This is a genomic window from Cohnella sp., from assembly GCF_041640265.1.
Classification (GTDB): domain Bacteria; phylum Bacillota; class Bacilli; order Paenibacillales; family Paenibacillaceae; genus Cohnella.
Genome location: NZ_JBEQAP010000022.1, coordinates 1 through 84,709, shown reverse-complemented (window position 1 = coordinate 84,709; position 84,709 = coordinate 1). Strand labels below are relative to the sequence as shown.

The following is an 84,709-nucleotide window of genomic DNA, read 5'->3' as shown; positions in this document are numbered from 1 at the left end:
TCAAAATGCTGACGATGATCTCCCATGACACACCTCGACCTTTTTAGTTATTTTATTGTATCAGGTCGCTGTTACAACGTGTCTACTTTTTAGATTAACTCCATTTGGGGTGCTGTAGTTCGCATTATGCTAACTGCACGGCAGGGTGCAAGGGTTTGGGGTGCTGTAGTTCGCATTATGCTAACTGCACGGCAGGTTGCAAGGGTTTGGGGTACTGTAGTTCGCATTATGCTAACTGCACGGCAGGGTGCAAGGGTTTAGGGTGCTGTAGTTCGCATTATGCTAACTGCACGGCAGGTTGCAAGGGTTTGGAGTGCTGTAGTTCGTATTATGCTAACTGTACAGGAGCCATCTTTTAACAGCTTAATCTAGTGTCTTTCTCTCAAGCGGGGACGGTCCCTTTATTTTCATCCTTGATTTATTTTTTCCGCACCATCGCCTGAGGAAAATCGGACATTTCATTCACGGAAACAACCTCGTCTGTCTTTTTCCTAGGCTTCTCCCAATACTTATCGCTGCCGGGCAGATCGTCGAACCAAGCTGCTTCTTCAGGGCAATCCAAAATCATAAATTGCCCATAATGACCTTCTCTTGATTGGTGGTATTTCAAGTATGCTTTCCCATTCTCGATAGCCAGGATTTCGATTTTACCAGAGGTATGGCTCATGGACAATCGCACGCGTTTGCCAAGTCCAGATGTTCGGGCTTTAGCTTTTTCCACAATGTCGTAAACTTCTGCCAAGGGTAATACGAACTCTCCATTACCGGCTACCGGCCGGTTGACGAAAAAGTAATAGGGAGTAACACCTGCCCATGACAATTTATCTAGAAGCTCGCTGAGAATAAAGGAATCATCGTTAATCCCTCTCAGAACGGGAGTCTGATTCACAATTATAGCTCCAGCATTATGAAGGGCTTGAAAGCCGCGAACAGCCTCGGCTGTTATTTCTCTAGGATGGTTAATATGAGCCATTACATATATTCTTTTCTGTGCGCTTGAGAACATCCGAATCGATTCTAGAAGCTCTTCATCTTCGTATATTCGCATCGGATTAAATACAGGAATCTTAGAGCCCAGACGGATAATCTGAACGTGCGGGATCTCGCGTAATCTTTGAAATATCGCACGTAGCTTTCCAGTGGCGAGAATAAGGCTGTCGCCACCGGTTAGCAGCACATTATTAATCTCAGGATGCGAAGCTATATAATTTAAGCCGGGCTCAATATCTGAGGTTGCTTCTTTGACATCATTCCGAAACAAACGCTTTCGGAAGCAATAACGGCAGTAAGCCCCGCAAACCTCAGATACGATCAGCAACGCAGTCGAATGATATTTGTGCTGACATCCCGAAACGACATAGTTAGTGTCTTCATCTGAAGCATCCCACCTGCCGTATTCCATCAGTTCACCTTCATTAGGGATAACTAATTTGCGAATGGGATCGTTCGGATCACTCCAGTCTATTAGGCTTAAGTAATATTCATTGACCCGGAATACGAATTTTTCTGTAATTTGCTTCAGCTTTTCTCGCTCTCTCTCGGGTATGCTGGTGATCTTTCCGATATCGGTAATATACTTTGGCTGTGACATTCGTCTTCCTCCTCAAGGTATATTGCTGCGAATTTCGAATAAATCTATTCCCTTCTCCCGTACTCCTCCCTTCTTCAAAAAATGAACAAAAGACCCATGCACAGAAGACCATCTCTTCTGATTACAGGGCCTTTAAAGAACGCAAAAGACCCGTAAACGGGTCATAGAATGAGCAGTTTAACCTGCAAAATAGCAATCCGACCCATCCAAAGCTGACGAGGTTAGCTGACGGACTCGGGATAGATGGTCCCCTACATTCAATCAAGAATGATTCGCCCCAGAAAATTTGGTTCCCCCGCTTTCCGGACATTGCCGGAAACTAAGCATTAAACCAACTATATTTTAAGATTTAGATAAAGTCAATTACTGGAAAGAAGGTACATTCAAACGATCTTTTTGCATGAAGATCAGCCTTGCGGGGAATATTGGAAAGGTCATAAGCCATCTGCATAGGGGGATTAAAATAAACATGGACTCAGAAAACATGCAAGGGAACGACTCGGTTCACGAGGGAAAAGACGTATATGATATGGATATTGATCGTATGATCAACGAGGGCCTTGGCGGAGGTCAGGTTACTGTGAACAATGGATTAATCGCGGAGACAACGACAGATACAATGGAGGCGGACAATCCATGAAAGCGGAAAGAGCGCTGGAAATTTACAATTCATCCGACAATTTTGAGGTTCATCTGGATGAGGATGGGGATTCGGTTTGGATCGAAAATGTTGATGTGGCTAATGGTGTAGCTACTGTTCAGGTCGGTCCAAAACCAGTCCAAACAATGACGGTTGGGGTAGATCGATTGAAGGAGAAACAGACAAATAGTTAATTGGATAGCTATAAATAAAAATAAAGGCTTTGCGAACCGCTTATAAAAGCGCGCTTCGCAAAGCCTTTTTCATTTTTTATTATGCAATAAATTCCTGTACCCATACACCGTTATAGTAAGCAACACCAATGGTCGTGAAGTTGGCACTAAGAATATTAGCGCGGTGACCGGGGCTGTTCATCCAAGCCGTCATTACTTCTTGCGGAGTGCGCTGTCCTTTGGCAATGTTCTCGCCTGCATAGCGGAAGCTTATTCCGTATTGCTTCATCATGTCGAAGGGGGAGCCGTAAGTTGGAGAGTTATGGGCGAAATAACCTTTGTGGTAAATGTCTTTCGCTTTATCAAGCGCCATCTTCTTTAACGTAGCATTCGTCGTCTTAAGTGCACTCAGGCCGGCTTTCGCACGTTCCTGATTTACAAGCGTTACGACTTGTGTTGCGAAGGTTGAAGCCGCAGTGTCTGTACCTGTGTTGTTGCCCTGAGTCTGTTGTGCAGGCACGGAAGGTTGTGTGACAGGTTTGGTTGGCTGTTGGATCGCTGGTTTGCTTGGCTGTTGGATCACTGGTTTGGTTGGCTGTGTAACTTGCCCAGCATCATTGTTGCCAGTTCCAGTTGCCGGTTTGGATACGATTGGATAATTGCCTCGCAAATATTGTTGAAGCAGTGCATTCAGATCGATGCCAAGACGAGCAGAAAGCTGTGTTATCGTCATATTGCCACTTATAGTCGGAGTCGTACTTGCCGCCGATGCTGCGCCTGTACCAACTGGAATGGAAAGCGCTAATGCCAGCGTACCTAATATAAGTGTCTTCTTCAGACCTTTGATCTGTTGCTTATTCATGAATCATTATCCTCCCTTTGTTAGCCGGAATAACTCGAAGTCTATCAGCTATTCTAGAAGAATACATTTCATAAAATTTAACAATCGATAGGGCGGATGCTCTTTTTCTCAGGCGTACCAGTCGATTCGAAGACAAGATTAAATATTTCTTAGACGAGTTTTTCTTTTCGTTATAAGAAGGATTTTCCAACAAAAAGGCGAATACATATTCGCATATCGTAATTAATTTCCAAAAATTTACGGAGACTACGCCAATGGATACTTCTTTCTCTCAACGTTCCCGTCAGCAAGAAATATTGGTTTGGTTCGCTGAACTGCGACCGGATTTGCTTCGCTATTGCCGTTCTATGTGCGGGAATAGCTGGGATACCGAAGATATCGTTCAGGAAACTTTTATTAAAGTGATGAATCGTTTTACAGTTCAGCCCGACCAGGTTATTAATAAAACCTATTTATTCCGCACGGCCAAAAACATTTGGATTGATATTTGCCGCGGTAAACAGCGCTATGCTCAAGTACCCTTCGAAGAAATTCATCAAGAAGCCCCCTCTTACGATGACCCCCTATACTCGACGCAGGAATTGCTTGAAGCGCTTTTTGACCGTCTATTGCCCAAACCCTTTGTTATTTTGCTGCTATGCGACGTATTCGGCTTTACGGCCAAAGAAACAGCCAACCACATTGGCGCGACGGAAGGCTCCGTTCAGGTTGCTCTATCCCGCTCGCGCAGCCGGTTGCATCAGTTGGCAAGCCGAGGCGACGCGGTTTCTCCCGTTGTCGGAAAACGCTCGAATTCAATAGAGAGTATCCATTTGCTGGAGGCCGTAATCGATGCTTTTCGTCGTCACAATCCACATCAGATTTATAAAGCCTACTCGCGTTTGTTTGTTAGCGGCGCAAGGATTAATGCCATTAAGGCGGTGGCCGGCCGCTTATATTTCATCTTTCAGGATCCCGACGGAAATGTACTGATGGTGAGCAGCTAAATTTTTTTGTAAAAGGATGTATGGTTTTAAACAAATTCAACGTTTAACAAGGGTAGATACATAAGAAGGAGGAGAGATATTGTCCAATCAGGTGGAATTGATCTCATTACAGGAGAAGAGATTCGTGGGTATTCCGGTAACATCGCCATTTCAAGATCATCAACCGGAAAGAATCGATGAAACAAGGCAGATTTTCTTGGGGAGAAGACATGAGATCAAAGCCATTGTAAATCCGCAAGAATACGTTTGTCCCCATTTCACATCCGAAGTGCTGTTCACTTATTTTTTCTGCATGGAAGTAAGTGAGATTTCGGATGTCCCTTCAGGTATGATCGGGTTCACCCTTCCCGCACATTTGTATGCCCAAACCCGATCGGATCTAGATCCTTATGAAGTCATTCATTCTTTTTTGAGAGATATCAGCATGGAAAGCAATTCACGTGCACTGGCTTTCGAAGTCTATGGTTTCGACAATCCGCAATGGCCGAGTCAAGTCGATGTTTATGTGCCGGTCAAAGAGTAGGGGGAGCATGTATGTTCAACAGGATCGATCGGGTTATGGTTCCCGTACCAAATGCTGAGCGCGCGGCGGAATGGTACCGAAGAGAGCTAGAATTTGAAGTGTTGCATAAGCGCGATCGGGAAATTGACCTCAGGGTGCATCAAGGAGAGGCGCTGCTGACCCTTGTGGAGGTAGATTGCTTCGAACCGAAGCCTCATTTGCATGCCGAAGGTCATGTTCCCTGCTTCAATTTTTATACCCATTGGGAGGATCTTCATCTGGAATGGCTTCAATCCCGGGGAATCGAAACAACGGAAATCATGAACGTTCCTTATATGAACGTCTGCGAGATGAAGGATGGGGACGGCAATGTCATTGGCATCTGTCATGAGAAGGAATCTTCCCTCTACCACACTCCTCATGAAGGCGCGTTACCTCCGATGTTCCATCGGGTTTTGGCGGTGTTTTTGCCGGTTATAGATTTGGAGGCCTCCATTCGGTGGTATACGGATAAACTCGGACTTCAGTTGTACAATCACTGGGGTCAGGGTGCCGATTTGAAGGTTGGGGAAGGCGAGACGATCGTGACGATGATCGTGATGGATGAACCGGTACATCAAGAGGCGCTAAGAGCTGTGGAAGGATACCCCTATTACTCTCTTCAGACAGACAATATTCACGAGGTCTACAAGCAATTACAGGATAAAGGCATCACCTCGGAAACGGGCTTGGAACAGGACGGGTTTTGCCGTTTTCACATCAGATCTCCGGAAGGGCTGACCATTCGAATTTCGGATAGGGAGCCGATTTATGTACGCTGATATTTACAACCGCAAAGAATAGGAAGGGAGCACCAACCAATGAGCTTTAAGACAAGAATCGTCTGGAAAGAGCCGTTCAAGGTCGTAGGACAAAAAATCCGTTTTACCCCATCTCAGCTTAGTCCGCCGTCGGAAAATGAAATTTCCCTTCTATGGCAGCGATTTAATCCGCGGGGGAGCGAAATTCGCCACTATATTGGCGGAAGTTACGGGTTGTGCGTATTTGGGCCGGATATGGAGCCTGGTAAGCCATTTGATTACATCGCTGCAGCGGGCGTGTCCGCATTCGAGGATATTCCGGGCGGCATGACGGCCGAGTCGTTTCCCGGCGGTCTCTACTGCGTTGTTCAGCGGCGCGGACCCATCGATGAAATCGGCAAAGCATTCGGTTATTATCGTGAAGATTGGCTTCCAAATTCTCCCGAATATGAATGTGGTCACGGTGTGGAGTTTGAATACTATGATGAGCGGTACAAGGGCAATGATAACCCCGATTCTGTGATGGAGCTTTGGTTTCCGATCCGCAGGAAGAAACAGCTTCCGATCGAGAACCGGGTAGCTAGCTTGTTCGTCCATGTGACCGATTTGCGCCGGGCAGCAGAATGGTATAACCGATTGCTGGGCTTGCCCCTGAGAGAGGAACGGCTGAATGGCGGCCCCGTCTATTGGTATGATTTTCCGGGGACGGGTTTGATTCTTGATTCCGATATCTTCAATCGGGCAAATCCCGAATGGTCGGAGAAGAACAGCCCGCGTATTATGTTCGCGGCTTCCGGTATCGATGAGGCATATAGCTATCTAAAGGAAAAAGCTAACGTATTGTTCGAGCCTGAACGCCACGGGAGCATGGCCTATTTCAATTTCAGCGATCCGGAAGGGAACGTTCAGATGGCTTGCTGGGCTGAGGATAGCGGGGAGAATCATGAGTTGCCAATTACGGAGAGCCCGGTGCAGGCTCGGATTAGCGGAGCGTTCATCGATGTTATGGATATGAAGAGCACGGCTGCTTGGTATACGGATCTCTTAGGTTTGCCTTTGGATGAGCGGATTGCTGAACAAACGGTTTACACGGTGCCGGTCACAAAGGGAGCTTCCCTTCTTCTGGATCAGAATCGATACCTCAAACAAGAGCCATTTTCTGTCTTGTTTATGTTCAATACGGATAATATTCAGGCTTCATACGACTATGCCGCCACCTGCGGAATGGAATTTCACTGTGAAATAGAACGGCACGGGGAAGTATCGTTCTTCATTCTGAAAGATCCGGACGAGAATTTAATTATGGTTTGTCAGATGCAGGGCTCAGCCCAATAAATGGAGGGAATAGATAATGGCAAAGCAAATCGGCAGTTCTTTAACGGTATTCATGGTTACGGATTCGGAGCGCTCCAAGCAATTTTATCGCGAGGTGCTAGGGTTTGACGTTACGGACTGGTGGGCTCAGAGGGATGGCCTTCAAGGGATCGCGCTGAAGCTGCTTCAATCGCCAGCAGGTAGGGGGGCTACTCCTAATCTTCCTGAACAGGGTTCAGATACGGGAGTGGATGTTTACGCCTATGTGGAAGATTGGACAGCACTCGATCAACTGTATGCGGAGTTTACATCCAAAGGCGCGAAGATTGCCCGTGAGCCGGTCGTCTATGCGGACGGCGGTCCGTGGAAGGAATTTATAGTGGAAGATCCAGACGGTTATCATTTGGCTTTCGGCGGTATCGATGGGGGACGCGCCCATTGCAGCATTGATCCACACATCAATTCGGTGTTTCTATGGGTGAGAAACCTGGACAAGGCCGTAGATCGATACAGCAAGCTCATGGGGCTCGATGTCCGGGAGCAAGACCGTTACGGTCACCTTCATCTATTCCATCTGGATAACAACACTCATTTAATGCTTGATTCCCATGGGATGGACAACGTTCCGGTGATTGAGAAGGGTTCTGTCTTAATAAAGCTCAACACCAAAGACATCGCTAAAGCTCATCAGCATGCGATTGAGCTTGGTTTTGAAGTCGTACACGGAATTGAGCGTCTGGCTCAGGTGTCCTACTTCAATATTCGGGATGAGGACGGGAATATCTTGATGGTGAGCCAGGACCATTAGGGATGATAATGAGCTCATGATTTGTCATTTTCCTTAGGAGATTCCGCATGGGTAAGAGTTTTGTTATGGTGGTTTTTCATCCTATAGTTGGAGGGATTTCAATGGAGCCATTAATTATTAATCTAGATGCCTTTAATGTTGTTGGGGTATCTTTTATTGCGAATTTACAGGAAATCGAGGAAGGTAAACTGGGGAAGAAAGCTTTTGAGAGTATGAAGGAGCGGGTCGATGAAGTGGTTGGCCGGAGCTCGGATTCAATTTATTTGATCCAAATTTATCCGATGAAACCAAACTTTAACCCTCATGTAGACCGCTTCACGCAAATTATCGGTTATGCCGTTTCAGCTTCCGTTGTATCTGAGGCTCCACTAGATATGATTCGTCATACAGTACCCGCGAACCGATATGTGAGAAGCACGCACATAGGATTGGAAAGCGAGCTGGGTCGCACTTACGAATTCCTTTATGGGAAATATATCGGGCAGTTGGGGACTCATCCGATAGGTTACGATTTCGAGCTTTGGGATTCCCGGTATAAACCTGAAAGCTCCGATAATGAAATTGACGTACATATTGCCATCGCTTAGTGAAGGAGGGGATCAGAGTGCAGGTATCCATTGTTGAGAAGAAGCAGCTAAAGGCAGTTGTCATTAGAACGATTCGTAACGGAAGTGAAGTAAGGAACGCTTGGCAAAGGGTTCAGGAATTGATGAAGTACCATCCTTCCGTATGTAACGATGAGTACGGCCTAGTACTGATCCCCGAATGGCAGTGGCCAACTGAGGTAACGACTTTGTGGACAGGGATTGAGGTTAGCGACTTCGACCGGATTCCAGAAGAGTTAGAGAAGATTACGATTCCTGCAAGGCGGTTTGCCCGTATTACGGTAAAGGGCGATCGTGCGCATTTGGAGGAAACTTATGCTTATTTATGGGAGTGGTTTAAATCTGAGGGATATGAAAGAGATTTGAACGAGGGTTCCTATGGATATGAAGCCAACCGTTTGAAACCAGTGAATCCTTTCCTCGTCCCTGCGGATGAGATAGATTGGTTCGACTTCGATATCTATGCTCCGATCAAGGAAAACGAAAAAGTGCAATCCGACCGATACCCATTAATTGTAAAGGTTGAGGTTCAAGCTGAGAAGGCTCGGACAATTGCCGGGATGGAATTGTTCGTGAAGCAGTCCGAAACCCCGCCACCTCCTGTGATCGGGCAGTTATGGCATCGTTTTATGCAAAGGATAGAGGAAATTCAAGACCGCAGCGATAATCCGCGCAGTTACGGGTTATTAAGCTATAAGCCTCCTTTCGGTCCAGGGCAGGATTTTACGTATTTGGCAGGAGTTGAAGTCGAAGGAAATGCTCCCTTGCCGGATGGCCTTGTATCGAGAACGATACCGGAACACCTGGCGGCTATCGTAACTTTTAAAGGGTTGGTTAAGGATATTACGCAAGCCTGGGAATATTTCCATGGTGGATGGCTTAGTCAGTCGGGATATGAAGCAATAGACGATTATGACTATGAGGTATACGATCATCGCTTTTTCGGAACTGACAATGAGGAATCGACGTTGGAGGTTCGTTTTCCAATTAGGCTAAAGAGCGCTCCCTCTACCTTAACGGACAAAAAGATGTACGACGCAAAAGGTGGTTTCGAGCTCCAGGACATGCGAGACGCGAAAGTGCATATGGCTTGTTGCAAAGGAGCAGAATTTCACGGAGTCGACATGAGAAACGCTTCACTTGAACACGTTAATTTCGTCGATTCCAAATGGGAGCATATCTTTTTCTCGAATGTACATGTGAATATGGCGCAGCTCGGCGGTACAATATTCGAGAACATCAAACGCCCGGATTCCACAGAGAGTCGATTTGCCGAAGAAGCGGGAACGGACGGGTGGGTTAATGTAGAGCCGGTTACTTTCCGGAATAGCGACTTAAGTACAGCGATTTTTGAAAATTGCGATTTGGTCGACGTAGATATCCGGAATTGTCGGACGGATGGGATGCGTATCAATGGAATTCTTGTTCAAGATTTACTAGGTCAGTACAAAAGCGGGGTAAACGATCAATGACCATGTTAGACGAGAACCAATATGAGAAAGCCCGTCAATTCCTATTGAAGCGCGGGCGGAAGTTGGAAGCGGCGTTGTTCGCCTACGAATTCGAACAAGGTGATCCCTCAGAGGTGTATCGTCAATTGGCGGCATTTCAAAATGCCGATGGCGGTTTCGGACATGGATTAGAGCCGGACCTCCGGTGCGAGGATTCGTCCGCCTTGGCGACAACGACGGCTATGCAAATTCTGACCGGAATGAATGAGCGGAATACGGAAATGATTGAACGCGCGATGCAATATTTCGCGAGTAGTTACATGGAAAGCCGCAAAGGCTGGGACATCATCCCGAAGTCGGCAGAGGAATCTCCAAGAGCATTCTGGTGGGAATATGGCGCATTCGAGAATAACTGGGGCAATCCGAGTGCCGAAATCGTCGGATATCTGAACCAGTTTCCATCGTCACAATCCCCTGAGTTTACTTACCAATTAAATACTTATGCCGTTAATTACTTGAATGAAAGCTGCGACTTAAAAGAAATGCATGAAATGCAATGTTACCTGCGTTGGGCGGATACCCTCTCGGAGGACGCGTTTAACCAAGTAAGCGGTAAGCTGGATGAATTTGTCGACAATTGTATTATTAGGAATGCGGAGGAACGCCAAGGTTACAGCGGTTATCCTCTAATGGTTGTCAAATCCCCGCAATCTCGTTATTACGCTAAATATGCGGATGTGATTCCGGGTGACCTAGACCGGATGATCGAAGCCCAAGAGGAAGACGGTTCATGGGCTCCCAATTGGGCTTGGGGCAGGTTTGACGACATATGGGAAATGAACGCTAAGGTTGAATGGCAGGGAGTCCTAACGTTGAATGCACTGCGGACGTTTAGAAATTTCGGTCGGTTAGGAGAAAAGGTAAGAATAAAAGAGATGTAAATCAGCCATCTTAGTGAGCGGTACTTAAATTTGCGTCACTAAGGAGATTAACTCATGTATCAACAAAATCAACAAAATGTATCAAACCTGGCTCAGCAATGTGGACAACTCGTGCAGCAACTCATCAATCAAACCAATCAATCCAATCAGATGTATCAACAAATGCTGCAGAAGGAACAGCAAAATATTACACAGCTCGAGCAAATCGTTCAGAAGGAGCGCCAAACCGTTCAATCGATCCAGAACGCTTTGCACGGACATCAAGTTGCTATGCAAGATATGTCACATATTCAGAACCTTATCAGACAACTGGAGCAATCGGGTTTGGCCAACCAGTCCTTCTCCAATCAACAACCTTACTCCAATCAACAACCTTACTCCAATCCACAATCTTTTAATCAGCAGGGTGGTCAGACTGGGAATTTGAATCAATTCAACCCCTCTGCCTCATCATTTACGCAACCCGCTTCCCGTTCGTTTCAATAAGTATCGCTTTTCGTACCCGTGAGTCTACCGCCCGTTCGGCATAAAGCCGAACGGGTCTTTGCATGTTCAAGCGCACCCCGATATAATTAGGACAAAATGACGTAAACGAAAAGGGGATAAGCCGTGCCGCCACTGGACGAATTCGGACTTATTCGCGTCTGGACGGAAGGGCGTCAGTCCAAAGAGAAGCTGGCAATTGCTGGCGTTACTCTTGGCATCGGAGATGATACAGCGATTGCAGGAGGAACGCCGGGTCAGGAATGGCTGCTCACCATGGATACAATGGTGGAGGAGATTCATTTCCGTAACGATACGATGAGCGAGTATGACGTTGGCTTCAAGGCAATAGCCGCTAACATCAGTGATATCGCTGCGATGGGTGGATTGCCGAAGCTTGCATTGGTATCCGTGAGCGTGCCGTTTCAGTGGGATGAACAGCGTATGAAGCTATTATTCGATGGACTGTATGCCTGTGCAGAGCAATATGGCGTGGTGATCGTTGGCGGAGATACCACCTCTGCCCCGCAGCATCTCGTTGTTTCGGTAACCCTAATTGGAAGCGTGGAGACTGGAAAGGCCATTCGGCGCAGTGGAGCAAGACCCGGGCAGTTTATATTTCTAACCGGCCCGACAGGATTGTCTGCAGGCGGACTCCATTATTTACTCGCCAGAGGGGCAGTAGAACTTAGTTCTCCACAATCCGTAAACCATGCACCAATCCACTTGATTCATGCACATCAACGTCCAACTCCTTCCGTGAATGCAGGTCGAATCCTTCTCGAGAAGGGTTGGGGAACATCTCTTAACGATGTAAGTGATGGGGTGGCCAGCGAAGCTTGGGAAATCGCCGAAGCTTCAGAAGTTAAGCTTATTCTTAATGAATCACAGCTTCCGATCTCGGGAGAGCTGGCAAAGTATGCTCACGATAACGACATCAATCCGCTCGATTGGGTGCTTTATGGCGGGGAAGACTATGTTCTTCTAGGTACGGCGGACAAGGAGCATGAGCAAGGCATGAAGGAACATTTCCGGGCGGAAGGAATCCCGTTATTTATCATTGGAGAAGTAGAAGCAGGTAAGCCGGACGTCGTCATGGAGACAGCTGCCGGAGCGACCAAACCGATAGCTAAACAAGGCTACAATCATTTTTCGAAGGGATAACGACACGTATGGAACCGAATCAAGCAGCACCGCGATTAGAATTCACTATGCAAGCAGCGACAGAGAAGGATACCGTTGCTTTCGCTGAAGCTTTAGCTCAGCTCGCAGGACCTGGAACCGTGCTGGCATTAGACGGTGACTTAGGTGCGGGCAAAACACGTTTCGCCCAGGCGTTCGCACATGCGATCGGTGTGACGGGTATTGTGAGCAGTCCAACGTACACACTAATTAAGGAATATAAGGGTACAACGTTCCCCTTTTATCATATGGATGTCTATCGATTGTCACTTGCTGAAGCCGACGAGCTCGGCTTGGACGAATATTTTCACGGGGAAGGCGTAACCTTGGTCGAGTGGGCGTCTATTATTGAATCTATATTACCCAAGGAGAGGCTGCATATCCGACTTGAGACGACGGGACCTGTTTCAAGGAAAATCATATGCCATCCCATAGGACATAGCTATGAAGCATGGTGTCGTCAGTTGGAGCATCTTACATTAGAAGAGGAGGAACCGACAGCATGAAACCGGATGTGAAACAAAGCGGTGATTCCTCTGTAACGTTGCTTTCCTTCGATACCTCAACGGCTACACTAGCAGTCGCGATTGTTAGAAACGGAGTGGTTATGGACTCCGCTGTAACCTTAACCGAACGAAATCATTCCGTAAGAATCATAAGTGAAATTAAAAATCTTCTTATTCGTAATGGCTTACAAGCAAGCGATTTGGATGCGATCTCAGTAGGTCAAGGCCCTGGCTCCTACACAGGGGTCCGAATTGCCGTAACTGTCGCCAAGACATTAGCCTGGACTTGGAATAAACCTTTAATCGGCGTATCAAGTCTGGAGGCTTTAGCATTCGGAGCATGGAAAGCTCTTAAACAGAATGACGAAGATATGGCAATTGATCGGGACACATGGATTATTCCTCTCATGGACGCAAGGAGAGGACAGGTCTATACATCTCGTTATGCGGCCGGCTACCCAGATAAATGGGATACGATCGACCAAGACGGAATTAGGCTCATCGCGGATTGGTCGTTGCGTATGGAGGAAAAAGCAACTTTGGAAAATCAGGTAGCCGCGATCTGGTTTGTCGGAGAGATTGCTCCGCACAAGGCAACGATTGAGCAGGCAGAGCAGTCGGGGGCAAGACTTCGCACTTATGCTTACGAAATGGATGCGGGTGCAGTGGGATTACTTGCGGAGCTGAAATATCGGCAAGGACAGCAGAATGATGTCCACTCATTCGTACCCAATTATACGCAGCTGGCGGAAGCGGAAGCCAAGCTGCTTGCAGCGTCTCGGGGAGAGTGAAATGATGATTTACCGATTAATGAATCTGGATGATATCTCTACGATCGTGGAAATCGAGCGCGAATCGTTCTCTTCCCCGTGGTCCGAGGAAGCTTTCCGTTCGGAGCTAACACAGAATCTTTTTGCCAAGTATATGATTATGGAGCTTGAAGGTGTCATCATAGGCTACGGCGGAATGTGGCTGATTATTGATGAAGCACATATCACGAACATTGCGATTAGGGAAAAATATCGAGGGATGGGATACGGGAAACAGCTGCTGCAGGAACTTATGAAGACGGCCCATTGGCTTGGAGCGAGGCGTATGACCTTAGAAGTAAGGGTCTCGAACGATACTGCGCAGTCCTTGTACCGCAAAATGGGATTCTACCCTTCGGGTATCCGCCCAGCTTATTATTCCGACAATCTAGAGGATGCGCTGATCATGTGGGTGGAGCTGGTTGCAGAGGATTTGGGCGATTCAGAAACTGCAGGCGCAGCGGAGGGAGAAGAGGCATGAGTATATCTAATCCACAGCCAGAGATTATACCTTCTAGCTCGGATCCATATTTGATATTGGCTATTGAGACAAGCTGTGATGAAACCTCGGTTGCGATTGTCCGCAATGGCCGAGAAATTCTCTCCAATGTAATATCCAGCCAGATTGAAACCCATAAGCAATTCGGGGGCGTCGTTCCGGAGATCGCATCGCGTAAACATGTCGAGAGCATCACGCTTATTCTCGAGGAGGCTATACGCGAAGCGGGTGTGAGCTTAGAGGAAATCGATGCGATTGCTGTGACGGAAGGTCCTGGCTTGATCGGGGCTTTGCTTGTCGGTGTTGTTGCAGCTAAGAGTCTGGCGTTGGCACTTGATATTCCATTAATCGGAACTCATCATATCGCAGGGCATATATATGCCAATCATTTAATCGGTGATATCGATTATCCGGCGCTGGCTCTCGTTGTGTCCGGTGGGCATACCGAGCTTGTATTGCTGGAGAGCGAAGGGAAGTTCCGCATTATTGGACGAACGCGCGACGATGCTGTAGGTGAAGCTTATGACAAGGTGGCTCGGGCACTTCAATTTCCATACCCCGGAGGACCTTACGTGGATCGGCTGGCACAGGAAGCGACCGAGGAGGTTGTCCTTCCGCGCTCCTGGTTGGAGCCGGGTTCATATGACTTCAGCTTTAGCGGACTGAAGTCGGCTGTTCTAGCGGAAATCAACCGTTCTCGGATGAAGGGGGAGACCCCCGATTTCTCCGCTCTGGCTAGGGGATTTCAGCAATCTGTCATCGACGTGGTGACAGGAAAGGCGTTGAAGGCAGCTGCTGAATTCGGTATTCGCCAGATGCTGTTGTGTGGAGGAGTTGCAGCTAACCGGGGGTTAAGGGATAAGCTGGAAGCCTTATGCCAAGAAGCAGGATTACCTCTCCTGATTCCGCCGAATAAGCTCTGTACCGACAATGCAGCCATGATCGCAGCAGCCGCGGATTTGAAATGGCGGAGAGGTGAGTTTTCCTCGCTTGACATGAGGGGAGAGCCTGTCATGTCTCTTGAGGAATGGTCGGTTAAGAGCTAAGAAATTGATTCTAATCTGAAAATGAATCCGAAAATGAATTGACAGATTATTTTAAGGTGAATATAATAAGTACCAATCCCTTAGGGAACATACTTAGACAAACGCTATGATCAGGATCAGTAAGGAATACCCGGAATTCAGAGAGCTGCGGGACGGTGCAACGCAGTAGATGGGAGCCTGAAGCTCGCCTGGGAGCGGATCGGTGGAACATTCGGAGGAATTCGGGTGCGTACACCTATACGGTTAACCCCCGTGACAGGGTGCGGGAAGTATCCTCGAGCAGTTCACGGATGCTTTCAGCACTAAGCGGATATTTCCTAGCCTGAGCAATAGTGGGATAAGGAAGTATCAAGAAGAGTGGTACCGCGGAAAGCCAAACAGGCCCTCCGTCTCTTATATAAGAGATGGCGGGCTTTTTATATTTGTATAACGCAATGAACGGGAGCATTAGGATTTTCCTCGGGTACAGAGAGCTGCGGGCTGGTGCGACGCAGTCGAAGAGGAGTCTGAACTCGCCCGGGAGCGGAGCGGTGGAGTCGAATTCGCGTAAGCAATGCTGAATTCAGGTACACCGATACGGCTGGCCCCCGCTATAGGGCGCTCGCAGATTCCAATCGACCGAACGGTTGGAATCGGCGCACAAGTGGGAGAACCCGTTCGTCTGTCGGAAGACGAACCCCTCCAAGCAGAGTGGTACCGCGGCGGCCTAATAAGCCCGTCGTCTCTAGCCTTAAGAGACGACGGGCTTTTTGTCGTTCTCTTAGATTCATTGCCCATCCCGGAGCGGGATGCAAATCTGAGGAGGTTAATGACTATGACAACGGTATCAACTTCAACAACAGCCACAGCAGCGAAAAGACGGATCCAAATTTTCGATACGACACTGAGAGATGGGGAACAAGCGCCAGGAGCTTCCATGAAACCGGAGCAGAAAATTATTATAGCCCGCCAGTTGGCCCGCCTTGGAGTCGATGTCATTGAGCCTGGCTTCCCGATCTCCAGCCCAGGGGAGTTTCAGGCTATACAGCAGATCTCCCGCGAGCTGCAGAATGTGGAAATATGCGGCTTCGCCCGCTGTGTCAAGGCGGACATCGACTCTGCCATAGCGGCCACGCAGGATGCTGCCCGCCGACGTCTGCATTTGTTCATCTCCTCCTCGCAAATTCATTTGGATTTTCAACTGCGCAAAACGCAGGACGAAGTCATTGAGATGCTTCGCGGTATGGTTGCTTACGGCAAGCAGTTCGCCGATCAAATCGAATTTTCCCCGATGGATGCATCACGCTCCAGCGAAGAGTTCCTGCTGCGTGTAGTTGAAGCCGCAATCGAAGAAGGGGCTACGATCATCAACATTCCAGATACGATGGGTTACGCTTTGCCTGAGGAGTTCGGTCCCTTGTTCACCCGTGTGCGCCAAGGAGTGAGGGGAGGAGATAAGGTCAGATACAGCACCCATTGCCATAATGATTTGGGATTGGCGGTAGCGAACAGCCTGGCAGCGATTCGCCATGGCGTGACTCAGGTAGAGGTAAGCGTGAATGGTGTGGGAGAGCGTGCGGGTAACTGCTCCTTGGAGGAGCTGGTCATGGCCATCGAGACGAGAGGGGACTCCATGGGAGTCGAGACTGGAATCTCTACCGAGCATATCTTTGAAACCTCTCGTTTGGTGAGTCGCACAATGCATTTTCCGATTGCTTATAACAAGCCGATTGTCGGCCGTAATGCCTTCCAGCACGAATCGGGCATTCATCAGGACGGTTTGCTCAAAAACCGGAACACATACGAGATCATGGATCCCGAAGCTATGGGTATTCCACGCAGCATGATCATTCTGGGTAAGCATTCCGGGCGTCATGCCATCAAGCATCGGGTAGCGGAATATGGCGTTAAGCTTGGGGATTCCGAGATGGAGGAGCTGTATAACAGATTCAAGGCGAGGGCAGATGAGCAGAAAATAATTACAGATGATATGCTGTTGGAGCTTGTGGGACAATCGACGGATACGATCGTTCAACCTTACAGCTTGGTTGATCTGCAGGTACTGGCCGGCTCCAATCGGTCCCGTATCGCTTCAGTAACGATTCATCGCTCTGAGGACGGACTAGAACAAACTTATACGGGGTCGGGCGAGGGACCTCTTGAGGCTGTTATCCACTGTATTCGGGAAGCGATGCCGGTTGATGCGGTGTTCGAGGACCTGGAGCTGCATTCATTGTCTACAGGTGAGGATGCATTCGGCGAAGCGGTTGTGACTGTTGTGAGCAATGGGCAGCGGAATATAGGGACTGCGATTCATCGGGACATTATCCTTGCTGCAGCACGCGCCTATGTGTCAGCGGTTAATGGCGTCATATTGGCTAGAAGGGTAAGGGAAGCACCTAAAGAAGCATCAGGTGAGTGAGCGAAAAAAAGGAGGGGATCGACATGGAGAAGCTCATAAACTATTATCAATCGTTTGATGAGTGGGGACGACTTGATCGCGAGCCCGTCGAATTCATGGTGAATTACCGCCATATCCTCTCCAATCTTCCCGCTGAAGGCCATATTTTAGATATTGGAGCGGGTCCCGGGAAGTATTCGATCGCATTGGCTAAGTCGGGGTATCAGGTTACATTAGCTGATCTGACTCCCCGACAAGTCGAGATCGCGAAGCACAAAGCAAAGGAAGCAGGAATGGAAAAACAGTTTATGGGGTTTCACGTTGCAGACGCAAGGGAGCTAAGTCGGTATGCGGACGAACAGTTCGATGCTTCCTTAATGCTAGGGCCGTTATATCACCTTCAGACGGAAGAGGACCGGATGAAGGCTGTTAACGAAATATGGCGTGTGACTAAACGGGGCGGCCTCGTCTTTGTTGCTTTTATGTCACGACTACGGCATCTTACAACCTCTTTGTTGTTTCCTGAAGCTTGGAAGCCCAATCATACGGTTAATGGGATTGAGGAGTTTTTGGAGTCGGGCGTCTATAACCATACGGATGAGGGAAGGTTCACAGGAGCGTATTTCTTCAATATTGAAGAAATCAAACCATTTATGGAGTCTCAAGGCTTCGAGAGTGTAAATCTGATTAGCTCGGGAAGTATTGCTGGCGCGATGAGAGAGGAGCAATGGGACTATTGGCGGCAAAGAGGAGAAATGGAATACAACAAAGTGATGGAAATCGTAATGCAAGCTTCGGAAAGTCCTTATATTCAGGGTTTGTCATCACATCTGCTGTATATCGGCAGGAGAGTATGAGGACTGCTTACCAGTAAGCGTGAAAAGTAAAGCTGCCGCACCAGTCTTAGCTACTGCAGGATCAGAAAGTTTACCTAGTGTAAACACATCAAGTCACAGTCAAGTGAGTTTGTTAGCGCCACGTAAATTACCAGCACAGGTGATGTGGACAAAGTTATCCACACCCCCTGTGCGTAATGTGGATAAACTCCAAAAAGTATTGATATCGCAGGATATTTGGTTTGTTGAAAACGGGATGAGTTTTTCACAGGATTTGTGTGTAAACTGTGGATAATGTGGATAAGTAAGTGGAAAACGATATTTAACAACATAAATCGACATAAAAAAAGCCTGTATATCAAGAGTTGAGAGGGATTCTTGGTCAATCCCTGCTCACTCTTTTTATACTCAGGCTGTGCATAAGACTGTGAATAAGTTTTTACCAGTAATCTAAGTTAATCTTGCATTGAGGCTTCCCAAGTTTGATAAGCTTCATCCAGAGCCAATCTGGTTTTTTCAGCCTCTTCTTGTTTTTCCCTTAGTTTCATGTAGTCAGTAGCCATTTCCGGTGTGGCCATCTGAAGCTCAAGCTCAGCAAGCTCCTTCTCTAGTCTGGCAACTTCCGCTTCGGCTTGCTCTTGTTTGCGCTGGCGCGCCCTTTCATCGCGCTTGGCTTGCTTATCCGCTTCGTAGTCGCTGACAACGGCTTGCGTAGTTTGGGAGGATAAGACTTTAGACGCGGTTTCCCATTCTATCATTTCCTGCTTTTTATTTATCATTTCATCATAATTTCCTAGGAAATGTACTGTTCCATCCGAATGTAGCTCCACAATTCGATCCGCAATTCGATTCAGAAAGTAACGGTCATGTGAGACGAACAGCAACGTTCCATCATATTCATCTAATGCAGCCTCTAATACTTCACGGCTCATTAGGTCAAGATGGTTCGTAGGCTCATCTAACAATAAGACATTAGCCTTACGAAGCATAAGCTTCGATAGCGCTACTCTCGCTTTTTCACCGCCGCTAAGAGCGCTAACCTTCTTACGGACATCATCTCCGCTGAATAAGAAATTGCCAAGAACGGTGCGAATTTCAGCTTCAGGAAGGTGAGCGAAAGCACTCCATACTTCTTCAAGAACTGAATTCGCGGGATTGAGCTCGCGTTGCTCTTGATCATAGTAACCAAGCGAAACGCCTGCGCCCCACTCGATCGCACCTGTACGCAGCGGAAGCTTCTCCATTAAGGCTCGGAGCAAGGTTGTTTTACCTACTCCATTAGGACCCAATAATGCGAGTCTTTCTCCTCTTTTTACCTCGAATGATACATTTCGGAACAGAGGTGCCATTTCTTCCTTTGGAGCAGCGGAACAATTAATGGCCCTAAGTACCTCTTTGCCGCTTCTTCGCTCCGTAGAGAAGGAGAAGCTCGCTTGCCTCAGGCTGCCCGGTTTCTCCAACCGTTCTATTCTCTCGAGTGCATTACGTCTGCTTTGGGCACGTCTGGTCGTAGAGGCACGGACAATATTTCTCTGCACGAAGTCCTCCATTCGCGATATATCCTTGCGTTGCTGCTCATAAAGCTTAAGTTGCTGAGCGAACGCGGCGGCTTTCAGATCCATGAAACGACTGTAGTTGCCGGTATATCTCGTTGCTGCATGCCGCTCGATCTCGACTACTGCAGTTACGGTAGCATCGAGGAAGTAACGGTCATGAGAGACGATGACCATGGCTCCGGCATAGGAACGCAGATATTGCTCTAACCAAGTGAGTGTATCGATGTCCAAGTGGTTGGTCGGCTCATCAAGCAGAAGAAGCTCGGGCTGAACAAGTAGAAGCCTTGCCAACGCAAGCCGGGTCCTCTGTCCTCCGCTTAACGAAGAAACCTCCGTGTCAGGGGAGAAGCTGCCGAAACCCATTCCGTGAAGAATACTGCGGATACGGTTTTTCATTTCATAGCCGCCGTTTTCCCGGAACTTGTCACTGACATCCGCATACTGTGCGAGTAATGCTTCATATCGCTCAGCATTGGCAAGCTCGTCAGGATCGGCAATACGCTCTTCTAGTTTTTGCAAGGCTTTCTCTTGGTCCAGCAGAGGACCGAACGCCGAATTCATTTCTTCTATTAATGTACGGTGGCCTTGAAGACCGCCATTCTGGGCCAAGTAACCGACTTTGAGCTCGCGAGGCTTAGATACTGAGCCGGTGTCCGCTGTTAGCTCACCTGCGAGTATACGCAGGAATGTTGATTTGCCAGCTCCGTTGACGCCGACAAGACCGATGCGGTCACGCTCGTTAATCTGTAGAGTAATGCCTTCGAGAACGGGGGTGACACCATAATGTTTAGTAACGCTGGATGCTTGTAAAAGCAAGAGGAATCCCTCCGAAAAGTTCGTTATTAATTCTACTCTCCAAGTGTACCGTAAATCGTCAGGCACGTCCAAGCGGCAATGCTTTGGCGAATTTAGGAGAATAATGCTAAAATGAAAGTAAATTTTTCATAGACTGCTAAAGGTGGGCTTGCCGCTCATGGACAATGGACAGATGAAGTCCGACAAGAAGGAATGGCGGCGTAGACTCACAGCCGTGAGAGACGCTTTATCCCTTGAGGAGAGGGAGCAACGCTCTGAAAGCTTGTGCGGATTAGTGGAGCTTCATGTGCTTTATCCTCTCCGTTCTAAGCTCGGCCGTCCGTTGAACATATGTGTTTATGCGCCTTTTCGCTCGGAAGCGTCCCCGTTGACTCTCCTTCAACAATGCTGGGACAGGGGAGATTTGACGGCAGCCCCACGAATTATACCCGGTAGAGAAGGAATAGAGATAAGGAAGGTCGAAGCATTGTCTAACTGGATTCCCGGAAAGTGGGGTGTTCCGGAACCGGATCCGCTTCAAACATGTTTAATAGATAGAACGAAGTCATTAGATGTCGTGCTCGTTCCAGGAATTGTGTTTAACGAAGCTGGTGGAAGATTGGGGTATGGCGGCGGTTACTATGATCGGCTATATGCACAAGAGTTGAGTAAGGGCGGAGCGGAAACGCTATGGATCGGATTTGCCTTTTCCAATCAAGTCGTAACCGATATAATCCCGATGGAACCGCATGACCTGAAGCTTAATGGATTGGCAACGGATGAGAAATTCATATGGTATTAAGAAGGGGGAACATAATGGATAACACGGAGGACAGGTTAACACATTTCAATAATCAAGGCCGCGCTAAGATGGTGGATGTGTCGGACAAGCCTGTTACAGCAAGAGTCGCGGTTGCCGAGGGACAAGTGACGATGGCGCCTGAGACGCTGAGACGCATTCAAGAGCGGAGCGTTGCTAAGGGAGATGTGCTCGCCGTCGCCCAGATTGCGGGAATACAAGCGGCCAAAAAAACCTCGGATTGGATTCCGATGTGTCACCCGTTGCCCTTGACGGGAGTTAATATTCATTTCGAGGATAATGGAATAGATATATTGACGATTACGGCAGAGGTGAAGACAAGTGGGAAAACAGGCGTGGAGATGGAAGCGCTGACCGCTGTCTCAGCGGCTGCATTGACGATCTATGATATGTGCAAAGCGCTGCAGAAGGACATGGTCATCGGTCCCGTGAAGCTGCTCATTAAGACAGGCGGCAAAAGCGGGGATTACGCAAGAGCTGCCGATAAGCAATAGTAGACGATCACATAATAGGTTTGTAACAAATGGGAGCGGGGGGATGGAGATGCGTTGGAAAGTCGCTCTATTGACAGCAAGCGATAAAGGATCACGCGGGGAACGCGAGGATACAAGCGCCCAGGTTATACGTGAATTGGTTGAGGAAGAGCTTCATGGAGACATCGTAGACTATCGCATCGTCCCAGACGATCAAGACGAGATTCGGGCCGCTCTTATTGAAATGGCCGATTACTTCCAAGCTGATCTTGTATTGACGACAGGCGGGACTGAACTCGCCATTAGAGACGTTACCCCGGAAGCCACCTTAATGATAGCGGAACGTATCGTTCCGGGTATCCCTGAGGCGATGAGGGCGCAAGTGATGGCGCGCTCGCGCAAAGGAATGCTTTTTCGCGGGATATGCGCGATACGCGGCCGTACCTTGATTCTGAACTTACCAGGGGATCCTAAGGGAGTCCATGAGCATTTAATGGCGGTTATGGATATGCTGCCGGAAGCGCTTGATCAAGTAAAGGGCTTACGCAAGGAGAATGAAATATGACCGGATCCAGCTTTCCCTTGAAAGATGAACCGACGATCATTAGTTCCTCAATTCTAAGGGAAGTAAAGGTAGAGGATGCTGTCGGTATGGTTTTGGCGCATGATCTCACACAGATCCTTCCCGGACAATTCAAGGGAAGGTTATTCCGCAAAGGACATGTCGTGGTCAGTGAAGACATCCCTAAGCTGAAGGATATCGGGAAAGAGAATCTATATGTGATCGAGCTGGCCGAAGACGATCTTCACGAGGACGATGCGGCTGGGCGGATGGCAGTAGCCTTAAGTGGAGAGAACACCGTTTATGGGGAGCCGCATGAGGGCAAGGTATCCGTTAAATCCGAGATTACCGGGCTGGCTTGCATCAACCGCGAAGTGGTGGATGAGATTAACCGGCTAGGTGAGATCGCCTTGGCTACCGTCATGAATGATAGCGTTGTCTATGCAGGAGAAGGCTTAGCTGCAACTCGGGCAATACCGCTCATTGTACCGGAGGTTAAAGTTAAAGCAGTCGAACGAATTGCGGATGATTACCGAAAGCGTTATGGCAGAGCGCCTGTAAGCGTTCGTCCCTTGCAATCAATGAAGGCTGGACTCCTAACGACGGGAAGCGAAGTGTTTACCGGCCGCATTGTTGATAAGTTCGGACCGGCAGTTAGAGCCAAGCTTGAAGCACTCGGCTCAGAGGTTGCGGAGCAACGGTTCGTACCTGACGATAGACAAACAATTGTCAAGGAAATTAACTATTTCCTGCAACAAGGGTATGATATGATACTTGTAACAGGCGGTATGTCAGTTGATCCGGATGATCGTACTCCCGGAGCGATTACCGCAGCGGGAACAGACATCGTCAGCTACGGAACGCCGATGCTGCCAGGCTCTATGCTTATGTTTGGTTACCTGCAAGGGATACCGATATTCGGTTTGCCCGGCTGTGTCATGCATGATCCTTATACCTCTTTTGATGTGATATTGCCGCGAGTATTGGCTGGAGATACCATTGTGAAAGAAGATATAGTCGGAATGGGCTACGGTGGATTGCACCGTTGCTAAGCATCTGAACCGATTGTCAGATTGAGATTCAGCAAGGAACGGAGGTTAGAACCATGTCTGGTATTGGCGCATCGGGGATTATTCTGTTAGTCCTTATCGCATTGCTTCTATTCGGACCGAACAAGCTGCCTGAATTGGGCAGAGCATTCGGCCGTACACTTCGCGAATTTAAGAAAGGCGCGAACGATCTCATGGATGATTCCAAGGATAAAGATCGTACTGCCGCTCGCGTAGATGTCTCACCCGAAGAGAGCGAGCTCCCGAAGACGGAACGTCGTCTCCCAGAGTAAATTATAATGAATACAAGCAGGGGCTGTCCCTCGGCGCAGATGAATTATTTGCGAAGGGGACAGCCCCGTTGTTGCATGGAGGCGATTGTCATGAAGGATAGTCTCAACGCTGGGCAGGATGAAGATTGGATGCCGATACTCGACCATTTTGGAGAGCTGCGCAAACGGATTATTTATTGTTTGATTGTTTTTATACTAGGCTTAGCGGGCGGCTTATTCGGCGCGCAACCTGTATTCGATTACTTGGTTGCCGCTGCTCCGGTGGACAATCTTGAGCTCAATGTGTTCTCGCCGTGGGATGCCGTAGGCTTATATATGAAGTTTGCTATACTCATCTCTCTGATAGCCTCGATTCCGTTTACTTTGTTTCAATTATGGTCGTTCGTGAAGCCGGCGCTTGGCAAGAAAGAACAGAAAGCGACTCTCCGGTATGTGCCTGGCGCTCTAATGATGTTCTTGATCGGACTAGCATTCGCTTATTATGTCGTTTTTCCAATGGCATTTATGTTTACCGAGACAGTGACCCTAAGCATGGGCTTGGAGCAAACCTATGGGGTGGCGAATTATTTTGCATTTTTGTTTAACATTTTGTTGCCCGTTTCCTTACTGTTCGAGCTCCCGCTAATGATTCTTTTCCTAACTCGAATCGGAATCCTGAACCCGCGAATGCTTCAGAAAATGCGCAGATTAGCATGGTTTATCTTAATAGCCATTGGAACAATGATAACTCCGCCTGACTTCATCTCGGATATATTGGTTTCGGTTCCTTTGGTTTTGTTATATGAAATAAGTGTTTTACTGTCCCGGATTGCATATCGTAAACGAATTAAAGCCCGAGAAAGCAGAACGGCTGAGTTGGCGAGCGAAGATATCGATTAATTCGTCCCAAGATAGTAATAATCGATACTCAGTCCTTACAAAAAGAAGCAAATTGTGGCATAATTCGATATTCCAAAAGTCGAAGTTATGATACAATATTTGCTAGAAAGGGCTTACATCGGCTGTTGAATCCAGGAGGGGCTAATGAAATGCGTGAATTGACATTGGGTCGGAAGATTGCAATCGGTTATGCGGGAATGGTTGCCTTATTGGTTATCGCTTTTATACTTATGGTTACGGGAATGGATTTAGCTGATCAGAGGTCGTTGTTCGTCCAGCTTATTATTATCTTCGTAATAATAGCGGTTGCAGGAGGCTTTGGTCTCATGCGGTTAACTCGGGGCCTGACCGAAGCAATCGGTGGAGTGACTTCAACGCTTCGTAACATCGCTTCTTCCGGGGGCGATCTAACAAGACGGATTCAAGTTCGTTCTTCCGATGAAATGGGAGACCTAGCTGGAGCAGCCAACCAAATGCTCGACGGCTTGCAGAAGATGATGAAGGAGCTGCGCGACAGTACGGCTGAGCTTGCGGCTTCTGCGATACTGCTCAAGCAAGGAGCAGACGAGAACGCGCGGGTGAGCAGTGAAGTGTCTAAAGCTGTGGAGAAGGTAGCTTCTGGTTCGGAGACGCAAGTCGCCCAGTCACAAGAAATATCCGCTACCATGCAGGAGACGCTAGACGGACTCAATCAAGTCGCTGCTACGACAACAGGAGTGTCCGATGCGGCTCAATCAACGGTTAGCCGAGCAGAGGAAGGTTCTGAATTACTTCGCTCTACATCCGGGGAGATCGCTCTAGTAGATACGGCATTCCGATCCTTGCAGGAAGTCGTCAGAGGGCTAAATCATAAGTCAGAAGAAGTTCGTGAGGTTATTGGATACATATCTGAGGTTGCCAATCAGACGAATCTCCTTGCATTGAATGCTGCAATCGAGGCGGCTCGTGCAGGTGAGCACGGTCGCGGATTTGCAGTTGTCGCGGGCGAAATTCGTAAACTGGCTGATCAGACTCAGCAATCCGCCGTTCAAATCGGCGATACCATTGGGACGATGTCTAGCGATATCGCTCAAGTAGCAACGATGTTCGAGCAAAGTGCGGGTCAAGTTTTCTCGGCAGTTTCTGGAATGCAGAACGCGGAAGAAACATTCCGTGATATCGTCGGCAAGGTCGGTCAGCTAAGTGCCGACATCGTTGATGTCGCTGCATCTGTTGAGCAGATGTCCGCCGGAAGCACCTCCGTTGTACAATCGATTCAAGATATCTCTCGCATAACGGAAGAGACGGCTTCATTCACGGAGCAGGTTTCGGCTATGACGGAGGAACAACTGTCCTCCACAGAAGAAATGGCTCGTACGGCGGAGAACCTGAGTTCCATGGCAACGCGCTTGAAAGGTTTGGTCGGTAATTTCAAAACGTGAATGAGCATTAGGCAAAAGGGAAACAATGGAAAACGTGCCAGCTCGGTGCGGATCCGCAGCAGATGCGGATTCGCATTTTTTTTATGGATAAATTAACATAAAAGGACTTGAAAATGATCCGCAAAAACCGTATCATAGAAAATGGCTGTTAGCACTTGACGCAATCGAGTGCTAACGAATAAGCAACACAAATAAATTGCACCTATCTAAGAAGGAGGCTATTTTCATGATTAAACCTTTGGGTGACCGCGTGCTTGTTGAAGCAAACGCGAAAGAAGAGAAAACGCTTAGCGGTATCGTATTACCGGATAACGCAAAAGAAAAACCGCAAGAGGGTACAATTATTGCGGTGGGCAGTGGAGCTTTGACAAAAGACGGTGAGCGGATCGCATTAGAAGTAAAAGAAGGCGACCGTGTATTGTTCTCTAAATATGCGGGTACTGAAATCAAATACGAAGGCAAAGAGTATTTGATTATGAAGGAAAGCGACATCCACGCGATCGTTGGCTAATAAGCCAAACTCTTGTTGTACTTACTGACATTACAAAGCAGCCGGGAAGGCAGCTATACTTACAAATCTTAAGGAGGTTATTTAACGATGGCTAAGGAAATTAAATTCAGCGAAGACGCGCGCCGCGCAATGCTTCGTGGTGTAGATGCTTTGGCGAATGTAGTAAAAGTAACACTCGGACCGAAAGGCCGTAACGTTGTTCTAGAGAAAAAATTCGGCTCCCCGCTGATCACTAATGATGGTGTTACCATTGCTAAAGAAATCGAGCTAGAGGACGCATTCGAGAACATGGGTGCTCAGCTTGTTAAAGAAGTAGCAACCAAAACCAACGATATCGCAGGTGACGGTACGACTACTGCAACGGTTCTTGCGCAAGCGATGATTCGCGAAGGCTTGAAAAACGTTACAGCAGGCGCTAACCCTATGGTTATCCGCAAAGGAATTGACAAAGCGGTTAGAGCGGCTGTCGAAGAATTGCAGAAGATTTCCAAGCAAGTTGAAGGCCGTAACGATATCGCTCAAGTTGCTGCGATCTCTGCTGCTGACGATGAAGTCGGTCAATTGATTGCTGACGCAATGGAAAAAGTTGGTAAAGACGGCGTTATTACGGTTGAAGAGTCCAAAGGTTTCCAAACGGAGCTTGAAGTGGTTGAAGGTATGCAATTCGACCGCGGTTACGTTTCCCCTTACATGATCACGGATACGGACAAAATGATCGCTGTGCTTGAGAATCCTTACATCCTTATCACAGATAAGAAAGTATCCAATATCCAAGAGATCCTTCCCGTATTGGAGAAAGTCGTTCAATCCGGTAAGCAGCTGCTGATTATCGCAGAAGACGTAGAAGGCGAAGCACAAGCTACGCTTATCGTTAACCGTCTGCGCGGCACATTCACGTGTGTTGCAGTTAAAGCTCCTGGCTTCGGCGATCGCCGCAAAGCAATGCTTCAAGACATTGCCGCTCTGACCGGCGGTCAAGTAATCACTGAAGAGCTGGGTCTGGAATTGAAATCGACCACGGTTCAACAATTGGGTACTGCGCGCCAAGTTCGCGTAAGCAAAGAAAACACCATTATTGTTGACGGTGCGGGAGACACGAATGATATTGCAGCTCGCGTTAACCAAATCAAAGCTCAAATCGAAGATACAACTTCCGATTTCGATCGTGAGAAATTGCAAGAGCGTCTGGCTAAGTTGGCTGGCGGCGTTGCAGTTATCAAGGTTGGAGCAGCTACTGAAACCGAACTGAAAGAGCGTAAGCTTCGCATCGAAGATGCTTTGAACGCGACTCGTGCAGCGGTTGAAGAAGGTATCGTATCCGGTGGCGGTACTGCACTGGTTAACGTATACAACGCAGTATCAGCAGTTAAGGCTGACGGCGACGAGAAGACAGGCGTTAATATCATTCTTCGCGCATTGGAAGAACCAATCCGCACAATCGCAGCTAACGCAGGCCAAGAAGGCTCCGTTATCGTTGAGCGTTTGAAGAAAGAAAAAGTTGGAACTGGCTACAATGCCGCGACCGGCGAATGGGTTAACATGTTCGAAGCTGGCATCATCGATCCAGTGAAGGTAACGCGTTCGGCTCTGCAGAATGCAGCTTCCGTGGCAGCAATCTTCCTGACGACAGAAGCGGTTATCGCTGACAAGCCTGAGAAGAACGCAGGCGGCGGCGGTGGTATGCCAGGCGGTATGGACGGAATGGGTGGTATGGGCGGCATGATGTAACAATCAAGCCAAAACCCTATAATAGCAATGAAAACGGGACCTTCTACGGGTCCCGTTTTGCATTAAAGTCACGTAAAAGTTACATTCCTTACAAGGTGGCTTTGGAAAGTATGTCTGAAAAGTTATTACGGACTTTCTCAGAAGAACCCACGAATCGACCATCCCAAGCAGCTGTAGGTACAGAAGGTGGTTTAAGCGATAGAGTAGTCTATTTCAATCAATCATCAGAATTTCTCGAATCTCTTGTTCAGTCAGGCTGGACAGTGCCTCCTGGCCGGGCTGGATAACTTCCTCGATGAGATTCTTCTTTCTCTGCTGAAGCTCGTACATCTTCTCTTCCACGGTTCCTTGAGTGACGAGGCGAATGACTTGGACGACGTTCTTCTGCCCGAAGCGATGAGCGCGATCGGCTGCCTGCTGCTCCACGGCTGGGTTCCACCAGAGGTCGTAGAGGATAACCGTATCCGCTCCGGTTAGGTTGAGCCCCGTTCCCCCAGCCTTCAATGAAATAAGGAACAGGTCTCTTTCGCCATCGTTAAATCTGTTGCAAAGCTCGACGCGCTCATAAGCGGGCGTCTTCCCGTCAAGGTAGAAATAAGGCACTCCCTGATAACCCAGCTCGCGTCCGATTAAATCCAGCATTTGAGTGAATTGAGAGAACACAAGCAAACGCTTGCCCGCGCTTCGACATTCCTCGATAATCTCCATCAGCTGCTCGAATTTGGCTGAGCTTCCGGCATAACCCTCGACGAATAAAGCGGGATGACAGCATATTTGACGAAGACGGGTTAAACCTGACAGGATTCTGATCCGGTTTTTCTGGAAGGTTTCTTCGTTTAGATGCTTCACGGTTTCGTGACGAAGCTTAGCTAAGTAGGCCACATACAGCTTCTTCTGCTCCGGCAGCAGCTCGGATGCTTGCAACGACTCAATTTTGTCCGGGAGCTCCTTCAATACATCAGTCTTCAACCGACGAAGGAGAAAGGGACGAATTCGCTTGGAAATGGCTTCCCGAGTTAAGTCATTAAAAGCTTTCCTGCCCGTAAACAGCTCAGGGAAGACAGCATCGTAGATAGACCAAAGCTCCTCCAGGGTATTTTCCACTGGCGTTCCGGTCAAGGCAAAACGATACCTCGCTTGAATTCCCTTCACCGCATGAGCTGTCTGCGTGGCGTGATTCTTAAACATCTGCGCCTCGTCCAAGATGAGGGTATGGAACGATTGCTGAGCATACTCTTCAATATCCCTGCGCAGAAGGGGGTAGGAGGTAATCACAACATCCACTTGAGAAGCACCTCGAAGAGCAATGCTTCGTTCTGCTTTACTCCCATCCGCAATAACCGCTCGGATATCAGGGGCGAATTTCCTTAGCTCATTGTGCCAGTTGTATACGAGAGAAGCGGGTGAAACGATGAGAACGGGAAGCTCCTGATCTCTGATCTCTTGTAATACAGAGACGATAAAGGCAATGCTCTGCAGCGTCTTGCCAAGCCCCATATCGTCTGCTAGGATCCCTCCGAAGCGGTAATGGGCAAGAGTCTTAAGCCACTGAAAGCCATATTTCTGGTAATCCCGAAGAACAGGAGCAAGGCTAGCCGGTACCAGAAAGTCTAGATTGTCTGGGTTACGCATGTTTTCTAGCATCTGCCGGACTGACTTGCTTAGCTTGATCGTATTCCCTTGCAGCTCAGAATCCATTAAATGGATTCCGCGAACAATGGGGAGCAAAATCTCCGAGCCTCTTAGATCCGCCAGGCGAATGCCCATTGTAGTCATTAACCGAGCGATTTCTTGGAGCTCGGAGCTCTCTAAAGGAACAAAAGCTCCGCTAGCTAATTTATAATACTTGCGTTTCTCCTCGAGTGATTTCAGTACATGACGAATTTCGGCATCCGGAATCCCATCCATGTGGAACTTGAATTCCATCCATTCCGTACGTTCACCGATGTTCACCGTCACCATTGGCGGGGTATGAGCGCTATGAAGCCTGATCTTAACCGCGGAGGTAGCGAATACATCTGCCAGCTTCTCCAGCTCAGGGAGGATGTGATAGAGGAAGTTGTATTCAGCTTCCTCATCGTTCATGAAGTAGCCGCCCTCTGTCTTAGCGAAGGAGCCCTGCTCCATAAGCTCCAATATTTGCCCTTCCTGATCCCCGTCGCGCATGAGGATGCGGCCCTCGCCGCGCTTCTGGTCCGTCCCTTCTAACGGATTGATGATAATGTCTCCATATTGAAACTCTAGACCGGCAAGCAGGCGATCCTTCACGCGGTCCAAATAGAGCTTGGCCTTGAGAGGCGTTTGCACAATACGTTCCGAGACAGCTTTAGCGATACGGACGCTGCCTAGCTTCATAAGACCCGGAATGACCTTCTCCATGAAGGGCTCCATTTGCTCTTGCTTAATTTGAACTTGGTGCTTATAGGATGTATCCAGCATTTGCTTAAGCTCCGCGAGCCGTTTACACTGATCGACCTGCAGCTTAATAAGCTTTCCATTGGCGAGAACGATCCCATAAGACTCCATAACGGTAATATTATCCAGACCTTGCACGTCCAATTGATAGCCTTCGGATTGTGCTTGATCGAACTCGAAGTGAAGAGGAATCGGATCACTAGATACATGGATTTCTGTGAAGGTTTGGCTTCCCTGCTCGAGCTGTACGGATACATCTCCCGTAATTAAAGGAAGAAGAGTATCCCATGAGGAAGGCGGAATTAGAAGCACTCTATCGCCGCTTATACTATTAGAATTCAAAGAGAATGTGCTCGAGGTTTCTCGGAACAGCTTCTCGTTCTGATGAATTTGGATGAGCAGCTTGAGTACCGCATCATTATTGACTTGAAAGCTGTGAAGCTTTGGATCATAGGTAAAATGTTTGGAGAACACATAAGTTTCTCTTCGATCCACTCGTTCGAGGAATTCTCTTATTTTCTGTACGATATAGAGACGCTTTAGTCCGACCTTGAGCTCTACGCCGAACAAGTACTTCTGATAACCATAAGGAAAGGGCTTGATGATGAACTGTAAATCAAGGCTTGTTCGAGTATCGAACAGAGGTCTAATACGGCTTGGGCGTTGCGGATTGTCGGTAAACAGACCTAACATGCCGTTTATCAACCTAACCTCTTCAGAACTTCTATTTCCTCTAGCTGCAGAAATCCCAAACCGCCCACCGTTATATCTGGACCTTGCCGTATCCGTATTTTTTGCGTGCAGTAAGGATGGGTAAGAACGAGTTGGCGATCTGCCTTCATGCTGAAGATCATGTATATTCAGTAATACCGCAGCAATATGCTTACAATAGTTGTCGTAAGTAAGAAAAGCGGGACAGGTGCATCCCGCGTCGATATCCCCATTCAAATCGATCTCTACCGAAACCTGATAGCTGCTCGTGCCTTCGACTGTGGCTTCGTAGAACGAGGCTTCGGGGTCGTAATGGGTAAAGGTTACTCTTTTGTCGCGATAATAGTCGTCTCCTATTTCATAGGAGACGTGACCGCATAGCAACTTGATAACTCGCTGGGTCAATTGAAAGCTTTGCATATAATGCGGATTCCTCCTAAAGCTGAAAACCTAAAGCTTAAAGAAACGGACCGACTCATTCAGTTTACTTACGATATCTTTCAGTTGGTCTGCGGAATTGGAGATGCTCTCTACGAGAGCAAGCTGCTCCTCTGTGGCTGCGGCTACGCTCTGTGCTTTGCCGGAGATATCCCTTGCCGAGGAAGAGGATTGCTCCATTCCAGCAGAAACCTCCTCCGAGCTAGCGGACATCTGCTCTGTTACAGCGGAGGTATCGTGTATCTGCTCGGAAACCTGCTTAATGGAGTCTGCGATCGATTGGAAGCCATTTGCTACATCATCCATAATAGACGTTCCGCGTTCCGATTGCACGACTGTTGTTCTCATAAAGGCCGTGGCTTGATCGATTTCACTCTGGGTATCTGCGATTAGCTCGTTAATGACCTGAGCGGATTCAAGTGAACTCGTCGCTAATTTTCGAATTTCAGCTGCGACTACGGCGAAGCCTCTGCCGTGCTCGCCGGCTCGAGCTGCTTCAATAGATGCGTTTAGCGAAAGAATCCCGGTCTGATTAGCGAAGCTGGTAATATTTTCGGTAATGGCACCGATTTTAGCGGATTTCTCATTTAACAGGTTAACGCTTAGGTTCGTCTTTAATAGGGTACCCATCATCTGGTCCAATTGCTCTCTTAGCTTCAGAAGAAGATCGGCGCCATGATCCGCTTGTTCATTTGTTTGCTGGGAGTGCTCGGCAATACGATTCGTGCTCTCCGCGATTTTCTGGACGCCGACGGCCATTTCTTCCATCGCTGTGCTGGCTTCCCCCGTGATCGTGGCCTGTACATCTACTAAAGAGGTCACTTCTTGAATATTCTCAGCTACGTGACTGGCGGCCGAAGTCGACTCTTGAGCGCTTATGGATAAATCGTGCGAAGCGTTCGCCACAAGCTGCGTGCTGTTGGCAATGCCGCCGATGAGCTCTCTCATCTTGCCGATCATGTTATCGACGGACAAGAGAATCTGTCCCAGCTCGTCCTTATCATACTTCTTCTGCGGATTGTATTTCAGAATTCCGTCGGATACTTGCTTGGTTTTAAGTTGTACTAGGGCTACGGTACTTGTGATTTTGCGAATAAGTATAAATCCGAATAAACTCAACAATAGCCACTTGAGAATCAATAAACTATAAGTCGTTGTGTTCGTCGTTTTTTTCTCTTTGTTGATTTCACTGACATTAGCTAGGGCATAGACTTCAAGGATTTCGCCGAATTGATTTATATTTTCGCGTGCTTCTTCAAACTGAGTATGTAGCTTGGCTTCGGTTTCCGCAGAAGAGGTTGTTTCTTGCATATTCTTGTCTGCCTGTTCAACCCATTGCTTAAATAAAACGGTTACATCTTGGATGATAGAGTCGATGGATTTGCCGCTTTCAGCATGAGTAAGCTGGATTAATTGCTGCTCCTTCAGGATGCTCAGTGCTTGGTTAATTCGATCATTGGCCTGTGTTACATTCTCATTGAAATCCTTGTAGGCCTGCTCTTTGTCGGATGGAGTAATATAGCTGGACTGAGTTCTCAGATAGCCGCTATAAGCTTGATACATATCTCGATCTGCATTAAGAACCAGGGAAGTTGCCCGGTTAGTCGTATCATAAAGCACAGTGGTAAGCTTGTTGATGTTGGAGGAATTCATTTGCAAGAGGTAAATGGCAGTCAATGCGAATAGCAGCAGTGGGACAAAAAGTAAAATGAGCAGCTTTGTTTTGATGGCAACGTTGTTAATCATGGCTGTTTTGCTCCCTTTTAGGTCATCTAGTTACATTTTATTATCGGTCAAGGGAAACAAAAATGTAGTACCCTAAGTCAGTTTTTTGAGTTATTAAAGAATACTTGAGTTATAAACCCCAGCAATGGGAAGTAATGGTTTAATAGAACGATCAGCAGGCGGAACAAATCAGGCAATGGGTCTCCCGAGGGAAGACGAGCTATAGAGCTAAGTCCATTTGGCCGCCCATAGCTTCATTTCCTTAACGATTTGATGCAGATCCTCGCCCTTGGGCGTTAAGGTATATTCAACCGTCACGGGAACGGTAGGGTATACCGTACGAGTTAACGCGCCCTTCTCTTCCATGTGCCGAAGCGTGCTTGTCAATGCTCTTGGACTTACTGAGGTAATACTTCGCTGAAGCTCACCAAAACGGCGCGTACCGCAAAATAATTCACGCAGAACGAGAAAAGCCCATTTTCCCCCGATAACGTCTAATGTTTTCTCGATGGAACATTCGATAACGACGGGTTGCTTAGGTTCGGTCGTGGATGGTGCGGTTGAAGATGGCATGTAAAGTTGCCTCCTATACGGAAAATATTATGAAGCTTATTGATATACAAAGTATAGCTAATAGCATTACTGCTTATTAAGAGCCTAAAGACTCATTTATTCAATTATGGATGTTTTAAGTGTTATCGTCCATTCAGCCCAAACATAGGCTAATCCATTTATTAACAGTATTTTGTGCAGGTGATTATCCATTATATTTGCAAACTAGTTGAACAACTGTATTTACTACAGGTATTTTGAGCATTAAGCAATGATATGAGTGGAAACGAAAATATTGCCTGCAGTAAATGCAGGTCAAAGGAGCGAAATCATCAAATACAGTAGAAAGACATGTACAAAATACAGGTCACGTTATGGAAACGATATTCTGTATTTCGATCAGCGCTAAATTACATAAACACAATAAGGCTCCGTTCAGTAGGAAATTAATGAATAGAGGCTGTACCTGGGGAGAATTGGTTTCCTCCACTGGTATAGCTTCTTCTCCTCGACAATACTTCTTCTTAAGCCTTCCGATGGAAATCTTTTTTAATTCGAAGCAGCAGCTCTTCATCCGTTAGAACATCACAAGCGGTTTGCGCAAGCATCGTTGCGCCGAATACCATGGCATCGTAGGCGGTATCCGTTTGCGCGGCATCCCGGAATTCGAGAGTATGAAGCTGATAAGGCTCGTTTACGACCTTAATATAGGGATGTATGACCGGACAGCGCAAGGAGACGTTACCTAAATCTAACGATCCGTTGTCGTGTCCTTTCCGAATGTCCTCCACGGGGATTCCGGCGGAGATCAGATTAGCGGTGAAGGCCTCGGACAAGGGCTCATTCGTACGCAATTCATCATAAGAATACTCATAGTTGCTGACAGTCAGCTTACAGCCTGTGGCGATAGCGGCTGCCTTCGCGCAGGCCGTAACTTTGCGTGCCAATTCATCGGTGTACGCACGTGTCGCTGATCGTACATAGAACTGGGCGGCGGCATACTCAGGAATAATGTTAGGCGCCTGTCCGCCATGGGATACAATTCCATGAATCCGAGCGTCAGTCTGCGTCTGCTGCCGAAGTGCATTCACCGAGTTAAACAGCGATATAACCGCATCAAGAGCATTAATGCCCTTATCCGGATTGGCTGCGGCATGGGCAGCTTTGCCATGGAATTCGAATTGCAGGGCGTCCATTGCCATTGATGAGCCTGACCGTTCGTAGCAATGATAAGGATGCGCCATAATCGCGATGTCGCAATCGTCGAATAAGCCAGCGGCAGTCATATCAATCTTAGCGCCCTTCGTTTCCTCGGCAGGCGTTCCGTACACGCGTATCGTTCCGCCGGTAGAGTCGACAATAGAGCGTAAGCCTGCGGCAGCACCGAGCGCCATCGTACATATCAGATGATGCCCGCAGGCGTGGCCAAGCTCCGGAAGAGCATCATATTCGGCCAGCAGTCCGATAAGCGGACCGGGCTTCGCAGAACGATATTCGGCAATAAAGGCCGTTTCTAAACCTAACGTTCCTCTAGCCGCTTGATAACCGAGTGTTTCGAGTTCGGAAGCGAGCAGAGCGGATGCTTGTTTTTCCTCGTGCCCGAGCTCCGGATGAGCTCCGATGAATACTGCTATTTCTTTCAAACGCGGCGAGAAAGAGGTTATTGTATTCCGAATGGTGTTTTTCAGGTCGGCCATGGGGAGAACTCCTTAGGTTAGGGATTGTTTCCATCGTAGCCTTTTTACGGGGGGTTAATCAAGCGGGTATTCTCATGTCGTAAATTTGTAGTTTTTATGGCACGAAAACTCATTATCAACTATTATATAGTTGTGTAATCTGTATGTATTGTCGTGTATTTTGAGTGAAAGAGCCAAGGAGGCGCACATATGATTCGGATAGGCAAAATTAGCTATTGGCACGTGCATGCAGAAGATTATACCCGTCAGGCGATTGCGAATCCCCATACGGAAATAGTCGCGATATGGGATGAATTGTCTGAGCGAGGGACGGAGAAAGCGGCGAAATACGATGTGCCTTATTATGCTGCACTTGATGAAATGTTAGCTAGAGATGATATCGATGCTGTCATCGTGGATGCTCCGACGAATATTCATCATGAGGTCATGATGAAGGCGGCTCGTGCAGGCAAGCATATTTTCACGGAAAAAGTAATTGCACCGACAAATAGAGAGGTCCAAGAGATCCTATCCGCAATTCAAGAAGCGGGCGTGAAGTTCGGGGTTTCGCTGCCGCGTCTCTATCACGGAACGACACGTGTCGTAGAGAGGGTTATCAAAGAAGGTGATCTTGGTAAGCTGACGATGGCACGAGTCCGATTGTCCCATAACGGGGCAGTAAAGGACTGGCTTCCTTCTCATTTCTATTCCAAAGAACAGTGCGGCGGCGGCGCATTAATTGACTTGGGGTGTCACCCGATGTACTTGGTCCGGTTGTTTCTCGGCATGCCGGAGAGCGTCAACGCCAATTTCGGTTATGTGACCGGAAAAGAAGTAGAAGATAATGCAGTTGCGGTTCTTCGTTATCCGGAGGGGGCTTTGGGCATTGTTGAAGCGGGTTTCGTCAACAGCCACTCGCCTTTCTCCATTGAGCTGCATGGCACGGAAGGTACATTGTTATGCGGATTTCCAGATGAGAAAAAGCCGGTAATACGGAGCAACAGCCGGGGTCAGGAATGGGAAGTACTCGAGGTAGAAGAGGATCTCCCATCGGCGTTTGACCAGTGGGTGGAGCATATTATTAACGGAACGGAAGCTGCTGACAATGTCGCTATGGCGGTTGATTTAACCAAGCTCATGGAAGCGTCCAGCCTTTCGGCAGCGGAAGGGCGCCCAGTACGTATCGACGAGCTTGCCTGATGAGCAAACGACTCGATCGTAAGCCGTCCGGAAGTCCCTCTCCTTTTCCCTATGCGCGGATGGCGAACAAATGGGACACGCTGGACCGATTGGATTTGCAGTTCCGGTGGGGGGCATTCGGAATTCGGGTGCTTCGTTGCCATCTGACCTTATTTCAGCCTGGTGAAATCGTTAATTTTCATAAGCATTCGGAGTTTGAGTTTCATTTTATCCCGAAGGGTAAAGGGAAGGTTATTCTCGTCGATCAGATGTTTGATCTTCACGAAGGTTTATTCTACGTAACAGGACCCGACGTCGTCCATTATCAAGAGTCGGATCAAAATGATCCGATGTATGAGCTATGCCTGCACTGCGATATTATCCCTCTGGATGACGTCAAAGCCCCTCATGAAAAACGAGAGGTTAGCAATGGCTATGGGGACGAGCTGGAGGCAGAAGATGCGCGGGCATGCATGGCTATTTTAGGCCGATTGCCTGCCGTGCCTGTCGTGGATCGGTATCATGCGATGAATTGTTTCCTGGAAGCCTACAGGACTTGGGAAGAACAGCCGATCGGGGTTTACACTTTGATGAAACAGGCCATTATTCAGATCTTACAGCGGACCGCACGAGTATTCGACGATCTGGGCGGCAAAGCGGGTATCCCGGTAAGAGATATGAATTATCATCGCTATCAGATGGCCGCGAAATATGTGCAAGATAATGAAGGATTGCCGATCAGCTTAGAGCAAGTGGCGCAAACCATCAACGTTAGTCCCAGGCAGCTGCAACGAATATTCCGCAGTGAGGGCCAGACCACATTCCGCGACTATTTGGAGCATGTTCGCCTCACTTGCATTTGTTCGGAGCTGCTCCATACCGATCGGCCGATTGAAGAGATTGCACTTGATCACGGGTATGCGAACCCGAACTATTTATATCCCGTATTCAAGCACAAATACGAAGTGACGCCCTCCGTTTACCGGCGGATGAATAAGGGCGAAGCAGGGGCCAGATTAAAACCCAATTAGAGAGGAATCTATCAACTATGAGCAAAAGTTTACGAATTGGAATTATCGGCAGCGGCGGAATTGCGAGAGCCCACGTATCGGCATATCAGAAGCTTCCTTTTGTAGAGATCGTAGCCGTGGCGGATGTTATTCCCGGCAAAGCCAGTCAGTTTGTTGAAGCGGAACAGCTTGTTGGAGCAGCAGCTTATGACGGACATCAAAAACTTCTCGAGCAAGAGCTCGACGGGGTAAGCATTTGTACCCCGAACGTCTCCCACCATATCACAACCGTCGATGCTTTGCGTGCGGGCAAGCAGGTTCTTCTGGAAAAGCCGATGTCGGTAACCTTCGGGGAAGCGCTTGAGATGACGCAAGTCGCGCGGGAGACGGGGAATATGCTAACGCTTGGTTTCCAGCCCCGCTATGATCCGAATATGAAGCTTCTTCAGGAGATCGTCCAATCTGGGCGGTTAGGCAAAGTTTATTATGCAGAAACAGGCGGCGGAAGGCGCCGGGGCATGCCCGGGGGGACATTCATTAGTAAAAAACTAGCGGGTGCCGGGGCAATGGCGGACATCGGCTGTTACTCCCTAGATATGGCGCTTAATGCGATGGGTTATCCAAGACCGCTTACGGTTTCGGCTTTTACTTCGAGCCATTTCGGAAGAAATTCTCTTTATCACCCTGAAGCAAGCAAGTTTGAGGTTGAAGATTTCGGTGTCGCGATGGTGCGTTTCGAGAATGATCTCGTCCTTCAGTTCAAGATTTCTTGGGCGATGCATATGGATACATTGGGGGCGACTATGTTCCTAGGTACAGATGCCGGGCTAAAGGTAACTCCTGCGGGAACCGGACCTTGGTCAGGGGTTTGGGATGGAGCGGTTGGATCGATAACGCTGTTTCATGATGAGTACGGCGGTCATACGCAGACTCCGATTCCGCTTGTCGAGCATAAGCTGAACCTATTTCACGAGAAGGTAAGAGACTTTGCCGAAGCCGTGCGGGATGGAAAACCGGCTCCGATTCCGGGAGAACAAATCCTGATTCAGCAAGCGATTATCGACGGAGTGCTGCGCTCGGCTGAATCGCGCCGGGAAGTGTCAATTGAACTTCCAAGGTAATGTAGGATTTCGGAATAAATGAAAGAACAGTTGTGAAAGCAAAGTGCATTTCGCGGGAATTGAATTAAGCGCTTAATCTGATATATTTTATATTAGATTAAGCCTTTTTTTAATATTGGGCCGCTGACGGGAAGGATGAAACACTATGGGACTTATATTTAATCCGGACGTCTGGCAAATTAGTTTAATGGAGCTGACGCTAAGGCTGTTGTTGGCTTTAGCGCTGGGTGGTTTGATCGGGCTCGAACGGGAACTTGGCGGGCATTCCGCAGGATTTCGGACCCATATTCTCGTTTGCCTGGGCTCAGCGGTCATTATCCTGTTATCGATGTATGGGTTTTCCGATTTCGCTGCGGAACCGAATGTCCGCCTAGACCCGGCACGATTGGCTGCACAAGTGATCAGCGGTGTCGGGTTCCTTGGTGCAGGCACTATCATGCGAACGGGATTTGGCGTATCCGGGTTGACGACGGCTGCCTCATTATGGGTATCTGCGGCAATTGGGCTCGCAGCAGGAGCAGGATTTTACTACGGTGCACTTATAGCGACTTTCCTGGTGGTGATGAGTTTGTTTGTGCTTAACAAATTCGAGAAGCTGTTTTCCAGAACGAAAAAAGTTCGCGAGCTCCTGCTAAAAATGGAAAAGAGCTCATCAGGCCTCAACTATGTATTGGCACACCTATCCGAAAGCGGCCTGCAAATTAACAAGCTTGTGGTTGAAAATAATGGAGCAGATGATATCCAAAGCGACCGATTAATGGTTATTCGAATGCACGTGAAAATAAAGAAATCGCAGCGGTATGAGGAAACGATTGCTGCTCTAGCCTTTATTGAAGGTGTCAGGGGAGTAGAAACTATCGGAGAGGTGCTGTGAATATACGGATATGATAATCGATTTACCGAGTTTCGCGCTTATTACGAAAAACATATGACTTGGGGGGCGTTCACTCTTGAATATTACGATGGTCGCGGCCCATACAGGCTGCGGTATATACCCAGACAATACGATGGCATCATTCCAAGAAGGCATTAAATTCGGCTCAGATATCGTTGAAGTCGATGTGCGAGTAACCCAAGAGGGCACGGCCATTCTGCTGCATGACGATTCACCTTATCTTCTTACACACACTTATGAACAGTTGAATAATCCGGACGTCCGGCCGCTGCTCGATCCAGCCTACAAAGAACATGAAATAGCGACATTGGCACAAGTTCTGCGGGTATCGGATCCGATCGGTATGAAATTGAATTTGGATTTGAAAACGGCAGATGCCATTGATCCGACAGTTAAACTTATCCGTCAATACGAAGCACTGAAACGGGTTTTCATAACAGGGTGTTCTGAAGGGATGACCGAGAGGTTTCCTGATGTTCAGGTAATGCTGAATACTCCGGTTGAGTTGTCGTCGCGCCACTCAGAGAGATACGACGAATTTGCGGAGTCTATTTGCCAGGAAGCGCGGCGAGGCGGTTATGTCGGGCTTAATATGAATGCATTAACTTGCCGTCAAGAAGTAGTCGATAGGGCACATGATTCCGGTTTGTTGGTTTGGGTCTATACCGTTAACGATCGGCCGACTATGGAAAGGTTTCTCGGGATGCGTATAGATGCCATTACAACGCGAGCGCCGAAAATTCTTATGGAACTTATAAGTGCATCAAAGCAACTATAGCAATCAGACGCAAATTTTACAGAAAATTTACTCAATTCAAACAATTCATGTCTTGTAGGATTAATTATTAAGTAATATAATCAATTCAAGATAATCGTTCACTATTCCGTAAAGAGGGTGATTTGCTAGAAATTTACGAGGTGTTTTGTCAATATGGTATCGATACCATATTGAAAGGCACCACACTTCCTTGCTGTCGCCGTCAGTAATCAGATCTTAACTGGAAAGAGGGTGATTTCCGACTTATGAAGCAATCAACTTTACCCCAGAAGATGAACGAGCCTCAAAGCACCTTATGGAAGAGCGTTTTACGGCACCGTTATTTGTACTTCATGTTATTGCCTTGTATTTTGTTCTTTATCATTTTTGCTTACATTCCAATGGGCGGTTTGTTGTTGGCCTTTAAGGAATACAAGTTCAACAAAGGCATAATGGGAAGTCCCTGGGTCGGGCTCGAATACTTCAAAACCTTTTTTAATTCGTATCAAAGCAGGGATTTGATTAAAAACACGCTCATCATTAGCGGGATGAAATTGTTCTTATACTTGCCGTTTCCGATTATTCTGGCGCTGATGTTTAACGAAGTGCGCTCCAAATGGTTCAAGAATGTTTCGCAAAGCGTGCTGTACTTGCCGCATTTCATATCTTGGGTTGTCGTTGTCGGATTGCTCCAAAGGATTCTCGCGCCGGACACCGGCTTGATGAATCAGGTTATTTCCAATATGGGCGGAGATGGCAGCACTTTCTTTATGATGGAACCTGGATACTTTTACCAGATCATGTTCGGAAGCCATCTGTGGAAGTCCATCGGCTGGGATTCGATCATTTATATGGCAGCGATTTCGGGAGTTAACCCTGACATGTACGAAGCGGCGAAAATCGATGGAGCCAACAAGTTCCGGGAAGTCTGGAACATTACGCTGCCGTCCATCACCCCGACTATCGTAATCCTCTTCATTTTATCGCTGGGCAGCATATTGTCTGCCGGTTTCGACCAGCTTTACTTGCTTCGAACGCCGGGCAACATGCAACTTTCCGATATATTGGACACCTATATTATCCGCGTTGGCTTGCAAGGCGGTCAGTATGGATACGCGACTGCCGTGGGCATGCTCCAAGGATTAATTGGATTGATCCTGGTCGTTCTCGCGAATCGGATCTCACGTAAAGTTTCTGACACTTCTTTATGGTAACGTTTCCATGATATCGATACCATAACCGTATGATCGATCATCCATCTGTTGGGAGACGCCTCCATGGCGTATTTCATAAAAACCATTGATGAAAAGGGGAAAACGCATGAACAAGAAATGGGCAAAGTATTTTACGATTCCTTTGATGGCGACTCTGCTGATTGCGGGTTGCTCCAACGGAAACAATGCCAACAACACAGAACCGGCCGCAAGCGGCGCGGCTTCGGTTGCGCCAGAAGGAAAACCGGCTACTTGGATTGCGGACCGTAAGATCAAAGGACTTGTATTTATGGGTACGGACGACTACACGGAAGATATGAATGCGGAAATCAAAGCGAAAATCAAAGAGCAGACGGGGATTGATTTCGAAATTGAAATCATGAAAGCCGAACATTCCATCGATGGTCTAATTGCAGGCATTGCGGCGAATGACTTGCCGGATTTCGTTGCTTTCTACCTCAATAACAGCGGCAGGCCGGAAATGCCGGTTGTGCTGAAGGCGGCACGCGAAGGCATGTTCACGGACCTCACGCCGCTTCTGAAAGACACGAAAGAGTACAGTAAATACTTGCAAGACGACTTCTTGCCGCTGGATACGAAGTTCGGCGTTATGTTCCGTCCGGAATTTAACGGCTCCTCTTACTTCGTCCACATGAATGTCAATCGTCAAGGCGGTTATCAAACCCGCAAATACGTAGGCGGTCCATACATCCGTAAAGACATCGCAGATTCGCTCGGAGTAGATCCGCGCACGATCACATCGACTGCACAGCTGTATGATTTAGCTAAAAAGATCAAAGAAGGCAATTTCAAAGACAACAACGGGAATCCGGTTACCCCGATTGGTCCTGCTTATTGGGGCGGTAAAGAAGTCGGAGCTTTGTTTAACGATCTGGAGTGGGGCGCCGACGATCAGCGTATCAAACAATCCAAGGACGGAAAAATCCTGCACGAAGCGGAAACGGAATTTGCCCTGAAAAAAGTGGAATATATTCAAAAGCTGATTAATGAAAAGCTTATTCATCCGGAGTTCTTCACAATTGATGAAAGCCGCGCTACAGAGGGAGCTTTGAACGGCTCGTGGGCAATTATCGCGGATACGCACAACTATCAAGAATACAATCAAGACATGCACTACATCCCGGTAGGACCGATCGACGCGGTTGACGGCCCGTACCAAATGGAAGTCAACTTTAAATCCGGTTACTCCGCATGGGCCATTCCGGCCACAACGGAAAAACCGGAAGAGATTGTTAAATTCGCCGACTTTCTCGCTAGCAAAGAAGGCAAGCTTCTATGGAAATACGGTTTGGAAGGGCGCGATTATACGCTCGGCGCAGACGGCTTCCCGCTAGTGAAACAAGAAGTGCTCGACCTGAAAACGAAAGACCCGAACGAAGCGAAAAAGCTCGGATTTGCCGGCGTGGGCAATTACTGGGGCGAATTGCTCGGCAGCACAGACATCGACTTTATGGCTGATTTCGGCGAAATGGAGTACGGCGACAAATTGAAAAAAGCCGAAAACCAAGGCTTTCAAAAGATTATCGAATACTGGAACTATGACGAGAAGCGCAAAAACGCTAAAGTCATCGACGCTTACACGCCGACCTCTTTCCTCGGGGAGTTCGATAGGAGTACGGAACTTAAAGCAGCGCTCGACAACTACAACGACAGCCTGATCCGCGCTTACTACAGCAAGAGCAAGGATGAAGCGAAGAAAATTTTGGATAGTGCTTTGAAACAACTGAAGTCAGCCGGATTGGACGATTATTTGAAGCTCGTTGCGGATAAAAACGCCGATCCAAAAACGCAAGTAAAACTATAAGAGAACGAATGAGCAATAGTAAAAAAGAATGATTGACGGTTGGGCGGTTTTATCTGTGTTGGGATAAACCGCCCTACCATCATGAAGGAGGAGGAAGCTAGTGGGGAACGAATTTTATAAGCTTAGCGTTGGCGAGAAAGTGTTCAAGATCGTCAATTATTTGCTTATTATTGCGCTATGTTTGTCGATCATCCTTCCTTTTCTGAACATTCTTGCTTTGGCCTTCAATCCCGGCAAAGACGCGGAAAGAGGCGGTATTTTCTTTTGGCCGAGAATTTGGTCTTTGGAAAACTTCAATAAAGTTTTCGAAGCGTCTAACATCGCAAGTGCATTCGGGATTTCTGTCTTCCGTACGGTTGTAGGCACGATCGCAAGCGTTTTTCTGACAGCGATGGCAGCCTACGCTTTAAAGAGCAAGACGCTCCCCGGTGGCAAGTTTTTTATGATGTTCATTTTTTTCACTATGCTGTTCAGCGGGGGCATCATCCCTTATTACATGCTGCTTAAATCGATTCATTTGACAAATAACATTTGGGTTTATGTCATTCCTAGTTTATATAGCGCGTGGAACATAATCATTATGCGAACATTTTTCCAACAAATGCATCCGAGTCTGGAAGAATCGGCGCGAATTGACGGATACAACGATTTTTCGATCTTTATGCGCATTATCATGCCGCTAAGCCGACCGGTTATTGCTGTTATTGGTTTATTTAATGCCGTTGGCCATTGGAACGATTGGTTCACCGGTGCCTTCTTCATTCGTAAAGCAGATTTACGTCCGCTGTCCACGTTGCTGCAAGAAATGCTGACGAGCGCGGAAGCGATGCGGGAAACGCTTAATCAGGCTGCCGGCATAAGATACGATTTGCTTGAAAAAATCCAGATTACGGGAAACTCGCTTAAAATGGCAACGATCATCGTCGTTGTTGCTCCGATTATTATTATTTATCCTTTCGTACAACGATATTTTGCCAAAGGAATTATGATCGGTTCGATGAAAGAGTAAAGCAGCTAGGAGAGGAACGGGTCGCGATGCAAATCTTAAATCCTTACAACCGTGCGGGAGTGTGGCTGCGAGGAAGCTTTCATAATCATACTTCTAACAGTGACGGATGGTTTCCGCTTGAAACTGTTTATAAAATGTACGCGGGATATGATTTCTTGGGAATATCCGACCACGATATAATAACGAGACACGAGGGCGAAAGAAACATCAAGACGGTGTTCGAAGCGATCGAAGTGAGCAGTCGCCAAACGCACATGCTGCTCGTAAAACCGCCGCTTTCCATGATGGACAACTACAGCAACGAGTTTACGATCGAGAACTATCAACGGTTGGCGGACATGGCAGCTGCCAATGGAGGTTTTGCCGTTCTCGTTCATCCGAACCGTTATTTCTCTAATTACTGGACGCTGGAAGATATGATGAAAATGGAACGGTATCTCGGAATAGAAATCTATAACGGAGACGGCAATCCGGAGTATGATATAGCGTTCGACAAGTGGGATGCTTTGCTGTCGGCCGGACGAAAAGTGTGGGGGTTCGGCAACGACGACTCGCACGTATACGGACAAGAGAAACGGGCTTGGAACATGGTACTGACTAATGAGGAGACCGGCGAAGCGATTGTGGAATCGATCAAAAATGGCAGTTTCTATGTATCAACGGGTTATGGTTTCGATGCGATTCGTACGGAAGGCCGTACGATTACGGTGGATCTTCGTTCGAATAAGCTGCTCGATTCCATGTACAAATATGTGACGTTGTTCGGTAAAGACGGCAAGGTGCTTCAGGAAACAACGGGCAGAATCAAGCAAGTGCAATACGAGTGCAAAGGCGACGAAGGATATGTGCGGATTGAAGCATATCTGGAAGGCGGTTATGCCGCTTTTTCCCAGCCGTTATACGTTGAGACGGACGGAATAACCGCACAGCATAGGTAACGTTTACAAGTAAAACAGGAATTCCTTGGTTCCCTGTCGAAAACTATCACGGACTGCAGTTCCGTTGAAGGGTGAGAAATGTGCAACCAAAAATCAAAGATGTAGCGCGGGCAGCAGGGGTTTCGGTTACAACCGTATCCAGAGTGCTGAACGGCGAAAAATATGTTAAAGACGATCTCAAAAACAAGGTCAATCAAGCCATCGAACAATTGGGTTACGCTCCGAGTCAAATCGCACGAAGCTTGGTGCGCAAAAAAACGAATCTCATCGGCGTGATCGTGCCCGATCTTACTTCGAGTTTCTATTCGACGATTCTCAGCAGTATTGAGGAAGCGGCAAGCTCGAACGGTTACAATTTATTGGTGTGCAACATCATCGAAGATACCGATAAAGAATTTAAATATCTAAATGTGTTTCAGGAGATGCGGGTCGAAGGCATTATCATCATGCATGAGAAAATAAATGAAGAAATCCGAACTTTGATTCATAAGATGAACATTCCTGTTATTTTCTCCAGCGTGAAACCGATGGATCAGGATTTTACTTCCGTTATTATCGACGACTACAAAGCAGCATATGATGCGACGAAATATTTGATAGAGCTCGGCCATGAGGAAATCGGCTTCATAGGGGGCGACATGCGAGACATCACTTCGGGACAAAACCGCTACAGCGGTTACCGGAACGCGTTGTCGGACCACTCTATTAAAATCGTATATGAAAATATCCGATTCGGAGATTATAAAGTCCGAAGCGGGTATGAGCAGATGAAAGATATGCTGCGCAACAAACAGGTGCCGACGGCCGTTTTTGCCGTCAGCGACGATATGGCGCTCGGAGCGATGAACTGCATCAGGGATCACAGCCTGCGGGTTCCGGAGGACATTTCCATTATGGGGTTTGACGGCAGTTTGCTGACGGAGCTGGTCCGCCCAACGTTAACCTCGATGGAGCAGCCTATACACGAAATGGGTAGAATTACAATGGGAGCGCTGATGAAACAAATTTCCCAAAAGGGTATTCCAACGGGTGATATTGTCCTGGAGCATCGCCTGGTTGTTCGTGAAAGCTGCAGAAAAAGGGAGTAATAAAAATATAGAGCGCATACTTGGAACAAACGGAGATGAGGACCATTGAAAAACTACGATGTCATCGTGATTGGAGACGCAAACATTGATTTAGTCGTTGCGGGCTGCAACGAACTGCCGGCACCCGGACAAGAGGTGCTCGTTCAAAATATGACCATCCACGTGGGCGGAGGCGCGGCTTTGTTTAGCTTGGCGCTGGCCAAACTCGGTTTGAAGATCGCTTTTAACGGAGTACTCGGAGAAGACGGATTCGGTCAGTTTGTGAGGGATCAATTTTCTCGTTATGGTATCGATACCAGTTATATTCGGAAGAGCAGGAGAAATACTGGCATTTCCATAGCCATCAATCCAGAAAACGATCGATCTTTTATTACGTACACGGGTTCGAATGCCGAACTCAGCCTGCAGCAGTTGGACATGAACAGCGTAGCATTAGGGCGCCATGTTCACTTAACGGGTTACAGGGGAAGCCAGAATCATTCCGAGTATCTAGAAACCGTGAAAAAGCTGAAAGCGCTCGGCGTCACCACTTCTATTGATGTAGGGTGGGACGATACAGGTGAATGGTATCAGGGCATTTTCGATTTAATGAATGAAGTTGACGTTTTTTTCATGAACGAAGCGGAAGCGCGGCACTACACCGGTTGTTCCACTGCGGGGGAAAGTATTCGTTTTCTTGCCAAGTATTGCAGCCACATCGTGCTCAAATTGGGTTCCGAAGGCGCGGTGGTTGCGGTAGACGGCCGTCAGGCGTATCGTTCGGGCTTCTCCGTCCAAGTTGTTGATACGACCGGCGCGGGTGATTCCTTTAACGCCGGATATATTTACGGTTATTTGGCAGGTAAACAGCCAGAAGAATGTTTGATTTACGGCAACGCCTGCGGTGCGCTATCCGTTAGCGAATACGGCGGTAGTACGGGGACGACGAACATACAATTGCTCGAAAAGTTCATCGACGGCCGAATCGGATCTACAATGGATAATTGGGAGGTAGCGAAATGAAACTGACGTTAATCGGAGGTGGAGGTGTCCGGGCTGTTCTGTTCACCAAAAGCCTGACCTTAAAGGCTGAGCAGGCAGGGATAACCAAGCTTGTACTGCTCGACACCGATCCCGAGCAGCTCGATGTGATAAGCCGATTGTGCCGGGTCGTCATCGCGCAAAGCGGTATCCGGATGGAACTGGAGACATCCACGGAGGCGCGCACCGCGCTGAAAGATGCGAAATACATCGTAACGACCATCCGGACCGGCAAAGAACAATCGCGATATACCGATGAGCAAATCGCACTGAATCATGGCGTTATCGGCCAGGAAACGACGGGTCCAGCCGGATTTTCCATGGCGCTTCGCACGATTCCCGTGCTGATGGACTATTGCAAGCTGGCCAAGGAGGTTGCTCCGGACGCGTGGATTTTCAATTTCTCCAATCCGTCTGGCCTGGTCACGCAAGCGTTGCGCAGCGCGGGGTATGACCGAGTGATCGGTATTTGCGACACGCCTAGCCACACTAAGCTTCGCATGGCCGAGGCGCTCGGCGTTGAGCCTGGCGAGCTGTATGTCGAGTTCTTCGGACTTAATCACTTGTCCTGGATGAGTAAAGTTATCTACCAAGGCGAAAATATATTGGATAAATTGAAAAAAGACGCTTCCTTTACGACCCGTGTCGATGAATTCAAAATGTTCGACGCAGATTTGCTGCATTCACTCCCCTTTTTGCCGAACGAATACTTATATTACTACTATCACCGGGAACAAGCGATGGCCAACATTGTCAAAGCGGGCATGACCCGGGGCCAGATGATCGCGCAAAACAACAAAGAGATGCTGGAAATACTCAAATCCATCGACATCGAGAACCAGCCGCAGAAGGCGCTCCAGACTTATCTTTATTATACGCAAAAAAGGGAAGCCTCTTATATGGCGATCGAAACGAACGGTCAGCCGAAGCCTATACCTCCGGCGGAAGAGCTGCAATTGCCGAATTCCCTCGGTTATGCGGGTGTCATGTTAGATTTCGTCGATTCGCTGCAAACCGGAGCTGAGCATAACATCGTGCTCTCCGTTCCGAACCAAGGAAGCATCGCGGGCTTTCACGACGACGATGTGGTGGAAATTTCGTGCAGCATCACAGCCGAAGGCGCGAAGCCGGTTGCGATCGGCGAAGTGCCCGAAGCGATGTATTTGCTGATGAGAAATGTGAAACGGTTTGAAAGACTGACGGTCGAGGCGGTTCAGAACAAATCTATCGAACTGGCGGTAGAAGCGCTAACGGCGCATCCGCTAGTCTGTTCCTACTCGATCGCCAAACAGCTGGTACGCGATTATCTGCGAGCTTATCAGCCAATTTTGGGAGAGTGGAAATAATGCGCTCCGAGGAGCTGTACGCGAAGCTGGTTAAGCTGAAAACCAGCGTGCCCGAAGGCTATTGGGGCAGGCGCATCGCAGCGCAATTGGAGTACGCGAACCGGGTTTCTCGGGTACAGGAAGCGCAGTTTGACGCACTTATCGGTTCGGTGGTGAGTTTTCTGCAGGATACGCTAGAGCGGGAAGGCACCATCGGAGAGCAAGCGGCTCGCGAAGCAGAGGCGCTGCTATCGGAAATGGCAACTGCAGCGAAGTCCTACCAATTAATCTGCGCCGCTCACGCCCATTTAGATATGAACTTCCTGTGGGGTTGGGATGAGACGGTATCGGCAACGCTTAACACGTTCCGGACGATGCTGGATTTGCTGCAGGAGTATTCCGATTTCCGCTTCTCCCATTCCCAAGCTGCTGCCTATCACATTGTTGAAACCTACGACCCCGAAATGCTGGAAGAAATCAAAGCACGCGTCCAGGAGGGACGATGGGAAGTGACCGCTTCGACCTGGGTGGAAGCAGACAAAAATATGCCGAACGGCGAGAGCATGGTACGGCAATTTTTGTATGCCAAAAACTATCTAGGGCGTTTGTTCGGACTTACGCCGGATGACCTGCAAATCGATTTCGAACCGGACACGTTCGGTCATGGCCTTAATGTGCCCGAGACGCTGCATCACGCGGGCATCAAATATTATTACTATTGCCGCGGTCATAACAATGAGGGTCATCACCTTTATCGTTGGATGGCCCCTTCCGGCCGCTCTGTCATCGCATACAAAGAGCCGCATTGGTATGATTCCCGCATCGAAACGGAAATGGTGCTTACTGTTCCGGAGTTTTGCCGGCAAACAGGCTTGAATACAATGATGAAGGTGTATGGGGTAGGCGATCATGGCGGAGGACCAACGCGGCGCGACATAGAACGCGTGCTCGATATGAGAGAGTGGCCGATTTTCCCGACGATTCGCTTCGGTAAGTACGCAGAGTATTTCGCGTTGACGGAGCAAATCGCCGATCGGCTGCCGATTGTACAGAACGAGCTGAACTTTATTTTCACGGGCTGCTACAGCTCGGAAGCGCGTCTGAAGCTAGCGAACCGGGTGTCAGAGAACTTGCTGTATGAAGCCGAAGCGTTGTCCAGCGTTTCCGCCTTGTGGGCTAATACCAAGTATTATGGCCAACCATTGGAAGAAGCTTGGAGGAAGACGCTGTTTAATCAATTTCACGATATATTGCCGGGGACTGGAATACCGGAAACCCGTGACCACGCGCTCGGAGCGTTCCAAGAAGTATCCGCCATGGCGAACAGCAAGCGAAGCGCAGCCATGCGCAGTCTCGCGGCGCGGATCGACACTTCCCGTTATGCGATTCAAGGCGAACGCTTCAATGAAAGCTTCTCGGAGGGGGCGGGTGCCGGAGTTGGCGTCTTGCATCAGTTCCGAACGGGTGAAAGCGACCGCGGACGCGGAAAAATACGAGTGTTCCACGTGTTCAACAGTGCGTCTTCCGCTAGGAACGAATTAGTTGAGATCACGATATGGGATTGGGACGGAAACGTTCAGAGAATCGGATTCGAGGACGATGAAGGAAAAACGGTGGCGTTTCAATACGTTGACCGCGGGTTCGCCGAACATTGGGGACACTTTTTCTTGCGTGTGCTGCTTCCGGTGAACGTTCCGTCCATGGGCTACAGCACTTATATGATGACGGAAAAAGACGGGGACATGGCCTTCCTTGCGGCGAACGACTTCTATCTCACCGGACAGAACCTGTCGCCTGTGGAACAGTATTCGTTCGTGCTGGAGAACGAGCGGTTAAAGGCGGTTCTCGATCCGCGGAAGCTCGCCATCATCTCTCTGATCGATAAAGAGACGGGAACGCAGCTCATCGACGGCAGTCGTCCCGCCGGCGTATTCCGGTTCATCGAGGAGGACGCCTTTCAGGGCGGCGGCAACGCATGGCTGGTAGGCCGTTACCGTAAAGTAGAAGAGCTCTCGGAGGGCTTCAAAATCGAAAGCTGCGATATTGACACCAGCCTTCTTCGGCAGTCGGTCACATTCAGCCGCTCATTCCGCAGCTCCAAACTGCGGGTAACCGTATCGTTGGATCAGGGAAGCAACAAGCTCGATTACAACGTCGAATGCGATTGGCATGAATACGGCACAGACAAGGAATTTACGCCTCAGCTGCAGTTTTACGCGCCTTTCGGTTATGACAGCGAGACCTACCGATACGATACGGCCTTTGGTACGATTCAACGTTCGCCGCTTCCTTTAGACGTACCTGCGAACAGCTGGGCGCTTGGAGTTACTGCTGACCGTACGCAAGGTAAATCGCTTATGCTCATTACGGATTGCAAATATGGATTCCGCGGTGTGGACCAAGGACTTTCGGTAACCTTGCTCCGAGGGTCTTACAGTCCGGATCGTTACCCGGACACAGGAGTCCATCGGTTTCGCATAAGCGTTTGTTTGGTTGATCCGACGAGCAATCAAGTTCTGATCGAAAATTCTTCCCATTACCATCATCCGCTCCAGGCGATTTCCGTGGCAGCGGGTAAAGGGGATTGGCCGACGACAAAAAGCTTTTTCCGGTTGGATGAAGGGACTGTCGCATTGTCCGCGATCAAGATGCCGGAAGGCGATCAAACCGCAAAACGATGGATCATTCGGATGTATGAAACGGAAGGAAAGACGACAACCGCGGCGTTGACCTTGTTCCGCAAGGTAAGCAAAGCTTATTTCGTCGATACGCTCGAACGTCCGGCTGCGGACGGGGACGTTTCCGTTTCCATTGACGAATCCCGAGTACGCTTCGAGGTAATGGCAAATAGTGTCGCAAGTCTATGCGTGGAGTTCGAATAGCCGCCTTATCAAGGTATCGGAGGGAAAATGGTTATGGGCAGCGGCTTGAAATATCGTCAAGATGGAACCTTTAAGATCGTGCAGTTCACGGATATGCATTTCGGGGACGGGAAAGAGGAAGAACGGGAGAGCGACGGTCGAACGGCTGCTTTGGTCCGGCGCGTTATTGCGGCTGAACAGCCGGATTTGGTCGTGCTGACCGGCGATATGATCTGGAGCCATGGCGTTGGGGATCCAAAGGCGTCGTTTCGCAGGGCGATTGCGCCGATCGCCGAATCACAGGTTCCTTGGGCAGCCGTATTCGGCAACCACGATGCGGAAGCGGGGGTTACGCGGGAGGAACTGCTGGCGATCCAGCAGGAAAATGAAAGATGTCTTTCCATTGCCGGACCTTCCGACATTAACGGCGTGGGAAACTTCATGTTGAAGGTGAAGGACGGTGCCGGGAGCAATGATGCCTTGGCACTGTATTTCTTTGATTCCGGCATCAACGCCCCTGAAGAAATCGGCGGGTACGCGTGGGTCCACCCGGATCAGATTCACTGGTACACGCAGGAGTCCCGGCGGTTGGCGGAGCAAAGCGGGAGACCGCTGTCCGCGCTCGCTTTCTTCCATATTCCGGTTCCCGAGTATGATGCCGCGTGGCATGGAGGACAAGTGACCGGCACCAAAGAGGAAAATGTGGAGTGCCCCAAAATTAACACGGGCTTGTTTGGGGCGATGGTCCAAATGAAAGATGTGCTGGGTACCTTTGTCGGGCATGACCACGACAATGATTATTGCGGCACCCTGCACGGCATTCGTCTTTGTTATGGCCGCGTGACGGGCTACAATTGCTACGGAAAATTGCGCAGAGGCGCTCGTGTCATTCAGTTGCATGAAGGAACTCGGGATTTCGATACCTGGATCGTAGAGGATGACGGAGGGATTGTTCGATGAGTATCGAGAAGGGATCCGATGACGCGTTGCAAACACTCGTCTACCCGGTTTACCAGGAAAGCCTGAAGCGGCTTTCGGATGTGCCGCACGTTGGGCAACTCTTGGATTCGGCCGCGCTGCGCCCGCATATGGGAGCTAGAAATGCCGTTACGTGGTTCTATGGCCGCCAAGGACAACCGGATATTGTTCTCGTAGGCTTGGGCGACACGGCGCCGTTTCATCCCGCTCGCATCCGCGAAGCGGCTGGCAACACGGGGAGAACGGCGGTCAAGGAGCAGTGCAGGTCAGCCCTTGTATCCTTTCAAGTGTTATGGGATGGAGAGACATCTTCCTGCCTAGAAACGGAAGCGGTAACGGCATGGGTAGAAGGTTGGCGGCTGGGAACTTATTCTTTTGACAAATACAAGGCGAAGAACCATGAACGAGTACTCCCAATTCTTCGTTTCGAAGGGGAAACGAACGCGGATGTTCAGGACGCGATTCGGCGTGGGGAAATTCACTCTGCGGGCACTCAGTGGGCGCGTAACTTGGCAAACGAGCCTGCCAATCATTTGCGTCCATTCACGTTGGTCGAGAGAGTGAAGGAGCGTTTTACCGGCACAGCCGTCGAGATTAAAGTGTTCACGGGCGAAGAGCTGGAGCGTCTCGAGCTGGCCGGAATGATAGCGGTAGGAAAAGGAAGCGCCTTTCCGCCTGCTTTTATCGAGCTCCGCTATTGCACGGACGAGTCAAAGCCGCTTACGGCGCTGATCGGCAAAGGGATTACGTTCGACACCGGGGGCGTCAGCCTTAAACGTGACAACGACATAAGCGATATGAGGATGGATATGGCCGGAGCGGCGGGGGTGCTCGGTGCGCTGGACATCTTGGTTAAAAGCGGCGCGTCCGCAAATGTGGCGGTGTTGGTACCTGCGGCGGAGAACGTAATATCCGGGCACTGCCTGTTGCCAAGCGATGTGATCCTATATGCGAACGGGCTTACCGTTCAAGTGGGCAATACCGATTCGGAAGGACGACTCATTCTCGCCGACGCGTTGATCTATGCCCATCGTATCGGTGCCGCCGAAGCAATTGATATGGCGACGCTTACCTATTCCGTCGTCGGAGCGCTCGGCTCCAAAATCGCCGGTATTTTCGGGGATGACGAGTTGGCGCGCTCATTGATAAATGCTGGCGATCCATTCGGCGAGAAGGTATGGCAGCTGCCTTTGGTCGATGAATACGAATCGTACTTGGAGAGCGATTATGCGGAAATCATCAACATAAGCCGAGGTGAAGGCGCAGGGGCGATCATGGCGGCACTGTTTTTACGGAAGTTTGTTCATCCCTCGCTGAGATGGGCGCATATCGACATGAACGGACCGAAAGCTTCGTCCTCTGCAAATGGAGCTCACGCCATCGGAGCAACCGGCTTCGGCGCACGGTTGTTGGCCTCGTTTGTAATGGGGCGGGACAAAAAGGCTTTGATCAAGGAGGACAGAGGAGAACCATGGAAAAAACCATAAAAGAAGCCGCACGGGTAAAGCCCTCGGATCGTCAGCTCGCTTGGCACGAAATGGAGTTTTATGGTTTTATTCATTTTACGGTCAATACGTTTACCAATCGGGAGTGGGGACTCGGGAACGAAGACCCTGCTCTCTTCGATCCCTCCGAATTAAATGCCGATCAATGGGTGGAAGTGTGCAAATCGGCAGGCATGAAGGGATTGATCTTGACATGCAAGCATCATGACGGTTTTTGCTTGTGGCCGAGCCGTTATACCGAGCATTCTGTAAAAAACAGTCCGTGGAGAGAAGGAAAGGGCGATCTGGTCAAGGAGGTCGCGGACGCTTGCCGTTCCGCTGGAATCCGCTTCGGTATCTACCTTTCGCCATGGGATCTTCATGAACCAACCTATGGAGATTCGATAACCTATAACTCTTTCTTTATGAACCAGCTAAGAGAGCTGTTGACCGATTACGGCGACATTTTCTGCGTATGGTTCGATGGTGCTTGCGGAGAGGGGCCAAACGGCAAAAGGCAGGTTTACGACTGGGAAAGCTACTACCTGCTCATCCGCGTGCTGCAGCCGGGAGCGGTCATTTCGGTATGCGGCCCGGACGTCCGCTGGTGCGGCAATGAAGCCGGCCATACCCGCAATTCGGAGTGGAGCGTGGTGCCGGCAGCCTTGCAGGACAACGAGAAAATCCAGGAGAAATCGCAGCAAGAGGATGACGGCGAGTTTGCCAAGCGGTATGACTCTCAGGACGACGATTTAGGAAGCCGGGAAGTTATTCGAGGAGCGGATAAGCTTGTTTGGTATCCTGCGGAAGTGAATACCTCGATCCGTCCGGGCTGGTTTTATCATCCTGAAGAGGACGACCAAGTTAAGCCGTTGGACGAACTGCTGGAAGTCTACGTTCGGTCGGTTGGAGGCAACGCTAACTTCTTGCTGAACTTGCCTCCTGATAAGCGCGGCCTGATCCACGAGAACGATGCGCGGCGAATGAGCGAGCTCGGCCAGACGATCATGGACACGTACCGGGACAACTTATGTGCTGAAGCTGTGGCCGTTGCATCGGCGCAAATGGATGATCGGCATGATGCGAACAACATACTTGATGGGAATCTGGACACTTACTGGTGTCCTCCGGAAGGTGTGGAGCAAGCCGAGATCGAAATCGACCTGCAAGAACAAAAAACATTCGACCGCATCGTCCTGATGGAACAAATCCGGGTCGGTCAACGAATTGAAAGCTTCAGCCTGGAATGGAAAGATGGAGACGTGTGGAAACCTCTGGATCAGGGAACGGTCATCGGTTATAAACGCATTTGCCGTTTCGGCAAGGTAACCGCCCGTTATATCAAACTTACCATTACAGCCTCCAGATGGTATCCGACGCTGACAAGTTTTCAAGTATTTTCAAGCAAATAATAATGAAGGTTCTCAGGTGGAGGGGAATACATTGGCACAAAAATTTCATTCTATTCGTTTCCGTCAGGTTCATCTTGATTTCCATACTTCCGAGCACATTACGGGCGTAGGTAAAGATTTCGACGAGGAACAATTCATCGGCTGTTTACAAAAGGCCCATATCGATACGATCAACGTCTTTGCCATGTGCCATCATGGTTGGAGCTACTTCGATACGAAGGTCGGACAGGCGCATCCGCATCTGGAAACGAATTTGCTGCCGAGAATGCTGGACGCTTGCAAACAGAACGATATTGAAGCGCCAATCTATATTACCGTAGGCTTTAACGAGCTCGCTGCCAGAGAACATCCCGACTGGGTGGTAGTGAAGCCTAATGGCGAACCGTACGGCCCTCCGAAAGCGCCGAATGAAACTCCGCTCCCCTCCGGCTGGGACGGTTGGCATATGCTCTGTATGAATTCCCCATACCTGCAGTATATATTGGATTACACCCGGGAAGTGATGGAGAGATTCCAACCGATTGGCATTTTCTATGATATCGTCGGTGAATATCCATGCCTTTGTTCAAACTGCCGCAGCAGGTTGAAGGAACTGGGATTGGACGAGAACAACCCGGAACACCGCATGCAATTAGCCAAACAGGTTTACTTGAACTATTTGCAGAAAACCTCGGAGCTCATTTGGTCGATCAATTCGGAAACCAGGCTTTATCATAACTGTACGACAGAGAAAATGGGCGAAAAACTTTATTACCCTTACTATTCCCACTACGATATCGAATCACTGCCTACCGGTGGTTGGGGGTATGATTATTTCAGCAGCATGGTGCGTTATATTCGAAAACAGGATTTTCAATATTTAGGGATGACCGGGAAGTTCCATAAATCTTGGGGAGAATTCGGAGGCTTTAAGAATCCGGCCGCATTGCGCTATGAGTGCCAGCAGATGATTTCTTTCGGAGCTAGGATCTGTATCGGCGATCAGCTTCATCCAAGCGGTCATATGGATGAAGAAACATACCGGATCATCGGAGAGGCTTTCGAGGATGTCGCGGTCAAAGAGACCTGGTGCCATTCAACCGACAGCGTTGCGGAAATTGCCATTCTCTCGGCTAATGCGCTTATCGGAGCCGAAGACAGCCGAACTAGCGACATGGGCGCTTATATGATGCTGGAAGAGGGACATTATTTGTTCGACATGATTGACTACGCCATGGAATTCTCTTCTTATAAAATACTGATACTGCCTGATCAGATCCGGTTGACCGACTCCCTCAAAAATAAACTTGAGCAGTATGTGGCAGACGGCGGTAAACTTATTATGAGCGCAGAAAGCGGCCTTTGGACGGAACGTCCTGAATTTGCCCTTGACGTAGGGGCGAATTTCCGCGGCAAATCGGAGTGGGAGAAGGATTATACGCTCGTATCCGATCTGATCGCAGGTAATCTTGTAACCTCTCCCTTCATCAATTATGAATCCGGTTATAAAGTCGCCGTCAATGAGGCAGAGGTGTTGGCGCATACGTACAGACCGTACTTTAACCGGACTTACGGGCATTTTTGCTCGCATTTGCACGCTCCAGCTGCAGAAGAAGCGGATTATCCCGCTGTCATCCGTCACGGTAATATCATCTACATCTCACAGCCTTTGTTTCGTTTATACCGGAATCACGGCATGCAGCTTTACCGGGATTTATTCCTGCAGTGCGTGAAACAGCTGCTGCCCGAACCTGTAATGACGACCAGTCTGCCTTCTGCGGGAAAAGTGAATCTAACCCGTCTCGCAACTGATAACGATTATGTTCTGCATCTGTTATATGCCGTGCCGATATTACGCGGGGATACGCAGGTGATCGAAGACGTGCCGACTCTACGGGACATCTCCGTTCGAATAAAGCTGGATAAGGAAGTCACGGAAGTCCGACTGCTGCCCGAGATGACTGAAATTCCGTATGACCGGGATGAACAGGGGTATACCCGCTTTTCGGTTGACCTCACGAGTCATCAGATGGTTTTGTGCCATACCTGAGTCTGGCCTATGTTGCGGGCGCTGCTCGCCGTTAGAAAGGGGCTGTCCGAGTAGGTGATCATATGGAACAGTCTTTAAGACGGTGCGAGCGTGTTAGTAGTGGAAAAGTAGCTAGTTTGGGTGGATTAAGACGCTGCGAGCGTGTTAGTGGTGGGAAGCAGCTAGATGTTACGGGATAAGTACGGTTCAGAGCTCGAATCGGAATTCCTGCTCGCTGAAACGATATTTCTCATGCAGCTCCGGACCGCAAGAGGCCGATCCGACACAGCTCATTTTGTAATCCAGATGGATGATCGTTTCCTTCCTCTTCTTCAGCTCATAGGTGTGCGCGGCGGCTGTAAGATCCTCAGATGAATAGTGGGAAGCGTTAAACGAGAACGGGTTTGGCACCGTAAATTTCAAGCCCATACCCTGCTCATTCGACACGATCGCCCAATCCGTTCCGTAACGCGAACCGTTCTCTTGCGGCGCTTGATCTAATTATAGCCGTGGGATACGATCTGCTATGGGAACCAAAATGGACAACATACCATACAAAATGGGCATTCCGAGGTGACGTTGGTTGGACTTGCTCCGCTTGAGAAGCAACAGCTCTCATCAATTCGAAGAGGGACTGCCATTTGCGGTCTACACGGTAGGGACAGAGATGCAGGCTTCGATCACACGATTGGAAGGATTCTCGGCTAATCAGTTGTTTCTAACCTTTTCTGGAAAAGGGAAACTTCGTCTGCTAGGGCAGGATAAATGGGACATCATAAATCCGGGTACGCTGCTCTAAATTCCTGCTAGACGCCGAAACAGTTTACCCGCTTGTTCAGGCAAGCGTTAAATCAAACTCCGCTGCAATTTTTGCAAGGGAGTCGTCTGCGGACTGCCGATTTATTGTTAGGCGAACATCCGGACATGACGATCAGTCAAGCCGCTGCATCTGTGGGCCTCGCGCCGGTTTATTTTTCAAGATTATATCACCGAACCTTCGGCTGCACGCCTTCCTATTCCCGGACAAAATGAGCTTCTATATTATTGTTTGAATTATACCGATGGAGGTATGAGATGTCACAATCAGAACAAACCATCTACCGTTTCAGTGAAGCCCCTATTTGGGAGCTGCAGCGATCCTATTATGAAGAGCAAGGAATCAAGGCGTGGCAGAATGAAGTAGTCCCGCAGTACATAACGAGTAATCCGATTATTGCCGCAGCATATGCGGAAATGATTTTTGGGTTTCTTCAAGATAGAGCGAAATTAGGTTATGCCTCTGAGCTTGTTACGATCGTTGAGCTTGGAGCGGGGTCGGGCCAATTAGCATTTCTCGTTCTTACGGAGCTGTGCGAGCTAACGGAATATGCGGGCTTCACGCTTCCTCCTTTCCGCTATATCATGAGTGATTTAGCAGTCAAAAATATATCCTTCTGGCAACAGCATCGCAGCTTAATCCCTTTTGTTGAAAAAGGGATTTTAGATTTTGCGAAGTTTGATGCCGTTAAGGATACAGAGCTAAAGTTGACACAATCAGGTGTCCTCATACGGCCGGGCGACTTGCAGCAGCCGCTCATGGTTATCGCAAATTACTTTTTTGACAGTATCCCGCAAGAACTGATTTATATGGAAGATAGTAAAATCTATGAGTGCAAGGTTTCTCTACAGCATCCGGATGGAGCTGCCGATCTGAGCGCATCCGAAATGCTGGAGAAAGTCATCCTTGAGTACCATTATCGCAGGGCTGCCGATTACGAACGGGAGACGTACCCGTACCGCGACGTTATAGAAATTTATAGACAGAAGCTCGATGACTCCCATATTCTCTTTCCAGCCATAGGAATGGCATGTTTAGAACGGCTTGGCCAGCTATCGCAGCAGGGTTTCCTTCTGCTCACGGCGGATAAAGGCGATCACCGCTTAGAGAACTGGGAATTTGCGGAGCCCCCCAAGCTTATTGTTCACGGAAGCTTCTCCTTGACGGCTAATTATCATGCCATCCAAACCTTTTTCGAGCGGAAGGGTGCGCAGTCCTTGTTCACTTCGCATCATTATAATAACTTAAACGTAGGCTGCATTCTAATGCTGCAAGACCTTAATAGCTATGGTAATACTCGATTAGCATATCGACGGTTTGTAGATCGTTTTGGTCCTGACGACTTCTTCAGCATGAAACAATGGTTTGATGGACAGCTGGAACAATTGGAGATACGCCAAATCCTTGCCCTCTGGCGATTGGGAGGCCATGATGCGCAGTGGCTCCTGCAAAGCGCTAAGCGTATCTCGAGCCTTCTGCCAACCTCTAACGAGGCTGAAATGGAAGATGTTCGCAGGGGGATACACTTGATGTGGAAATCCTATTACCCTATGGAGGGGAAGCATAACTTAGCGTTAGATTGCGGCTTGCTGTTATATCAAATGGATTTGTTCAAGGATGCGAGGGTATTCTTGGAGCGGTCACTGATTCATAGCGAGGCAGATTCCGAGCTGCTCTATCACCTTGCGGTTTGCTGTTATGAGGTTGGCCATGAGGGCGCTGCATTGGATTATGCTCAGAGAACTTTAGCTATGGAGCCTGATCATGAAGGAGCACTGGCTCTTCGTGCGCTTTTTCATTAATTGATTGTTTGTCCTCATGTGATTCGGGTTGTATTTTCTCCGCTCGCCATGCTTGTCATGCTAGTCTGCATAATTGGTCAAGTCCCCTCATAGACATGAACCATGGAATTATTAATGTGCAGAGGGGTGGATCGCATGCGTCGTCGGATTTCATGGATCACCGCTGTTGCCCTGCTAATGACAGTCGTATTGGCTGGCTGCGGCGGGAGCAAGAATGCGGAATCGATCGTGAAGGACCTGGACAAAGTCGTCAGTAAAATGGAGAGTTATGAAGGCAGCGGCACGATGATCTTACATACAGGTCAACAGCCGCTAGAGTACAAAGTGGAAGTGTGGTACCAGAAGCCGCAGCTATATCGGATATCGCTTACCAATGCCAAAAGAGACATTACGCAAATCGTCCTTCGTAATGAAGAAGGGGTATTCGTTCTCACCCCGCAGCTCAACAAGAGCTACCGATTCCAAAGCGATTGGCCGGATAATCAAGGCCAAGTGTACCTGTACCAGACCTTAGTCCAAAGCATTCTGGTGGATAACTCAAGGCAGTTTACAACAGACAAGGACGCATATGTATTCGACGTTATGGCTGGAAACTATCAGAATGGCTCCTTCGCTCGGCAGAAAATATGGCTAGACCAGGAAGATTACTCACCTAGACATGTAGAAGTGACGGATGCGAACGCGAATGTGATGGTGGAAGTTAACTTCGACACCTTCGAATTCGGCAAGAAGTTCGATAAGACTGCGTTCGATATGGATAAGAATATGGGAATCACCCCAAATAACAAGCCTTCCGATACATCGGAGGGAAGTCCTAGTCCGGATGTTTCTCCAACTCCAGACGCAGCCCCAGACGCCTCTGCTATTCCGGATGATTCATCACCTGAGGCATCAGCAGCTCCCGACGATGAAACCTCAGTTCAGCCGGATTCAGGCAATGACAATGCGGCTAAGAATACAGAGGTCAATCTCACAGTCATTGAACCGGATCCAGATGCATTACCGGTTGGTGTTGAATTAAAGGATACCAGTGACGTGCAGCTTGGAGATTATTTAGGCGTTATGCTTCGCTATACAGGAACCTATGATTTTACTATCGTTGAGATGGTATCCAAGGATAGAGCCGTAACGTTCAGCGCAGGTATTGTCAAAGACCTCGGATTTACGTTAGGTCATCTCACAGAAGGTGTGACAAGCACACTGACTTGGAGCTATGAAGGCGTAGAATACCGGATAACCAGCGCAGATCTGCCGCAGGATGATATGGTTCGAATCGCACAGTCCATGGAACAATCATCGGGTAAATAGGCAAAAGAGAAAAGGGCCGATCGCTAGTCGATCGGCCCTTTCTTCGAAGGCATATCTCTTTGGAGATGACGGTTGAATGATTTTTTCTAGGGAAAAGGAAAAGTTTGTATGCTTGAATATCGTTGACAGCACCGCATCCTCCCGGTAACATTACTTTATTGTAGCACTTGAGCAGGGTAGGTGACCGGTCCGTGGACTGTTATTACCGGCCGACTGTGGCCGAGATTTCCCTCGATGCCCTAGAGTCTAACATAGGAGCGTTCCGCAAGCATCTGGCAACAGGAACACGGATCTTAGCATCCGTTAAGGCGAACGCTTATGGACATGGGGCTGTAGAGGTTGCGCGGAGTGCTGTCTCCGCCGGTGCTGATTACTTAGGTGTGGCGTTTCTGGATGAAGCGTTGCAGCTGAGAGCATCAGGAATAGAAGCACCCATTCTCGTATTAGGTTATACACCTCCAGAGGGGCTGTCTCTTGCTAAGGAGAAAGGAATAACGGTAACCCTATATCGAGACCACATGCTTGATGATGTGGCGAAGCTTTCAGATGTTGGCAATAAATTGAAGGCGCATATTAAGGTCGATTCCGGCATGGGGCGCCTCGGTTTACTTCCAGGAGCGGAGGCAGAGCGGTTTCTGGACCGCGCCTTCAAGCTTTCGCAGCTGACTGTAGAGGGGCTGTACACTCACTTCGCACGTGCGGACGAGATGGACAAAAGCTATACGGAGCTGCAACAGCAAAGATTCCAGAGTGTTGTTGATTACGTTAAGCGCGCAGGAATGCCGATATCCATTATCCATTCCAGTAACAGCGCGGCAGGTATCGATATGCCGGAGCGGGTTGGCGGTATGCTGCGGCTTGGGATTAGCATGTATGGCCTTTATCCAAGCGTTGAAGTGAATTCGCGAATGGTCCATTTGGAGCCTGTTCTTACCTTAAAAACATCTATTGTGCACGTGAAGAGTTTGGAAGCAGGCGAAGGCATTAGTTATGGTACGAGATATTTTACCCAAGGTAAGGAATCGATAGGCACTCTGCCGTTAGGTTACGCGGATGGCTTCAGCCGGATGCTAAGCGGGAAAGCTGAGGCGCTGGTCAGAGGACGAAAGGTACCTGTGTTGGGTACAATCTGCATGGATCAGTGCATGATTCGTCTGAATGATGCCGAGAAAGACGGCGAAGAACGAATCGGAGCCGGAGAAGAAGTGGTGTTAATTGGCCGCCAAGGGGATGAGTTCATCTCTGCGGAAGAGGTTGCAACGAAGCTTGGTACCCTTAATTATGAAGTAACTTGTATGTTGGCGGCAAGAGTTCCGCGTGTTTACCTACGCAGCGGGGAAGTCATCTCAATCGTAAATCCTTTGTTGGGTTAACTTTGGAAATTATTTTTATGTTCCGTATGCAGGAAAGTGAAATGAATATCTAGAATGTTTATGATAGAAGAATCGTATATTTCTTAACGGTCTCATGCATACTGGAAATTAGGTTGCTTTTTTGGAAATTCTTTGGGGGTGTCCGTTCGGTGGCTAATTTGCACAATACGAAACGTATTATGATCAGTCTGCCGGATCATTTACTGCGCGAGGTCGACTTTGTCGTCGCCAAGGAGAATACGAACCGCAGTGAAATTATTCGCCAAGCTATGAAGTATTACCTGGTAGAACGTAAGAAAAGACTGATTCACGATGCCATGCAGCGCGGTTATTTGGAAATGGCAAAGATCAATCTGAACATGGCATCGGAAGCCTTTCACGCCGAAGAAGATGCCGAAAGTACACTCGGGCGCCTCGTAAGCGGGGTGTAGAATTTGATTGTCAAACGCGGGGATGTTTTCTATGCGGATTTGTCGCCGGTGGTCGGCTCAGAGCAAGGCGGAGTACGTCCTGTGCTGGTCATCCAGAACGACATCGGCAACCGGTTCAGTCCTACCGTTATTGTAGCGGCCATCACGGCGCAGATTCAGAAAGCAAAGCTGCCGACTCACGTCGAAATCGAAGCGAAAATTCACGGCATGGAGCGTGATTCCGTCATTCTGCTTGAACAAATCCGAACAATCGACAAGCAACGGTTAACGGACAAGATCACGCATTTAGACGACGAAACCATGCGCAAAGTGGATGAATCGCTGCAGATTAGTGTGGGTCTGATTGATTTTTAATGAGAATAGAAACAGGAGCTGCGAGTATGCAGCTTTTTGTCGTTTCCGGAAAATAAAGTCGGTGGAAAATGGAGCGAAATGATAATGACAACACTCGAAGCAAAGCTAGGGAGATACGCGGAATTAATAGTGAAGGTCGGCGTTAATATCCAACCAGGGCAGGAGGTTTTCATCACTGGGTCGATTCATATGGCTTCTCTTGTACGAATGGTTGCAGGAAAGGCTTATGAAGCAGGAGCAAGCAACGTTCATGTAGATTGGACGGATGAGGCTCTATCTCGTATGAAGTATGAGAAAGCGGCGGATGAGGTGTTCACGCGGTTTCCCGAATTCGAGACCATGAAGAGAAACGACTTTGTTGCGAGAGGAGCAGCTTTCATCTCAATCGTTTCACCGAATCCGGATTTGCTCAAAGGCATTGATTCGAAGCGGATCGGGAATTTCCAGAAGGCATCCGGACAAGGGCTTGCGGAATTCAGGCGTGCCGTTCAAGCGGATAAAGTGAGCTGGACCATTGCTGCTGCGTCAACGGAGGATTGGGCAGTTAAAGTATTCCCCAAGTTGACTGCTGAGGAAGCGGTTGAACAGCTGTGGGAGGCTATCTTTACTTCTGTTCGCTTGAATGCTGCAGACCCTGTCAAGGCTTGGGAGGAGCACAATGCGTTACTGCACAGTAAGTGCGATATTCTCAATGGCAGAAGATTTCAGAAGCTTCAATATCGCGCCCCAGGTACGGACCTTACTATAGAGCTGCCAGAGAAGCATATCTGGGTTGGGGCTAGCAGCACGAATACGAATAATGTCCCTTTCATGGCGAATATGCCGACGGAGGAAGTTTTTACAGTACCGCTAAAGACGGGCACTAATGGTTATGTATCCAGTACGAAGCCGCTGAGCTATGCAGGCAATATTATTGACGGCTTTAAGCTGACGTTCGAGGATGGCCGGATTATTAAGGTTGAAGCCGAGCAAGGACAGGAAATTCTGCAACAGCTCGTTGATTCCGATGAAGGCTCGCATTACTTGGGAGAAGTCGCGCTTGTACCGCATGAGTCCCCGATCTCGCAGTCAAACGTGCTTTTCTATAACACCCTATTTGATGAGAATGCTTCGAACCATCTGGCTATCGGCAGCGGATATGCTTTTAACGTCGAAGGCGGCAAAGAAATGACTCCGGAAGAGCTGGCGAGCTGCGGCGTCAACTCCAGCATTATGCACGTTGACTTCATGATAGGCTCAGCGCAGATGGATATCGACGGGGTGCTGGCAGATGGCACAGTCGAGCCGATTTTCCGCAAGGGGAATTGGGCGATATAGGAATTGAATGGAATGTAGCGGGGGGCACTTATCAATGAGTTTTGGAAATCAGACCGCGGCAGCGGACAAGCAAGAAAGAATGATCAAGCAAATCGCCAGTGAGCTTGGAATTGGTTTAGGTCAGGTGCGGACGGTGGCTGCGTTGCTGGACGATGGCAATACGATCCCGTTTATCGCACGTTACCGTAAGGAAATGACGGGAGAGCTTGATGAGGTTCAGCTTCGCGCCATAGACGATCGGCGGAATTACTTGAAAGGCCTTGAGGATCGCAAAAGCGAGGTCTTACGGCTCATAGAGGAGCAGGGTAAGTTAACTCCGGAGCTGCAGGCTGGAATTGAGAAGGCGGCTAAGCTGCAGGAAGTGGAGGATTTATACCGTCCATACCGGCAGAAAAGAAAGACCAGAGCGAGCGTCGCCAAGGAACGCGGGCTGGAGCCTTTGTCTCAATGGCTTCTCTCTCAGCCAAAGCATGGAGATTTACTGGGTGAAGCCTCTAAATATGTAGATGCAGATAAGGGTGTAAATACGCCCGAGGAAGCCATTCAAGGGGCATCCGACATCGTGGCTGAGGGAATAGCCGATGATGCGGATATTCGGCGCTGGGTACGCAAGTTTACTTGGGATCAAGGCGTTCTTATCAGTAAAGCCAAGGATGCGGAAGCGGAAAGCGTATATGAGATGTATTATAAATATTCCGAGCCGGTCAAACGGCTGCCGCCTCATCGCGTTCTTGCTATGAATCGCGGTGAACGTGAAGAAGTGCTTGGTGTTTCCATAGATATACAGAGCGAGCGCATCGTTGAGGAGTTAAATAGACGTACGCTTAAAGGTCCTTCAGTAACACGCGATACACTAGCGGCTGCAGCTGAAGATGCCTACAAACGGCTTATTTCCCCTTCGATCGAAAGGGAGCTGCGCGGAGAGCTAACCGATAAAGCCGAAGAGCATGCGATCAGCATATTCTCTGAGAATCTGCGTAATCTGCTGCTTCAGCCGCCAGTTAAAGGGAGAGTGGTCCTCGGCGTAGATCCGGCATACCGCACAGGGTGCAAGCTGGCAGTCGTAGACGATACGGGCAAGCTAATGGAAGTGGCAGTTACATATCCGACACCTCCTCACAATAAAAAAGCCGAGGCAGAGGTCGTGTTCCGTCGGCTGATTAACCAATACGGGGTAAGTCTTATTGTAATCGGCAATGGAACGGGCTCGCGTGAATCGGAGCAATTCGTTGTCGATATCATCAAGTCTACACCGGAGCGTTCCATGCAGTATTTAATTGTCAATGAAGCGGGAGCCAGTGTCTACTCGGCTTCTAAGCTGGCAGCTGAAGAGTTTCCCGATCTGGACGTGTCTGAGCGCAGTGCGGTTTCAATCGCTCGCAGACTGCAGGATCCTCTGGCCGAATTGGTGAAGATTGAACCGAAAGCGATCGGGGTCGGACAGTATCAGCATGACGTCACGCAGAAGAGGCTGGATGAAAGCTTGTCCGGCGTCGTCGAATCTGCGGTCAACCATGTTGGGGTTGACGTGAATACGGCATCCCCATCGTTGCTCTCTTATGTGTCTGGAATCAATTCCACGATGGCTAAAAATATCGTAAAGCTTCGCGAGGAAACCGGTAAATTCGTCGAACGGAAACAGCTGCAAAAGGTACCTCGGTTGGGTGCGAAAGCCTACGAGCAATGTGCGGGGTTCCTGCGCATATCAGATGGTAAGAATCCGCTGGACCGCACGCCGATCCACCCGGAATCCTATGAGGTGGTCAGCCGGTTGTTCAAGGATTTAGGACTTAACCTAGCTGACATTGGCTCGGAACCGCTTAAGGAAAAGCTGAAGGAAGTTAATCTTGAAGAGGTGTCCGAACGTCTAAATGTCGGTGTTCCTACTTTGCGCGATATTATGGATAGCTTACAGCGTCCTGGACGCGATCCCCGCGATGAGCTCCCGCCTCCGATCTTCCATACGGACGTGCTGGATATCGAGGATTTGAAGCCGGGTATGGAGCTCAAGGGAACGGTTCGTAACGTGGTAGATTTCGGTGCTTTCGTCGATATCGGAATTAAGAACGACGGTCTAGTGCACATCTCCCAGATCAGCAATAAATTCGTTAAGCACCCAACGGAAGTCGTTGCAGTCGGCGATACGGTAACGGTATGGGTTCTTGGCTCCGATCTTAAGAAAGGCCGCGTCAGCTTGACGATGCGCCAGCCCTAATCACTCGTACAGCCCAAGCGGAGTTCCTCCGTTTCGGGCTGTTTTTAAGAGCACGCTTACATTTACCTCTTGCCCTTAAGAGCTAATTTCGTTACAATTCAAGCAACTGGAGGCGATAAAATGAACCCTGAAAAGTGTGTCGGATCCCATCATCCCAAATGGTTTGGATTAGCGTTGCAAGCGCTTGTCATTTTATCCAAGGATAATATCCAGACTTGCCCGAGCGCTGAGCTGGCCGTCTACCTTCAATCCGAAGCGACGCTGCTGCGGCGAATTCTTGCTACCCTGGTTAAGGGCGGTATCTTGGAAACGCGTGAAGGCCGTGACGGCGGGTACCGCTTAAAGAGAGATCCCCATTCGATAACGTTAGCGGAAGTATATACGGTTCTTCAGGTAAGCGATCCTTTGTTTTTCGGTATTAAAGAAACGACGGGAACGCATACCTTCGGTATGGAGATGAAGGGGATTTTCTGTGAGCTAACGGCGGAGATGGATCGTTCATTGTTAGAAGTGCTGAGTCGATATACCATAGGTCAGATTGCAGAGCGCGCGCATGAGTGTAAGGAATATTCTCCTGAAAGTGAGGTGAATTTGAGGAATTGACAATTGTTTATCGCGGTCTTATACTGTGCAATATACAGAACAGTTTAACATTCAAGTTGATCACGTTCGGCAATAACTGTGTAAATTTTATCACAGATTCATCATTTGAACTGGAGGAATGCAATATGTCCACAACAACTCAAACCCTTAACAGCCCAACCTTTTCAACTGTCATTCGGGAACGCCGCTCTGTCAGAACTTATGATCCATCGGTGAAAATATCTCAGGATGAGATAAAGGAAATACTTGGAGAAGCGGTTCTCGCTCCCTCCTCTTCTAATCTGCAGCCTTGGCGGTTCCTGGTTATCGACTCACAGCCTTTGAAGGAAAAGCTGCTTCCAATCGCTTTTAATCAAAAACAAGTTGTTGAAGCTTCTGCAGTCATCGCGGTGCTTGGTGACCTCGAGAGCTACAAGCTCACGGAGACCATTTATAATCGTTCCTTCGAAGCTGGGTATATGCCGGAAGAAAGGAAGAATACCATGATCACCAATACAACGAAGATGTATTCCTCTTTTCCTCCGGAGGTTTCGAAAAAAATCATATACACGGACGGCGGACTGGTCTCTATGCAGCTAATGCTTGCGGCCAAAGCCAGAGGTTATGATACAGTGCCTATGGGCGGATATGATGCGGGGAAATTCACCGAAGCTTTCGGAATTAACGAACGTTATGTACCCATTATGCTAATCGCTATCGGTAAAGCTTCGAACGAGGGTCACCCGACAGTGCGTTTAACTGTTGACGAAGTAGCTAGGTTCAACGAAATGTCCTTCTAATTGCAGGGGCAAACGAAAGGGATCTTCTTATCACGCTTATGCGGCGAGAGGAAGAAGATCCCTTTGTTTTCTTTTCTACCCTTCAAGGGTGACTCACTGCATTATCTTTGGATTTCTCGGGTTTAGCGCGGTAATAGAACCAGCAGTCGTTCAATAGACGAATTTGCCGACGATCTTTCTTGTGAAACGCTGACATGAGCTGGTTGCAAAGCCATTGCGGCATTGGAATCGTCCTCCTCCCCTCACATGCTGTATCAATAGCATATGGGGTGAAGCGCATGACAGTGCAGGTCCGATCGTATATCGCTTTTTAGAGCATATCCTCATCTTCATACCACTGTTCCAGCTGAGCTTGCAGTGCGCGAATCTCAGTTAGCAGCGAGACGAGAGGATACTCACTTTCACGAATCGAGGAGAACGTTCTCTCCAGTTCATTAATGTAATGCAAGCCGCCGATCGGCGATTGATTCTCATCGAGTAAATCCAGAGCGCGGAACTCCGCGATTGCTCTAGGAAGCTTAGGGACGTTGTCAGCGGTTAACTTCGAGAGCTCTTTATGAAGACGAAGATTAAGCGCGCTGAGCTGATAAGCATGGGAAGCTGGCATCTGAACAAATTCAAGCTCGCCTTGCTCCTTTTGTAAAAGTATATAAGACATTTCCGGCATACATACTGGTCTCCCCTCAACCATTTCTACTTGACAGTGTAGCCCAATCTTAGTCTACAATTCAAGTAGGACAGCAAGGAGGATAGGTTATGAACGATCAAGAGCTGCAGCAATGGATAGAAAGGGTGTCATTGGCCGATTTCGGACGTCCATTTCTGCATAGAGCCTCCTTTAACGCGAGGTTAAGGACGACCGGTGGACGTTATTTCACGAAGAGCCACAATATCGAGATAAGCCCGCATCAGCTTGCCGTTAACGGGGTCGAAGAGACGGAAGCCATCATTAAGCATGAGCTATGCCATTATCATTTACATATTCAACGTAAAGGATTCCAGCATCGGGATGCAGACTTTAAGCAATTGCTCGTCCAGGTTGGAGCAACCCGGCATTGCAAGCCGTTACCTGGGGCGGCAAGAACCTTGCCGATCAAATATATGCTCGCTTGTCAGAGCTGCGGGATGAATTATCCGCGTAAGCGTCGCACGGATCCGCGTAAGTATGCCTGTGGACGATGCAGAGGCAAGCTTAGGCTGCTACAAGTACAACCTGAGCAGCCTAAGCCTGCAGCAAGCGCAAAAAGCTGAAAATATGGAGTAGGAGCACTGAGCTTACTGACTGCTAAGCTCGGGACGAGATGATTGGCGAAGTCTTCTGGTGAGCGGATCGCAGCTCCGGATTGGAAGATCAAACCGCTGATCGCGATACCGGATACGCCTCCTAACTCCCTCGTTGCATTCCCCATACCACTTGCTTCTCTGGCAGCGTCTTACGGTACCGCGGACATCGAGCCGTGGGATAGAGGAGTGAAGCTTAGACCCATTCCGGTTTCGGCTAACATCATAGGGTACTTTATTATTCCGAATTTTAGGAACGGAATATTACACCCAAATATTTCAAACAGGAATATCGCGGAAACAGCTCTTATAATGCTTGACTTCAAAGTTGAATCGTGATAAATTATTAATTGTCGCTTTTGAACTTTCCCTGATAGCTCAGTTGGTAGAGCACTCGACTGTTAATCGAGTTGTCACAGGTTCGAGTCCTGTTCGGGGAGCCATGGGGAGATACCCAAGTGGCTATAAGGGGCTCCTCTGCTAAGGGAGTAGACGTGTCATGCGTGCGAGGGTTCGAATCCCTCTCTCCCCGCCATGTAACTTCAATTAGACGACTATATAGAAGAGTCCAATCGGCCTTGTGCCTTTTGGGCTCTTTTTGAATTTGTAGGGGTCTTGGGCAGGGTTGATGCACGATATGCTGCTATTGACTTCTCTGTAATTAGCGCACAGAGAGTGCGTTAAATCGACTAAACTAGCACGCCATCGCCTTTAGTGCACAGAGAGTGCGTTAAATCGACCAAACTAGCACGCCATCGCCTTTAGTGCACGGAGAGTGCGTTAAATCGACCAAACTAGCACGCCATCGCCTTTAGCGCACGGAGAGTGCGTTAAATCGTCCAAACCAGCATTCAACCAAGTTTTAAGTAATTAGTCTAGGGTGTTATGAATCACTCAATACAAACGGGTGTGTCGCCAAATGGCGAAGCCATGCATGCAACTTACAAGAATAAATAGTCTGATTTTCCCTTTAATTATACCAAAAAATATTGCTTGCCTTCGCTGTCTGATTCAGATATAATCATATTTGTCGTCTGAAACGGGCAATCGCTAAAAACAGATTTCGCAGCCCTTAAATGGCCCCTTGGTCAAGCGGTTAAGACACCTCCCTTTCACGGAGGTAACAGGGGTTCGAATCCCCTAGGGGTCACCATTATGCGAGCCATTAGCTCAGTTGGTAGAGCACCTGACTTTTAATCAGGGTGTCGAAGGTTCGAGTCCTTCATGGCTCACCATTTATTTACTCCGGTAAGGCGCAAGCTGAATCGGACGACATACTCAATGTGCGGTCGTGGTGGAACGGCAGACACGCTATCTTGAGGGGGTAGTGCCCATCGGGTGTGAGGGTTCAAATCCCTCCGACCGCACCATACCTCAAAAATCCGGGAAGCCTTGCTTAGCAGGGCTTCTTTTTGTTTTATAACAATAGGTGTGAAAATGTGATATAGAGCTGAAAAAGCTTCGTAACGCAGCTAGGATTCGATATGACATCATTCAAGGTCTAATGAATCTATTTGATAAAGTAATGGACGAGGAAATAAAGCAAGTAGCGTTGAAATTGATTGATACAGAAGAAGATCTCAAATATAGAAAGGTGTATACGACTGTATGGAGAAAGGTATAAAAGAATACGAAGTGGATATCAGAAAATAGTCTTTTCAAATAAGTCGGGCACCTTTGGCATCAAACCCCTGTTTGAATGGGCCAATTCCTCATGCTATGATTCATAATAGACTAATTAAAGATGATGTCTGTAAGTGACGGAGGATCCCATGCAGAGCATAACCGACTCAACCACAGAGAATGGCATATCCATCGGTATAATCGGTCCGGATGTATTAGTGAAACGGATTCTGAGGGTCCTGAAGTCTTTCCCTTCTTTCCGACCGATTTCAAAGGTGTACGGGATAGAAGATGAGGCTCCCGGATTAGCCGAGGAAATCGCGGGTGACGTAGAAGCGATTCTCGTATCCGGACCTTTGCCATACCACAGAATCAGGGAAGAAACGAGTCTGAAAGTGGCATTGCATCATGTGCCATTAACGGATACCAGCTTTTACCGGGCGTTGTTCCGAATAAAGAACGCGCTCGGACCGGAGAGAACCTTGCGTGTTTCTATCGATACATTGGGGATTCAAATGGCAGCCAAATCCTTAAATGAAATCAATGAATCCCGCATCGAAGCGACTCATTTCAACGGATCGTCTTATCCCTCCTGTGAAGAGTTAATTACATTCCATCAACGCCAATATGAGTCTGGGGCTTCCGATGCGGCGATGACTGCCGAAGGATCGGTTGCTCAAGCGCTGTCTGAACTGGGAATTCCTAACGAATGGATTATACCGACCGATCAGAATATTACCGTTGCCTTGGAGAGAGCCCTATTGTCGACGGAAACCCGGCAGAGCAAAGAAGCGCAAATCGTTGTCGGCCTACTGAACATTGATCAATTCGAGAAGCGAATTCATACCCATTCTTCGGAGCATGAGGTTCAGAAATTCAAGCTGGAAATTCACCGGATGCTGCTTGATTACGTAGAGTCGCTAGACGGTTACTTAACTCATCTAGGCGGGGACGAATATTTGTTTTTTACAACGCGCGGAATATTCGAAAGGGAGACCGGGGGGTACAAATCGATCCCGCTCGGCAGACATGCCTACCAGAAATTCGGCCTTTCCCTCAGCATCGGAATCGGATTTGGCCGGTCTGCCAATGAAGCGGGAACTCACGCAAGAGTTGCTCTTCGCAAATCGAAAGAAGCGGGCGGAGATACATGTTTTATCGTCCGGGAGGACAAGACGTTGATCGGACCGCTTGCGATGGCGGATCCGCTGGAGTATGCCTTGTCCTTGACTGACGCGGGATTAATCAAGAAGGCGGAGGATGCCGGAATGACCTCTGTTTATTTGAGCAAATTGCTGGCCCATGTAGCCCGAAACGGAAGGACGGACTATATGGTGCACGAGCTGGCTGCCATATTGGATATTACCGTGAGGAGCACACATCGATTAGTATTGCAATGGATTGATCACGACTTGGTCCGGATCGCGGGAGTGGAGAAGGTTCCCAAAGGCAGGCCGCGGCAAATTTTTCGTCTCTCATTTCTGGAGGACAAGGTCGGGGGTTAAACCGGGTGGGGAATCTAATTAGGGTTTCCTCCGTTCATTTATAGACGACTTAAAGATTTGTCTTTTAATGTGGAGGGAACTATGATGAAGTTATCCTCAACATTGAAGGGAGATCTTCTACAGTGAGAACGATTGAAGAACTAGAGGCCAAGCTGGCCGAGCCCTCGGAAACTCTTATTAAAGATATGAAGGAAATCGACGGGGATATTCTCCTGCTAGGAGTCGGCGGGAAGATGGGCCCAAGCTTGGCCAGACTGCTGATGAATGCGATTAAACTAGCGCGTATCGACAAAAAGGTAATCGGGGTGTCCCGGTTTACGGAGCAAGGATTGCAAGAGAAATTAGTGGCAGAAGGCGTCGAGACGATTGCCTGCGATTTGTTCGACGACGAGAAGCTGCAAGGCTTGCCAGATGTCAAAAATGTGATCTATATGGCCGGCAACAAATTCGGCACCACCGGTAACGAATCTTTTACTTGGGCGATGAACACTTACCTTCCTGGCAGAGTTGCCGAGAAGTATCGGAATTCCCGAATTGTAGTGTTTTCCTCCGGCAACGTGTATCCATTCACGCCGGTAGGTTACGGAGGCGCGAGCGAATCGGTGTCGCCGTCGCCGATCGGAGAATATGGCCAATCGTGTCTGGGCAGAGAACGCATTTTCGAGCACTTTTCTAAGAAATATAACATTCCAATAGTCATTTATAGACTAAACTACGCGATCGAAATGCGTTACGGGGTTCTTCTGGAAATCGCCAAATCGGTCAAGGCCGGGAAACCGATCAATCTAACGATGGGTCATGCGAATGTCATCTGGCAGGGGGATGCCAACGAAATTGCGATCCGTTCTTTGCTCGCATGCGAATCGCCGGCCAACTTCCTGAACGTCACAGGACCGGAGACGATGTCGATTCGCTGGGCTGCAGAAGAGTTCGGCAAACGGTTCGAGACTGAGCCTGCGTTCGAAGGGATTGAAGCCGAGAACGCGCTGCTGAACAACGCGTCGAAATGCCATCAGCGCTTCTGTTATCCCCGCGTGACTCTTCTGCAAATGATCGACTGGGTGGCCGAATGGGTGGAGGCCGGCGGCTCGACTTTGAACAAACCCACTCATTTCCAAGAGAGAAAGGGGAAGTTCTAACCGTGAGCCATACGAAAGAGTTGTTATCCGATCAGATGCGCGCGCTTCATGAAGGGCTTGTAATCCCGGCTCATCCGCTCGCGTTGGACGAGAGTCGCCGGTTGGACGAAGCGCACCAGAGAGCGTTAACTCGCTACTATATGGCTTCGGGAGCGGGAGGGGTCGCCGTGGGCGTCCATTCGACGCAATTCGAAATCCGCGATCCGAAGCACGGTATATATGAGAAGGTACTGCGTCTGGCCACCGAAGAGGTTGAAAGCGGGAAGCTTCAGCGCCCGTTCATCCGGGTTGCCGGGATTTGCGGGCCTACGGAGCAAGCTTTAAACGAAGCTGAAATATCAGCGGGACATGGTTATGAAGCCGGTCTGCTCAGCATGGGCGGACTACAGGGATGGTCGGAATCGGATATCTTGAAGCGGACAGAGAAAGTGGCGGAGATCATTCCGGTCATCGGCTTTTATTTGCAGCCTTCCGTAGGCGGTAAAGTGTTCAGCTTCGACTTCTGGCGGGCATTCGCCGATATTCCGGGCGTCGTCGCGATCAAGATGGCGCCGTTTAACCGCTACCAGACGATAGATGTGGCGCGTGCCGTTTGTTATTCCGACCGTAGAGATCAAATTGCTCTATATACGGGCAATGACGATAATATCGTGAACGATTTACTAACGGTTTACCGATTCCGGGTTCAAGAGAAAATCATTGAGAAAAGGATTGTTGGGGGACTGCTCGGACATTGGGCCGTGTGGACGAATAGAGCGGTGGAGCTGCTGGAAGAAATAAAACGGGTTCGATTACAGGATAACATCTCACCGCAATGGCTTTCTCTCAATATTGAAGTGACCGATTCGAATGCGGCATTCTTCGATCCTGCCCATGGATTCGCAGGCTGTATTCCGGGTATCCATGAAGTGCTTCGAAGGCAAGGCCTGCTGAAAGGAACCTGGTGCCTGAATCCGCACGAAGATCTCTCCGAAGGCCAGAAGGAAGAGATCGATCGGGTATACCGAGATTACCCGCATTTGAACGATGACGCGTTTGTACGGGAACATCTCTCTGACTGGCTTCATAGGAGGAAGTGATGGGGATATGCGCTTTAAAGACGTATTTTCAATTATCGGACCCGGCATGATCGGGCCGTCAAGTTCGCATACGGCCGGTGCCGTCCGATGAGGAAGAGTCGCGCGCGGATTGTTCGGCGGACAGCCCGAGTAGGCGGATATAGAGTTTTATGGTTCTTTGGCGGCTACCTATGGCGGACACGGAACGGATTTAGCCGTGACTGCGGGACTGCTTCAGTTCGATACGGATGACGAACGGATTTCGAACTCGCTGCATTTGGCCGAAGCGATGGGGATGAAGGTAACGTTTCAGACGGGCAGCGGGCCTGCCGTTCATCCGAACACATTAACGATTAAGCTTCGTTCGGGACGCCAACGCTGTCAGATGACCGGATGCTCGATCGGCGGAGGTAATATTGAAGTGGTGGAAGTGAACGGGTTCGATCTCAAATTTTCCGCCAATTATCCGACCCTGATCGTATACCACGTTGACCTTCCCGGCGTGCTTGCGGACGTCACGCGATTACTAAGCGATGCCGGGGTCAATATCGGTTATATGGATGTCGATCGCAAAGGCAGGCTCGGGCAAGCGGCGACCGTCATTGAGATGGACGGAGAAATTCAGGAGTACCTGCTGAAGAAGCTCAAACGGCTGTCCCCTGTGAAAAAGCTCAGCTACATCGATTCGAATGGTGGTGTTCCAATATGAGATTCCGCACCCTGAAACAATTGGCGCTGTTATGCATGAACGAAGGAAAGCCGATCTATCGCATCATGTTGGAGGACCAGGCGAAGGAATCCGGGCGGACACCCGAGCAGGAATGGGACAAAATGAAAAATTATTACGGGATCATGAAGGAAGCCGCACGCAAAGGAATCTCTTCGGATAAGACTTCCCGAAGCGGCCTGACCGGCGGAGACGCGAAACGGGTGCATGAATATTCCCGCCGACCGGATGCGTCGTTGGAGCCGTTCATGGGATTAGCGATGGCATACGCATTGGCGGTATCCGAAGTGAATGCTTCCATGGGGCGCATCGTCGCCACGCCGACCGCCGGATCTTGCGGCGTCATTCCCGGAGTGTTCGTCAGCAGCCAGGAACGGTTCGGCTGGGATGACGATCACATGGTGAACGGGCTGTTCAGTGCCGGAGCGATCGGTTATATTATCGCGAACAACTCATTTATATCCGGAGCGGAAGGCGGCTGCCAGGCTGAGATCGGCTCTGCGATCGGCATGGCCGCGGGCGCTCTTGTCGAGCTTAAGGGAGGGACTCCTGCCCAGGCGGTTCACGCGGTCGGACTGGCGTTAAAAAACACGCTCGGTTTGATCTGCGATCCGGTAGGGGGATTGGTGGAAATACCGTGTATCGTCCGCAACGGATTCGGGGCGGTGAACGCGTTGGCGGCCGCCGACATGGCACTGGCAGGCGTGAGAAGTGTCATTCCTTCGGATGAGGTCATACAAGTCATGCTCGAAGTAGGGAGCGCAATGCCGGACATTCACCGTGAAACAGCAAGAGGCGGATTGGCGCAGACGCCAACCGGCAAACAAATCATTCAGCAGCTGGCCAATGACAGGAAGAAGACTCATTCTGTACCGGAGGAGAACGATAATGACTAACAATGCCTTTCATGATCTCCTTCCTGCAGCCAAAGCGATCGAACGCGAGTTGATCGACTTACGGAGAAAGCTTCATCAGAATCCGGAGCTTAGCTTTGAGGAAACAGAAACTTCTGCAATGGCTGCCAAGCTATTGAATGATCTGGGTCTTGAAGTTCGAAGAGGTATTGGCGGGCATGGTATCGTGGCCGAGCTTACGGGAAGCAGACCGGGACCGCGGATTGCGCTCCGTGCGGATATGGATGCGCTGCCGATCCAGGAGGAAACCGGCCTTCCATATTCTTCCGGCATCCCAGGAAAGATGCATGCCTGCGGACATGATGCCCATACGGCAATCTTATACGGAGCGGCCAAGCTGTTATCGGTACGGAAGGATCAACTGGCTGGCAGCGTCCGATTCCTATTCCAGTCGGCCGAAGAAATCAATGCCGGGGCGAAGGCAATGATCGAACAGGGCGTTCTGGAAGACGTGGACGAAATATTCGGCCTTCACAATCTTCCTACGCTGCCTGCGGGGAAAGCAGCCACCCGATACGGCGCTTTGATGGGGTCGGTCGACCGATTTGAACTGACCCTCACGGGAAAAGGCGGACATGGCGCCATGCCCGATCAATGCGTCGACCCGATCGTTGCGGCTTCAGCCATCGTTATGTCGATTCAATCAGCGGTCAGCCGGGAAATCTCTCCGTTCGATCCGGTGGTCGTAACCGTAGGAAGCATTCATGGAGGAGCCTCTTATAATGTCATTCCCGAAAGGGTGGAGCTTACCGGGGCGGTTAGAACGTTCTCTCGTAATGTCCAAGAAACAATGCAGCTGCGACTGCAAAGGTTAATCAGCCAATCGGCCGAGGCTTATCGCTGCGAAGCGGAGCTTCGGTATGTACAGCAAGTGCCTGTGCTTGTTAATCACAATGATCATGTCCGGCATGTAGAGGATGCGATTGACCACATTCTAGGCTCGGACAACAGAGTTGAAGCAAAACCTGTATTAGCGGGAGAAGATTTTTCCGTCTATCTAGAGCACGTGCCTGGATGTTTTTTCTGGTTGGGATCAGGACCGGCAACCGGGGCGGAGCAAGCTTATGGGCTTCATCATCCAAAGTTTTCAGTTAACGAGAAATGTCTGTCGTTAGGAGCTGCTGTGCTGACTGCGATTTCAATTCAACGGCTGGGGTTTTGAATTAGACTGTGCGTTGATCGGTTCTATCAAAGGTTAGGGAGGAACTTACATTGTCCAAAATGAAGGTTGCCGTCATTGGATGCGGTACGATTGCGAGCGGCTCTCACATCGTAGCGTATAGGAACAATCCGAACGCCGAGATCAAGTATTTCTGCGATATTATGAAAGAGAGGGCTGATAAAGCCGTACTAGACAACGGTTGCGGAGAAGCGATTACGGATTACCGCATTGCCCTCAATGATCCAGAGATTGAAGCTGTATCCATCTGTACGCCGAATTATCTTCATTCAGTTATTTCCATCGACTGCTTGCGTGCGGGCAAGAACGTGCTTTGCGAGAAGCCGGCTGCCAGTACCTATGCCGAAGCGTTGGAGATGCAGAAGGTTCAGCATGAAACAGGTCTTGTGTTGAATATAGGCGTGGTTAATCGGTTTAATACAGGGGTTAATTTAATTAAAAAAATGATCGCGGATGGCGAGCTTGGCGAGCTATACCACGTATACGTCAGCTTCCGCTCCCAACGTTCGATTCCGGGACTGGGCGGTGCATTCACGACCAGATCTGTTTCAGGGGGAGGCGTACTGATAGATTGGGGAGTCCATTTCCTCGATATCGTAATGTTTTGTTTGGGTGACCCGTTGCCTAAGGCAGTATCCGGACAGATCTACAGTAAATTGGGTAAGGACATGCCGAATTACTCGTATCTGAACATGTGGGCCGGCCCGCCTAACTATTCTGGCACCTATGACGTGGAAGATTTCGTTACAGGTATGATCAGAACGGAGGGTCCCACAATTTCTTTAAACGGTGCGTGGGCGCAGAATATTGGTGTAGAGGAAATGTACATTGACTTTCTCGGAGACAGAGCGGGAATCCGTATGCAATATGGCAAAGACTTTAGAGTGTATGGATCGAAGGATGGGGTATTGCTTGAGACAACTCCTTCCTTCAAGTCAGTCGAGATGTTCCAGAACGAGATTGACTCATTCCTTGATTGTATTCGTACCGGCGAGAAGCTGTCTTCTCATATCGATACCGTCATTCTCTCGTCGCAAATCATCCAAGGCATCTACGATTCATCCGACTTGAATAGAGAGATAGTATTCAAAACCAGCCAAGGAGGGTGAAAAGATGAACAGAGTTGGTTTTATCGACTATTTTCTAGATGAATGGCATGCAAATCATTATCCGCTATGGATCGAACAGGCATCCGGCGGAACGATGAAGGTTACTTGCGCTTATGGCGAAATAAATGCTCCCAACGGTCGGGATAATGCCGCATGGTGCCGTGACATGGGTATCGAGCTGCTTCCTACAATTGAAGCGGTCATCGAGAGCAGCGAATATCTAATCGTGTTATCGCCTGATCATCCAGAATTTCATGAAGAGCTGGCTTTGCTTCCGTTACAGTCAGGCAAACCGACATATGTGGATAAAACCTTCGCCCGCGATCGGGAGACTGCAAGTAAAATGTTCGAATGGGCAGCGAAACATAACACGCCGCTCTATTCTTCCTCAGCTCTGCGGTTCGCACCCGAATATAAGGAAGTCCGCGGCAAGGCAATCGATACGTTATGCAGCCAAGGGCCGGGTAAATATGCCAACTATGGCGTTCATCAGATTGAGCCGATTGTATCCCTGATGGGGCCCAGAGCCAAGCGAGTGATGTCCATTGGCACAATACTGACTCCTGCCTTGCTGATAGATTTCCCGGATGGACGGCAAGCAACACTTCATCATATTCAAAACAGCCCCTTTCTTATCACCTTGCAATTCGAGGGCGGCCATTCTGCTAGAATTACGGCGGAAGCGGACTTCTTTGCAGCATTTATCGATAATCTCGAACAATTCTTCCGTACCGGTATTTCCACGGTTGATCCGGAGGAGACGATTGCGGTCATAACTTTGATTGAATATGGACTCAAGGCCATGCAAACGCCATATGAATGGATTGAATTACCGGGTAGTATATCAATTTAATCGGTATGCAGAGGCTTATGCTGCTTACCATTAATGGAGATTGGGTTGTCTGCGGAGCAAGTGGAGAATATTGAAATCTAGGTTGCTGGGCGGGTAATGAACGGTTTTTGCACTATTGCGGACCAGATATTGAAGAATAAGCAAAAAATCAGGCTGCCGTTAACGGCAGCCTGATTTGCATTTGGGGTAGGAAATTAGTTCAGTTATCCCACTTGAGGGCCTCGGCCGATACGAATTGAGCACGTTAATGAGCTTCGTCTTGCCATCCAACTCTATAAATGTTGCTCTATTCCTTGTCTTTAAGATTCTTTTCTTTCCCTTGCAGTTCGAGCAGATAATCGTCCAAGCGATCGAATCTCTCATCCCAGACGCGGCGGAAGGACTCCAGCCAAACGTCCATTTCCAAAAGCGGCTGGGGCCGCAATTTGTAAATCCGTCGGTTAGCCATCGGCTGTACATCGACGAGACCGGCATCACTAAGTACGCGGAGGTGTTTGGAGGCTTGAGGCTGTTGGAGATCAAGCCGATCGGTGATTTCCCCCACAGAGAGAGGGCCGTCACGCAAGAGTTCGACAATGTCTAAGCGGTTAGGTTCGGCAAGCGCACTAAAAGTTATCGCATTCATCTGCAATCTACTCCAAACGAATTGAATTGCAACATACTTATGGGAAACTTGATCATATAAATCTGCTCCCCTATAAAAGTAAATTTATATTAGTGAGTAAAACACTTTTTTAACACGAGTGCAAGTTAATCTCAGGGGCATGTGTCACTTAGATCAGAGTTATGTATACAATATACTCAAATTAGAATATTCCTGTCAAGGAATTAACATGCCATACTCTCATTACGGGAAGCTATACGTCAAGTTGACCTGAATATCTTGATCGTAGTTTCCGAAGCCTTTGCCGAATAGGGTGACACCGCCGCAGTTGCGGGCTGTCTCAAAGACGGAGATTCGGAAGAGGATATCCTCACCGTAATGGATGGCCAAATCCTCGAGGCGGGTATCGGATAGCCGGATTCCGTCTATATAGGTTCCATCCTTACGTATAGATAAGGTCTTCAACAAACCATACTGCGAGTGCATGTGCCATTCCGGGGTGAACACCCCCTTCACAGCGCCAAAATCCCCGGGACATGTCCAGGTACCAACTTGTATATTCCTAACATGGAAGCTGATATCCGAAGGCCAGATCTCGTTATAGCCTGGCGCCTCCGAACAGATTTCCAGGGAGATGTCGAGACTCTCGGGCTTTTGATTGCTCAATAGATAGTTAGGGATGCGATATTCGACATACCCGCTGCCAAACCAGAGATGGCGGGCTTGGACATGATCGGGATCCGAGAAGTAGCGGGGATCGTCCATCATGCCGATGATGCCGCTGTCGGATACAAGTCCACAGGTAGGCTTCACTTGGTGGCTCGTATACTGTCCCACTGGAATAGAGAACGTATAGCGGTTGGGCAGCTGCTGTTCTTCGTACTTGAAGTCCAGAGTGACGGAATCCAATGCGAGAGAACAGACCTTCTGGATTCCCCGTTTGCCGGTAATGCTCTCCGTTACGATGATCCCGGATTCCTCAAGCTTCTGGACATGCTTGGTTATCATGGCCGAGGTTAACTTCAACGCTTCCGCCAACTCTTTAATATTCATTGATTTATAGTTAAGAAGCTCGATGATTTTGACGCGTGTCTCGGATGAGAAGCATTCCAAGAATTTCATATGTTGACTGTTTACGCGGATATTCATAAGGTGTCCTCTTTTTCATGGTTTTAGTATTAGTATATTACTTAAAAGTTAACTAATCAACATTATTGTTGACTAAATGCGAGCGTGACATTACAATCAGTGATGAAGTTGTTATATATCAATTAACTAATTAACAAAAAAGTTAACTGAAGGAGTGTATTATGCAATGACAATGCTGCCAAGAGCAGAATACCCTCGCCCGCAGTTGTTCAGGGACTTATGGCTTAATCTTAACGGTGAGTGGGAGTTCGAATTTGACGATGAGCGCAAAGGTCTGGAGGAACAATGGTATAAGAATGATCCTGTTTTCTCAAGAAAAATTCAGGTTCCATTCTCCTTCGAGAGCAAATTGAGCGGAATCGGAAATCCGGAGATTCACGACGTGGTTTGGTATCGCAGGCAAGTGGAACTGCCGCACTCATTCTCGGATAAGCGTACGATCCTTCATTTTGGAGCGGTAGACTATGATGCCATGGTGTGGGTTAATGGCGAGCTGGTTGCACGTCACGAGGGCGGTCACACCCCTTTCTCCGTAGATATTACGAATGCTCTGCAGCCAGACTGCAATGTGCTTGTTGTCCGGGCGGAGGATTATGGCAAAGATGTGTTTGTTCCGAGGGGAAAGCAATTCTGGAAAGAGAAATCGGCTGCCATTTGGTATACGCGTACTACAGGGATCTGGCAAACAGTATGGATGGAAGCAGTGTCCTCTATATATGTAGAGAAGGTGAAATACGTCCCGGATATAGATCGGAATGAGATTCAAGTCCGCACTTTCTTTAACCGATTCGCAGGCGAGATGCTCAAACTTCAGATCAAGATCAGCTTTCAAGGAGAACTGGTATCAGAGGATATAGTGGTTGTTACAGGAAAGGAGAAAAGCAGGAAGATCAAGCTTAGAGGATTGAATGATCACGACATGGACCGTTTCTGGTCGCCGAACCACCCGAATTTGTATAGTGTTCAGTTTAGCTTGTGGCAAGGAGAAAAGCTGGTTGATCAAGTAGATAGTTACTTCGGTATGCGCAAGGTTTCAATCGAGGATGGCATGCTTTATTTGAACAATCGTCCGTTTTTCATGAAGCTTGTGCTGGATCAGGGCTACTTCCCGGACGGTAACTTGACTCCTCCAAGCGATGAAGCGATTAGGCAGGATGTTGAGCTGACCAAGGCCATGGGATTTAATGGGGCACGCAAGCACCAGAAAGTCGAGGATCCCCGTTATTTGTACTGGTGTGATCAGCTTGGGTTACTAGTGTGGGGCGAGATGGCGAATGCCTATGACTTCTCCGAGGAATACACTAGAAGATTCACAAAGGAATGGCAGGAGGTTATGGAGCGCGATTATAACCATCCGTGCATCGTCGTATGGGTGCCGATTAATGAAAGCTGGGGCGTGCCTAATATCCAGATCGATGAACAGCAGCAACACCATGCGTTGGCCATGTATTACCTGACCAAGTCGCTCGACCCAACTCGTCCCGTTGTATCCAACGATGGCTGGGAGATGGTAAAGACCGATCTATTTAGTATCCATGATTATGAATGGCGTCAGGAAGTGCTTTCCGAGCGCTATCGTTCAGTGGAGAAGGCAGTTGCCGAAATGCCTGGGCGCCGCAGACTGAGTGTCGGAGGTTTCAAGTATGAGGGGCAGCCGATTCTTGTGACCGAATTCGGAGGAATTGGGTACAAGATGAGTGAATGGGAAGGCTGGGGTTATTCCGGAGCCAGTGACGATGAGGACTATCTTGCCCGCTTACGGGCAGTCATTCGCCCAATGCATAATTCCGGCTTAGTCCAGGGATATTGCTATACCCAGCTGACCGACGTCGAGCAAGAGATCAATGGATTGCTGACCTATGACCGTAAACCTAAGGTGCCGTTGGATCAAATACGTAAGATAGTTGAAGAGAATCAATAAGCTCGACGTCGATTCCGTCATTCTCATGCATAGTCTTATTCCCTTATAACGATGAGGGTGAAGCGCTGGAACCGCTTTGGTCAGATATGGCTGAAGCGGGTGCTTATTTTCTAATACCGAAGGGTTCATGGCGAAGTATCATCCTGAGGTTCCTCCTCGACGGAGGAAGCTTTTTGATCTAATACTTCGACTCAAATATAAAATGGAAAAAAATGACGGTTGCAAGTGAGGTGCTGAGGCGATATGATGTAACTCCTGCTTCGAAATATAAGCGGACAAGTAACGTCGGTTGGAAAAAATTGATGGTTGTCAACAGCAAGCTGACTGCGATATGATATAACTCCTGCTTCGGATATGAAGCGGATAAGCAACGCAGTTTGGAAAAAATTGAGGGTTGTAATCAAGTCGGATACGCGATATGATGTAACTCCTGCTTCGGAAATGAAGCGGACAAGAAATAACGAATTGTTCTTTGAAAACTGAACATTGAGCGTAAGAAAATGAA

General features: G+C 48.7%; 78 protein-coding genes, 5 tRNA genes, 2 pseudogenes, 1 riboswitch and 1 other annotated feature. Of the genes and pseudogenes, 73 read left to right on the top strand and 12 right to left on the bottom strand.

Going from position 1 to position 84,709, the window contains the following annotated elements; translation table 11 throughout:
- Window positions 1–418: 418 nt before the first annotated feature.
- Complete coding sequence (locus tag ACESLK_RS16820; RefSeq protein WP_373230767.1) at window positions 419–1,591, bottom strand: KamA family radical SAM protein; 1,173 nt, start codon at window positions 1,589–1,591, stop codon at window positions 419–421.
- A 195-nt stretch (window positions 1,592–1,786) separates the two neighbouring features.
- Window positions 1,787–1,927: riboswitch (cyclic di-AMP (ydaO/yuaA leader) on the bottom strand.
- 133 nt (window positions 1,928–2,060) lie between these two features.
- Here ACESLK_RS16820 and ACESLK_RS16815 point away from each other — a divergent pair.
- Together ACESLK_RS16815 and ACESLK_RS16810 are read left to right on the top strand one after the other, a co-directional pair.
- Window positions 2,061–2,231: a hypothetical protein gene (locus ACESLK_RS16815; RefSeq protein WP_373230765.1), complete on the top strand. Its 171-nt coding sequence runs from the start codon at window positions 2,061–2,063 to the stop codon at window positions 2,229–2,231.
- Window positions 2,228–2,425 (top strand): H-type small acid-soluble spore protein, encoded by a 198-nt coding sequence (locus tag ACESLK_RS16810; protein ID WP_373230764.1) that lies wholly within the window; start codon window positions 2,228–2,230, stop codon window positions 2,423–2,425. The genes ACESLK_RS16815 and ACESLK_RS16810 overlap by 4 nt, the downstream gene beginning before the upstream one ends.
- A 79-nt stretch (window positions 2,426–2,504) precedes the next feature.
- Here the strand turns inward: ACESLK_RS16810 and ACESLK_RS16805 are convergent, their stop codons facing one another.
- The gene (locus ACESLK_RS16805) at window positions 2,505–3,266 is read right to left on the bottom strand and encodes a CAP domain-containing protein (RefSeq protein ID WP_373230762.1); all 762 of its coding nucleotides are present in this window, start codon (window positions 3,264–3,266) and stop codon (window positions 2,505–2,507) included.
- Window positions 3,267–3,520: 254 nt separating this feature from the next.
- Between ACESLK_RS16805 and ACESLK_RS16800 the strand changes: the two genes are divergently transcribed.
- From ACESLK_RS16800 to ACESLK_RS16720, 17 genes are all read left to right on the top strand, one after another.
- On the top strand, window positions 3,521–4,252 hold the full coding sequence (locus tag ACESLK_RS16800; protein WP_373230761.1) for a sigma-70 family RNA polymerase sigma factor: 732 nt from the start codon (window positions 3,521–3,523) through the stop codon (window positions 4,250–4,252).
- A gap of 79 nt (window positions 4,253–4,331) precedes the next feature.
- Window positions 4,332–4,775 (top strand): GyrI-like domain-containing protein, encoded by a 444-nt coding sequence (locus tag ACESLK_RS16795; RefSeq protein WP_373230760.1) that lies wholly within the window; start codon window positions 4,332–4,334, stop codon window positions 4,773–4,775.
- Window positions 4,776–4,786: 11 nt separating this feature from the next.
- Entirely contained in the window at window positions 4,787–5,575 is a 789-nt protein-coding gene (locus ACESLK_RS16790) for a VOC family protein (RefSeq protein ID WP_373230759.1), read from the top strand.
- 39 nt (window positions 5,576–5,614) lie between these two features.
- Complete coding sequence (locus tag ACESLK_RS16785; RefSeq protein ID WP_373230758.1) at window positions 5,615–6,889, top strand: effector binding domain-containing protein; 1,275 nt, start codon at window positions 5,615–5,617, stop codon at window positions 6,887–6,889.
- A 16-nt stretch (window positions 6,890–6,905) separates the two neighbouring features.
- Window positions 6,906–7,676 (top strand): VOC family protein, encoded by a 771-nt coding sequence (locus ACESLK_RS16780; protein ID WP_373230756.1) that lies wholly within the window; start codon window positions 6,906–6,908, stop codon window positions 7,674–7,676.
- 101 nt (window positions 7,677–7,777) lie between these two features.
- A complete protein-coding gene (locus tag ACESLK_RS16775; RefSeq protein WP_373230755.1) occupies window positions 7,778–8,263 on the top strand; it encodes a GyrI-like domain-containing protein in 486 nt (161 codons plus the stop codon).
- Window positions 8,264–8,280: 17 nt separating this feature from the next.
- The gene (locus ACESLK_RS16770) at window positions 8,281–9,753 is read left to right on the top strand and encodes a GyrI-like domain-containing protein (RefSeq protein ID WP_373230754.1); all 1,473 of its coding nucleotides are present in this window, start codon (window positions 8,281–8,283) and stop codon (window positions 9,751–9,753) included.
- Window positions 9,750–10,673, top strand: a complete 924-nt coding sequence (locus tag ACESLK_RS16765; protein ID WP_373230753.1) for a hypothetical protein — start codon at window positions 9,750–9,752, stop codon at window positions 10,671–10,673. The genes ACESLK_RS16770 and ACESLK_RS16765 overlap by 4 nt, the downstream gene beginning before the upstream one ends.
- A 54-nt stretch (window positions 10,674–10,727) precedes the next feature.
- Window positions 10,728–11,159 (top strand): hypothetical protein, encoded by a 432-nt coding sequence (locus ACESLK_RS16760; RefSeq protein WP_373230752.1) that lies wholly within the window; start codon window positions 10,728–10,730, stop codon window positions 11,157–11,159.
- A 123-nt stretch (window positions 11,160–11,282) separates the two neighbouring features.
- Complete coding sequence (gene thiL, locus ACESLK_RS16755) at window positions 11,283–12,320, top strand: thiamine-phosphate kinase (protein ID WP_373230751.1); 1,038 nt, start codon at window positions 11,283–11,285, stop codon at window positions 12,318–12,320.
- 8 nt (window positions 12,321–12,328) lie between these two features.
- Window positions 12,329–12,844, top strand: coding sequence for a tRNA (adenosine(37)-N6)-threonylcarbamoyltransferase complex ATPase subunit type 1 TsaE (gene tsaE / locus ACESLK_RS16750; protein WP_373230750.1), 516 nt, complete (start codon window positions 12,329–12,331; stop codon window positions 12,842–12,844).
- On the top strand, window positions 12,841–13,635 hold the full coding sequence (gene tsaB / locus ACESLK_RS16745; protein ID WP_373230748.1) for a tRNA (adenosine(37)-N6)-threonylcarbamoyltransferase complex dimerization subunit type 1 TsaB: 795 nt from the start codon (window positions 12,841–12,843) through the stop codon (window positions 13,633–13,635). Before tsaE ends, tsaB begins: the two co-directional genes overlap by 4 nt.
- A 1-nt stretch (window position 13,636) precedes the next feature.
- The gene (rimI, locus tag ACESLK_RS16740; RefSeq protein WP_373230747.1) at window positions 13,637–14,134 is read left to right on the top strand and encodes a ribosomal protein S18-alanine N-acetyltransferase; all 498 of its coding nucleotides are present in this window, start codon (window positions 13,637–13,639) and stop codon (window positions 14,132–14,134) included.
- Complete coding sequence (gene tsaD, locus ACESLK_RS16735) at window positions 14,131–15,198, top strand: tRNA (adenosine(37)-N6)-threonylcarbamoyltransferase complex transferase subunit TsaD (RefSeq protein WP_373230745.1); 1,068 nt, start codon at window positions 14,131–14,133, stop codon at window positions 15,196–15,198. The genes rimI and tsaD overlap by 4 nt, the downstream gene beginning before the upstream one ends.
- Window positions 15,199–15,295: 97 nt before the next feature.
- Window positions 15,296–15,595: a binding site (T-box leader), on the top strand.
- A gap of 417 nt (window positions 15,596–16,012) precedes the next feature.
- A complete protein-coding gene (locus ACESLK_RS16730) occupies window positions 16,013–17,599 on the top strand; it encodes a 2-isopropylmalate synthase (RefSeq protein WP_373230769.1) in 1,587 nt (528 codons plus the stop codon).
- A 23-nt stretch (window positions 17,600–17,622) separates the two neighbouring features.
- Window positions 17,623–18,435 carry a class I SAM-dependent methyltransferase gene (locus ACESLK_RS16725; protein ID WP_373230744.1) on the top strand — a complete coding sequence of 271 codons (813 nt, stop codon included), beginning with the start codon at window positions 17,623–17,625 and terminating at the stop codon, window positions 18,433–18,435.
- A 19-nt stretch (window positions 18,436–18,454) separates the two neighbouring features.
- Window positions 18,455–18,709, top strand: a complete 255-nt coding sequence (locus ACESLK_RS16720) for a hypothetical protein (protein ID WP_373230743.1) — start codon at window positions 18,455–18,457, stop codon at window positions 18,707–18,709.
- 160 nt (window positions 18,710–18,869) lie between these two features.
- Here ACESLK_RS16720 and ACESLK_RS16715 read toward each other — a convergent pair whose 3' ends face one another.
- Entirely contained in the window at window positions 18,870–20,786 is a 1,917-nt protein-coding gene (locus ACESLK_RS16715; protein WP_373230742.1) for an ABC-F family ATP-binding cassette domain-containing protein, read from the bottom strand.
- A 157-nt stretch (window positions 20,787–20,943) separates the two neighbouring features.
- On the opposite strand from ACESLK_RS16715, the gene ACESLK_RS16710 reads away from it, so the two are divergent.
- From ACESLK_RS16710 to groL, 9 genes are all read left to right on the top strand, one after another.
- The gene (locus ACESLK_RS16710; protein WP_373230740.1) at window positions 20,944–21,567 is read left to right on the top strand and encodes a 5-formyltetrahydrofolate cyclo-ligase; all 624 of its coding nucleotides are present in this window, start codon (window positions 20,944–20,946) and stop codon (window positions 21,565–21,567) included.
- A 14-nt stretch (window positions 21,568–21,581) separates the two neighbouring features.
- Entirely contained in the window at window positions 21,582–22,079 is a 498-nt protein-coding gene (moaC, locus tag ACESLK_RS16705) for a cyclic pyranopterin monophosphate synthase MoaC (protein ID WP_373230739.1), read from the top strand.
- 49 nt (window positions 22,080–22,128) lie between these two features.
- A complete protein-coding gene (locus tag ACESLK_RS16700) occupies window positions 22,129–22,623 on the top strand; it encodes a MogA/MoaB family molybdenum cofactor biosynthesis protein (RefSeq protein ID WP_373230738.1) in 495 nt (164 codons plus the stop codon).
- The gene (locus ACESLK_RS16695) at window positions 22,620–23,672 is read left to right on the top strand and encodes a molybdopterin-binding protein (protein WP_373230737.1); all 1,053 of its coding nucleotides are present in this window, start codon (window positions 22,620–22,622) and stop codon (window positions 23,670–23,672) included. The genes ACESLK_RS16700 and ACESLK_RS16695 overlap by 4 nt, the downstream gene beginning before the upstream one ends.
- 53 nt (window positions 23,673–23,725) lie before the next feature.
- Window positions 23,726–23,962, top strand: coding sequence for a twin-arginine translocase TatA/TatE family subunit (gene tatA, locus ACESLK_RS16690; protein WP_373230736.1), 237 nt, complete (start codon window positions 23,726–23,728; stop codon window positions 23,960–23,962).
- Window positions 23,963–24,052: 90 nt separating this feature from the next.
- Window positions 24,053–24,841 (top strand): twin-arginine translocase subunit TatC, encoded by a 789-nt coding sequence (tatC, locus tag ACESLK_RS16685; protein WP_373230735.1) that lies wholly within the window; start codon window positions 24,053–24,055, stop codon window positions 24,839–24,841.
- Window positions 24,842–24,990: 149 nt separating this feature from the next.
- Entirely contained in the window at window positions 24,991–26,262 is a 1,272-nt protein-coding gene (locus ACESLK_RS16680) for a methyl-accepting chemotaxis protein (protein ID WP_373230734.1), read from the top strand.
- 226 nt (window positions 26,263–26,488) lie between these two features.
- Window positions 26,489–26,773, top strand: a complete 285-nt coding sequence (gene groES, locus ACESLK_RS16675) for a co-chaperone GroES (RefSeq protein ID WP_373230732.1) — start codon at window positions 26,489–26,491, stop codon at window positions 26,771–26,773.
- Between the two features lie 87 nt (window positions 26,774–26,860).
- Window positions 26,861–28,501: a chaperonin GroEL gene (gene groL / locus ACESLK_RS16670; protein WP_373230731.1), complete on the top strand. Its 1,641-nt coding sequence runs from the start codon at window positions 26,861–26,863 to the stop codon at window positions 28,499–28,501.
- Between the two features lie 213 nt (window positions 28,502–28,714).
- Here groL and ACESLK_RS16665 read toward each other — a convergent pair whose 3' ends face one another.
- The 4 genes from ACESLK_RS16665 to ACESLK_RS16650 all read right to left on the bottom strand — a co-directional run bounded on the left by ACESLK_RS16665 (window position 28,715) and on the right by ACESLK_RS16650 (window position 36,039).
- Entirely contained in the window at window positions 28,715–32,047 is a 3,333-nt protein-coding gene (locus ACESLK_RS16665; protein ID WP_373230730.1) for a DEAD/DEAH box helicase, read from the bottom strand.
- Between the two features lie 30 nt (window positions 32,048–32,077).
- Window positions 32,078–33,811 carry a methyl-accepting chemotaxis protein gene (locus tag ACESLK_RS16660; protein ID WP_373230729.1) on the bottom strand — a complete coding sequence of 578 codons (1,734 nt, stop codon included), beginning with the start codon at window positions 33,809–33,811 and terminating at the stop codon, window positions 32,078–32,080.
- A gap of 207 nt (window positions 33,812–34,018) precedes the next feature.
- A complete protein-coding gene (locus ACESLK_RS16655) occupies window positions 34,019–34,363 on the bottom strand; it encodes a winged helix-turn-helix transcriptional regulator (RefSeq protein WP_373230728.1) in 345 nt (114 codons plus the stop codon).
- Between the two features lie 503 nt (window positions 34,364–34,866).
- A complete protein-coding gene (locus ACESLK_RS16650; protein WP_373230727.1) occupies window positions 34,867–36,039 on the bottom strand; it encodes a M20 family metallopeptidase in 1,173 nt (390 codons plus the stop codon).
- A gap of 189 nt (window positions 36,040–36,228) precedes the next feature.
- On the opposite strand from ACESLK_RS16650, the gene ACESLK_RS16645 reads away from it, so the two are divergent.
- The 17 genes from ACESLK_RS16645 to ACESLK_RS16565 all read left to right on the top strand — a co-directional run bounded on the left by ACESLK_RS16645 (window position 36,229) and on the right by ACESLK_RS16565 (window position 58,163).
- Window positions 36,229–37,218, top strand: a complete 990-nt coding sequence (locus ACESLK_RS16645; RefSeq protein ID WP_373230726.1) for a Gfo/Idh/MocA family protein — start codon at window positions 36,229–36,231, stop codon at window positions 37,216–37,218.
- The gene (locus ACESLK_RS16640; RefSeq protein ID WP_373230725.1) at window positions 37,218–38,228 is read left to right on the top strand and encodes a helix-turn-helix transcriptional regulator; all 1,011 of its coding nucleotides are present in this window, start codon (window positions 37,218–37,220) and stop codon (window positions 38,226–38,228) included. The genes ACESLK_RS16645 and ACESLK_RS16640 overlap by 1 nt, the downstream gene beginning before the upstream one ends.
- A 17-nt stretch (window positions 38,229–38,245) precedes the next feature.
- Entirely contained in the window at window positions 38,246–39,328 is a 1,083-nt protein-coding gene (locus tag ACESLK_RS16635; RefSeq protein ID WP_373230724.1) for a Gfo/Idh/MocA family protein, read from the top strand.
- Window positions 39,329–39,473: 145 nt separating this feature from the next.
- Complete coding sequence (locus ACESLK_RS16630) at window positions 39,474–40,202, top strand: MgtC/SapB family protein (RefSeq protein ID WP_373230723.1); 729 nt, start codon at window positions 39,474–39,476, stop codon at window positions 40,200–40,202.
- 76 nt (window positions 40,203–40,278) lie between these two features.
- Window positions 40,279–41,001, top strand: a complete 723-nt coding sequence (locus ACESLK_RS16625; protein WP_373230721.1) for a glycerophosphodiester phosphodiesterase — start codon at window positions 40,279–40,281, stop codon at window positions 40,999–41,001.
- A 245-nt stretch (window positions 41,002–41,246) separates the two neighbouring features.
- Window positions 41,247–42,194 carry an ABC transporter permease gene (locus tag ACESLK_RS16620; RefSeq protein ID WP_373230720.1) on the top strand — a complete coding sequence of 316 codons (948 nt, stop codon included), beginning with the start codon at window positions 41,247–41,249 and terminating at the stop codon, window positions 42,192–42,194.
- Between the two features lie 106 nt (window positions 42,195–42,300).
- Window positions 42,301–44,019 (top strand): extracellular solute-binding protein, encoded by a 1,719-nt coding sequence (locus tag ACESLK_RS16615; RefSeq protein WP_373230718.1) that lies wholly within the window; start codon window positions 42,301–42,303, stop codon window positions 44,017–44,019.
- A gap of 100 nt (window positions 44,020–44,119) precedes the next feature.
- Window positions 44,120–45,028 carry a carbohydrate ABC transporter permease gene (locus ACESLK_RS16610; RefSeq protein ID WP_373230716.1) on the top strand — a complete coding sequence of 303 codons (909 nt, stop codon included), beginning with the start codon at window positions 44,120–44,122 and terminating at the stop codon, window positions 45,026–45,028.
- Window positions 45,029–45,054: 26 nt separating this feature from the next.
- Window positions 45,055–45,966 carry a CehA/McbA family metallohydrolase gene (locus ACESLK_RS16605; protein WP_373230714.1) on the top strand — a complete coding sequence of 304 codons (912 nt, stop codon included), beginning with the start codon at window positions 45,055–45,057 and terminating at the stop codon, window positions 45,964–45,966.
- Between the two features lie 80 nt (window positions 45,967–46,046).
- Entirely contained in the window at window positions 46,047–47,054 is a 1,008-nt protein-coding gene (locus ACESLK_RS16600) for a LacI family DNA-binding transcriptional regulator (protein WP_373230713.1), read from the top strand.
- A gap of 45 nt (window positions 47,055–47,099) precedes the next feature.
- A complete protein-coding gene (locus ACESLK_RS16595) occupies window positions 47,100–48,056 on the top strand; it encodes a carbohydrate kinase family protein (RefSeq protein WP_373230712.1) in 957 nt (318 codons plus the stop codon).
- Window positions 48,053–49,420, top strand: a complete 1,368-nt coding sequence (locus tag ACESLK_RS16590) for a family 4 glycosyl hydrolase (RefSeq protein WP_373230711.1) — start codon at window positions 48,053–48,055, stop codon at window positions 49,418–49,420. Before ACESLK_RS16595 ends, ACESLK_RS16590 begins: the two co-directional genes overlap by 4 nt.
- Entirely contained in the window at window positions 49,420–52,281 is a 2,862-nt protein-coding gene (locus ACESLK_RS16585) for an alpha-mannosidase (RefSeq protein ID WP_373230710.1), read from the top strand. Before ACESLK_RS16590 ends, ACESLK_RS16585 begins: the two co-directional genes overlap by 1 nt.
- Window positions 52,282–52,314: 33 nt before the next feature.
- The gene (locus ACESLK_RS16580) at window positions 52,315–53,220 is read left to right on the top strand and encodes a metallophosphoesterase family protein (protein WP_373230709.1); all 906 of its coding nucleotides are present in this window, start codon (window positions 52,315–52,317) and stop codon (window positions 53,218–53,220) included.
- Complete coding sequence (locus ACESLK_RS16575) at window positions 53,217–54,725, top strand: leucyl aminopeptidase family protein (protein WP_373230708.1); 1,509 nt, start codon at window positions 53,217–53,219, stop codon at window positions 54,723–54,725. Before ACESLK_RS16580 ends, ACESLK_RS16575 begins: the two co-directional genes overlap by 4 nt.
- On the top strand, window positions 54,710–56,134 hold the full coding sequence (locus tag ACESLK_RS16570; protein ID WP_373230707.1) for an alpha-L-fucosidase: 1,425 nt from the start codon (window positions 54,710–54,712) through the stop codon (window positions 56,132–56,134). Before ACESLK_RS16575 ends, ACESLK_RS16570 begins: the two co-directional genes overlap by 16 nt.
- A gap of 31 nt (window positions 56,135–56,165) precedes the next feature.
- Window positions 56,166–58,163: a beta-galactosidase trimerization domain-containing protein gene (locus tag ACESLK_RS16565; protein WP_373230706.1), complete on the top strand. Its 1,998-nt coding sequence runs from the start codon at window positions 56,166–56,168 to the stop codon at window positions 58,161–58,163.
- A 186-nt stretch (window positions 58,164–58,349) separates the two neighbouring features.
- On the opposite strand, the pseudogene ACESLK_RS16560 reads toward ACESLK_RS16565, so the two are convergent.
- Window positions 58,350–58,622: pseudogene (locus tag ACESLK_RS16560) on the bottom strand (beta-galactosidase small subunit-related protein); the annotation flags it as partial.
- A 118-nt stretch (window positions 58,623–58,740) separates the two neighbouring features.
- Between ACESLK_RS16560 and ACESLK_RS16555 the strand changes: the two are divergent.
- From ACESLK_RS16555 to ACESLK_RS16505, 11 genes are all read left to right on the top strand, one after another.
- The gene (locus tag ACESLK_RS16555) at window positions 58,741–58,941 is read left to right on the top strand and encodes a hypothetical protein (RefSeq protein WP_373230704.1); all 201 of its coding nucleotides are present in this window, start codon (window positions 58,741–58,743) and stop codon (window positions 58,939–58,941) included.
- 32 nt (window positions 58,942–58,973) lie between these two features.
- The gene (locus ACESLK_RS16550) at window positions 58,974–59,174 is read left to right on the top strand and encodes a helix-turn-helix domain-containing protein (RefSeq protein ID WP_373230703.1); all 201 of its coding nucleotides are present in this window, start codon (window positions 58,974–58,976) and stop codon (window positions 59,172–59,174) included.
- Between the two features lie 42 nt (window positions 59,175–59,216).
- The gene (locus ACESLK_RS16545) at window positions 59,217–60,761 is read left to right on the top strand and encodes a tetratricopeptide repeat protein (protein WP_373230702.1); all 1,545 of its coding nucleotides are present in this window, start codon (window positions 59,217–59,219) and stop codon (window positions 60,759–60,761) included.
- A 135-nt stretch (window positions 60,762–60,896) separates the two neighbouring features.
- A complete protein-coding gene (locus ACESLK_RS16540; protein ID WP_373230701.1) occupies window positions 60,897–62,069 on the top strand; it encodes a LolA family protein in 1,173 nt (390 codons plus the stop codon).
- Window positions 62,070–62,260: 191 nt separating this feature from the next.
- Window positions 62,261–63,442: an alanine racemase gene (gene alr / locus ACESLK_RS16535; protein WP_373230700.1), complete on the top strand. Its 1,182-nt coding sequence runs from the start codon at window positions 62,261–62,263 to the stop codon at window positions 63,440–63,442.
- A gap of 149 nt (window positions 63,443–63,591) precedes the next feature.
- Complete coding sequence (locus tag ACESLK_RS16530) at window positions 63,592–63,873, top strand: CopG family ribbon-helix-helix protein (protein WP_373230698.1); 282 nt, start codon at window positions 63,592–63,594, stop codon at window positions 63,871–63,873.
- A 3-nt stretch (window positions 63,874–63,876) separates the two neighbouring features.
- On the top strand, window positions 63,877–64,227 hold the full coding sequence (locus tag ACESLK_RS16525) for a type II toxin-antitoxin system PemK/MazF family toxin (protein ID WP_373230696.1): 351 nt from the start codon (window positions 63,877–63,879) through the stop codon (window positions 64,225–64,227).
- An 84-nt stretch (window positions 64,228–64,311) separates the two neighbouring features.
- Window positions 64,312–65,544 (top strand): aminopeptidase, encoded by a 1,233-nt coding sequence (locus tag ACESLK_RS16520; protein ID WP_373230695.1) that lies wholly within the window; start codon window positions 64,312–64,314, stop codon window positions 65,542–65,544.
- Window positions 65,545–65,578: 34 nt separating this feature from the next.
- Window positions 65,579–67,759 (top strand): Tex family protein, encoded by a 2,181-nt coding sequence (locus ACESLK_RS16515; protein ID WP_373230693.1) that lies wholly within the window; start codon window positions 65,579–65,581, stop codon window positions 67,757–67,759.
- A 120-nt stretch (window positions 67,760–67,879) separates the two neighbouring features.
- Complete coding sequence (locus ACESLK_RS16510; RefSeq protein WP_373230691.1) at window positions 67,880–68,362, top strand: RrF2 family transcriptional regulator; 483 nt, start codon at window positions 67,880–67,882, stop codon at window positions 68,360–68,362.
- A gap of 125 nt (window positions 68,363–68,487) precedes the next feature.
- Window positions 68,488–69,141, top strand: a complete 654-nt coding sequence (locus ACESLK_RS16505; protein WP_373230689.1) for a nitroreductase family protein — start codon at window positions 68,488–68,490, stop codon at window positions 69,139–69,141.
- An 82-nt stretch (window positions 69,142–69,223) separates the two neighbouring features.
- Here ACESLK_RS16505 and cmpA read toward each other — a convergent pair whose 3' ends face one another.
- The gene (gene cmpA / locus ACESLK_RS16500) at window positions 69,224–69,364 is read right to left on the bottom strand and encodes a cortex morphogenetic protein CmpA (protein ID WP_373230687.1); all 141 of its coding nucleotides are present in this window, start codon (window positions 69,362–69,364) and stop codon (window positions 69,224–69,226) included.
- Between the two features lie 87 nt (window positions 69,365–69,451).
- On the bottom strand, window positions 69,452–69,808 hold the full coding sequence (locus tag ACESLK_RS16495) for a hydrolase/acyltransferase (RefSeq protein ID WP_373230686.1): 357 nt from the start codon (window positions 69,806–69,808) through the stop codon (window positions 69,452–69,454).
- 89 nt (window positions 69,809–69,897) lie between these two features.
- On the opposite strand from ACESLK_RS16495, the gene ACESLK_RS16490 reads away from it, so the two are divergent.
- The 15 genes and pseudogenes from ACESLK_RS16490 to ACESLK_RS16420 all read left to right on the top strand — a co-directional run bounded on the left by ACESLK_RS16490 (window position 69,898) and on the right by ACESLK_RS16420 (window position 80,530).
- Complete coding sequence (locus tag ACESLK_RS16490) at window positions 69,898–70,392, top strand: SprT family protein (protein ID WP_373230685.1); 495 nt, start codon at window positions 69,898–69,900, stop codon at window positions 70,390–70,392.
- Window positions 70,393–70,446: 54 nt separating this feature from the next.
- The gene (locus ACESLK_RS16485; protein ID WP_373230684.1) at window positions 70,447–70,761 is read left to right on the top strand and encodes a hypothetical protein; all 315 of its coding nucleotides are present in this window, start codon (window positions 70,447–70,449) and stop codon (window positions 70,759–70,761) included.
- 28 nt (window positions 70,762–70,789) lie between these two features.
- Window positions 70,790–70,865: transfer RNA gene (locus ACESLK_RS16480), tRNA-Asn, on the top strand.
- Window position 70,866: 1 nt separating this feature from the next.
- Window positions 70,867–70,957, top strand: a tRNA-Ser gene (locus tag ACESLK_RS16475).
- 543 nt (window positions 70,958–71,500) lie between these two features.
- A tRNA-Glu gene (locus ACESLK_RS16470) sits at window positions 71,501–71,575 on the top strand.
- 6 nt (window positions 71,576–71,581) lie between these two features.
- A tRNA-Lys gene (locus tag ACESLK_RS16465) sits at window positions 71,582–71,657 on the top strand.
- 50 nt (window positions 71,658–71,707) lie between these two features.
- Window positions 71,708–71,792 (top strand) — tRNA-Leu (locus ACESLK_RS16460).
- Between the two features lie 402 nt (window positions 71,793–72,194).
- Window positions 72,195–73,550, top strand: a complete 1,356-nt coding sequence (locus ACESLK_RS16455; RefSeq protein WP_373230683.1) for a GGDEF domain-containing protein — start codon at window positions 72,195–72,197, stop codon at window positions 73,548–73,550.
- A gap of 122 nt (window positions 73,551–73,672) precedes the next feature.
- On the top strand, window positions 73,673–74,689 hold the full coding sequence (locus ACESLK_RS16450) for an NAD-dependent epimerase/dehydratase family protein (protein ID WP_373230682.1): 1,017 nt from the start codon (window positions 73,673–73,675) through the stop codon (window positions 74,687–74,689).
- A 35-nt stretch (window positions 74,690–74,724) separates the two neighbouring features.
- Entirely contained in the window at window positions 74,725–75,768 is a 1,044-nt protein-coding gene (locus ACESLK_RS16445) for a dihydrodipicolinate synthase family protein (RefSeq protein WP_373230768.1), read from the top strand.
- Between the two features lie 7 nt (window positions 75,769–75,775).
- Window positions 75,776–76,456 (top strand): annotated as a pseudogene (gene sdaAB, locus ACESLK_RS16440) (L-serine ammonia-lyase, iron-sulfur-dependent subunit beta).
- Window positions 76,453–77,370, top strand: coding sequence for an L-serine ammonia-lyase, iron-sulfur-dependent, subunit alpha (sdaAA, locus tag ACESLK_RS16435; RefSeq protein ID WP_373230681.1), 918 nt, complete (start codon window positions 76,453–76,455; stop codon window positions 77,368–77,370). Before sdaAB ends, sdaAA begins: the two are co-directional and overlap by 4 nt.
- On the top strand, window positions 77,363–78,550 hold the full coding sequence (locus ACESLK_RS16430; protein WP_373230679.1) for a M20 metallopeptidase family protein: 1,188 nt from the start codon (window positions 77,363–77,365) through the stop codon (window positions 78,548–78,550). Before sdaAA ends, ACESLK_RS16430 begins: the two co-directional genes overlap by 8 nt.
- A gap of 50 nt (window positions 78,551–78,600) precedes the next feature.
- Window positions 78,601–79,677, top strand: a complete 1,077-nt coding sequence (locus tag ACESLK_RS16425; protein ID WP_373230678.1) for a Gfo/Idh/MocA family protein — start codon at window positions 78,601–78,603, stop codon at window positions 79,675–79,677.
- Between the two features lie 4 nt (window positions 79,678–79,681).
- Window positions 79,682–80,530 carry a Gfo/Idh/MocA family protein gene (locus tag ACESLK_RS16420; protein WP_373230677.1) on the top strand — a complete coding sequence of 283 codons (849 nt, stop codon included), beginning with the start codon at window positions 79,682–79,684 and terminating at the stop codon, window positions 80,528–80,530.
- 286 nt (window positions 80,531–80,816) lie between these two features.
- Here ACESLK_RS16420 and ACESLK_RS16415 read toward each other — a convergent pair whose 3' ends face one another.
- Window positions 80,817–81,155 (bottom strand): ArsR/SmtB family transcription factor, encoded by a 339-nt coding sequence (locus ACESLK_RS16415; RefSeq protein WP_373230676.1) that lies wholly within the window; start codon window positions 81,153–81,155, stop codon window positions 80,817–80,819.
- 222 nt (window positions 81,156–81,377) lie between these two features.
- Entirely contained in the window at window positions 81,378–82,283 is a 906-nt protein-coding gene (locus ACESLK_RS16410; protein ID WP_373230674.1) for an ArsR/SmtB family transcription factor, read from the bottom strand.
- 166 nt (window positions 82,284–82,449) lie between these two features.
- Here ACESLK_RS16410 and ACESLK_RS16405 point away from each other — a divergent pair, with 166 nt between their 5' ends.
- Together ACESLK_RS16405 and ACESLK_RS16400 are read left to right on the top strand one after the other, a co-directional pair.
- Entirely contained in the window at window positions 82,450–84,204 is a 1,755-nt protein-coding gene (locus ACESLK_RS16405) for a glycoside hydrolase family 2 protein (RefSeq protein ID WP_373230673.1), read from the top strand.
- Between the two features lie 212 nt (window positions 84,205–84,416).
- Entirely contained in the window at window positions 84,417–84,539 is a 123-nt protein-coding gene (locus ACESLK_RS16400; RefSeq protein ID WP_373230672.1) for a hypothetical protein, read from the top strand.
- The last annotated feature ends 170 nt before the right edge of the window (window positions 84,540–84,709 follow it).

Bases quoted from the DNA above. Each gene is read 5' to 3' on its own strand.
- ACESLK_RS16820 (WP_373230767.1), bottom strand. From the start codon at position 1,591: ATGTCACAGCCAAAGTATATTACCGATATCGGAAAGATCACCAGCATA.
- ACESLK_RS16815 (WP_373230765.1), top strand. From the start codon at position 2,061: ATGGACTCAGAAAACATGCAAGGGAACGACTCGGTTCACGAGGGAAAA.
- ACESLK_RS16810 (WP_373230764.1), top strand. From the start codon at position 2,228: ATGAAAGCGGAAAGAGCGCTGGAAATTTACAATTCATCCGACAATTTT.
- ACESLK_RS16805 (WP_373230762.1), bottom strand. From the start codon at position 3,266: ATGAATAAGCAACAGATCAAAGGTCTGAAGAAGACACTTATATTAGGT.
- ACESLK_RS16800 (WP_373230761.1), top strand. From the start codon at position 3,521: ATGGATACTTCTTTCTCTCAACGTTCCCGTCAGCAAGAAATATTGGTT.
- ACESLK_RS16790 (WP_373230759.1), top strand. From the start codon at position 4,787: ATGTTCAACAGGATCGATCGGGTTATGGTTCCCGTACCAAATGCTGAG.
- ACESLK_RS16785 (WP_373230758.1), top strand. From the start codon at position 5,615: ATGAGCTTTAAGACAAGAATCGTCTGGAAAGAGCCGTTCAAGGTCGTA.
- ACESLK_RS16780 (WP_373230756.1), top strand. From the start codon at position 6,906: ATGGCAAAGCAAATCGGCAGTTCTTTAACGGTATTCATGGTTACGGAT.
- ACESLK_RS16775 (WP_373230755.1), top strand. From the start codon at position 7,778: ATGGAGCCATTAATTATTAATCTAGATGCCTTTAATGTTGTTGGGGTA.
- ACESLK_RS16765 (WP_373230753.1), top strand. From the start codon at position 9,750: ATGACCATGTTAGACGAGAACCAATATGAGAAAGCCCGTCAATTCCTA.
- ACESLK_RS16760 (WP_373230752.1), top strand. From the start codon at position 10,728: ATGTATCAACAAAATCAACAAAATGTATCAAACCTGGCTCAGCAATGT.
- tsaE (WP_373230750.1), top strand. From the start codon at position 12,329: ATGGAACCGAATCAAGCAGCACCGCGATTAGAATTCACTATGCAAGCA.
- tsaB (WP_373230748.1), top strand. From the start codon at position 12,841: ATGAAACCGGATGTGAAACAAAGCGGTGATTCCTCTGTAACGTTGCTT.
- rimI (WP_373230747.1), top strand. From the start codon at position 13,637: ATGATGATTTACCGATTAATGAATCTGGATGATATCTCTACGATCGTG.
- tsaD (WP_373230745.1), top strand. From the start codon at position 14,131: ATGAGTATATCTAATCCACAGCCAGAGATTATACCTTCTAGCTCGGAT.
- ACESLK_RS16730 (WP_373230769.1), top strand. From the start codon at position 16,013: ATGACAACGGTATCAACTTCAACAACAGCCACAGCAGCGAAAAGACGG.
- ACESLK_RS16725 (WP_373230744.1), top strand. From the start codon at position 17,623: ATGGAGAAGCTCATAAACTATTATCAATCGTTTGATGAGTGGGGACGA.
- ACESLK_RS16710 (WP_373230740.1), top strand. From the start codon at position 20,944: ATGGACAATGGACAGATGAAGTCCGACAAGAAGGAATGGCGGCGTAGA.
- moaC (WP_373230739.1), top strand. From the start codon at position 21,582: ATGGATAACACGGAGGACAGGTTAACACATTTCAATAATCAAGGCCGC.
- ACESLK_RS16700 (WP_373230738.1), top strand. From the start codon at position 22,129: ATGCGTTGGAAAGTCGCTCTATTGACAGCAAGCGATAAAGGATCACGC.
- ACESLK_RS16695 (WP_373230737.1), top strand. From the start codon at position 22,620: ATGACCGGATCCAGCTTTCCCTTGAAAGATGAACCGACGATCATTAGT.
- tatA (WP_373230736.1), top strand. From the start codon at position 23,726: ATGTCTGGTATTGGCGCATCGGGGATTATTCTGTTAGTCCTTATCGCA.
- tatC (WP_373230735.1), top strand. From the start codon at position 24,053: ATGAAGGATAGTCTCAACGCTGGGCAGGATGAAGATTGGATGCCGATA.
- ACESLK_RS16680 (WP_373230734.1), top strand. From the start codon at position 24,991: ATGCGTGAATTGACATTGGGTCGGAAGATTGCAATCGGTTATGCGGGA.
- groES (WP_373230732.1), top strand. From the start codon at position 26,489: ATGATTAAACCTTTGGGTGACCGCGTGCTTGTTGAAGCAAACGCGAAA.
- groL (WP_373230731.1), top strand. From the start codon at position 26,861: ATGGCTAAGGAAATTAAATTCAGCGAAGACGCGCGCCGCGCAATGCTT.
- ACESLK_RS16665 (WP_373230730.1), bottom strand. From the start codon at position 32,047: ATGCAAAGCTTTCAATTGACCCAGCGAGTTATCAAGTTGCTATGCGGT.
- ACESLK_RS16660 (WP_373230729.1), bottom strand. From the start codon at position 33,811: ATGATTAACAACGTTGCCATCAAAACAAAGCTGCTCATTTTACTTTTT.
- ACESLK_RS16655 (WP_373230728.1), bottom strand. From the start codon at position 34,363: ATGCCATCTTCAACCGCACCATCCACGACCGAACCTAAGCAACCCGTC.
- ACESLK_RS16650 (WP_373230727.1), bottom strand. From the start codon at position 36,039: ATGGCCGACCTGAAAAACACCATTCGGAATACAATAACCTCTTTCTCG.
- ACESLK_RS16645 (WP_373230726.1), top strand. From the start codon at position 36,229: ATGATTCGGATAGGCAAAATTAGCTATTGGCACGTGCATGCAGAAGAT.
- ACESLK_RS16640 (WP_373230725.1), top strand. From the start codon at position 37,218: ATGAGCAAACGACTCGATCGTAAGCCGTCCGGAAGTCCCTCTCCTTTT.
- ACESLK_RS16635 (WP_373230724.1), top strand. From the start codon at position 38,246: ATGAGCAAAAGTTTACGAATTGGAATTATCGGCAGCGGCGGAATTGCG.
- ACESLK_RS16630 (WP_373230723.1), top strand. From the start codon at position 39,474: ATGGGACTTATATTTAATCCGGACGTCTGGCAAATTAGTTTAATGGAG.
- ACESLK_RS16620 (WP_373230720.1), top strand. From the start codon at position 41,247: ATGAAGCAATCAACTTTACCCCAGAAGATGAACGAGCCTCAAAGCACC.
- ACESLK_RS16615 (WP_373230718.1), top strand. From the start codon at position 42,301: ATGAACAAGAAATGGGCAAAGTATTTTACGATTCCTTTGATGGCGACT.
- ACESLK_RS16605 (WP_373230714.1), top strand. From the start codon at position 45,055: ATGCAAATCTTAAATCCTTACAACCGTGCGGGAGTGTGGCTGCGAGGA.
- ACESLK_RS16590 (WP_373230711.1), top strand. From the start codon at position 48,053: ATGAAACTGACGTTAATCGGAGGTGGAGGTGTCCGGGCTGTTCTGTTC.
- ACESLK_RS16585 (WP_373230710.1), top strand. From the start codon at position 49,420: ATGCGCTCCGAGGAGCTGTACGCGAAGCTGGTTAAGCTGAAAACCAGC.
- ACESLK_RS16580 (WP_373230709.1), top strand. From the start codon at position 52,315: ATGGGCAGCGGCTTGAAATATCGTCAAGATGGAACCTTTAAGATCGTG.
- ACESLK_RS16575 (WP_373230708.1), top strand. From the start codon at position 53,217: ATGAGTATCGAGAAGGGATCCGATGACGCGTTGCAAACACTCGTCTAC.
- ACESLK_RS16570 (WP_373230707.1), top strand. From the start codon at position 54,710: ATGGAAAAAACCATAAAAGAAGCCGCACGGGTAAAGCCCTCGGATCGT.
- ACESLK_RS16545 (WP_373230702.1), top strand. From the start codon at position 59,217: ATGTCACAATCAGAACAAACCATCTACCGTTTCAGTGAAGCCCCTATT.
- ACESLK_RS16540 (WP_373230701.1), top strand. From the start codon at position 60,897: ATGCGTCGTCGGATTTCATGGATCACCGCTGTTGCCCTGCTAATGACA.
- ACESLK_RS16520 (WP_373230695.1), top strand. From the start codon at position 64,312: ATGACAACACTCGAAGCAAAGCTAGGGAGATACGCGGAATTAATAGTG.
- ACESLK_RS16515 (WP_373230693.1), top strand. From the start codon at position 65,579: ATGAGTTTTGGAAATCAGACCGCGGCAGCGGACAAGCAAGAAAGAATG.
- ACESLK_RS16510 (WP_373230691.1), top strand. From the start codon at position 67,880: ATGAACCCTGAAAAGTGTGTCGGATCCCATCATCCCAAATGGTTTGGA.
- ACESLK_RS16505 (WP_373230689.1), top strand. From the start codon at position 68,488: ATGTCCACAACAACTCAAACCCTTAACAGCCCAACCTTTTCAACTGTC.
- cmpA (WP_373230687.1), bottom strand. From the start codon at position 69,364: ATGCCGCAATGGCTTTGCAACCAGCTCATGTCAGCGTTTCACAAGAAA.
- ACESLK_RS16495 (WP_373230686.1), bottom strand. From the start codon at position 69,808: ATGCCGGAAATGTCTTATATACTTTTACAAAAGGAGCAAGGCGAGCTT.
- ACESLK_RS16490 (WP_373230685.1), top strand. From the start codon at position 69,898: ATGAACGATCAAGAGCTGCAGCAATGGATAGAAAGGGTGTCATTGGCC.
- ACESLK_RS16455 (WP_373230683.1), top strand. From the start codon at position 72,195: ATGCAGAGCATAACCGACTCAACCACAGAGAATGGCATATCCATCGGT.
- ACESLK_RS16445 (WP_373230768.1), top strand. From the start codon at position 74,725: ATGCGCGCGCTTCATGAAGGGCTTGTAATCCCGGCTCATCCGCTCGCG.
- sdaAA (WP_373230681.1), top strand. From the start codon at position 76,453: ATGAGATTCCGCACCCTGAAACAATTGGCGCTGTTATGCATGAACGAA.
- ACESLK_RS16430 (WP_373230679.1), top strand. From the start codon at position 77,363: ATGACTAACAATGCCTTTCATGATCTCCTTCCTGCAGCCAAAGCGATC.
- ACESLK_RS16420 (WP_373230677.1), top strand. From the start codon at position 79,682: ATGAACAGAGTTGGTTTTATCGACTATTTTCTAGATGAATGGCATGCA.
- ACESLK_RS16415 (WP_373230676.1), bottom strand. From the start codon at position 81,155: ATGAATGCGATAACTTTTAGTGCGCTTGCCGAACCTAACCGCTTAGAC.
- ACESLK_RS16410 (WP_373230674.1), bottom strand. From the start codon at position 82,283: ATGAATATCCGCGTAAACAGTCAACATATGAAATTCTTGGAATGCTTC.
- ACESLK_RS16405 (WP_373230673.1), top strand. From the start codon at position 82,450: ATGACAATGCTGCCAAGAGCAGAATACCCTCGCCCGCAGTTGTTCAGG.
- ACESLK_RS16400 (WP_373230672.1), top strand. From the start codon at position 84,417: ATGACGGTTGCAAGTGAGGTGCTGAGGCGATATGATGTAACTCCTGCT.